The sequence below is a fragment of the Cohnella zeiphila genome, from assembly GCF_014212055.1.
Classification (GTDB): Bacteria; Bacillota; Bacilli; order Paenibacillales; family Paenibacillaceae; genus Cohnella; species Cohnella zeiphila.
The window spans coordinates 57672-173014 of sequence record NZ_JACJVO010000032.1 but is presented as its reverse complement, the minus strand read 5'-3'; the positions used below and the strand labels follow the sequence as shown (position 1 = coordinate 173014).

Here is a 115343-nt window from a genome sequence, read left to right as displayed (position 1 = left end):
TAGTTTCGCGTCTTTTCCGCTTCGCCGGCGCAGCCGCTAAGCTGTCGGGGATCCTGTTTGTCGTCATTCAAACGATCCATCCGCTGGACATTCTTTCATCCGTCCACACCGATCGGTGGGCCATCGTTCACTTCTTGGGCGTAGCCATGTGCTTCTGCGGCCTGCTCGGCATGACGGGGATCTACGCCAGGCAAGCGGCAGAGACCGGCTGGCTTGGTCTGATCGGCTATCTCGCGCTAAGCCTCTTCTATGCGCTCACGATGGCTTTTCAATTCGTCGAAGCCCTTATTTCTCCGACGCTCGCAACCGAGTCGCCGAAGCTCGAGGAGAGCATCTTGGCGATCGCCGGCGGATCTTCCGGCGAGTACCTCGGAGCCCTTGAAGCGACTTACATGCTGACGGGAATCCTGTACTTGCTTGGCGGCCTGCTGTTCGGCATCGCATCCTTCCGCGCCCGCATCCTGTCGCGCGGGGCGGCCGGTTTGCTTGCCTTGGGAACGCTTCTGCCTCTCCCTTTGTCCTCGCTGGTCCATCATCCTTACGATCGGTTTTTGGCTGTGCCTGTTGGGCTGGCCTTGGCTTGGCTGGGCTCTTCTCTCTGGCGATCCTTGTCCAAGGAGATGAAGGAAGATGTCTCAGAGCTTCAAAGTGCCGGCAAAAGAGTCCTCGGCTAAGCTGCTCATTGCCGGCCTGCTCTTTCTGAGCTTCATCCCGATGGCCGGCGGCGCCTTCCGCTTAACCGAACTGTCCGGCGGCGGCGAGATCACGCCGGACAACGCACGTTTTTTTGCGTCGCCCCTGCCGGTGGTTCTGCACATCATTTCCTCCAGCGTCTATGCCGTCCTGGGCGCGTTCCAATTCTCGCCCAGGTTACGGCGGCGCAAACCCGGCTGGCATCGCGCTGCCGGCCGACTTCTGGTGTTATGCGGATTGCTGGTCGGGCTATCCGGAATATGGATGACTTTGTTTTATTCCTTTCCGCCGGGCTCCGGCGAATTGCTTTATGCTCTTCGGCTCTTGTTCGGGTCGGCCATGGTCGCGTCCATCATCCTCGGCCTTGTCTCGATTATACGCGGAAATGTAGATCGGCACCGCGCATGGATGATTCGGGGCTACGCAATCGGGCTAGGCGCGGGTACGCAGGTGTTCACCCTGTGGGCTGGCGAATCGCTCGCCGGCCCGCCGGGCGAGCTTGGCAGAGCGCTTCTGATGGGCGCGGGCTGGGCAATCAACCTGGCCGTGGCCGAATGGGAGATTCGAAGAAAACGGAAACAGGTTCTGGATTAAACTTCGGGATTGAGGAGTGACACATGAAAGCGATCGTATACGAGCGGTACGGACCGCCGGAAGTGCTGCAATTGCGTGAAGTCGCCAAGCCGGTACCGAAGGACGACGAGATATTGATCAAGGTGTGTGCCGCAACCGCCGCGGCGGGGGATTGGCGTTTGCGCAAAGCGGATCCTTTTCTGGCGAGATTGTTTAACGGTCTATTGCGGCCGAAAAAAGTCCAAATTCTCGGATTCGAGCTGGCGGGCATGGTCGATTCGATCGGCAGCGGCGTTACCCGGTTCAAGCCGGGAGATGCCGTCTATGCCGCCTGCGGCACAGGCTTCGGCGCGTATGCCGAATATAAAGCTTTGCCCGAGAACGGCGCCGTTGCGCTTATGCCGGAGAATTTGACGTTCGAGGAAGCGGCAACGGTTCCGGTCGGCGCCTGTACGGCCCTGCAATTTCTCCGCAAAGGCAACGTCCGAAACGGCAGCCGAGTTCTCGTCTACGGCGCATCCGGCAGCGTAGGAACGTATGCCGTGCAGCTCGCCAAACATTTCGGCGCGGAAGTGACGGGCGTCTGCAGCACGTCGAATGTGGAGCTAGTAAAGACGCTGGGCGCCGACCGCGTCATCGATTATACGAAAGAATCGATTGAGGAAAACGGTCCTGCCTTTAACATCATTTTCGATACGGTGGGAAAAAGTCCGTTCAGGGTTTGCATCCGGAGACTCGCTCCAAACGGCTTCTATTTAAACACGTTTCTTGTGAGCCCTCCGGCGATGCTTCGCGGGTCATGGTTCAGCCTGACAAGCGGCAAAAAGGTGCAAGGAGGCTCCGTGAGGGAAACCGCGGAAGACTTGGCGTATTTGAAGGAGCTGATCGAAGCCGGGAAGGTGAGTCCGATCATCGACCGCCTCTATCCTCTGGAGCAGGCTGCGGACGCCCACCGCTATGTGGAGCAAGGGCATAAAAAAGGCAATGTGGTATTAACCGTTCGGCAAGGGTGAGCGTCTTTAGGGCCGAACGACCGATCACCCATCGAAAAAGCATTCTTAAGCTAAAGGGTGCAATAACCTAATCAACCGTCCTTTTGTTGGACGGTTTTCTTTTAGCCGAGATGTATTATTGCGGTATCGTTTCCCGTTTCTTTGGAGTGCCCTTTAGGATGGCTCTTGAACGGAATGTCCAAGTTCGTAAAATAATGCTGGAGGAGCACGACATGGGGGGAAACCGGCGCCCTTCCGCATCCGGCCGCATCGAAGAAGGGTCGGGCAAAATTCTACGGCAAAGTCCAGGTAGGCTTCGGCCCCTTGGCGGGCCAACTCGCGGTTCGTTCGGTCAACCGGCTGCGGACGTATTGACGCGAGCCTCATTTTGTTGTAGCTTCTTAGAAGCTAAATATCTTATTCTCTAAGTTATTTATGCGCGAATATTTCTACTCAAAATGGAGGGAGAAGAAAAATAGGAGAATCGGGACATAAAGAAGCCAAACTCTCCGAGCTGCAAATTTTGATGGAGCAGTGGTCGCAGAAGGCGAAGAACAGCCTGAAATCACTGGAGAATCCGCTGCATCTGGCGAACGGACAAATTTTCGTGCTGATGTACCTGCAGCAGATTGAATCCTGCAGAGTCAACGATGTCGCCAAAATTCTCGGCCTTACATCAGGCGCGGCAACCGGGCTGACGGATAAGCTCGTCGCCTTAGGACTGGTCGAGAGAAGAAGACTGGAGGACGACCGCAGGGTCGTGCGGCTCAGCTTAACGGAGACAGGCAAAGAAACCATCAAACAAGTATGGAAACAAAGGAACGAATGGTTCACGGACATCGTCGGCCAGCTTGAAGAGTCGAAACTGGATGTGATCCTGAATGCCTTCAGGCTGTTGATTCAAGTATTCGATGACAAATTAGAACAAAACAAGGAAGTGGAATGATGAACGCTATCAGTCCTAGACAGATCCGCTGGATCGTGACCGGACTCATGCTTGGCTTGCTGCTCGGGTCGCTCGATCAAACGATCGTCTCGACCGCAATGCCGCATGTTATTGCGGAATTGAATGGATTCAGCTTGTACAGCTGGGTATTTACGATTTATATGTTAACCTCGACGACGGCCGTCCCGATTTTCGGCAAGCTTGCGGATTTGTTCGGCAGACGCCTCGTTTATTTGATCGGGATGGGGTTGTTCCTCGTCGGCTCGGCGCTTTGCGGCTTGTCGCACGACATGACGCAATTGATCGTATTCCGCGCGATCCAAGGGATCGGAGCGGGAGCTCTGATGCCGATCGCCATGACGATCATCGGCGATATTTTTCCTCCGGACCGCCGCGGGAAAATGCAAGGCATTTTCGGCGCCGTATTCGGTCTATCCAGCGTCATCGGGCCGGCAGTCGGCGGCTTTATCGTCGACCATCTCGCTTGGCAGTGGATTTTCTACATCAATCTTCCGTTCGGTATTTTCGCAGCCATTATTCTTTCCGTCGCGCTCAAGGAATCCAAGAGCTCCGAGAAAAAATCGATCGACTGGGGCGGCGCCTCCACGCTCACCGGCGCGGTGGTCGCGTTCCTGCTCGCCATCGAAATGGGGGGGAGCGGTTCGTCCGATGGCGGCATGAAGCGTTATGCTTGGGATTCCCCGCAGATTCTCGGCCTATTCGGCGCCAGCCTCCTGTTGATTCTCGTGTTCCTGTGGATCGAGTCCAAAGTGAAGGAACCGATCATTCCGCTGAAACTGTTTAACTACCGCGCTATCTCGGTATCGAGCATCGTGGGCTTCCTGATGGGGATGGGCATGTTCGGCGCGATTACGTACATCCCGCTGTTCTCGCAGGCCGTCATCGGCACGTCGGCTTCGAATTCCGGGTATATTTTGACGCCGCTTATGCTGTCGCTCATTTTGTCCAGCATTATCGGCGGACGGCTCATCACGAAGATCAGCTACCGCACGATCGTCTTAACGTCAATGGCGATTATGACAGTCGGATATTTGCTCATGTCTCAAATGAACGTGAATACGAGCAGCTTCGAGCTGATCTTGTATATGATTATCGTCGGTTTCGGAATGGGCGCCCTGATGCCGGTCCTCACCATCGCCGCGCAAAGCGCGGTCGGGCACGATCTTCGCGGCGTCGCCACGTCGACGACGCAGTTCACGCGCTCCATCGGCGGTACGGTCGGGGTTGCGATCATGGGCGTCATTATGTCCAGCAAAATGACAAGCGGGATCACCGGCCTGCAAGGCCAGTTCAAAGACATTCCGGCCGAGCAGCTCGGCAAGCTGGCTAATCCGCAATCTCTGCTGCAGCCGGACGTGAAGGCTCAAATACCGGCCCAGCTGCTTGCGGCGCTGCAAAATATTCTCAGCGATGCCATCACATCCGTATTCTTCATCGGGATCGTCGTCGTTCTGGTCGGGCTGCTTGCTTCCATTTTCTACGGCAAGCTGCGGATGCCGAAACGCACGGATGGCGCAGCTCCGATGAAAGCCGAGCCGGAACATTTTTAACGCGTTTCTTAATAAAGACCAATGAAAATAATGCCCCTTTAGCGGTACAGCCTGCCGGATCATACCGGCAGGCTATTTGTTTGAAGTATCGTTCCCAGTTAGCGTAATCGTCAGTTGTCCAAGGAAACAAGTTCCGCACCAGCGCTTATAACGTTTCACGATCCAGTCTTTCAAATAAATAGGGTCGATAATTTCGGTTTCTTTGGCATACCACCATTGCAGCGGTTCCATTCCCTTGCGTCAAATGCCCTACAAACGATTGTCGGGCGGCAGGGAACGCTTGGGAAAAATGAAAGACGTACGTTCGTCTTTCATCCAATCGATGGTTTTCAGAATTCCGACATAGTTGAGCACGATCCCGAACGGGACCCCGATCACATAATCCAGCGGTGAGACCAGATGCTGATGGTGGATCAAATAAAAGAAACCGACGGTCAAAGGCAGAAATAATAGATTTGCTGTTGCCATACCAGGATTATATCGCGTTCTGCCCCGGATGTTGAAAATGAAGGAGTGGGCTAAAAAGTTGCCGAGTGACACCAGAATGCTGGCCATCGACAGCCAAATCGCACGCTCCGCCATCAGGGCGGCGAGCAGATAAAGAGACCAACCGAGGTACACGTTGACCACTAGCGACGTATTGGAGTTCAATGGGTAACGGTCCGGCTGTTCGCTCTTGAACATCACCTTGTTCATCATTCCCGGAAAGTATCCGGGGTATCGATACTCCTCAAACTGATGAAGCCACAACGTGATCAGACTGATCCACAACAGCGCCTGCAATTCGCTGAATCGATCGTACCGTACCCCGACAAAAAGAGAAACCAAAACAGCAAGCAGAAATCCTAGATCGAACCAATGCTTCCTTAACAGATTCATAAAGTTGACCCCTCTTTAAGGTGATTTCTTGTAGTCAGAACTCATCATTACATTCTCTCCCGACACATATCCGGCATCGCATTTTCAACTGGCGACTCCCGGCACTTCGTATGTCTGCACGGAGGCTGACATGGCTCGATCTTCTGGGGCGAGCCAAGCTGACGAAACGAATCGATCCGAAGGGATGCGCTCCGGGACTTCCAGCGGCAGGCGCCTCCGCTTCTTCCTCCTGACAAAAATCTATGTATTCCATCACTCATAATAATTGCTGTTTTGTAGTGATTATTAAGTATTCGTGAAGTGAATGGAACTATCCTGTCCGTTAGCTGAACAGCCTGCCGGATCACGCCGGCAGGCTGTCTAATTAAGGTAACGTTCCTCGTTAGAGCCGACAACTTGTACGGCGCGACTATTTCTCCAACTCATAGCGGGTCGCGATAATGCCCGACTTGAACGTTCGGCTGGACAGCAGCTTGAGCCGGATTTTCTCGATGACGCCTTCGAATGCCGATTTTCCGCGGCCCAGGACGACCGGACAAATCGTCAGCAGGAATTCGTCGATCAGACCGAGCTCAAGCAGCGTCTTCGCAGCCCCCGGGCTGCCGAAGATAACGAGATTTTTGCCGGGCTGCTCCTTGAGCGCCTTGATTTCCTCTGCGATTTTGTCCTTGATCAGCATCGTATTGTTCCATTCCGCCTTGTCCATCGTGCCGGAAATGACGATCTTCTTAACGTCCTGCACCCATTTGGCATGCTCCAAACCGTGCCTCGACGCATTCGGATCATTCAGCACCGTGGGCCAGTAGCTCTCCATCATCTGATACGTCGTACGTCCGTAAACGGGAGAACCGACTTCGGCTACGACCTCCTCGGCGTATTTCTCCAATTCCTCGTTGTACGGAATCCAATCCAGTCCTCCGTTCGAATCCGACGCATACCCATCCAGCGAAACATGCATGAACAATACGAGTTTTCTCATGTCCGTTTTTCCTCCGATTTCAAATTGATCTTTTTTATTTTTTGGCCGTTGTCCTGTGGTTTGTCCTGCTGTTACGTTCACTATAAATCATTACGTCACGTAAGGTTCAAGCGGGAATCTGAATTTTTTTGCAGGCAATTCACTGTGGTTCAAATAAAGAATCGCGCAGGTGATTAATATCTCTCATCGGCGGGCGTCCAAATAAGCGGGCGTATTCCCGGTTGAACTGGGAAGGGCTTTCGTAACCGACGCGAAATCCTGCCGCTGCAGCATCCAAGCCTTGCGTGAGCATCAATCGACCAAATGACGAGAGGCTTGGAATAATCACGGTTGATCAGATGGATGGCATTTGAAAAGCCTTGTGCATAGCTTCCGATCACGGCAAATTGCCTGATCAACGCCCCTTGTTCGCCCTGCAGTACCCTATAAAATACTTCCCGGATGATAAGCGGAGCCAGCATCTCGATGTCAGTCGGCGTATCTAAAAGATTGACGAGGCGCAGAACCGCATCTAGCAAAGAAGGGGAGGATGGATTGACCAAAATGCCCCGTCCCGTCTCTCCCCTTTTCTCCGGGCTAGATTTCTTGTTTATATCCAGAATGACATCCGGACTGAGCATTAATTCTAAGCTTAAGTAAGGTGTCTGCGGCGATGCCTGAGTGATTTTCCCGATAACCGGCAGATGAACGGAGGTAACCAAATACGTCTCTGATACGATCTGGAAGCTTTCCCCGGCTAATGTGGCAGTCTTGGAGCCTTGGGCAATTAAGTAAAGAGAGGGCATGCCGAGGGTATGCGTCGGTTCCGATTCCTGAGTCGCACGCCTAAAACAAAGCTCCGGAATCGCTGTTTTATACGAACCGTCCGTAGTCGTATGGGTTTGCGCCAGGAAGCCGGCGACAAGGTGCGGGTGACGATCATTTCGCCCGGCATGGTCCGGACGGATGGCGTGATAAATCCGGAGGGGAAGGCCGGGCAGGAAGAGTCCCGTGACAAGTTCACGATGCCGCCGGAAGTAATTGCTCGTGCGATTGCGATCGCGATGCCGCCGGAGGCGATTGCTCGTGCGATTGCCTACGCGATCGAGCAGCCGGCCGATATTGATGTGAACGAGATCGTGATCCGTCCCACAGCACAGGCGTAAGGTAATAGCCGTTGGAAACAATCAGCCGCCCGAGGGCGGCTCTTTTTAGCAGTTGTTTCATTTCATGTAGCGATACTCCAGGAGATTCTTCAAATTTGAGATTTTCTGCAGCAGCTTCTCCCCGACATTGGTTTCCCTCACCAGCTTCCGCTCCAGTTCTTTGTCCACCAGCCTTTTTACAGACAACACGTCCGTTCCGTTGCACAACACATCTTCTTTTGAATTAAATTTCTGATGGGCAACGAGCTGCATGCCAAAGGAATTATACAACAAGGTATATCCGGCGATGCCCGTTGTGGATTGATAGGCTTTGGAAAAACCGCCGTCAATGACAACCATCTTGCCGTTTGCTTTAACGGGGTTCTCTCCACGAATTTCTTTAACTGGCGTGTGGCCGTTAATGATATGTCCATGATCCGGATTCAAATCAAACTCCAGCAGGATTTTCCGGCAGATCTCCTCATTTTCACGCAAATGGTAATAAGGGTTCTTTCTCTCCTTATGGGTTTCTTTATCTTGGATAAAGTACCGTTCAAAGGTGGTCATTTCTCTCTTTCCAAAGAGCGAGGAGCATTCCCCTGTCCAGATGTACCATACCATATCCGTAGCCAGATCATCCGTCTCTTCCGGATGCGCAAAGGCGTAGCGTAAATAATTTTCAAAAACATCGAGCAGCTGACGGCCCGAATACGTCTTGTCTTCAATCTGCATCTCTTCCATGTTTCCTTCTTCATCCAAAGGAATACAACCGTGAATTAACAAATTCCCGTTGTATTTTAAATAGAGGCTGCCCTTTTTCATAAGAAAATTCATATGTCTGGCCAGCTTTTCGGAATGCTGAACGGAGAACAGAAGCTTTTCCATCACCTGCCGTTCTTCCTCCAGCAATTGTTCAGGCTGCTCCGGATTTACGGTTGCGAAACAGGTGTTTTCCAGCGGGTACGTTTTTCCGCCGATCTTGATTTCATTTTTGTCGTAATCGATCCGCTCAAGCAAAAGCCTTTCAGACATATTAAAGGATGGGCGTCTCTTGATAATCGGGATTTCAAGCTTAAACTGGATCATGGCAATGGCTTGATGAATTTTGGCAATCTGCAGGATTTCCTGCTCCGAACCGTTATGGTCGGTCTGCAGCTTCGGTCTAAAGGCCGGATTGTCCTCATAGTATTTCTCCGCCAAGTTCAGCAGCGGGCGAAGATTGATTCCGTATACGTCTTCGATGATGTCCAGATTGTCGTATCTGGCGCAGATCCGGATAATATTCGCAAGGCAGACCAGGGAACCTGCATAGGCGCCTATCCACAGGACATCATGGTTCCCCCACTGAATGTCTACAGAATGGTAGTTGATCAGCGTGTCCATAATTTTATCGGGGTCCGGCCCGCGGTCATAGATATCTCCGACTACATGAAGATGGTCAACCACCAGGCGCTGGGTCGTATAAGCAAGGCCGATAATGAGCTTGTCCGCATGGCCCAAGGATATTATTTGCCGGTATATTTCCTCATAATAAGGGTCCTTATTGTTGGTCGAATCCGTCTTGTATAGAAGCTCTTCTACAATATATACAAACTGCTCCGGCAGAGCTTTACGCAATTTCGAGCGCGTATATTTGGAAGAGGCATAAGCAATGAGCTTAAGCATATGTTCAATCGTTTGTCTGTACCATCGGTTCAAGGCTTGTTTATTGCACAGGTCTCCTTTAACCAGCTGTATTTTTTCTTCCGGATAATAAACTAACGCCGCAAGATCATTGATTTCATGATCCGTCCAACCCTCGCGGAACAAAGCTTTGATTTTCTCTTTTACGGTACCCGAACCGTTTCTTAGTACATGCTGAAAAGCCTGAAACTCCCCATGCAAATCACTGACAAAATGCTCAGTTCCCTTGGGAAGATTGGAGATCGCTTCAAGGTTGATGATTTCTGTTATCACTTTTTCTTCCGTATCGTATTTCTGGGCCAATAAATCTAGAAACTGCGCATCCAAAACAGATGTCCCCCTTCAAGGAGATATGGCCGTGTACCTGAGCCTTTAAGGTTAGTGTACCCAGCAAAAGGAAAAACATTAGGTTTCCGAGGTTCCCTTTGGTACTCTGACTAACAGCTATTATAACTGAAACTTCTTACGCTATCCTGCCGGATCCCGCCGGCAGGCTGTCGTATTGTTAGCCGAGCAGTTAACGAACGGGCGTGTAGCGGAGCACCACGACGCCGGAGCCGAAGGGTTTGGTCTCGGTCAGCTTCAGATCCAGCCGATCGCGAACTCCCCCCAATAATCGGGGGCCGCGTCCGGCAACGATTGGCTGTACCAGGAAATGATACTCATCCACCAAGCCTAGTTGCGCCAGGGTGGAACCGAGGCCGGGACCGCCGTTGACGACTAGGTTCTTCCCTTCTGCCGTAAGCTGCGGCACCTCCTCGGAGACAGGCCCCTTCAACAAGAAAGAGTTCTGCCACGACACGTGATTCAGCGTCCGCGAGAAGACGTACTTGGGTTTCCGATCGAGCTTGCGTGCGAAGTCGACCAAGAATGGAGGTCCGTCGCCGCTGCTGGCAATGGCCGGCCAAGCACTTTCCATCAGCTGGTAGATTTCACGTCCGAAAAGCAGACCATCGGACCGGTCCATCAGGTCCTCCGTGTACCGGTGTAGCTCCTCATCCGCAATCACCTGCGTGTGGTCGCAGCAACCGTCCAGCGTCACATTCATCATCAGAATTACCCGTCCCATATGCAGCCTCCTTAAAACGGCTTCAGGATCGCTAAACTATCGTCCCCTTTAGAGTAACGACTCGATAATAATCCATGCGCCAAGCAAACCTAATACAATGCCGGCCATTTTCTCGGACCATTCGCCCATATATCGTTTGAGCTTGGCGCCAAAGGTCAATCCGATAAAAGAAAACAGCAACGATTGAAGTGCAATAAGAACAATCGTTAGTGCTACCGGCACGCCTACAAGTCCAATCGAAAATCCGACAGCAAGTTCATCCAAAGAGATGCTTAAGGCTGTCAGAATGAGCGTCCAACCTATTAAATGATGTTCCAGCTTTTCCTCTTCCTCGTCCTCATCTTCAAAAAAGATAAGCCAGATTGCAACTCCGATTAATAGAAACCCTCCAATAACCGATGCCCAATGTCCCAAAATCTGCCCCGCGCCTTTTCCGGCAAGAAGTCCAATTAGCGGCATAATAGCCTCTGCACAGACGAATGCCGCGGCAATTTTCCATTTTCCTTTTGTTTTGATGACACCCAGCGATATAGAGATTAATAATGTATCTATCCCTAAAGATAAAACGAAAACAATCATCTTTAATAGAGTGGTCATCCCTATCACCTAGTGTCGTTTTTGCTTTTATCATATCTGACAGATCGGATACGTGACAATCTAATTTAGTTAATCTCCGAAGCAGATCTTGCTTCAGCCTAAATAACCAGTCGCCGATTGAATATCGGCAACTGGCTATCTAGTTTCCCGGCTTCCTTTCTATCGAGAGATTTGCCGATTCAGCCGCGCCAGCATCTCGACCAGAACGGTTATCGCCTCCGCTCTCGTTGCTTTGACGTTAGGATGGAAACGGTTCTCCCCCGCCCCCTGAACGATGCCAAGATTCTTTATCGCGGCGATGGCGCCTCTCGCCCATGCCGGAATGTCCTTGTCGTCCGCAAAGCCCGTTGCGGATCCCGCCTCCGCCGTAAGCTTAAGCGCATTGGCGATCATCGCGATCATCTCCGTGCGCGTGATTTCCGCATCCGGACGGAACGAACCGTCTACGTATCCTTTAATGATGCCTTCCTGCACGGCTTGCGCGACGGCTTCTCGCGCCCATGCCCCGATCTTATCCTTATCGGTGAAGATTAACTCCGCTCCGGCCGACTGCGGCTTCAGCGCCTTGATCAGCATGACCGCGAACTCCTCTCGCGTCACGGGCTGGTTCGGCTTGAAGGTTCCGTCCGGGTAGCCGGTAACGATTCCGCTTTGTACGCCTTGCTGTATGGCCGCCTCCGCCCAATGTCCGATGATGTCGCTGAACGAAGTCGGCTGCTGCGGCTGTGTCGTAGGATCGTCCGCGGGTTCATCGCTCGAAGGGTTGCCGGCGGATCCCCCATCGGACGGATTCGTAACTGGCGTCGTCGGCACGCTGCCTCCGCCATCGTTAATCGGAGGAGCAGCGTTTACGGTTACCGTATACGTTATCCGGGTGACTCCGTCCTCCGCGGTAACGATCACCTTTTTCCCCGTCTCCAGCACGGTGGCCAGGGACGTGCCGTCGGAATCGTACACATTGAAGCTTGCTTTCGCAGCAGGCGTAATCGCCGCTTTGAATGCGGCCAGCGTGGTGCCGTATGGAATGTTCGTAATGGTCTCGTTCGCCGTGCCGTTCGAGCTTACAGTCCCTACCGCGGACGTTAAAGTGGCCGCATTGCTCTTGGCGACGGTCACCGTAACCGTCCAATTCTGGCTGCTGCCGTCCTCGGCGGTTACCTCATAGGTAACCGGAGACGTAAAGTCGTTAGCCGTCGTGCCGCTTACCTGAGCCGCAGCCCCAACCTTCGCAGAGGCGCCAGCCGACAGCGCGAATGCGGCCACCAGACTGCCCGCGTCCGTGCCGTTCGCCACTTCAATCGAGACCGTATGCGCTGTCGCGTCGATGACGGCCGCCGCGCTCTGCTCCGCCAAGCTGAACGCGGTGATGTCCTTGGCGCTGCTTACCGCAGCCGCTACGGTCACCGTAACCGTCCAGATTTGGCTGCTTCCGTCCGTCGCGGTTACGATATAGGTAACCGGCGTCGTGAAGTCATTAGCCGTCGTTCCGCTTACTTGAGCCGCAGTCCCAACCTTCGCCGATGCTCCGGCGGACAGCGCGAATGCGGCCGCCAAGTTGCTCAAGTCCGTGCCGTTCGCCACTTCAATCGAGACCGTATGCGCAGCCGCGTCGATGACGGCCGCTCCGGTCTGCTCCGCCAAGCTGAACGCGGTGAAGTCCTTGGCGTCGTTGACCGCAACGGTAACGGTGACTTTCCAGCTCTGCGAACTGCCGTTTTCCGCCGTCACCTTATAAGTAACCGGGCTTGAAAAGTCGTTGGCGGTCGTACCGCTTACTTGGGTCGCCGTACCGACCTTCGCGGCGGCTCCCGGAGATAAAGCGAACGAAGCGACCAAGCCGTTCAAGCTGGTGCCGTACGCGACTTGAATGCTCACCGCGTGCGCGGAAGAATTGATCGTCGCCGGCCCCGTCTGCTCGGGGAAGCTGAATGAAGCGATGTCCTTCGCGCTATTGGGCGCGACCGTCACGGTGACGGTCCAATCTTGCGTGCTGCCGTCTCCCGCTTGCACCTTGTAAGTAACCGGGCTCGTAAAGTCGTTCAACGTCGCTCCGCTCACTTGATCCACGCCGCCAACCTTCGCCGAAGCGTCGGCTGACAGGCTGAACGTCGCCGCCAGGCAGCTGCGGTCGGTTCCGTACGCGACTTGAAGGCTCACCGTATGCGAGGCCGCATTGATCGTCGCCGCTCTGGTCTGTGCCGCCAGGCTAAAAGAAGTAATGTCCTTCGCGCCGTTCGCGCTGACGGTCAAAGTATAGGTAACCTTCGTGACTCCGTCCTCCGCGGTCACGATCATTTGATCGCCCGTCGCCAACCGGGTGGCTACCGTGGTCCCGTCCGATTCATAAATCTCGAAAGTCGCCCCAGACGCCGGTACGACAGCCGTCTTGAATTCGGATAAAGTCGTGCCGTAAGGAATGTCCGTCACGGTTTCTTCCGACGTTCCGTTCGCGCTGACGGTTCCGATCGTGAAGGCGAGCGATGCGTCCGAGCTGGGCAGGATCCAATAGGCATACAAGGTCGTGTTGGATGTAATCGTGATGGAATCGCCGGGCCGATAAGTCGCCCCGGTGCCGTCCGCCGCCGTATTCCACCCGTAGAACCTATAGCCCAGAGCGGTCAAACTCGAATCCAAGACCATGGTACCCGAATCCACCGCCGCCCTTTCTCCCGGGATGTAGGAACGGCTCGGCGGAACCGAACCGCTTACCCCGCCGTTCCCGTCGTAATCCAGATAAGCCTGAGTGGCTAGCAGGTAGGGATATCCCCCGTTGCGCGTCGGATCGAGAGCCCATACGGCCGTGAAATCCCAGGCATTGGCGGCATCGGCCCCGAACGTGCCGGCGTCCTTCATCTGGCTCGTGGCGACGCCGGTGCCTCCGGCCGAAACAGATTGCCCCGTCGCATCCGAGTCGTAGAAGCTGTTGAGGACCGGCGCATACATGCCCCCAACATCGGGATCGCCATCCCCCACCAATCCGCCGACGCCGGTGCTTCCGACGCCCTCATTCACAAGCCCTGAAGCATAACTGTTCTTGATTGTCAGATTGTAATTTTTATACCCGACCAGGCCTCCGGCGCTGGACGTGCCGCTTACCGCCCCCGAGGCGTAGCTATTGCCGATCGTCGCCGTGCTCGCGCTGTAGCCGACCAAACCGCCGACGTTCGAGCTTCCGTTTACCTCGCCCGCGGAATAGCTGTTGCCGATGTTCACGGAGACAGCCTCACCGATTAAACCGCCGACCATCGAATCCCCGGTTACCCTCCCCGAGGCATAACTGTTGTTGATCGGAGCTGATCCCGTACCCGTCAAACCAACCAGCCCGCCGACCGCCTCGCCTCCGTTTGCGCCGGTTATGTCTCCGGTAGCGTAGCTATTGTTGATGGCGGATCCGCTCATTTCCGCTTCGCCGATCAAACCGCCGATATGGGAAGTCCCGCTCACGTTCGCCGATGAATGGCTGCCGCCGATCGTGCTGCCGTAATTGGCCCCGACCAGACCGCCGACTTCCGTGCTGCCGGTCACTTGTCCGGAGACGCTGCTGCCCGCAATCGTTCCGCTTGCGGTGTAGCCGGCCAAACCGCCGACATATTGACGACCTGTAACCGACACGTTCTCGAGCGTCAAATTCGAAATCGAGTAGCTGCCGCCCAAATAACCGAACAGCCCCATATAATCGGCAGTCGGATCGTTGATCGTAAGGCCTGTAATCTTATGGCCGTCGCCATCCAGATGCGCGTAAAAAACTCTCGTGATCGCGCCGATCGGCACCCAACCGGTTCCCGCCGAATAACCGCTTAGATCGATATCGCTCGTCAGTTTGAAGTAATACTTCGACGGCGTATAATTTCGAATGCTGTCGAATTGCTCGGGCGTCCCGACCAGATAGGGACTGGAAGCCGTCCCGCTTCCCGGGAAAGGCGCCGCCGCGTCAGCCTTCCCGAGCCAAAGAACGCCGCCGTTGAATGCGCCAAGTCCCATAAGTACCGCCAATAGGGAGACGAACCCCCGAAGCATGAATTTCCGCATTGTTTTCCCCTCTCCGCATTCTGTCGTTCCTAAATTCCTCTTCCCTTCGAAATTGTACGGTTATCCGATAAAAGAATTATGAAAGCCATGTTTTATCAAATAAAAAAAACCGCCCAGGAACGAGTCCTCGCGGTTTGCGGCGTACAGGCTATTATTTTTTTTCGGCAAATTTGCCGATCAGCGAATCGTAATGATGAATCAAGTCGCCGGACGGGCGAATGCCGAGCTCGCGGTTGAGAAGCCGAACATAGTCGGTGTACAGCGCGGTCAATCCCTTCTTGTCCCCGATCCGTTCGCGCAGCGTCATCATGAGACGGATCACCGATTCGTCGAGCGGGTTGCGCTGGTTCAGCTTCAGAAGAAGCATCGAGGCGGCGGACGTATCCTGAGCGGTTATCAGATCTTCGGCAAGCCTTTTGGCGAGCGACTCGTACATCTCGGCGTATCGCTCCGTCTCATGAATGGCCCACACGTACGCCTTGTCTCCGAACAGATCGCCTGCGTACGAACTTTCGATCTGCCGCGCCAGCTCCACGTCTCCGGGTTCCATGCCTTGCAGCCGCTTCGCGTGCTTTTCGAACTCCGCGTAATCGATAGAAGGATCCGCCAATTCGAGAGCGTAACCGTCGTTCTCGGATCGCACGGCATCGCGCAGGCCGAGAGGTTCCAAAGATTTGCGCAATTGATAGACGGTCGTATTCAGATACTTCTCCGCATGGTCCTGTTCCATCCCTCCGAAAATATCGGCGATCAGCCGGGAGCGGGGAATCCGTCTGCCCCGATAGAGCAGAAGGTAGGAGAACAGCTCCGTGCATTTCCGCGAGATCCATTTGACGCGGCCCGCTTCGTTGCTCACGACGACGTCGCCGAGCACGGTTACGACCGTCCGGCCCGTATCCGGAACCGCCGATGCCCGCCGCGCCAAACGGGAAGCTTGCTCGTTCGCGAGCGCGCGATGTACCGCCCGCTGCAGCCGCTCCTGGGTAACGGGCTTGACCAGGTAATCCAACACGGACAGATCATACGCATCCAGTGCATATTCCTTATGCGAAGTGACGAAGACAAGCTGGACCGGGGAACCCGCCGCGTCCAGCTTGGCCGCGAAAGCCAAGCCGTTCTCTCCCGTCATCGAGATGTCGACGAACGCCAGGCCGATGTCCGCGTTAGCGCCCAGAAAATCCGTTGCGGCCTTCGTGTCCGTGAAAGCGCCCGCCACTTGAACCTCGGGCAGCTTGGCCAGCATTTTGCGCAGAATCAAGTGCATGGCCGGTTCATCGTCCACCAGAATGACTTTCATTCGCCTGAGCCCTCCCTTTCGCCGTCGACCGGCGCCTCTTGCCCATGAACGGAACCGGGCAACGAGAAGGAGAAGGTCGTCCCCTTGCCCGGCTCGCTGTCGAACCAGAGGCTGCCGCCGTGAATCCGAACGAACTCCCGCGCGAGAACCAGGCCGAACCTTGCGTTGCCCGCATCGTCCCCATCCGCCGGGGCTTTGAAGAAAGGCTCCTCCAGCCGAAGCAGCTCCGCCGTCGGCTCATCGATCCCCGCCCCGTTATCGCGAACGGAGAGAACGACCCGCTCGCCTTCCGCGACCGCGTCAATCTCGATCAAGCCTCCGATTCCCGTAAACTTGATCGCGTTCGAGAGCAAATTGCGCAGGACCAGATCCAGCATCTCTTTATCGGCGGTCACCGAGAGGTTCTCGTCGATTCGTTCCGCCAAACGAATTTGCTTGATGCCCGCCTTCGCTCCGGCCAGCGACAACGCTTGCCGGACCACCTGCTGCAAATTCCAGATCATCGGGCGAAACACGACTTTTCCCTTCTGGCTGCGGTACCAGTCCAGCAGATTCTCGACGAGCTGGAACGTGCCGTGCACCTGTCCCTTCAGTTCCTGGAACAGTTCGGCATGCTCCATGTCGGCGGCGACCAGTTCCTCGCCCAAGAGCTCCGTCAAGCTGACGAGAAGCGCGATCGGGTCGCGGATATCATGAGCCACGACGGTAAACAGCTTGTCTTTGAACGCGTTCAGCTCGGCCAGCTGACGCGCGTTCTCGCGCAGGCGCGATTCGTTCTCCTTCAGCTCCGTAATATCGTTGAGCATCAGGATTTTGCCGATCGGCGTTTGATCCGCATCGTAGATAAAGGTCAGGCTGCAGTTATAGTACCGGTGCCGAATCCCATGAATCCGATGGAACGGGAAGCGGGCCTCCTCGGAGCCGGCGCCGCGAATACGGGCCAACAATTCGGGATATCCGGCCAGCACCCGGCCCGCCCCGGAGAGGCCCCGAAGCGTCAGATCGAGCTCGGGAAGCGCCTCCGTGGCGGCGCGATTGTAGCTGACGATTTGGTCCTCGTAATCGAGAAGAACGGCCCCGTCCCGGATCGTGTCGAACACTTTGGCCTGCGCAAGCGGCATGAGCCGCAGCAGATTGAACCGGTAGATGCCCCATACGTAGAAAATTCCCGATACGGCGAATCCGAACGGCGTCAAGTCCACGTCGATGCCGAGCCAAAAAAACGCGTTGAGCAGAAATGGAGCCGCCGCGCCCAAAGCGAGAATGAGAATCTGCCTTCGCAAGGCGGGCGAAGACCGCCAATAAGTCGGAATAAAGAGCAGCATTCCGCCCAGCATGACGCCGTAGCTGTAGACGGAATGCACCTTATACCAGACGCCTTTGACCGTGGTGTACAAAGGAAGCCGGGAATCCGGGTTCAAAACATAGCGCTCGTAAACGAGGTGGTGCCAATCGTTGGTCAAATGAAGGACGAAGACGGCCGCCGGGATGACGAACAGCGCCGCCGCGAGCCGCTTCCGATAACGGACGGCGGTCTCCGTAAACTGAAGGACCAGAAAGAGCCAGAGCGGCGAGACGAACGGAATGCCCAAATATTCGATCTGAAGCGCCAGCTTGAATTCGCTCAAGCTTCGGCTGAGCACTTCGAACGCGTAGCCGAACGCATAGAAGGACGCCGCCAGCATCATGAGAATCATCGTTCTTGCTACAGACAGATGGCGTTTCCGATACGATAGCCAAGAAATGAACAGCATCATGCCCGTCGCGACGAATAGAAAGGTCGATATCCACTGTCTCATATCCACGAGTGCGGCTCCCTTGCGCCGAATCACGAACGGGCCGATTCCCCTCGGCCCGTTCCGGCGAAACTCCTTGGACTCATCATAACATCTGCCAGATGGAACCGGGACGTTTTTCTCCAAGGGAACGATAAGATAAGCTTACCGCGGCCGAATAAAAGAATAATGAAAGAATCAGGACGCGTTCCGCGTCTCGACCGCGCCGGCTCTGCGCGCTCTGCCCTTCGGCAGCAGCAGGATCAGGACCGCGACGAGCGAAGCCGTTAGAAAGACGGCCGATCCCATGATCGCGACGGAGATCGCATGGGCGAAAGACGTGCCGGAGGGTGTCGATTGCCGGTTCGCCGCTTCGAAGACGGCGATCAGAACCGCAAGCCCGAGCGACGCGCCGGTCTGATGGGCGACGTTGACGAGTCCCGACGCCGCTCCCGCGTCCTTGGCTTCCACGCCCGACAATCCCAGCGTCGTGAACGGCTGAAAGATCATTCCGGCACCGCCCCCCATGACGATCAGCGGGAAGAACAGGTCCGGGAAAAAGCTTGAGTCCGCCGAAAGGAGGCTGAGCCAGCTGGTTCCGGCAATCGCGATGACCAGTCCGGCGATCAGCACTTTGGCGTTCCCGAATCGGGCGACGAGCGAAGGCATGACATACATCATCCCGAACTGAACGGCCGTGAACGGCATGATCGCAAGTCCGGCCTCCAGGGAATCGAAATGAAGGACGTTCTGCAGAAACTGCGGAATGAAGAAAAAGATCGGATAATTTCCGCATAAGAGCAGCAGTCTACCCAAATAAGCTCCGGATCGCGTTCGGTTCGCAAACAGGCGAAGAGGCGTAATCGGCTCTTTCGCCCGCGCTTCGATGAGCACGAAAGCCGCCAGCGCGACGCCTCCGAGAGCAAGCGATCCCCATGCCTCGAAGGCTCCCCACCCGACGGACGCGGCTTGAACGAAGCCGAACGCCAGCGCCGTCATGCCGATGACCGATGTCAATGCGCCCATGACGTCCAGACGGCCCGTCTTCTTCTCCGTCTCTTTCATATATCGGGGTACCATAAGAAGCAGAGCAAGGCCGATCGGTACGTTGAGGAACATCCCGGCGCGCCAAGAGATCAAGTCCGTCAGCATTCCTCCGATGAGCAGGCCGACGCTGCCGCCGGCTCCCGATACGGCGCTGTAAACCGCGATTGCCTTCGACCGTTCCCGCGCTTCCGAGAAGCTGACGGACAGCAAGGCGAGCGCCGACGGCGTTGCCAGTGCCGCCGCCAATCCTTGCAGTGCGCGGGCGGCGAGGAGAAGCGAAGCGGACGGCGCCAGTCCGGCCAGCATCGAGGCCAGCGAGAACAAGGCGATCCCCGCGCTGAAGGTTCTTCTCCTTCCTAGAATGTCCCCCGCCCGGGCGCCCAACAACAGAAATCCGCCGAACGCCAAAATATAAGCGTTCTGCACCCAGGTCAACGCGGCCGTCGACAGATGGAGCGTTCGGCCGATCTCCGGCATCGCGGTTACCAGGACAGAAGCGTCGAGCACCATCATCAACTGACAGGCGACGATCATCGCCAGAATGATCCGTTTCGAAGGTGAATGTTCGTTCAAGAGGATAACCTCCCTTTCCCGTTCTAACGGACATTATGGCGCGAATCGGCGGCGCGAAGTAGTTCGTTCCTGCTGAAAAATTGCTCAATGCTGCAAAGGTGAAATTTTCACAATTCGATGGGCAGGTTGGCGCGCTTCGACGGAGGGCGTATAATAGGGAGGAGAAAATGGAACGGGGGGAAGTTCCCATGCAGACGAAATTGGATCAAATGCTGGATATGGTTGATTTCTTCAATCTTGCGGAGGGGCGCACGGAAACGGCTATCCCCTTTTTTTCGCTGGTCCGGCGCAACCGGCCGACCGCGATGATGCCCGGCGTTATCACCCCCTCCTTTTGCCTGATTCTACAAGGGTTCAAAAAGCTCCATCTCGGTCTGGATACCATCTACTATGGCGCGGGCGACTACTTGGTCTCGTTGATCGATATTCCGGCTTCCGGTCAAGTGGTCGGCGCGACGAGGCAATCGCCGTATATCGGCTTGCGCATCGACTTGACGGTGGAAGAGATCGCGTCTGTCATGACGGAAGCTGAAATCTGCGTAAAGCCGCCCGATCAAAAACTGGGCGCCGGCGCCTACATCGGCAAATCCGACGAGCAGCTGCAGCTCTTGTTTATCCGGCTGTTGGAATTGCGGGGCAAGCCCGAGGCGGAAATCCGCTTTCTGTCTTCGCTGATCAAGCGCGAGATGATTTTTCGCTTGCTTACGGGGGATTACGGGCACTTGTTTGTCCAACGGGTGTTCATGGGCCAGCAGAGCGAGGGGGTCGGCAAAGCCATTGAATGGATCAAGGAGAATTATAACCGAACCTTCACGATCGAAGAGGTGGCAAGATCGTCCAACATGAGCGTCTCGGGACTTCATCACAAGTTCAAAGCCGTCACGACGATGGCTCCTCTGCAATATCAGAAGCAGCTCCGCCTCCAGGAAGCGAGACGCCTTATGCTGAACGGCTCCGCGAACGCGACATCCGCCGCGCTGGAAGTCGGATACGAGAGTCCGGCTCAATTCAGCCGGGAATACCGCCGGCTCTTCGGGCTCCCTCCGCTCCAAGATATCAAAGCCTTTCAAAGAGCCCCCGTGCCGGAAGCGTTCGAGACCAGTTAAATAACCCCGGGAAACTTATTCTTTCTTTATAGATTAAAAAACCTTCGATCCCGCATGCGGAATCGAAGGTTTCCTCCGTTCATTCAGGGCTGCCGTTCGGCCCGCGTTACTTCCGAAGCCGAGCGGAACAGCCCGTCTTCGTAACCGAGCGCGATTCCCTTCTCCGCCGCCTGTCGGATCGCGTCCTCATGCGGATCGCCCGCAATGTCGGCGAAAGCTGCGCCCGCCGCCGACTTCGCTTCGGCGATTCGGCCTTCGACGGCGTTGTTCACCTTGCCTGCTTGCTTAAGGTACTCGCGAAAGATTTCGTAATCGACCAGATTAAGCTCGTAATATCTGCCGTCGTCCTTCGCGCTCTTCATCGAGCGGTAGAATTTTTGGCCACATTCATAGGTATCATAATAGCTCTCCCTTCTTCTATACCTCCCGTCAGAATACGATTTTTATACAATCAAACATTAAATGGGATCGGATGGTTTGTAAAAAATGGTTTGGAGCGCCCTTTACAAAATTCGGTAATCCCTTTATATTTGTATGAGCAAACAACTTTTTTTGTAGAAACGAGGTCCTCCCTTTGCTCGATATTTACTTCAAGGAATGCCTATACTTCTCGGCCAACCGTCTCGGACGGATCATTACGAAAATGGCGGAAGATGCATTCGCCTCCAGCGGAGTTTCCCCCACGGCCGCTTTCCTGCTCATGGCTCTCTATGAGAGGGACGGCATTTCCCAGAAGGAGCTGGGCCAAATCCTTCATCTGCAGCCATCCACGGTGACCAGACTGATCGAGAAGCTCGCGGCCAAGCAGCTCCTTTACAACCGGGTGGACGGCCGGCTTTCGCTGATCTACGCCACGGACAAAGGCAAATCGCTCGAAGCGGTCCTTCACCAATGCTGGGATGCTCTCCGCGAGCGTTACCGGGCGATCCTGGGCGACGAGGAGGACGGTCTCTCGCTCCATCTGTATGAGGTCTGCAATCAGTTGGAGCAGCCGAACGGCGGCAGCACGCGCTTCCCGGCGGCCCCGTAAGCCAAAAAGTTCCTTTTGGTTCATTAGCTTTTATCATTTGCTTGCGCAAACATTTAAAGGAGATGGACGTTCATGGCGAAATGGATCATCGGTCTCGCCTATGCCTCCGCACTTGGCTCGGGGTTGATCGCGGGCATTTTTTTCGCTTTCTCGGCCTTCGTTATGGCCGCGCTCGCCCGGCTTCCCGCGGCGCAAGGGATCGCTGCGATGCAGTCGATCAATTCGACCATTCTGCAGACGCTGTTCAGCTTCGTGTTCATGGGAACGGCGGTTGCCTCCGTCGTCCTGGGGGTCGCATCGTTTTTACGGCTGGGTACTCCCGGCGCGCTGTACCTGCTGATCGGAAGCCTGCTCTATTTGGTCGGCTCGTTTCTCTTCACGATCTTGTTTAACGTGCCGCTCAACGATGCGCTCGCCGCAGTCGACCCCGACAGCGCCAAAGGCGCGGAAGTTTGGCAGAACTACCTGTCCCGCTGGGTGGCCTGGAACCACGTGCGGACGGTCGCCTCCCTGGCTTCGCTGGCCGCATTCATTCTCGCGCTGCGCCGCTGACGCTAAGCTTGCGTGCGCGCCGCGGCTCTCCCGGCGGCGGTCCGCCGGCGCATCGCCAGATTGTTCGCGATCAACGCCGCCAGCGTCAGGGCGACGCCGCCAAGCTCCGGAAGACCGACCCGGTAGCCGGACATCGCCGTGATGGCGAGCGACACGATCGGGATGACGTTGTTCGTGAACAAGGCGGCGTCGACCGGGGACATGATCTTGCACGCCGTGTTCCAGGCGAGCACCGCCGCGACGCCGCCGATCAGCGCCATGTACAGGAACGGCCAGACATTGGCCGTCAGGTCGGACCAGGCCGGCGTCCGCAGAAGCCCGGTCGGAGAGCCTACGCCGACGACGATGGCGTTGCAGAGCGTGCCGCCGAGGCAGGCCAGCGTCGTATAGCGAAGCGGCGACCAGGTCGGGAAGAGCGAGGCGCCGACCGTAAAGACGCACCAGCAGACGACGGCGGCGAGCATGAGCAGCAGCGCCCAGATGGTCGCGCCTCCGCCCAGCAAGGCGCCGAAATCCCCCTTCGTCGCCACGAGAAAAACGCCGACAATGCCGACGACGATACAGACGGTCGTCACCGGCGAGAGACGCGCGCCCTTCCAGAGGAACAGGATGAAGGCGGTCGCCAGCGGCATAAAGCCCATCATGACCGAGGACAGAATCGGTCCGGCCGGCCCGACGAGGTGCTGTCCGATGAAGACGAGGCCGTTATAGCCCGTGAACGCAAGCGTGCCGAGCAGCCACAGCAGCCAGCCTCGGCCATCGGGCCGGAAGGCGCGCGGGCCTTCCTGAACCGCCAGCAGAATCGTGAACACGATCGCCGCCAGCACGTAGCGGATGAAGACGAAATAAAGGGGATCGACGCTTTTGAGAATATGGCCTGCGACCGGGAATTGCGCGCCGAATGCGGCTCCCGCGAACAGACAGCAGGCCAGAGCGGTCCCCCGGCTGTACGATTTTGGCATGCCCGCCACTCCTTTGCGCCGTCATTCGAGGACGGCGTTCTATGTTATAATGGTACAATTACATTAGCGCATGAGGCGCATCTTCGGAAGTTCCCTTTTGTTGGAGGGGTATAACGATTCGTTATGGGAGGGTACGGCATGCAGGTGGAATGGTTCAAGAGCTTCACGGAGACGGTTAAGCGGAAAAGCCTGTCCAAAGCGGCCGAAAGCCTGAACCTGACCCAACCGGCGATCAGCAAGCATATTCGGAATCTGGAGCTTGTTTACGGCATGGAGCTGTTCCGGAGGGGATCGGCCGGCGTCGAGCTGACGGCGGCGGGACGGCTGTTCCTGGAGCGAATCGCTCCCGTCGTCGAGGCGATCGACGCGGTCGGCGACGAGATGCGCTCGCTCGCGGAGCGGCCGCGCTTCACCCTCGGCAGCCTGCCGAGCGTGGCGGCGCAAGTGCTGCCGGGCCGGCTGCGCGATTACAATGCCGCCGGATATCCTCTCTCCGTCAACGTGCGGGGCACGTCGGAGGAGCTTGCGGCCGCGCTGCTGGAAGGAACGTTCGACGCCGTTCTGATCGACGCGGAATACGCGGGGGGACGGCTGTGGAGCAGAGAGCTGTTCGCGGAGGATTACGTGGTCATCTTGCCGCCGCGGCATCGTTTTCGGCGGCGCCGCGCGCTTCGCACGGAAGAACTGAAGGATGAGACGTTCGTCTTCGTCAACCACTGCGATTCGTGCAAGCGGTTCGTAACGGCAGCCGCGCGGTACGGCTTCGTTCCGCATACCCGCATGGAGCTCGACAACAACGATTACATGCTCGGCATCATGGCGATGGGCACCGACATTACGGTGCTCCCCCGGCTGTTCGGCTATCAGGCCGAACGGCTCGGCCTGCATGTCGTTCCGCTGCAGGAGGAGCATCTGCGGCGCACGATCGCGCTCGCCGCACGGACTCCCGTTACGGGCGCCAGAATCTATCGGATGCTCGACGCTTCCCGCATGCAGGAGGCGGAGACCTCTCTTCAGGGGTGAGAGGATCGCGCGCCATAAAGCCGCTCCGCAAGTCTAACCAGACTTGCGGAGCGGCTTATTCGTTTCACCGGCATCAAGATTGCAGAAAAGTCGGGTATCGCTCGCCCGCCGCGATCCCTTTCGGCGAGATCCGTTCGATCTCCGCAAGCTCCTCCGCGGAGAGCGTCACGTCCAGTGCGCCGAGATTTTCGCGAACCCGATCCAGCCGCTTCGTTCCGGGGATCGGCACGATCTGCTCGCCCTGCGCGAGCAGCCAGGCGAGAGCCAGCTGCGACGGCGTGCAGCCTTTGCGGGCGGCGAACTTTTCGATCAGGGAGACGACCTCCAGATTTTTGACGAAGTTCTCGCCCTGGAACCGGGGATAATAGCGGCGGTAATCGTCCGCGGGCAGATCGTCGAAGGTCCGAATCTGCCCGCTCAGGAAGCCGCGGCCGAGAGGGCTGTACGGAACAAAGCCGATGCCGAGCTCCTTCAGAACGGGCAGCACCTCGTCCTCCACTTCGCGGCTCCAAAGGGGATACTCCGTTTCCACCGCGGTAAGCGGATGAACCGAATGAGCACGGCGAATTTGCTCGGGCGCAGCCTCCGACAGGCCGATATACCGGATTTTGCCTGCCTGAACGAGTTCCGCCATGGCGCCGACCGTCTCCTCGATCGGCGTATTCGGATCGATCCGGTGCTGATAATAAAGGTCGATATAATCGATTCCCAGCTGAAGAAGGCTGGCATCCACCGATTTTTTGACATACGCCGGGTGTCCGTGCGCTCTCAGATCCGGCGTGACGATGCCGAACTTGGTCGCAATGACGGCTTTGTCCCGGCGTCCCTTCAGGGCGCGCCCGACCAGCCGTTCGTTGTCGCCGAATCTTCCCGCCATAAATCCGCCGCCATAAATATCCGCCGTATCGAACATCGTAACGCCAAGTTCAAGCGCGCCGTGAATGGTGCGCACCGATTCTTCATTGTCAGGCATCATCATCGTGCCGAGTCCAAGGGCCGACACTTCAAGCCCAAGTCCGCCCAATTTACGTCGTTCTATCCCTTTTCCCATCGTCGTTCCCTCGCTTTCGCAATTTCGAATCGGAATCGTCTAACCACGATCCTATTCTAAACCGCGATTCCGGGAGCAGCCACAGTACGCTCTTCCTAGTAACGGCAGTACCAGGCTCGCAGCTTAGTCCGACACCGGGGAATAAATGCATAGATGCAGATCGGGATGATCCGTCGTAAACGCCAACGAATTGATATCAAAGGCAAGTGCTTGCTTCCTGCCGGGCACCTCGTAGAAGACCCGGGTCACCTTCTTAACCTCCACGCGATGCAGCTTCCACAGGGCCGCGAATTCGGCGCTCTCCCGGGAGAGCCCGGCAACGAACTGCGCGAACCACGGATCATGCGCGTATTTGTCGTAAGAGGTTCGGAACATAGCGACCGAATGCGCCGCCATCTCTTCCCAGTTGAGGAGACGGCTCCGCAGCTTCGGATCGGTGAACAGCATGGACATCATATTCCGCCGCTCCCGCGGCCACGACGAGAAATCCGCAATAAGCCCGTCGGCCGAGCGGTTCCAGGCCAGCAGCTCGGACCGGTCGTTGCTGATAAAACAAGGAAAAGCCATCTGATCGACGATCTCTCTCCATTGAGGCTTTACTTCCGTCGTGATCGTCGTCGCCGTCTCAGGCTCGTTGGCATTCCACAGCTCGAGAAGATGCATATGCTCGTCCCGGTTGAGCCGAAGCGCCTTGCCGATGCTTTCGATCACTTCCCGGGACACGGCAACTTCCCGCCCCTGCTCCAGCCACGCATAATAGGTCGCGCTAACGCCGGCCAAAATCGCAACCTCTTCCCGCCGAAGTCCTGGCGTTCGGCGCTGCCCGGGCGACCTTCTTAGTCCCGCTTGTTCCGGCTGCAGCCGGGCCCGGCGGGACTTCAGATAATCGCCCAGCGTTTTGGCGCGGGAGCTGTTCATGCTCGCGCTTATGTTCTTACCGCTCATCCCGTTCGGGTTAAGCATCGCAAATCACCTCGCCAATTCGGATACGGAGGATGTCTTGCCTCGCTTCTTCATTATATCGTGCAGGAGGGTGGTCTGTCAGAGATCGATCCGATACAATGGGAAGAGAACCGAAATACGGCGCGCTTGACCCCGATGTTTGCCTGCCGCTCCCAGAACGCCGCGCCGGGTTCCATTACCGCCAAAGGAGCGATTCGACATGACCGCCGTCTGGATTATCCTGATCGTGGCCGCCTTGGCCGTCTCCACTATCCTAACGCTTATCCGGTCCACTGCCCCCGTTCGCCGACACCGAGCCGAGCTTCGCGAGAAAAAGTCCATTCTGACGGACGGCATGCCCGCCACCGCCGTAATCGATGCGATCGAGCAGACGAACGCGACCATCGGCGAACAGCCGGTCGTGCGAATGGAGCTGATCGTGACCGACGCCGAAGGACTCTCCTGGCGCACGGTCGTCCGCACGGCCATTCCGATCATTCGCATTCCGCAATTTCAGGAAGGCAAGCGCATCGACGTTAAATATATCAAAGTGAACGACGAAGTGAAGGTCGAAGTGGTAGGAGCATATGTGCCTGCTTTCTAATAGCCGATTCGATCGATGTTCATCCGCAGCTCGCGAAGCAGAAACGCCTTGGCTTCTTCGCTCCCCGTCAATCGAAGAATCATCTGTTCATTTCCGCCGGTCGAGATAACCGTAAAGGTTAAAAACGGGCAGCACCGGCGCTCCAAGCCAACCCACCGGTTCACGAGACGAAGCGTTTCGGAGTCACCCGGGAACGAATATTGAAGCCCCCCATTCGATTTCCGTAACGCCAAGCCTTCCCGCCCCGCAATCAGCCTCTTAACGGCTTCGCCTCTTCGGTTCCCGAAGAAGGAGAGATTCCATTGACGCCGGCCTTTCCTTCATTGGCTGTTTCGCCATGCGTCCGCAGCTTCCATCTCATCGAGGTAAAGGCGGAGAAGCCAAGCATCACCGCCACCAGGAAGCCCCCGCCGGTATAGAAAGCCAGCGTCAGGCCGAACCATTGACCGAGCAGGCCGAACATCGCGGGGCTCAAAATCTGAGAGAAGCGGTTCATGATCAATCGAAGGCCCATCAATTTTCCGCGGTCCGAATCCTTTGTATCATTGACGACGATCATGATGCTCACCGGCAAGTTAATGCCGACCGCCGCGCCCATTGTCAGCGCCAGCAGGATGGCAAGCGCAGCATGAATTCCGGCGAGCGGCGTAAAGACCACGCAGATGGAGGCGACCAGCCCCGCCATCGTGAGAATCCGCTCCATATGCGTCCGATTCATGAGCCAGTTAAGCCCGTAACGGGAGATCATGCCGGCCAGCCCTTTGATGGATACGATTACCGAAATCAGGAAGGTGGAGTAACCGAGCTCGGCCAAATACAGCGGCATAAAGCTCATATAGAGAGCCTGGATGTACATGATGAGGAAGGTACCGACCATGCCGAACTGTACGGACCGAATCCGGAGCAGTTGAAGGCCGGTTGCATAGCTGTCAAGAATGCCTTTGGGCTTGAATATTTCCTTGGGCTTGACGGCCCCCTCGAAGATTTCGGGCCGATAGCCTCCCGCCACCGTCAGAAGGAGAAGAAAGAACAGCAGCGAAGCAGCGCCCGCAATCCCGAAGGACACTTTATAGCCGAGCAGCGCATCGGAGAACAAGGAGGTGATGCCGCCGCCGATCAGCGGCCCGAGCATCCCTCCGCCCGACATCCACATCGAGTATTTCTTGATGTTCTCGTTGCGTTTCTCTTTCTCTCCGTCGGATACGAGCACCTGGAAGGCGGACGACATGACGATAATGCAGGCTCCCATCAGAATTTGCGACAAAGACAGCATCCACAGCCCGGTGGCGCTCATATTGATGAACAATGACAGCACCAGCGCCACGGAGCCGTACTTCAGCATTCGGACCGGCCCGATCGAGTCGATCAGCTGTCCGACAGGCATGGCGATAAAGATCGGCAGGAGGGAGCGCAGCGTCACCATGAAGCCGATCGCGGCCGTCGATGCTCCGATCTCCTGAGCGTACAGCGTAAAGAAAGGCTGCGCCATGCCGGTGATGGTAAAGAACAAGCCGCCTCCGTAAATTCCGAATTTCCGGTAAAAATCAGGAGACGGCATGACAAGCGACCTCCCGACGGTCGAGATATGGTTGCAGCGCCGGCTTCTTCTCCGTACAGACCGGCGTCGCTAACGGGCAGCGCGAGCTAAAGGCGCATCCGGAAGGCGGATGCGCCGGGCTAGGCAGCTCCCCTTTCAGCAACGACAGCTTCTTGGCCGCCTCGATCTTTGGATCCGGCACTGGAACGGCTTCGATCAGCGCCTTCGTATATGGATGAGCCGGATGGACGAAGATCTCCTCCGCCGGACCGTACTCGACGATTTCTCCCAGATACATGACGGCGATCGTATCGGAAATATGACGGACGGTCGACAAGTCGTGGGAGATGAAGACAAAGCTGAGACCGAGCTCCTCCTTCAGGTCGCAAAGCAGATTGATGATCTGCGCGCGGACGGACACGTCCAGCGCGGAGGTCGGCTCATCGGCGACAACGACCGTCGGGTTAAGGGCCAACGCCCGGGCTACGCCTACGCGCTGCCGCTGACCGCCGCTCAACTGGCTCGGATAACGATCCAGATACGCGATATCGAGCCCCACCTTCTGGATCAGCTCCCGAACTCGCTCCTTCCTTTCCTCCCGGGTTCCGATCCTTCGCACATGGAGAGGCTCCGCGATAATATCGGCGATCTTCATCTTCGGGTTGAAGGAAGAATACGGGTCCTGAAAGACAATCTGTGTATTGCCGTTCATCTCGATCCGGCCTCCGGTCGGCTCCTCCAGCTTGAGCAGCATGCGCGCCGTCGTGCTCTTGCCGCAGCCGCTCTCCCCCACGATCCCGATCGTTTCACCGCGCTTTAACGTAAAGCTGATGCCGCTCACCGCGCGGATTTCCGTCGCCTTCTTCCAAGGAAGCATCGACGCCTTCCGAAAAGATTTGCGCAAATCGGTTATGCGCAGCACGACGTCGGCCGCTTCGCCTGCCGACGGCTCCCGTCCGCCGTCTCGGCCGTTAGCCGCCCCGCTCCCGGCGGAAGCGAAAGGCTCGTTCCTCTCTTCGCCGAGCATGGCTTCTATGCTGCCTCCGTCTCCGGATCTCAGTCCGTTCTCCAGCCAGCAAGCCGCCAGATGCCCGCCTTCCCGTTCCGCCAACTCCGGCGGATCGAGACGGCATCGCTCGGACGCCGCGGGACAGCGATCCTTATAGGCGCAACCGACGACCGGCTTCTTCATATCCGGCGGGAAGCCCTTGATCTGCAGCAAGCGGCGCCGTTGCCCGTCGCTGACGCCGGGGATGGTCATCAGCAAACTTTGCGTATAAGGATGGCTCGGAGTGTCAAAGATTTCGTCGACCGTTCCGAACTCCACGATTTTGCCGGCATACATGACGGCGACCTTCTGGGCGAATCGGGCGACAAGCCCCAAATCGTGGGTAATGAACATCATGGCGCTGCCTGTTGTCTCGGTTAAATTTTTCAGCAGTTCAACGATCTGAGCCTGTATAGTCACATCCAGCGCGGTGGTCGGCTCGTCGGCCAGAATCAGCTTCGGCTTGCAGGAAAGCGCCATGGCAATCATGATCCGCTGCCGCATCCCTCCGCTCATTTCGAAAGGATACGAAGAGATCCGGCGTTCCGCGTCGGGAATACCGACCCGCTCCAGAAGATTCACAGCATGCCTGCGAGCCTCTTTCGCCCCGAGCTTCAGATGCATGCGGATCGGCTTGACCATCTGGTCCTCGATCAGCATGACCGGATCCAGAGAGGATATCGGATCCTGGAACACGGTTCCAATCGAGCCGCCTCTGAGCTTGTTCAACTCGGACTCGCTCATGCCGACCATTTCTCTGCCATCCAGCTTGACGCTGCCGGATACCAGCTTTCCCGGATAAGCGATCAGCTGAATCAGAGACATGGCCATGGCGCTCTTGCCGGAGCCGCTCTCTCCGACAATCGCCAGCCTCTCCCCCCGTTCCAGATTGAAGCTGACCCCGTTCACCGCCCTGACGGTACCCGAATCGGTAAAAAAATGCGTATGCAGATCCCGAACCTGCAACAAAGGTTCCTTCACGGCTTCCCTCTTATCGCTTTTCCAAGCGGCCGTCGTCGCGATGTCCATAACTGTCAGCCCCTTTGCGTTACTTCCGGGCCCGCGGGTCGAGCGCCTCGCGGATACCGTCGGATAGAAAATGAAGCGATATGGCAATCAGCAGAATGACGCCTCCGGGTAGGGTCGAGATCCACCATGCCTTCTGGAGATACATTTGCCCGTCCTTGATGATGTTGCCCAGCGACGGCTCGGGAGGCAGAATGCCGAGGCCCAGAAAGCTGAGGCTGGCTTCGATCAGGATGGCGTTGGCCGCGGCGATGCTGGCGGCTACTAAAAGCGGCGCGATCGTATTCGGCACGATATGCCGGGACATCAGCCACAACTGCGGCGCCTGTACGGTGCGAGCGGCATCGATAAACGTTCTCGATTTGAGTCCGAGCACCAAGGAACGCTGCAGCCGAATGAATCGCGGAATATCGGCCATCGCGATGGCGCAGATGACCGGCAACGTGCCCGCGCCCATAATGGCGACGAGCCCGATCGCCAACAGCAGGGACGGAAACGCCAGAAAGATGTCGACGATGCCCATGATGATCCGGTCAACCGCTTTGCCGAAAAAGCCGGAAACCGTGCCGACCGCCGTACCGACGATAAGCGCGATCAGCGCGACGCTGAAGCCGACGAACAGAGAGACCTTGATCCCGGCCAGCGTGCGGCTGAAGATATCCCGTCCGAGCTTGTCAGTGCCGAAGAAATGGCTGAAGGACGGAGAGCTCATACTGGCTCTTATGTTCGACTCCAACGGCGATTGCAGCGGCAGCATGGGCGCGAGAAAAGTCAGCAGCAAAATCGGCACCAGAATGATTACGGACCATCTGGCACTGCGGTTGGCATACAGGAATCGCAAGAAAGGAAGCGGAATGCGCGGCTTCGATCCCCGTGTCGAGGCCTGCTGCCGCACCGCTCCGGCAATCGCTTCTTGTTCCACGTTCACCCCTCCTGTAAAAATCAGTCTGATCTTGCAAGCGGCCCCGCGCCCCGCTTCCTAGAATTGAACGCGCGGGTCCACTTTCTTGTATACCATGTCTGTAATAAAATTGATGACGACAAAGATAAAGGCGTAAAACAGAATCACGTTCTGAACGAGCGGATAATCCCGGCTGTTGATGCCGTACACCAGCAACGTCCCGATGCCCGGGATGGAGAAGATGAACTCGACGATAACCGTTCCGCTGAGCAAATGGCCGAAGCTAAGCCCGATCACGGTTATAATCGGCAGCATCGCATTCTTGAGTGCATGCCGGAACACGACGAGAATCTCCGTCATGCCGAGCGAACGCGCGGTGCGGATATAATCCTCGTTCAGCACCTCCAGCACGGCGGTCCGGGTTATGCGTGCGAGTGTAGCCACTTGGGAGACGGCCAGCACGAGAACCGGCAAGGCGATCCGCTGGAGCATAAACCCGGGCTCGCCGAACGAGATGTCCCCGCTGGCCGGCAACAGCTTCAAATTCAGCGACAGAAACAGCATCAGCAGAAGACCGGTCCAGAAGGACGGCATAAGGTCGACAACCATGGCGGCCCAGGTAATGATGTTGTCCAGCGCCTTCCTGCCCTTGTTGGCAAGAAAAGCCGCCAAGGTACCGAGCGGTATGGCCAGCAGCACGGCGATCAGAACGGTCATGCAAGCAATCATCATCGTAAGAGGCAGGGCTTTGAGCATCAATTCGGCGATCGGCAGGGAGGTCGTGATCGTATGGCCAAAATCGAAACGGACGACGCTCAGCAAATAATCGGAGTATTGCCGCCAAAGCGGCGCGTCCAAACCCAGCTTCTGGCGCATTTCCTCCAGCGCGGCACCCGATAGGTTCTCGCCTGCCATCGCCGAGGCCGCGTCCCCCGGTATCATCCGGATGGAAAAGAAGACCAACGTAACGACGCCGAACATCGTCACGATCAACTGCGCCAATCGTTTGCCCGCATAGCTAAGCAACGTTCCATCACCTCCAAAGGCGCCGCCTGCCGCCGATGAAGGCGGAAGACGGCCGGCAGGATCGAATTACTTGATATCGACGCCATAGAAGTTCACTTGAGCAAGCTTGTTGATGACAATCCCGTCTACGTTGGGCTTGCTCGGCCAATACACGTTGCTGTTATACGTCGGCAAGTAAGGCAAGTCGTCCATGACGATTTGTTGCACCTTCTCGTACAGCTGGCTTCGTTTGTCAGGGTCGGTCTCGGCTCGCGCAGCTTCCAGTGTCTTCGTCAGCTCCGGGTTGTCGTAGCGGGCGCCGTTCATGCCCTTCGGCGCGATGTTGTCGGGATGGAGATAGCTGAACAGAATCGTGTCCGGATTGACCGCGGGAAGAAGTCGTCCGGATACTTCGAAGTCGCCGTCGTTGCGTTTCTGGTTGTAGGTCGGCGTATCGACCAAATCGAACTCGAGATTAATGCCCACGGCTTTAAGATATTCCTGCTCGAGCTGCATCTGCTCGGTGACGCCGCTGGCGGACGAGCCGTCCTGCTTGATCGTGAAGCCGTTCGGGTAGCCGGCTTTGGCAAGCAGCTCCTTAGCCTTATCGGGATCATAAGCATACTGTGCGGTATTCTCGCTGTATCCTTCCATCCAATCCATCAGAATGCTCTTGGCCGCCGTCTGAAGACGGGGCGACAAGCCTTCCGCGATCGCCTGAAAGTCGACGGCGTACGCCCAAGCCTGCCGAACCTCCTTCTTGGCGAGAATCGGGTTATTCAGATTGAATACCTTCAGCGACGCCGCGTAATTGTCCACATGGTTCATCTTAAAGCCGGCCTTCTCCAGCGTATCGAGGTTCTCCTCGACATTGGATCGCATCACGACATCGACTTCGCCGTTCTGGAGAGCGATGGTAGCCGTGGCCTCATCCTTGATGATACTGAAAATGATTTTTTGGATCGGCGCCGGGCCCTGATAATAGCCCTCGTGGCGGACCAGCACGATTTCCGAGCTTGGATCGATCTTCTCGACTTCGAACGGACCGGTTCCGACGGGATTCCACTTCGCCTGATCGCCGTACTTCTCGATTACCTCCTTCTTCACGATTTGCCCTTGGTGATAGTTGGCCACCTGATGAAGAAAGTTGCCGTCGGGAGTCTTGAGCTTGATGACGACCGTATACGCGTCAGGCGCTTCGATGCTGGCGATGTTGCCGAATTCGGCCGCATAGGGGGAAGCGGCGGCAGGGTCCTTGATCCGATTGTAAGAGTAAACGACGTCCGCCGACGTGAACTCGCCGTACCCCTTCTGCCACTGCACTCCCTTGCGCAGATGGAAGGTCCAGGTCCGGTTGTCGTCCGTCTCCCACGATTCCGCCAGGTCCGGGATGATTTTGCCCGATTCGGAATCGTAGGTCGTCAAGCCGCTGTAGATATTAAATGCTATATTTTCATTCTCGATCCGGAAGATCGTTGCGGGATCGAATCCGGCAGGATCATCGTAAAACCGGACCTTCAGTACCTTTTCACCGGAAGATGCCGCGGTGTCCCCGCCTGTTGAGGCGGCGGCTGTCGGCGTCAACGTGGCCGCCGCGCCGGCGTTCTTTCCCTCCGAGTTCGATCCGCTGTTTGAGCAGGCAGCGAGCAGAAGCAGAAGCCCTGCCAGCATGAATCCGATCCGCAGTCTCCATGATCTCGCCATACGGTTTCTCCCCCTCTTGTCGAAGCCCCCGGTATCCCGCGGAACTTTACGCGTTGACGGTCTGTTTGGAACGGGCCGATCCGATATTCCGGAAGTACGACTTGGCGTCCTCCAGAAATACGACGTCGGCGTATTTATTGTGCATATCGTACAGGTTCATATAATGGGAGGCTTCCGTTCGGTCGAAAACGCATTCGGAGACGACGCCCATCCGAAACCGGTGGGTCGCCCCGTCCACGACCGAAGCGCGGACGCAGCCGCTCGTCGTTTCTCCCGCCACGATCACAGTGTCGACGCCAAGGCTGACCAGCTGGTAAGTAAGCGGCGTGCCTTGGAAAGCGCTTGGAGCTGCCTTTTCGATAATCAATTCGCCTGGAAGCGGCTTGACCTCGTCGACGATCTGAGTGCCCTTCAGACGCATCTCGTCCGACATCGACACCATCTTGCGCCTGCGCCGGCCCCAGTGACGAATGCCGGTGTGAAGCCCCTTGACGTGGATAACGGGGATGCCGTTCTCGCGGGCAACGGCCAGAAGCTCGGCGGTTTTATCGACCGCCGCCCAGCCTTCTAACCCGGTGCTGCTCGGCCAGAGCTCCATGGAATCGAAGATCGGTTCGCGTTTCAGTCCGAGCACGCTGTAATAAATGTCGATCAGCACTAGCGCCGGATTGTTCCCGAAGCCGTACAGCTCCTTCTTGCCCCACAGCTTGTCATGCTCCTTGTCTCGTTCGCTCAGATAAGGCTCCCATCCGTATTTCATTCCGTAACCTCCCATATTAAATGTAATTTTTAATAACAATTAAATGACTTGAATATGACTTCTCATTCACTTGCTCTCATCATATCTTGAGGAAAATAAGCGGTAAATACGCGGTTTTGAATATTAGCATTCATTTTCTCAATGAATTCGTTTTCAATTTAGAATTTTCAGTTTATTTACCACTGGATAACATTGTAGGCGCTTCATAGGTTTGTTAGAATTGCGTTAGAAATCCTACCAAAGTTGTAGGGAGGAGTGAAACCATGAATTTGGAGCAAATCTCAACCTTTCTGGCGGTCTATCAGAGTGGCAGCTACAAGAAGGCGGCGGAACAGTTGTATCTGCCTCAACCGACGGTTTCCCACCGGGTCAATCAGCTGGAGAAGGAACTCGGCAAGTCTCTTCTGATTCGCGGCAAAGGCAGGGTGAAGCTGACCGAGGAAGGCAAAGCTTTTCTCCCTTACGCCAGACGGATTATGGGCACGCTTAAGGAAGGCCAGGAAGCGGTAGAGCGGGTAAGCGAGGGCTCGACGGGAAAGCTCTCGATCGGCTGCAACAATGCATTCGCCGCCTATATTTTGCCGGATGTGATGGATTCGTTCATCGGGGATTATCCGCATGTGTCAATCAAGGTATACACCTATCCCTCCAGCGAGCTGGTCCGGCTGATGAAGAGCCAGCATTTCCAATTGGGCATTACCCGCTATACGAGCAACGACAGCGGCTTGATCTATCGCCCCGTACTGAGCGAGGAGACGATGCTGTTCGTCTCGCCCCAGCACCGATTTGCCAACCGCCGTTCGGTGACACTCGAGGAAATTTTGTGCGAGCCGATGCTCACCTACCCGAAGGAGACCCAATACCGCAATATGATCGACGTCACGCTTGCGCAGCACAGCCTGACCTATCGGCCCAAGCTGGAGACCAATAATCTGCTGCTGATCAAACATTTTCTGCTTCGCAATGCCGGGGTGTTTCTGTCCGGGAGCTCCTATATGTCGAAGGAGGTGAACAATCGGGATCTGATCCAGCTGGAGATCGAGCATAACCCCTTTCCGCTCAGCAAAGTATTCGTCGCCTACCGGGAGAACGAACTGCACAGCCTGGATTATCTGTTCATCAAGCACTTCGAGAGCCGCCTTAACCCGCGCTCGTTGACGGAGACCTCCTCCCGCTGCCCGATTACGGGAGCGGGCTGAAGACTCAAAAGACTCAAAAGCATTTCGGCCGGAGAACATCGCGGCATGCTAAAAAGAGGAGCGCATCTTCCCCTCCGGAAAGATGCGCCCCTCATCGGCCGGCAATGGTTAGGCGGAGACGGTCTGTCCGCTTCGGCTGCCGATCCGATCAAAGTATTCGATTGCCGCTTCCATGCCGACGACATCGGCATATTTCTGATGCATATCGTACAAATTCATCCAATGGGACGCCTGGGTCCGGTCAAACACGCACTCCTCGACGACCCCCATCTTGAACCGGAAGGTCGCGCCATCTACGACGCTGGCTCGCACGCAACCGCTGGTCGTCTCGCCGCAGCAGATCACCGTGTCGATGCCAAGGCTGACCAATTGGAACAACAGCGGCGTGCCATGAAACGCGCTTGCTGCCGCCTTCTCGATGACAAGCTCGTCCGGAAGCGGCTTGACCTCTTCGACGATCTCTCTTCCCTTCAGCGTCATCTCTTCTGGCAGCTTGAAGAAGTCCTGACGTTTCTTGCCGCCGCGAGACCAGCTGTTTACGCCGGTATGCAGTCCTTTTACGTGAATTACCGGAATGCCGTTCCTGCGTGCGGAGTCCAGGACGGCCGCCGTCTTGTCCACGGCCTCCCAGCCCTCAAGCCCCGTGCTCATCGGCCAGGTCTTGACCGATTCCATGATCGGCTCTCGCTTCAAGCCCAGCACGCTGTAATAGATGTCGATCAGCAGCAGCACCGGCTTCTCGCCGAATCCGGCGAGCTCCTTCTTGCCCAGCAGAGCGTCATGCTCCTTGTCCTGCTCGGTCATAAAATCGTACCAACTCATTTTGTCCATCGGCTCATCCCTCCGAATCGATTGATTTCAGCCCTATCGTAAGGGACGCGACCCGGGGTGTAAATGCGCGGTTTTGAATGCAGAGTACGGTTTTTTGAATGACAACGCATTCATAAAAGTACAGCGTCCTTTTAACCATCCAATAGACGCCCGTTGTCATGCCATTGGCCGTACATTTTATTTTCTCTTGCGTTCGTTATCAATTTGTCCAGTCTGCTCTTGAATAGATCCGGCTGATTCCTGATGCTTTGGATCGTGTCGATCCGGACCCTTCGATAGAGAGCCGGAAAGGCCAAGAAATTCTCATGCGCCTGCCTATCTTCTTTCAGCCGCCGCTCGATAACCGGATCGATTCGAAAAGAATCGGGATCCATATCGGGTAGCACCTTTCTCCCTTCGTCTCTCATGAGCCCCAGCTTCTCAAGGCGGCGGACGCGCTCTTTATTCAGTTCCGTCCATGAACTGTTTTTGCTTCTGGGGGACAGCCTCTGCGCCAGCCCCGTCTCCGATATTTTCTTTTTGACTCCGTCGATCCACCCGAAGCACAAGGCCTCCTCGACCGCATCCAAATAGAGCAGCGTATCCGGGTTCGGAGTAAAGCTGACGACGACCCAGCAAGATTTTTTAGAGGTGCTGTTCTGCTCCAGCCAAGTCCTCAAATCTCCTCTTGATTGGACTGCAAGCAGATTCTCCATTTCCATGACAGAATCCGGTCCCTTCCTCAAGATTACATGGATTCCGCAGGCCCCTGATACCAATACAGCGAATAGTCGTTCATGACGGAGGCGTGGCCTAACTGGCGCAGCATGGCCGAAATATTGCCCCGGTGATAGCTGCCGTGGTTGACCACTTGCAGCACGATTTCCGAGAATCGGGCGATGCGCGTTCCGGCGTACGGATTCTCAAGCACAAGGGTCCGCTCCAGATCGTCCTGGCTTCGGAACCATTCTTGGAATTGCTCGGCGAGCTCGCGGAAGGCACTCGCGAATTCATCGGCGGAATACCCCCGCATCTCTTGCTGAAGCGGAAGACATGCTGCCAGCGCCTCGGGCATACCGGTTCCGCTCAGAATCTGAAGCCAGCATTTGTCGAGCGCATAAATATGCGCGAACGCCTCGCCGATGGTGGAAAAAGAAGTATTGGCTTCTTGCTGCAGCACCGAGGGCGGGAGTTCCTTGATTCTCTCCAGGATCGTTTGGTTGGCCCAGGCGTTGTAATGAAACATTTGTTCCGGATGATTCATTCGTTCCGTCTCCTTCTGATTGCCAGTGAATTTGAGGCTGTTGCCTAAGGCCATCATAGAAAAAGAAGTATGACAGCAGACCGTCATACTTCTTCAAAAGATTTGCGTATCCGCGCTTACTCCTTCAACGAACCGACCATGGCGCCCTTCACGAAGTATTTCTGCAGGAACGGATAAACGATGAGGATCGGAAGGGTGGCGAACAGGGTGATGCCTGCTTTCAGCATTTCCGGAGTCATCAGGGAAGCGACATCCGTCGAAGAGGCAATCATATTGTTCGCCTCCTCTTCCACGATCAAACTGCGGAGCAGCACCTGCATCGGCTGCAGATCCCGATCGCGAATGTAGATCAGGGCGCTGAAGTAGGAATTCCACTGGCCCACCATGTGGAATAACGCCAAGGTCGCAATGACCGGCGCGGACAACGGGACCGCGATTCTCCACAGGATCCCCCACTCCGAACACCCGTCGATTTTGCCCGCATCGAACATCTCGCTGGAGATCCCCTGGAAGAAAGTTTTCATGATGATGACGTTAAAAGCATTCAGCGCGTTCGGAATCATGAGCGCCCACAGCGTATTCTCCATGCCGAGGCTCCGGACCAGCAGATAACTCGGAACGAGCGGAGCGGAGAAAATGAAGGTTAGCACGATGCCCCGGAGCACCCAGCGTTTTCCCTTCATGTTCGGGCGCGACAGAGAATAGCCCAGCGTCGAGGTGAAAGCCAGCGCAATCCCCGTTCCGACAACGGTAATGTAGATGCTGTTGCCCATGGATCTCCAGATATTCCCCATGCCGGCGATGGTCTTGTACACCCCGAACTGGAATCCCATCGGCCAGAACGTCACCAGCTTCGCGTTCGCGTAGACCGGTGCGCTTAGAGATACCGCGGCCAAATGGACAAGCGGGGCGATCATCGTTAGGCAAAGCACCGTAAACAGCACCGTGTTCGCCAGCGAGAATGAGCGAAATGGCCGCATGCCGCTCTCTCCTTTCCCCATTAATAGATGCTTTCCCCCGTCGTTCTCCGGCTTAAACCATTCAATCCGACGACGAGCAGCAGTCCGACCAGCGATTTAAAGATGGCGATCGCCGTCGTATAGCTGAATTGGGCTCCCAGCAGCCCGACGCGGTATACGTACGTATCGATCACTTCCCCCACATCGCTGACGAGCGGATTCAGCATGACCATCACTTGCTCGACATTCGAATCCAGCACGTTGCCTACCCGCAGCAGGAACAGCACCACGATCGTCGGCACCAGGCAAGGCAGCGTAATCGACCGCATCTGCCGGAACCTTCCCGCTCCGTCCACCCGGGCCGCCTCATACAGATTCGGATTGATGCCGGACAGCGCGGCGAGATAGATGATCATCCCCCACCCCATCTCCTTCCAGATGGACATGCCGACCAGAATGCTCCGGAAGTAGGAGGGCTGCGTCAAGTAATCGACGGTCCGGACCCCGATCTTGCCGAGCAGGGTATTGAGAAATCCGTCGTAAGAGAGCAAGTTGATGAAAATGCTGCCGACGATCACCCACGAGAGAAAATGGGGCAGGTACAGCAGCGTCTGCACCGGGCGCTTGAACCAGGCGCGGCGAATCTCGTTCAAGAATAAAGCCAGGATCAGCGGCGCCGGAAAACCGAACAAAAGGGAGTACAGACTGAGAAGGAGCGTGTTCGTTAAAATGTGGTAGAACTCTTCATAGGTGAACATGTTCGCAAAATGCTTGAACCCCACCCACGGGCTATACGCTATGCCGGTGAACAAGTTGTAATCCTGAAACGCGATCACGTTGCCGAGCATCGGCACGTACTTAAAGACCAGGAAGAACAGGACGCCGGGCAGCGCGATCAGCCAGAGCATGAACGAATCGCTCGCCGAAAATTTGCGAAGCATAAGCACCCTCCCGGCATTATTGGTTATGAAAGGCGCGATACCAGTCGGTCGCTTCCCGGATCGCTTCGTCGCCGCCGCGGCGGCGCCATTCGGCGACGAACTTGTCGAACGCCGGCTCCAATGGTTCCTTTCCGGTGATGACCTTGGAGAACATATCGAGGAACAACGTTCCCGCTCCCGTCCCCGGCACCAGCTCCGGCCGATTCTTGAACGCCTCCAAGGTCGGCATGTGCAGCCCGTCGTTCGGATATACGTCCTTCAGCGCCGTCTCGATCCCGCCCTTGATCGCTTCCGAATTCGGAATGACATCCAGCACCCGATCGCTCATTCGTCCGTCTCCCCGAGGATTGATGGACAACTGGTAGAATACGGAGGCATCGTTATCCTTGTTCGCCGGATCCTCCAGGCTCCAGACCGGTTTCCCGTTCTCGACTTTGTAGTTGTTGCCTTCGATCCCGAGCGCGAAGAAGTCGTCCGCTTCCTGGGACCAGGCCCAATCCAGAAACTTGATCGCTTCTTCCGCCTTGCCGTTCGCGGCCGGCACGACCCACACGAAGTAGATCTGGTCGCCTTGAGCGGAGAGCCCATGCCCTTTCGGCCCTTCGGGCGATTGAATCATCGAGACCTTGGCGCCTTCCTGGTTTACGTAAAACTCCGGCAAGCCCCAATTCGAGTTGTAATTCGTCACGTCGTGAACCCATAACCCCGCTTTGCCCTGCTTGATGCCGGCTTCCCAATCGGAGGCTTTGTTCGTGAACAAGTTCGGATTGATATAGCCCTTGTCGTACAATTGCTTCCAGAACTTGAGGCTGTCTTTGATCTCGGGCTGGATGATTCCCGGCTGAAGCTGGCCGTCGCGGTAATACCAGGTGCCGGGTTCGGCGCCGAATTCGGTAAAGAACAAGTTGGAATAGATCAGGTTCTCCCGAACGTAGAAGCCGTACTCGTCGTTGGGATCTCCGTTGCCGTTCATGTCCTCCCGCTTGACGGCCTCGAAATAGGCCAAGTAATCGTCCAGCGTCACCGGCGTGTCCATGCCCAACTTATCGAGCCAATCCTGCCGAATATACACGACGCGCGAAGCAGGCAAAGCGGAAAGCGTCGGGATGCCGAATATTTTCCCGTCCTTGCTGACTCTCGGACTCTTCCACGCTTCCTCCGGGATACTCGCTTTGATATGCTGCCCGTACTTATCGAGCAGGTCGGTCAGGTCCGCGAAGACCCCGTTCTCCAGAGCGCCGGGATGCATCGTGGAGTCGATGCTGTCCGTTCGAATCAAGTCCGGCAGGTCGCCGGAGGCGAAGCGCACCGTCATCTGCTGCGTGAAGTCGTTCCCGTGTCCCAGAAATTCGAAGTTCAAGTTGTAGCCGGATAGCTTGGACAGCTCTTTGATGTACGGATCGTTGTCCTTCACTTGCATGGCGTACTTCGCGTTGGAGTGCGAGAGTAGAATATGCAAGTCTTTCGATGGATTCCCCGACGGTGCCGCAGAACCGTCGGAGCTTTCCTTATCGTTGCTGCACGCGGACAAGATGAAGGATAAGATCGTGACGACGGCGAGGAAGGAACTGAATTGCTTTAGGGCCGAACTGCCTTTTCCCATTCTGCCTCTCCTCCTTGTTCGATGTTCGGAGCGCTCTCCTTCCCTTCATCTTGGAATCCCGGCCAGTTCCGCGCAATTCTCATTTCTTTGCATGGGCATTCTCAAAAAAATGATAAAGAAAATCGCAAAATTTGCTTATGCCGGGTACGGATGCTGCCGCTTCTCTTTCCGGTACTGCCCGGGCGCAAGTCCGCAATACTGCTTGAAAACCCGGTTGAAGTTCGGGACGCTCGCATATCCGAGCCGCCGGGCCATATCCTTGATGGGCTGATCCGTATGCTCCAGCCATTCCTTCGCTCTCTCCATCCGCAGCCGAAGAACGAATTCGCTGAAGTTTTGGCCGGATACGTCTTTGAAGATTTTACTCAAGTACGATACCGAAAATTGAAAATGGTCGGCCGCTTTTTGCAGCGAGGTTTCTCCGTCCAGATGATCCTGTATGTATTGCATCACTTCGTTGACGGTTCGGGTCTGCTTCGGAATGCTGTCGGCGCTCAAAGCCGCACCGACCGCGGGGAACAATTCCCGCGCGAACCATTGTTCCAGCTCGGGAAGCGATCGCAGCCCCTGCAGCTTCTGGAACACGTCCGTTTCGCCCGCCTGCGGCATGGCAAAGCCGAGCCGATGAAGCTTATAATCCAATTCACCCAGCATGTTAGCGAACAAGCCCATGGCCGTCTCCGGCCGAACCCGGGACCGATACAGCTCGGCGATGAGCTCGGATAGCTTCTGCCCGGCGGCGTTCACATTGCCCTGGATGACATCCGTAACGATCTGCTTCTGCATCTCCACGATCGGACGGCTGATCTGAAGCAGCTTCCGGTCCGACCGATCAACGGAGATCGTAACGTCATGTCCCATGACGAACCGGTGCCCGAGCAGCGAGATCGCCTCTTCGAACGCTTCTCCTGCCCTCGCATAGCCTTCGTACGCTCCGCTGACGGCGCCGCTGACGGTGAATCGCAGCTCCTCGCGAACCAGCTGCCGGCTGTCGTCCATGAACCCGGCCAACCGTGACCTTGTTTCCAGATCCGCATCGTTCGTTCCGACCAGAAGAACGATCCGCCCGGTTTTGAGGATGAGCCCGCAGCAGTCGGGAAAGACGCCGAAACGGCTCTCCATAAGCTGGAGAATCGTATGATGAAGGTAAGCCCGTTCTTCTTCCCGGTAGTTCTGGAGGAAGGACGGAAGATCATCCACTTCCGCCGCGATGACATACGCATACGGAACATCCGGATGAAGATCGATCTCTCGCGCGACAACCGCCAGCTCGCGTTCGGACATTTCTCCCTGCAGCAGCTTCCGGAGGATTCCTTGCTTGAAGTACGGTGACTGCTCTCTCAACCGGTCGGTTAGAGCGTCATTCGTATGGGTCAACTGATCGATGAACGCCCCCAAGGCGATCAGGCTGTCCCCGCGGGGTTGGTTCACTTTCCCGCGCACCCCGTATTTTTGCTCCAAGTGATTGATGGGGACATACATGCGTTTGAATCCAAGAAGACCGATGAGGCCCCATACCAGATTCAAGACGCCGACAACCAGGAAAGTGGCGGTCTGGATCTGCTTCGGGCGCGCCGTCAGCTCGGCGTTCGGCGTCATGGCGACGTAGGTCCATCCGTTCGCGGGAGATCTCTGCATTTCCATCCGGTAATCGTCGTCGAGGAGGGCCAGACTCCCGGAATCCGGCAAGCTTCTCTTCCCCTGGAAGTCGACGATTCTGCCCATCTCCTCCCGCTTCGAGCTGAGCAGCACCCTTTGCTCCCGATCGACGACGATCACGCGCGTATGGAAGCTTTGCTCCATGGAACCGACGAAGCGCAAAATATCCTCGGGGTCGACATGCAGAACCAATACGCCTTCCGTATAACCCGAATTGATCGGAACCGGGCGGTACAGCAGCAGATCGGGTTGATCGTCGAACGTGCCCGCCGGAACGACGACCCCCTCGTTCATCTTCGGCCGCATCTTCTCCAAGATCTGCAAGAGGCGCATCTGCCGCACGTTCTCTTCGCTGTATTCATCCGAATAGATGCTGTCGCCGAACCGTCTGTAAATAAGAGTCGTTCGATAACGAAACGGAGAGGCATTGCGGTAGGTCCGCACGGCTTCGTTCATATCGACGGTCGTTTGGTAATGTTCGGCTCCGGGGCCGTCGCGAACGGATCTCTCCACGTCCGGGTTCGTAGAGAGCATGATGGAGGTCGTATGAAGACTTTTCATGAACTGGTTGACTTGCAATTGAATCTGATCGAGCATCGCGAGCTGTTGGGACTTGATCTCGCTCTTGATATTGTGATATGCGATATACGAGGACAGCAGACCGACGGTTAGTACGGGGGTAATGCTCAGGAACAAGGAATACACCAGCAGCTTCTGTTGAAAAGTTAGACGCCTGAACCGGCGACCGCGCGGATTCACTCCATAAAGGCCCCCTCTCTAATGGTTAAAACAGGTATCTTACCTGTATTATATCGAAGAAGCTTGGATTTGCATAGAAAAGGCCGGGAATTCAAAAAAACTACAACAGCACAATTAACAAACAAAGCTTGTGGGGCATGCATGCCCCACCCAAATGGCTTACGGCACGCTGTGCCGTTATTGGGCATTGACAAAACCATGGGCATAAATCATATTCGTTCATTATGCCGTCGTAGAAAAAAAGACAGCATCGCCTGGATGCTGTCCTTGAACTTCAACCTTCCTCGGGTCAGTGGATTTTGACCGGGCGATTTTCGAGCGATTGCGATTGGCCGGCTTGGCGGCTGATCCACAGATTCTCCATTTGCTCCAGCGTTTTGCCCTTGGTCTCCGGCACGAACGCGACCGTGAAGAAGACCGTGAAGAGGGCCATAATGCCGAACGTCCAGTAGGTCGCCGCAGGACCCGCCCAACTCAGCAGCGGCGGGAACGACTGCGAGACAGCGTAGTCCGCGGCCCAGAGGAGCATCGAGGCGATCGACGTCGCCATTCCGCGAACCCGGTTCGGGAAGATCTCGGAGAGCATCACCCAGACCACCGGTCCGAGCGAAATGGAGAATGCCGCCGTGTATACCAGAATGAGCGCCAGCACCAGATAGCCGGAGCTGTGGCCGGTATGGAACAGAAGGCCGATCAGCCCGAGGCACGCGGCCATGATCGACGTACCGGTCAGCAGAAGCGCCTTGCGGCCCACCTTGTCGATCAGCCAGATCGAGACGACCGTGAAGACCATGTTCACGAAGCCGACCAGGATCGTCTGAATGAGCGCGGCGTTCGTTCCCGCTCCCGTCTGCTTCAAGATCTCGGGAGCATAGTAAAGAATGGCGTTGATGCCGGTGACCTGCTGCAGGATCGCCAGGCCGATGCCGACGAAAAGAGCAAAGCGCATGCCGGGCTTGAACAATTCCCGAAGCGAAGACTTTTCTTGACGGAACGATTGTTTGATCTCGAGCACTTCCTGCTTGGCCGCTTCTTCCCCGTGGATACGCAGAAGAACGTCCAATGCTTTCTCCGGTTTGCCGCGCTTGATGAGCCAACGCGGACTTTCCGGTACGAGGAACAGCAGAGCCATGAAGATCAGGCCCGGAATCGCGCCGATGCCGAACATCCAGCGCCACCCCGTCGAGATATCCCATGCGTCGGAACCGGCGCTTGCGATGCCGGAATTGACAAAGTAGGTTAGGAAAATGCCGGTCACGATCGCGAACTGGTTCAACGCGACGAGCCGCCCGCGATAACGAGCCGGAGCGATCTCCGCATTATACAGCGGACAGATCGTCGAGGTGATGCCGATGCCGAGACCGCTGATCATCCGGGCGATGACATAACCCGTGAACGTGTCGGGGAGCGCGGTGGCGATCGATCCGATCACGAACAGACCGGCTGCGCCGATGAGCACTCTCTTTCGTCCCAAGCGGTCGCTCAGCCAGCCGGATGCGATCGCGCCGACAATGCAGCCGATGATCAGGCTGGATACCGCCCAGCCGGCGCCGAAGTCTCCCAGATGGAAGCGATCTTGCAGGAACCCGACAGCGCCGGATACGACAGCCGTATCGAAGCCGAACAACAAGCCCCCGACCGCGCCGATGACGGAGACGAGAGTGACATACTTCATGTTCAATTGAGAGTCGTTGCTTATTTTAGCCGTTCTGGAAGCCATATCTGAATTCAGTCCTTTCCCCACATCTATGGGAGGATCGTTCGGTTCGTCCGTCGGATAAGGAGGACGGAATTCAGTATAGCATCGGCCAAGCGAATGGCGGCGGGAGAACTTCTTCACTAATTTGCGCTGTTCCCGCACAATTATAAGGCGCGGCTAGGATCGGAGGGAATTCCCCGACGAACCGGACTCTTTTGCTCCGAACCTTAAAATAATCCAGGGGTTTTATTTGAGCCGCGACCGGTACTCCGAGGGGGCGACGCCGGTTATTTTTTTGAATACGCGGCTAAAGTAGTTGGGATCTTTGTAGCCGACCGCATAGCTTACTTCCTTTAAACTCCAATCTCCCTCCTCGATCAATTGCTTGGCCCGGTCGATGCGAAGCCGCGTCAGATAATCGATGAACGTCTCTCCGACATGCTGCTTGAAGACTTTGCTGAAGTAGAACGGGTTCAGATGAACGGATTCCGCCGTCTCCTCGAGTGAAAGATCTTCGGCGAAGCGTTGGCGGATATACTGCTTGGCCCGATCGATGACGGTCAGCGTCTGTTCCTCGCGGATGTCCCGGATTCGCCGCAGAACGGACATGACGTAGCTTTGCCAGCCTGCCGTATCGGCTCCCTGTGCGGGCATCGGCGGGTGCTCGCCCTGCTTCAAATCGTCGAATAAGCAGACGGGATTCGAACAGGTCGAAGCGAATACCGCTTCGAAGTAAGATTGCCTCAGCCCGTCGACGCCGCTCTGAAGAGAACCGATGCCGATGGCGGGCTCTTTTCCGATCGAGGATTGAACGGCAGCCCTCAGCTTGTGCGCAAGACGGACGGGCGCCTCCTTCCAATCGTCCGGCCCCTGCGGCGGCTTTCTCAGGTACACGGCCAGGTGATACTCCACGATGGAGCTTACGAGGCAAGGACCGAACGATTTCGCGGTGCGGCGAACCGTCTCGTACAGCGTCTTGCGGTCCGCCGCGGATTCGGAGCCGGGAAGCGCTGCGACGAGGCAGCGGCATTCCTTCAGCGGAAATTCGAGCCACTCCGCAAGCTGCTCCGGACCGCTATCCAGCGCCTGATCCATCATCAGCATCAACGCCAGCTCATTTTCCACAAGTGGCTGGAGCGTGGACACTTTGCTTTTCAACGTCAATTGCTCGTCTCTCAGCGCTCTCTCCCGGTCGAGCTCGTCCGCCAGTCTCCGCAGCATCGAGGCCACCTGGTCCCGGCTCGCCGGTTTAACGATGTACTCTTTGACGCCAAGCGGCAGCGCCGCCTGCGCATAATGGAAGGAATCATATGCCGTCACGAGCACGAACTTCGCGTCGGGCAGCAGCTTCCGGATTTCCCGGAGAGCTTCCATCCCTTGAATGCCCGGCATTTGGATATCCATCAACACGATATTCGGCCGCCGCTCCTCCGCCAGCTCGATCGCCCGCCTCCCGTTCTCGGCTTGCAGGATCTCGAAGGTATCCGGGAGCATCCGCCGTACGATCCATTCCAGCCCTTCCCTCTCCGGCGCTTCGTCATCCGCGATCAACAAGCGGTACATCGACAGGCTCCTCCTTAAATGTCATCGGAATGCGAATCTTGAACGTCGTGCCTTGTCCGGGCGCGCTTCGGATCTCGACCGCATCGCTGCGGCCGGTGAACAACTGCAATCTCCGGAAAACGTTGCGGGTGCCGAGTCCTGCCGACATCGAAGCGGATTCGGAGCGCTTCTCCTCCTCCCGCGAAGCCTCTGCCGGTTCATAGTCAAGCCGCAGCAGAGCCCGGCGGGTCGCTTCGTCCATGCCGGCGCCGTTGTCCGACACTTCGATGACGGCATCCGATCCTTCGCGGACGACGGCAAGCCGAATCTCGGCTCCCGCCTCCATGTCCGCGATACCGTGTACGAACGCGTTCTCCACGAGCGGCTGGACGGTTAACGCGGGAAGCTTCGCGGTCAATGCCGCTTCGTCGATCTTCGTCTCGAACCGGACCAGGCTTCCGAACCGCGCCTGTTGAATGGCCGCATACTCCCTCACATGATCAAGCTCGTCGCGGAGCGTTACAGGTTCGTCCAGCTTGCGCAGCCGGTACCGGATCAGCCTAGACATGGAGACGATCAGATCAGAAGTCCGTTCCGCCCCTTCCAATAAGGCGAGCTTGGACAGAACGTTCAAGGAATTGAACAGAAAGTGCGGTTGGATCTGTCCCTGCAGCGCGCGCAGCTCCAATTCTTTAACGAACCGTTCCCGCTCCAGCCGCTCCTTGTCCCGGACGGCGGCCTCGTTCAGCGACGCAATCATCTGCAGGAAGGCTTCTGTCAGGATGCCGAGCTCGTCCTTGGCCCGCGCTTGTGCCTCCGCCTGCGCTTGCGCCCCGTACAATTCCTTCGGCGTTCCGCCTTCGGACACGTGCCTAGCCAGTCGGACCAGCCTTCCGACGGGCTCTGTTACGCTGCGCGACACCCAGAGCGCCAGACAGACGCCGAGCGCCGTCTGCACGGCGACGACGGCGATTCCCAGCCGGGTCATCCTCTTGTTCTCCTGCTGGATCTCCCGCAAGATCGGCTGGTCGACGCCCAGATCGATATCGACAAGGCGCTGGCCTTCCTCGCGGATGAAATCGGCGGTCTTCTCCGCGGATTCGTATCTCTCCAGCGCTTCCTTGGGCGTCGCGGACGCCTCCGCCGCGTAGCGCTCCTGGTCGGCGAGCGTATCGATCAAATGCATGTAGCCGGTCGCCTGCGGGACGATGGCCGGAGGCTGGCCGAGCTGGCGGAGCGATTCCCCGCTCCGGCGCAGCGCGTCGCTTCGCCGGGTCATCTCGGCCTTGAGCTCGGGCCCCGGATCGAGCAGGTAGTCGTACAACGACTGAAGCGATTGATCCGAGGCTTGAACGGCCTGCTTGTAAGCGAGAATCCGGTTCAGCATTCGGTCGTAGCCGCCCTGCACGAGAGTCGAGCTTCGGAATAGGAAGAAGATCATCGCATTGGCGGCCAGAACAAGGAGAGGAATGACGATGAGCAGCCTCGCGCGGATGGTCATGGGCAGCTCTCCGCGGACGATCCGTCCCCGAGGGTGGCGAGGGAGGCCCGATCCAGCACGATCGTCCCCGTATAGTGAAGCTCGGCCGGCTTCCGTCCCTGCAAATAATCGTGAACCAGTGTGACAGCCTGTTCCCCTATCCGGCACGATTGCTGGACGAGAGCCGCCGCGATCCGGCCCTGGCCGATCTCCTGCCGGGTTTCGCCCGGATCGTCGAAGCCGAACACGAGGAGATCGTCGGCCTTCAGATGCTTGGCCGCTTCGGCGATGCCTAGCCCGTCCAGCGCGCTGAAGCCGACGATCGCCTTCAGCTCCGGGTGCTCGCGCAGCATATCCTCGGCCTGTTCTTCCGCCTGCAGACGGGATATGTTGGAGGTGCGCACATCCTCGATCGTCAGGCCGGGATACCGCTTCACAACGCTGCGGAATCCCTCCAGGCGGAGCTGTTGATTGCTTGCCTCGCTGCCGATTAAGACCCCGATCCTCCCCGACTCGCCGACTCTTCGGACGACAAGTTCCCCCATCCGCTGCCCGGCGGCCCGATTATCCGTTCCGACGTACGCCTTACGTGCGCTTCCCGGCTCGTCCGCGTCGACCGTGATGACGGGAATGCCGCTGGCGGCGGCTTCATCGATCAGCCGGGCATAAGCCGGATTGTTCTGCCCCTGCACCAAGAGAGCGTCGAAGCGTTCGGCTATCGCCTTCTCCAGCAAACGCGCTTGCTCCTCGGGATCGATCCGGGTCGGCCCCATCGATTCCAAGTCCATGCCGAAGCGCTTGGAGGCAGATGCGGCTCCTTCTTCGACGGATTGCCAGAACGGATTGTTCTGTACTTGGGAGATCAGCGCGACTCGCGGAGGCCTCTCGCCGGAAGCCGGCTCCGGTCTAAGCAGCGACGTCAATTCGCGCGTATGCTGAACGGACTCCGCGAAAACCGCGAACAAAGCCGCGAACAGCAGCGAGAGCAGTAGGATTCCTCCGTTCCAAATCCGATGATGGTTCATGCAGTCTCCTTGGGCGGTTCCCCGGACTTCGAAATCGCAACCATAGAATAACCAACAAACGGCAACTTCTGTCGCCCGGAAAACGATCTAAGCTCTTTAACGGGCAAAAAAGACGCCGGAGCCACGTTTCCGGCGTCTTCCGCGGGTAGCGGCCGCTACCCAGTATAGTATTTGAGTTCGCCCGATGCGACCCCGAGCGCGAGCCTGAACGCGAGCCCGATCCGATACCGAATCGGAGATCGGATCAGCGCTGCCCATGAATGTCCAGCATGGCGTAACCGTAACCGTCCAGCAAAACCCGACGGCCGTCCGTTTCGCAGCGGCCGAACAAGACGTCTTCCGGAACAAAAGACGCCGGCGCTTCGATCGTTGCCGGTTCGCCGGACAAATTGACGGCGATGAGCCTTGTTTCCGCACCGTTGCTGCGCGTGTACGCCATGACCGAACCGGCCGGTTTCAAATAACGCACGTCGTAGTCATTGTCGAGCCAAATCTTGCGGGCACGGAACAATTCGGTGAAAAACGGCCGCAGGTCGGGACCCGGCCGGCGGTAAACCGAAGCGTCTTCATCCCCCTGATAGATCATCGGAATGCCGTCGATCGTGCTCATCAGCACCCACAGCGCCTTGGCGAGCCCGGCTCCGAAAACCTCCGTGGCCCGCTTGCCGTGCCACACCCAGGTCACGGTATCGTGATTGCCGAGAAACCGGAGCTTCAAATACCCTTTCGGCGTGCAGCGCATTTCCGAATCCAGCCAACGGGTCAAGCGCCTGGCCATGGTAGCCGGATTCGCGCTTTCCTCCGTCAGCTCGAAGAGGACGCGATACAGCGCCATATCGTAGAATACGTCGGTGTAAGGAGCATAGAGAGGAACCGGGTTGAAATTTTCGGGCGTGACGAGCGGCTTCTTGCCCTTGTCCCGGATCGCCTCGCGAACGGTCCGGGAGATGCCCACGCCGCCCTTCAAGTTGGAGCTGCTGGCGCGGTTGCCCGGATAGGGACGGTAATTGCTCAGCCCTCCCATCGCGCAATCGATCCGGCTGCCGTCGATGTCGAACCGGTCCACATGATCCTGGACCAATTCGCGGATATAGGCGAGATACTCCGGATTCGCCATGTCGAAGGAAAGGCAGTTCCATTCGATCGCCGGATCTCCCTGCCGGTCGACGGATGCCCACTTGCGGAACCGGATCCCCAGCGGGTCTTCCGGCTCCGGACCGTGCGGAACGTAGTCGAAGAGGACGGTCATTCCCAGCTCATGCGCGGTCCGGCTGAAGACCCGCACGTCCTCGTCATGGCCGTATCGGGGATCGATGATACTTTGGTCGGTCGGATGATAGACGCCCCGCTCCAGATGCTCGAAAATGGGGAGAACCCACACATGCTCGATGCCCATTCGGCGCAGTTCCGGCAGCGTCTCCGCGAATTCGCCCATGCTCCGGCGATCCGGGAACCCCGCGTCCATCGTGCCGTACGGATGGCACGCATACAGTACGCCGTCGCGAATTCCGTCGCTTGGGGGCACCCATCCTTTGCGCTCGTACAGCCGCCGGACCGGCTCGTAAGGATCCCCCGTTCCGATCAATTGCACATACAGCGTCCCGACGCGGATGGACTCCTCCGGTCCGAGCAAGCACTCGACGCCGGCGTTCTGAACCATCACGACGGAGTCGTCGGCTTCCTTGAATAAGCCGGTCGACCACTTCTCTTCGGTGTCGACGAACAGCAGGTTGAAGCGCTCGTCTCCGAGGCCGGCTTGAACGACGGGATTGACCAGCCCGGCTTCGATCGCCTGGTACGCGGATAGCTCCCGTACCGCGAATTCGCGGTGCGGCACGTTGCCGGGAAACTCGAAGGTCATCTCGCTCGAACGCGAACCAGGCTCCAGCTTCCAGACGAACGCCGCGCCGTTGATCAATCGTTCGCGCTTTTCCAGATTCCGGACGACGGCGTCAACCTCCAAGGTATCCTCTATCACACGGTAGCGCATCTGCACCGACATGCCGCCGTACCGGTAATCCAGCCGGAATAGGTCCCGTTCCTCTTCGCAGCCCAGAAATTCAGGGAGCTCGATTGGGTCTCCCGCCGCCGCAGGCACGATCGGCGGCAGCTCCCAGGTGTTCCGCCCGTCCAGCGAACGGTATTTCAGCCGCCCCGGACAGAACCTCTCGTCAATGCCGACATCCAGCGCCAAATCTGCGGTTGGCAGCCGCATTCGTCGACATCCGACCGAACGCAGCCGGCCCGAGTCCCGATCGAATTCGCAGACCCAGCCGTCTTTCTCGTAGCGAAGCCGTTCTCCGTTCATGAGCGGTATTCCTTTCAAGCGATCCGAATGACCGATTTGATAAATCCCGGAGGCTTGGTCCGAATCGCGTCGTAGGCGCGGTCGACCTCCTCCAAGGAATAAACGTGCGTAATCATGTCCTTCATGTTGAATTGGCCGCCGGCAATCAGTTTCAGACCGGCCTCCATCTCCTTGACGTGGACCCGGCTTCTGCGCTCATGCGCGTTGATGACCGTCAGGGCCTTCCAATTCCACAGTTCCATGTTGACGTTCCGCATGCCGCCGTTCCCTTGATGGTAGCCGACAATCGAGAGCACGCCGTGAACGCCAGCCATCTCCCCCGCGAGCTGAAGGCCGCCCTGGGAGCCTGACGCTTCGACCGCCACCTGAACGCCCGGGATCCCTTGGTCCATGTGGGACCATGCCGTCACCTTGTATTTCGCGTCGACATCCTGCGGGGCGAACCGTTCGTCCGTGCCGAAGCGCCGCGCATGCTCCAGGCTCTCCTCGCGCATATCCACCGCGATCAGACGGCCCGCCCCCTTGAGCCGCATGAGCTGGAGGAAGCCCAGTCCCATGAACCCGGCCCCGACAACGGCCACATCGTCTCCGAGGGCGACGGGCGTACGGCTCGCTCCGCTCATCAGGCACGACAGCGGCTCGCCCAGCGCCTCCAGATCGTCCAGTTCCTCCGGAACCTTGACGATCACCCGGTAATTCGCTTTCGCATATTGGGCGAAGGCGTGCTGAACCAGTCCGGTCACGCGGTCCCCGACCCGAAAGCCCTCCACCCTGGAGCCCATCCGTTCGATGACGCCGACCGGCTCATGCCCGAAAATCGGCCGTTTCCCGGGAGCCTCCAGCCAGCCCGCTCCTTCCATCCACGGGTGAAGCTCGGAGGCGCACACCCCGCAAACTTTTACGCGAATCAGAACCTCTTCGTCGCCGATCGACGGCACGTCCGTCTCGACCAGCTCGCTCTTGGACGGCCCCGCGATGACGCTCGCCTTCATTTTCATTCGATCCCCTCATTTCCTCCGGTGTGGATACATTCGACGATGCCGTACAGCGGCAATTCCCGGATCGTCAGCCGCAGCCGCCCGTTCTCGCAGGTCCAATCCACGGATAGACCCGAACCGTCCAGCGTATGCGTTTCCATATGGGATATCGGCCGTTCGCAGCGCAGGCTGAAGGTTACGTCCGAAAGTGGAATCACCTGGTCCCGTTCCCGATCGAACCGATAGTTCACGATATGGATCGCGACGTCTCCGTTCTCCAGCAGATGCGGGTGTATTCCGATATCTTCGTCTCCCTCCAGCTCGATCTGGAACCGGCCGCCGGGCTGGGTCTCGCGCATAATGGCCAAGATCCGATCGACATCGGTCGTTTCGGCGCCGTCCTCTTCGATCAGGGTCGCATTGGCGTGCCGCATGATTTTCTCGCGCGCGGGAGAAGCCGACGATTCGGCCAATCTTCCGTAAATGACCGCGTTCCCGCCCTGCTCGAGATAGTCGTGCACGACCGCAAGCTGCCGATCGGTCATCTTGTTGCAATCGGCGAGTACCAGCTGCCGGTATTTCGAGATCCGTTGCAGGTCGAACTTGTCTTCGAACAGCTCATCGTCCGACGCAATCAGGACGTCGTACGGGATGTGGCGCCGGCCGAAGCCTTCCAGGACGTCCCAGAATGGCATTTTCACGCTTTGCGAGACGTGCGGGGACAGCATCGTCTCCTGACCGTCCGACGGTTCGGCCGCTTCGTTCTCGCGCCAGTAATAGCTCGGGTAGCTGTACGGAATCAAGATTTCCGCGCCGGACCGGCGGGACAGAAGACGGTCGCCGTTTTTCAAAAACTTCTGTACCTGCATGGTCGGTTCCTTGGGCGCGTAGAACGCGTCGCGGATCGTGTTGCCCATCCAGCCGCCGTACGGGACCGACAGATTGGTGCCGAATGCCGCCGCTTCGAGCAGCATCAGCTGAAACTGCTGCGCCATTCTCCCTTGCTTCAGGTTCTCCAGCAGCTCGGGGACGATGCCGCCGTACGGATTCTCGACGATCGTAATCGGCTTGTCTCCGGCGAAGCCCGCCGCGAAGCGGTACCAGGAGGCCTGACGGTATAACGTCTGGCGCATCTCGGTAACGACGATGTCCACCTCCGGCTCCAGCGGCATGTACTGATGCAGGACGTGAAAGAAATTCCCCGATACCAGCACGTCCCGGCCTTGCTTCCGGGCATAGGCGCGGATATGATCGGTCAATTCCTTGAAATAACGGGTCGTCACGGTCATCTGAAACTTGAAATACTCGGCGAAAAACGGCACCGTTCCGGGCTTGCCGGGATACTCGACGTTCCGTTCGGACAAATAGCGGCCATAGTGGAAATCCGTCAGGTCCGTCTCCTGCAGCGCCTGCGGAAGATCCCCTTTGGCCTGGCGCTCTAGGAGATACGACCGGAACTGCTTCATGCAATCCTTGCAGAAGCAGCCGCCGTACCCGATGGCCGTGATCGGGAGCTCGCATTCGTCCAGATGAACGCCGTGCACGCCCGCGTCGATCTGAATCTCGATGATCTTCTTCAGATAATCTCGCCATACCGGATTGTTGCGGCACATCTGATAGCAGATCTGCTCGTGGCCGACCACCTCCACCCAGCCGGCATGAACGGCGGAACCGTCCATCTTGCGCGCCGCGCATTCCTCCCACAGGTCCGCGACCGCCTCGCCGTCGCTGTTCGTCAATCCTCCCGGGAAGTAATCCCGGAAGGACTTCGGGAACAAGCCCGGATACCGGTCCTGGCTGAATTCGCGAAGCCCGTACCAGCCCTTCTTGCCTTGGCCGCGGGTGATGTTCAGGCCGACAAGCTCGGTCTCGTCCTCGTTTACTTCGGCCGGGAACTCCCAGCCCTGGACCTCGAACACGACGCCGAACACCTTGATGCCGCGCTTGCCGCATTCGCGGATGAATTCCGCGTCGTTCATGTACCCGTACATCCGCAGCCGGGCCGGAACGTCGCCGTACGCCTCTTCTTCCAGATACGGCAGCGACACGACGCCGCCGCCCAGCGCGGACCATACCAGAAGCGTCGCCTCGTAATCGACCAGGTCCTCGATCATCTGCGCGCGGCGCATCGGCAAGCCGGGATGATAGCAATGCTCGTCGCGGTACCACGCGTCGAAGTAGATTCCTCTCTCCAAAGCCTACCCCGCCCTTCGGCCGATTTTACTCGTAGTTTTTCCGCAGCGCCTCGCAGATCATTTGGAAGAGTTGCAAATCCTGCTTGTAGTCTTCCGGCGTCGTCTTCGGCGCTTCTCCTTCCGTCACGACCCGGTGGAACGTCTCCAACTCGACCGTATAAGGATCCTTGAACGTCGGACGGTAGACTTTCTCCTCGAACGACTCGCCGACCGTCTCGGCGACATGCAGCGTCGTCGGCAGGTGCCGAATGTAAGGCGTATCGTATTGAAGCCGGAGCTGCTTGGATTTTCCGAAAATCTCGATATGCGCGTCGAATCGGCGTTGGGCGTCCACCCCCGTCTCGAACGTGGCGTTAAAGCCGTCGTATTCGAACGTGGCGGTGATGTAATACCCGTTGTTCCAATGATGCGCGGACAGCACGCGCTTCGGCATGCCGATCAATTCGCGCATCGCGGACAGATCGTGGCTGTTCAAGCCGCACAGCAAGCGGTAGGAATTTTTGACCGGCTGCGGCGCGTCGCCGAGCGCTTCGTCGACCATGCGCTTCGCCCGCCGGCCGCGGTCTTCCGCCGCCTCCTGCGGAATGTCGGAGAATCGGCGCACCACGCTGGATTGCTCGATCATCAGCCGGTTCTCCCCGATGATGTCCCGCACCCGGACATATTCGATCTTGCCGAGCGTTTGAATCTCTTCAAGCGTTTGCAGCAAGGCCGGCGCGTACCGGCGCATGTAGCCGACCATGATCCGGACGCCGGATTCGTCCCGCGCGCGGATCATGGCGTCCGCATCGGCGACCGTCAGCGTCATCGGCTTCTCGACCAGCACGTGCTTGCCGCTGCGGGCCGCGGCGATAGCGCACTCCGCGTGGTACTCGTCGCTGTTCAGGACGAACACGGCGTCCAGGTCCGGTTGGCGCGCCAGCTCCGCCGCATCCCGATACAGATGGCTCACGTTGTAAAATTCTCCCGCCCACCTTAGAAGTGACGGGGAAATATCGCACAGCGCGGCGACCTCGTAACGGTCTGCCAGCGCTTTCAAAATCGGCAGATGAATAACCTGAGCCACTTCTCCCAAACCGACGATTCCTACCTTCAGTCGTCTCATCCCGGCATCTCCTTTGATTTAGACATTTTCGCACGGATTGCCCGCAAGATTGCGCCCTCTGGCCAGCCAGAAGCGCCAGCCCGGATTTTTCTCCAGGTGGATCTTCGTATCGGCCGAAATATACCGCATCGTATAGCCGCAGCGCCGGTAGGGACTGGCGTTGGCCGTTGCGCCGTGGATGATGCGGGAGTCGTGCAGCGAGCATTCGCCGCGTTCCAGTTCGAAGTAGACCGCTTGGGATTCGTCGATGTTTTTGATTTGCGCGTGGAAGGTGTTATAGGTTTTGTCGACAGCCTCGTATTCCGAGAAGCCGTTGCGGTGCGTACCCGGGATGACGCGCATGCAGCCGTTCTCCCTGCTGCTGCGATCCAGGGCTAGCCAGATGGTGACGATGTTGTCGTACTTGTCGAATCTGCCGTTCCAGTAGGCTGAATCCTCGTGCCACGGCGTGATTCGCCCTTTGTAAGGCTCCTTGCAGATAAAATGGCTGGACCACAGCACGATATCCGGTCCGATCAGCCCTTCGACCAAGTCGAGCGCCTCGTCGCCCAGCAGAAATTCGAGCAGCCGCTCGTCCCGGAAGTGCGGCGTGTCGAGCTCGTCGGACAGCTTGTCTCCCTTCTCTCTCAGATGCTCTTCGAAAATGGCCGTGAGCCGGTCCAGCTTCTCTTGCGAGAAGAGCGGCTTGCGATAAATCACGTAGCCGTCCTCGCGGTACTGCTCGATTTCGTTCGAGGTTAATCGGGCCATCGTTCCTTCTCCTCCTCGGCGTGATGGGAAGCTTATTCCCACGGTTTCAACAGGATTTTGCCGCATTGCTGCGACACCGATCGTTCGAACGCCTCCCCGATGCGGGACATCGGGAAGCGATGGGTGATCAGCCGGTCGACAAGAGGCGAGGTCTGGATGACGCGCATCAGCTTGGGAAAATCGTTCAGGTTGTAATGCCACGAGCCGATCAGCTGCAGCCCTTTGCGCAGAAGGTCGCGGCTGATCGTAATCGGCGTCTCCCGGCTGCTCTCGCCGACAAAGGCGACTTTGCCCTTGCGCCGGACCGCGTCGATGCACAGCCGGTGCGCGGCCACGGCGCCGGAGCAATCCAGCGCGGCGTCCGGTCCGGCGCCCCCGCATAGTTCCTTGATCCGCTCCGACACGTCCGGGTCGGCCGGATCCATCACGGCGTCCGCTCCCAGATCTCGGGCGAGGTTCTGCCGGTAGAGGTTGGATTCCAACGCGATAACCCGGGCGCCGACGAACTTGGCGTTGATCACGGCCCCCAACCCGACGGGCCCGAGCCCGGTAATGAGCAGCGTATCGTAAGCGGTCAAGGCCAGATTCTGAATGGCGCCGAACGAAGCGCCCAGGCCGCAGCAGGCCAACGAAGCTTGCTCATAAGAGACATCGTCGGGAATCTTCTGCAGCAGGAACGCCGGCTTGACGACGAATTGCGCCATCGTCGCGTCCGTCATGCGGTTGGACTCGCAGTGGATGTAGTGGCCGGATCGGCACAAGGCGCATTCGCCGCAGGCCTGGAGCGGCATGGCGACAACCCGGTCGCCTACCTTCACGGGACCCGGACCGCCCACCCGGACCACCTCGCCCGCCGCTTCGTGTCCGAGACCGTCGCGGGGCTTGCCGTCCAGGTAGCTTTTGTACTCCGTGCACATCGGCGCTACGTGCACTTTCACGAGCGCCTCGTTCGCGCCGGGCCTCGGAACGGGCACTTCCGCTAGGGAGACCGCCCTTTCACCGGCGATGATTGCTTTTTTCACGACGTCACCTCATTCAGACCGCTATGCATAAGGCCGCAGCACCCGATCGACCGCACGCTTGGTTCGCGCCGCGGCCTCTTTCGCTCCCAGCCGGGGCAAGTCGTCGCCGAACGTCTCGACCGACACGTAGCCGTCGTATCCGATCGCTTGCAAAGCGGACAGCATGGCGTCCAGATCGATTACGCCTTCTCCCGGAAGCAGCCGCTGGTCGTCGATCTGTCGGTCCGGCGGCAGGTCCGGGGCGTCGTTGAGATGGACCAGCACGACCTGCTCCGCGGACAGCGCCAGAATATCCTCCTTCGTCGCATGGGAGGTGAACCAGTGGAAGCTGTCGAACAGCAGGCCGACGTTGGGCCGGTCGATGGCGCCGATCAGCTCGAGCGCGCCGGGAAGCGTATGGATAAAGTCGTGCTTCAGGGTGCGAAGCGTCTTCGGCCCCACCCATTCGATGCCGAAGCGAATGCCGTAAGCATCCAGAATGTTGGCGCATTCGCGCAGCCGCCGGATGAACCGGCTGGTGTATTCGGCCACGGGCTCGTCCGTAGCCGGGAACAGCCACGTGCAGCATCGCCCGGTGCCCAGCCTGCGGGCGAATTCGGCGAGCTCCGGCAATCGGGCCAGCCCTTCCCGGAAGGTCTCTTCATCCTTGCGGAATTCGACGGGCAGGCCGAACGAACCGAGCGTCAGCGCCCGTTGCTCCAGCAGCTGCCGGGCGGCGTCGAAAGATTGCTTCCCCGCGACCTCGAAGAACGGTTCGATGGAGTAATCGAGCGCGGGAAATCCCGCCTGCGAGGCCGCGTCAAGGAATTCAAGAAACGGGACGTTCCGGCCGGTCGTCACCGGATTCAGCGCCGGAATCAACTTTCCTGCCACCTGCATCTCTCCCTCTTAAGCCAATTGTCCGGACTACTAACAATATAGCCAAGAGGGAGAATGGCGTCTTGGTTGCCGTTGATAAGCCTTGTGCTATTCTGATCAGTTCGGAATGATAATCTTGCGGTGCAGTTTGCGGTATTGCGCGGGGGAAGATCCGAAGTACTCTTTGAAGCGGTGGTAAAAGTGGCTCAAATTTTTATAGCCGGCTTCCATGCTGATCTCGATCACGCTCTCGTCCGTATGGACCAGCAGATTCGCGGCGTATTTGAGCCGCATGCCGTTGATCCATTCGGTCGGCGTCTGCCCGAAGTGCTTCTTGATCATTCGGCTCAAGTGCTCGGGCGACTTGGGGCACAGCTCGTTCAGCCGGCTGATCCCTTCGGAGAAATGCTCCTTGTTCTGCATCTTCTTCTGCACCTGTTCGAGCCAATCCGGAATGCCGGAATCGATGTCCTCCATCGGGCTTTCCGAGAAATAACGGACGAAGATCTCGGCCAGCAGCGCCCGCACCTCCCGTCTCATCTTCGGCTTCTCCTCCGGCGAGATGAACGTCAGCAGCTGGAAGCGCTCCTTCAAGGCGTTGAGCTCGTGCTTGTCTATGAACGAGCACGGAGGTTCTTCCGGCTGCAGCAGCTTCTCCAGCTCGAACCCTCCGCCGAGATACTGGACCAGCGCCTCCATGGTCGAGGTCGAGAAGGCCAGGTTGATCAGTTCTCCCTCGCTGCGCTCGTCGTTCTCGTAATAATGAACGTCGCTCGGACGGATAAACACCAGGTTGCCCTCGGGCAGGTAGGTGCGGCGCCGGTTGACCTTATGATAGAAAGCGCCTTTGGTAATCAGGAATACCTCGTAAAAATCGTGCGAATGCTCGCCGGTGACGGTGTTCAGCGACTTATGGTACGCGTAGTGCGCCTCCGTTACCGAATCCAGCAAATCCCGCCCGTATAAATGAATCATCTGAGCCGTCCCCTTCTCAAATGAACTTCATCTTGCAGGCCCATTATATCATATGAACATAAAGATTGTTGCCCGTTTTTGCCGTAAATGAAATGTTTTACGTTTCGAAAATCAATATAAAACAAATCATCTCATTGCCGCGGAAGATGGATTTCGGCGCCCTTTCCTATAATGAACCTATCCCAAACCAAGAAGGAGGCACCTCTGATTATGGCCAAGTTGAACGAGCAGGAAGTCGCCTTTTACAAGGAAAAAGGTTATGTGCTGCACAAGAAGCCGTTGTTCTCGGAGGAGAAGCTGGGCAAGCTTACGGAGATTTTCGAGGAACAGCTGGCGCTCAAAGGGGCGAAGCTGTCGGACGAATTGGACACGCCGCATTTCCGGGACGAGCGGCTGCTGGAGTTTTTGCTGAGCGATGAGGCGCTCGACCTGGTCGAAGGGCTGATCGGACCGGATATCGTGCTGTGGTCCAGCCACTTTATCTGCAAGGATCCTTATACCGGCCGGCAGACCCCCTGGCACGAGGATTCGGCGTACTGGGAAGGCCGCTTCGACAAGTACGACAACATCGTCACCATCTGGCTGGCGCTCGATCCGAGCAAGAAGGAGAACGGCTGCATGCGCGTCATTCCCGGCACGCACCATAACGGCTTCTCGGAATACGAGAGCGTCGACAAGAAGGACAACACCTTCCATGCCCAAATCAAAAACCTGGACGAGTCGAAGGCCGTTTATTTCGAACTGGAGCGCGGCGAATGCTCGCTGCACGACTCTCGCATCATTCACGGCGCGCCGGCCAACAAGAGTCCGCACCGCCGCTGCGGCTACACGATGAGGTACATCTCGGCCGACACGAAGGTCGATCCCGAGCGGAACAAAGGCTGGCGTTTCTGGCTGGCCAGAGGGCGCAATCTCGCGGGCAATCCTTGCGAGAATGCGTAACGCCCCGCGTGAAGCCAGGCTCGGCGACAAGGTAGGTTCGGGCGCTTGGAGGGAAACCGGAAAGCGCCGGGCTCGGCGACGAGGAGGGTCCGGGCGCTTGCGGAGAATCCGGAAAGAAGCTCGCTCCGTCCCGGATTGCCGGGCTTGACGTAAAAGCCATGGCGGTGCAAGGAGAGTTCTCCTTGCCTCGCCATGGCTTGCTTTCTGTCTATCCCCAACTCGAACCCTCGGAACAGCCCCTTGGGCTTGCCCTATTTCGTCTAGCTTCATCGGATTCGGTGCCGCTTGGCAGGCGGTCCGCCGATGTGTTCCCGCTGGCAGCCACCGGCAAAAAGTGCTGGAAAGCTCAGCGAGTTCTCGCCTTTTTTTGAGAAAGACCGCAAAAGTGAAGGAAGCCGAAGCGAGCTCACTCTCCGATTTAAGAAAGCCTGCAAAAGTGCAGGAATTCGCAGCGAACTCGCGCTTCAATTAAGAAAGCCTGCAAAAGTGCAGGCTTTCCCCTCCATTTCCCCGCTCGGGCCGCGATCGCCGCTAAATAACTGCATTTTTGCAGGTTTTTAGCGCCTGCCGCTTGATTTGAGCGTAAATTCCTGCAGATTTGCAGGTTTTGGATTCCCGGCAAGTCCCGTCCGACCCCCGACGCGGAAGACGAATCGCGCCACGCTGGCCGGAGGCGATGCGGCCGCAGACCTCATTCTCCCCGGAAACAACCCCATGACGTTGGGAGCAGCCCTTTGCATATGCCTCTGCAAGTCCCTTGCAGGTCCTACTGCGAGTCCTCTACGAGTCCTTCGGCAAGTCCCCTCGCAAGTCCCATTGCGAGCCTTCCAAGCTATTTTACTTGCTCTTGTCTTTGTCGTAAGCATCCTGATAGATGCCCAAATATTTGTCCGCGCCGAGATCCTTCAGCCCCTGAACGTACGCGTCCCAATCCTTGTTCAGATCCTTCTTGCCGAGAATGAACTGCACTTCGCTTTGTTCGATATAGTTGTTGATCGTGGTCTGCAGCTCCGCGACGGTCTGCGCCTGGCTCGGATCGATGAACACGTCGGGCAGACGTTCCTCCTTCGGAGGCTCGTGTCCGACATATTGCTCGTTCGCCTGGTAAAGCCGCGTCTCGTTCCCGTCCTGCACGTTGATATCCTGCGAAACGGCCTGCCCCAGATACAGCTCTTTGCTCATATAATAGAAGCCGTTCTCCCAGATGGATTTGGAAGGCGCCTCCCAATCCATGCCGCCGGGAGCCGTGTCCCAGATGGCCGCCTTGCCGTCGATGCCCTTCTGGTCGGCCGTGGCGTCGATCCATCCGTCTACGCCCTGGAACGCGTCCAAGGCCCCCTCTTTGGAAAACAAATAGTCTGCGATCTTGATGGCGGCGACCTGCTGGTCTTTATCGGCTTTGTCCGTGATCGCGAATTTGCCGCCCGGCACCGCGTCCTCGGTATACGTCGCATATTGCTTCCCGTTCGGACCCTTCAGCGGCGCCACTCCGAAATAATTCGCCCAGCGGCCGTCCGAATCTCCGTAGATCGTCACGACGTCGCCGTTCCACAAGTCCGAGAACGCCCCCAGGATGACCTCGTCCGGATTGTTGGCCTCCTGCTGGATGCCCTCCAGATTTTGCGTGAACGCAGCCGGATCGATCAGCCCTTTGTTATACAGATCGTGGATATAGGACAAGCCTTGCTTCCAGCCGTCTTCGTCGGCGACCAGATCCACTTTCCCGTCCTTGACCTGCAAGTAATTCGTCGGGTTGTCGTAGACGAAGGCGTTCATCAGGAACGTGACCGGATTGGACCACTGGCTTCCCGACTGAACGTATCCGCTGAGCGGAATTTCGTCCGCTTTGCCGTTGCCGTTCGGGTCGTTGTTTTTGAACGCCTCGAGCACTTTCTCGAACTCGTCCGTGGTGGTCGGCATCGCCAGGTGGAGATTGTCCAGCCACTGCTTGTTGAGCCACAGCTTGGCCGGGTACATGCAGTGATCGCATCCGTCCAGCCCGGGCAGCGCGTAGATGTTGCCGTCCGGAGCCGTAAGCCCTTCCTTCAGGCCCGGCACTTCTTCCAGAGCCTGCTTCACGTTCGGAGCGTACTGATCGATCAGATCGTTAAGCGGAAGGAAGACGCCCATCGTGCCGTACTTCAGCTGATCGACCTTGGAGAAGTCCCCGCCGATAAACGCGGCCGGATAATCTCCGCTGGCCAGCAGCAGATTCTGCTTGTCCTTGGCGCCGTCCTGGGGCGCCGTCTTGAAATCGATGTCGATGCCGAGCTTCTGCTCGATCTTCTGCGTCATCGTGTTGTCGTTGAAGCTCGTGATTCTGGGCCCCTGGCTGGAGAAGGCGGTCACCACGACCTTCTTGCCCGAAGTTCCGCCGCTCGCTTGGCTGCCCGTCGCCGCAGCGCCGTCCGACTGCCCGCTTGCCTGATCGCCCCCGTTATTGCCGCTGTCGTTGCTGTTGCTGCTGCACCCCGCAAGAACCGTTACCAATGCCAGCCATACGACCGCCCATTTGACCAAGCGCTTCTTCAAGCCAAACACTTCCTTCCCCTTTGTAGATTGCAGGTTGCTATGGTCAATGATTTAGCCCTTGATGGAACCAATCATCATCCCCTTGACGAAATGCTTCTGCACGAAAGGATAGAAGATCAAAATCGGCGCGCTCGAAACGACGATCAGCGCATATTTCAACAGATCGCTCAAGCCGTGCAGCCTCCTCATTTGATAGGCGACGGACGGAGACAATTGCGAGACTTGGCTGAGCACCAGAATATTTCGCAGCACCAGCTGCAGCGGGAACAGCTCCGACTTGGTCAAATAGATCAGGGCATCGAAGTAAGAGTTCCAGTCTGCAACCGCATACATCAGAATCAATACCGCGATAATCGGTTTGGAGAGCGGCAGGACGATGCGCCACAGGAACCCGGCGTCGGAGCAGCCGTCCAGCTGCGCGCTTTCGTGGATTTCGTCCGGAATCGAAGTGCGGAAGAACGTCACCGCGATGATGACCTGCCAGACGAACAGCGCTTTCGGAATGATGAGCGCCCATCTCGTATCCAGAATGTGCAGATATTTGACGATCAGGTATGTCGGGATCAGTCCGCCCTCGAAGAACATGGTGAGCAGGATCGCCATCATGAGCACTTTGCGGCCGACGAACTCTTTCCTCGACAGCGGATAAGCCAGCAGAACCGTAAACAGCACCTGGACCGCCGTGCCGACGACGGTGTAGAAGAGAGTGTTGGCGTACCCCGTATAAACCTGGCTGTTCTTGAACAGCGTCTCGTAGGCCATGACGGTCGGATGCGCCGGGAAGATCGTCACCGCTCCGGAGATGACGTCCTGCGGATTGCTGAACGAGGCCGCCAGGATGTGCAGCAGAGGGTACAGGATGGAAATGACGATCAGGATCAGAATCACGTACATGGCCATCAGGAAGCTTCGATCTCCGAACGATTCGCGTATCGCGTTGCGCTTGTTCATCTCGATTTTCCTTTCCATGCGGGATTTACCACAGGCTGTTCTCGGAGACCCTCCGGGAGATCCAGTTCACGGCGAACAACAGAATGAAGTTGATGACCGAGTTGAACAGGCCGATCGCCGTACCGAAGCTGTAGTTCGCGTTCACCAGACCGACGTTGTAGACGTAAGTCGCGATGACTTCCGATCCCGGCTGGTTGATCGGATTTTGCAGCAGAAGGATTTTCTCGAAGCCGACCCCGGTCAATTCTCCGATCTGCAGGATCAGAAGAATCGTCATGACGAGCGAGATGCCCGGGATGTCCACGTGAAGAATTTTCTTGAAACGGGACGCGCCGTCCATCTTCGCCGCTTCGTACAGCTCGGGGTTAATGCCCGCCAGAGCCGCCAGGTAAATGATCGCGGAGTAACCGACGTGCTGCCATACCTCCGAGACGGCGTAGACATATTTGAAGCTGGCGACGCTCGCCAGGAAGTTGACCGGTTCGATCCCGACCCATTCCATCATCTTCGGCAGCATGCCGGTTTTCGGATCCAGGAACAGAATGATCATCCCGGACATGACCACGACGGAAATAAAATGCGGCGCGAGGGTGATCGTCTGACTGAACCGATTGAAGAAGCTGTCGCGGACTTCATTCAGAATGAGGGCAAGGAGAATGGGGGTCGGAAAAGTGAAGATCATGGTGGTGACGCTGATCTTGAGCGTATTGCCGAAGATGTCCCAGAACAGCGGAGACTTAAAAAACTCTACGAAGTAATGCAAGCCGATCCATTTGCTTCCCCACATGCCGTCCACGACGTTGTAATCGCGAAACGCCATCTGCACGCCTACGATAGGCAAATATTTGAAGATCACGAGGTAGGCCACCGGAAGGAGGACCAAGGCGTAATATTGCCAGTGCTTCTTCATCAACTTCCAATTCTTGCTCAGCTTGGACTCGGTCGCGTATCGGCCGGTTGCCGGAGCCGGTTGGATGGCCGCCGTTTTCAAGGTTTATCGTCCCCCTTAATCGGAATGTCTCTCGAGAATGCGTTTTCAAAAATCGGCGTTGCCTTCATTTTAGAACTCCTTCCTTCAGAATTCTTCCGTGCGTTTGACGCGAATTATATTATAATGACGTCTCCCTCCCGATCGACAAAAGTCGCGCCTCCTCCGGAAAGACCGTCCGAGGACGAGTTACCGCAAAGTATAGCGTTACAGTAAGTATCATTCAATCGAAAAAGCCTGCTTTCGGCAGGTTAACGCGGCGCCGGCGGAGAAGATTAATGAAAAGTCCCTCGCGTCGGGAGTGAGCCGGATGTTTATGGATTCCGAGTACTATGACGAGCAGTTTCAAAAGATCCGATTTTCCAATGAAGAGTTGGATTCGGTCCGATTCTATGATTGCACCTTTACGGACTGCGACTTTGGCGAGACTTTCTTTCGAGACTGCAAATTTTCGGGCTGCCGCTTCGCCAATTGCAATCTGAATCAGATCAAAGTCGTGGACTGCCAATTCTCGCAGGCAAGCTTCACCGAATGCAAATGTGTCGGAATCAATTGGACGGAGGCGATCTGGCCGAAAATGGTCATGCCCGGCGCTCTCGTCTTTGAAGAATGCACCCTGAACCATTCCACCTTCATCGGACTGGCATTGCCGCAATGCATCCTTCGAAAATGCATGGCCAGAAACGTGGATTTTCGGGAGGCCGATCTCGCCAAAGCCATCTTCAGCTCGACGGATTTCAGCGAGAGTCTGTTCGGCGAGACCAACCTGACGGGCGCGGACTTCTCCCATGCCGCGAACTATCGGATCGATCCGAACGGCAATCGAATCTCAGGCGCGACTTTTATGCTGCCGGAAGCGATCTCCTTGCTTTACTGCATGGATATTCAATTGAAAGAAGAGTAGCGCGGCGGGAGAGGATGGCATGAACCATGAGAGGCTGATTCGCAAATTCGATAAACAAGCGAAGATTTATGAAGCCAGGAGAAAAAGACGCTCGGAAGGCATGTGGCGGGAAAAGCTGATCCGTACCGCCCGGGGGGACGTTCTGGAGGTCGGCGTCGGAGCCGGCGCGAACTTTCCGTTTTATTCGAGGGAGGTGCAGGTTACCGCGGTTGATTTCAGTCCGGCGATGCTGGAAAAAGCCCGAGAAGCCGCGTCGGACAGCGGAATTCGGGCGGAGTTCAAGCTTCGCGACACGGAATCGCTCTCGTTCCCGGACGATTCGTTCGACACCGTCGTTTCGACTTTAACGCTGTGCGGTTACGAGAATCCTCTGGCCGTGTTGCGTTCCATGCGGAAGTGGTGCCGGCCCGAAGGCCGGATTCTGTTGATGGAGCACGGCATCGGCTCGAATCGGCTCATCGGGCTCCTGCAAAGCGCGATGAACCCGCTATTCCGGCAGGTTGTCGGCTGCCACTTGAACCGCGATATGATGGGGTTTATCCGAGAATCGGGCATCCGGGTCAATCGAGCGGAGCATTACCTGGGGAATGCGGTTCATTTGGTCTGGGCGAATCCGAATAAAACGAAATCGTCATGATACCGGATTCGCCCGGACGCGTCGGTTGGATCCAACACTACTCTTCAAGGACAGGCAGCAGGCTGATCTCCAGAGGGCGGCGCGAATTCGGCGTCTCCCGCTCCCGAAGCTCCTCGGGCAGGAGTTCGGGCGTCCCCGGATGGCCGAGCGCGATGACGGCGTGCAGCTCGATATCGTCCGGCGTCCGCAGCGTCTCGCGCGCCTTCCGGCGGTCGAAGCCGCCGATCGCGCGGGTCGCCAGGCCGAGCAGGCGAGCCTGCAAAGCCAGGATGCCCCATGCGGCGCCCGCGTCGAACGCGTGGGCCCCGTTCGCGTCGCCGTTGCTTTTCTTGACGACGGAAGCGATGAGCAGGAGGACCGGAGCCCGGTCGCTCCATTTGCGATTGCCCGGCAGGATGAAGCCGCGGAAGCGCTCCAGTTCCTCTTCCGTGCGGGCGACATAGAACCGCCACGGCTGCTCGTTGCTGGAGGAAGGCGCCCAGCGGGCCGCCTCCAGTACGGTGAACAGCTCTTCGTCGGTGACGGGACGGTCGGTATACGCCCGGGGCGACCAGCGGTTCAGGATGAGGTCGGCGACAGGATAGTCGGCTTGTCGTGCGGATGCTCCCACAGAGCGAACGGTCGAATTCAAGGCCGTATCGGCGGACAAAGTCATGTCTATCTCTCCAATCTCCATATCGTCGAAGGGGCGAAAGCCTGCCATCAATAGGCCAACTGCCAATCCTTCAATTCGAAGTTTTTCGTGGCGATCTTCTCGTCGATCAGGAACTGCTTCGTACCGTCCAGCAGCTTAAGGCCTTCGTCGGTGAACGGCTGCTCCTCGATCGACTCGATCGGATAGACCTTCTTCGCGATCTCGGGCGTCGTATTGGAGATCTGGGCGAGGAAGGCGTAGTAATCGTCCGGATGCTGCTTGAGATCGTCCAACGCTTTCAGCCGCGCTTCGTTCCACAGCTTTGGAAAGTCCGGATATTTGGCGAGAAAATCTTCCGTGGCGACCGTTACGCTCGTGCCGTACAGCTCCGGATGCTTGGTCGTATCGTCCAGCAGCGGATAGCCTTCGTCGATGAGCCTCAAGGCGTCCGCGCCGCTGTTCGTCATCGCGTCGACGTCGCCGCGGGCGAGCGCCGCTTCGCCGTCCGCCGACAGCATGTGTACGAGCTTATAGCCGGTCACTCCTTCCGACTTCAGCAAGCCGACCAGATATCGGTGCATGTACGAGCCCTTCTGAACCGCGATGGTCTTGCCCTTCAAATCCTGAACGGAGGCCGGACCGTTCTTCTTCGCGATCAGATAGCTGAGCAGGTCGATCTGGTTCTGCGAGATCAGCCGGGTCTTCGCGCCCGTCGAACGTGCCAGGATGGCCGGCGTATCGCCCAGGCTGCCGAAGTCGAGCCGTCCGCTCATCAGCGCCTCGCTCTGGTCGGGCCCGTTCGGAAACGCGGTCGATTCGATCTTCGTCACTCCGTACGGAGCGAGCGCTTCTTGAATGATTCCTTTGTACAGGCCCCAGCCTTCGGCGCCGCGCGGGAGGTTCAGCTTATTGAGTCCGATGAAGCCGTAATGAAGGACGGACGGCAGCTTCGGTTCGCCGGCCGCCGCGGCGGCCGGCGAAGCACCCGAAGACGCCGCCGGCGACGGGGACGCGCTTGAAGCCGTCTTGCTTTTCTCGCTCGCCCCGCAGGCCGCGAGGACGAGCAGCAGCGCCGCGGCGGCCAAGGCGAGCACGCTGACGCGCTTGGCGCGCCGCCGGGGGCCGGACTTGGCGGAGCGGCTTGCCGCTCTTCCTTCGGTACCTGCATGGCCATGGCCGGTTTCTGGCTTGCTCTCGATTGTTTGTCGGTTTCTCTCCTGAATCATATCGGTGTGATCCCCTTCTGCCCGGTGTCGTTACAAGCCCGTTTTTAGCGCCAATTGATACATGCCTTCATGGCGGGAGACCGGCTGACGCCCCGGCCCCCAGCCGACCTTCTCCCGATAGCCGCCCAGCAGCCCCTGGCTCTCGAGCTGTTCCTCTACCGGATGCACGGCCGCTTCCGCATCGGGAGCGACGTAAAGAGCGTCGACCGGGCAATACAGCTCGCACATGAAGCAGGTCTGGCAGTCGCTCTGGCGGGCGATCTTCGGAATGCCATCCTCCACCCGGTCGAACACGTTCGTCGGGCAGACGGATACGCACTGGTTGCACCCGATGCACTTCGTCTCGCTAAGAATCTCGATCAACGAACCAACGCCTCCTCCACTTGCCGGCGGGACACCGCGATCTCGTCCAGGCCCTCCGCGATCAGCCGGTACCGCTGGTTGCTGTCGAGCTCCGGATAATCGGCGCGCTTGTGCATCCCTCGAGTCTCGGTTCTGGCGAGCGCGGAGCGGTACATCCAGCGCGCGGTGGCCGTCATGGCCGCCGCCTCCCGTCCCTTGACGCCGGCGGCCGACCGCTCGACCGGCGTCTGCCGAAGCTCTCTCCAGAGCGAGTCCAAACGATTCAGAGATCCGGTAAGTCCCTGCTCGGTGCGGAACAGGTTGCGATCGTACGGCACGACCTCGTCCCGCACCGCTTGGATGCGTTCGGCCGTCTTCTCCGGCCGATCGGCAGACGCGCTCGTCAGCGGGGAAGAAGACAGCCCCTTCAGCTCGCGCGTCGCCGCGCGCGATCCGAGACCGCGCGCATAATTCGATGCCCCTTCGCCGGCGAACGAGCCGGAGGACATCGCCCACGCCGCGTTATGGCTGCCGCCTCCGGTGAAGCCGCCGCAGATGAACTCGCGGGTGGCCGCATCGCCCGCCGCGTAGAGGCCGGGCACCTTCGTCGCGCACGTGTCGTCCACGATCTGGATGCCTCCCGTGCCGCGCACCGTGCCTTCCAGCCGAAGCGTCACGGGGAACAGATCGGTGAACGGATTGATGCCGAGACGGTCGAACGGCAGGAAAAAGTTCGTCTGGCCGATGCGAAGCAGCGGCTGTAGATCCGCCGGCGCCTGATCGAGACGGGCGTAGACCTGCCGTCCCTGCAGCAGATTCCGCGCGATCACCGAACGCCCGCGCGTCGAGCCCGCGCCCTCGACGATCGTGCCGTCCTCGTAATAGAAAGACGCGTACCGGTAATAGGCCGTTTTCGTTACGGACGAGAAAGTCGGCGAGATGGCGTACGCATTGGAAAATTCCATGCCGGACATCGACGCCCCGGCTTCCGCAGCGAACAGGTAGCCGTCCCCGGTGAGCACGTTGCAGCCAAGCGCCTTGCTCAGGAACGCGCACCCGCCGGTGGCGATGACGACCGCGCCGGCCCGAACCGTCCAGCTGTCCCCCCGCTGCGTACGCACGCCGCGCGCGCCGCCTACGCCGTGCTCGTCGGCGAGCAGCTCGAGAGCCGGGCTGTGATCCAGAATTTTGACGCCCGCCTTCAGAACGAGCTTGCGCATCAGCTTCATATATTCGGGCCCCTGCAGGCCGCGCTTGTAGGCAGTGCCGTTCTCGTTCAGCGGGAACGGATAGCCGTATTCCTCCAAGCGGTTCATTATTTCGTACGTGCGGTCCAGCACCCGGTCCATCCAGCGATTCTCCGCCAGATGGCCGCCCAGCGTGTAGCGGCCTTCCTTCGCCGCCCTTCGCTTCTCTTCGTCGGGCTGAACGTACCAGACGCCCGTGCCCGACGGAGCGGTCGCGCCGCTCGAGCCGCAATATCCCTTATCGGCAAGCACGACGCTCGAGCCGTTCCGGGCCGCGGTAATCGCCGCCCAGGCGCCGGCCGGCCCGCCGCCGATGACCAGAACGTCCGCTTCCAGGTCCAATCCATCCCATTGTCTTGCTTCGCTCATGCAGACAACCTCCTTATCAGGTTCAAAGCTGATATGTTTCGGAACGAAAGTTCCGTCAAACATCGAAACATCGGTTTTTCCGATCCCTGCCCAGCGAAAAAATACAACGACGGCATCATGGACTAACAAAGTTTGTGGGACACGCATGCCCAATTCACAGGGCTTTACCTGCCAGCCGGTGTTGCGGTACAATATTGCGCCGTTTTTGGGGATCGGCGAAGTGACGGAGATGAATGCCGCCGGTGAAAAAAAAGAGACAGCCTCATCGTCGGGCTGCCTCCGCGGGTACGGTCGGACAGGTATTCGGTTATCGTTTATCCCAAGTACGAATCGTTCCACTTCAGAAGCCGGCGTTCCAGCGCCTGAACGAACGAATCCACCAGCTTGCCGACGACAGCGAACAGAATGACGCCTACGAAAATGTACGATGGCACGCCGTCCTGCTTCCCGATATTGATCAGGAAGCCGATGCCCGACTGCGAGCCGATCAGCTCCGCGACGACGAGCCCGAGCCAGGAGACCGCCAGAGACAGCCGAAGACCCAGCAGGATGTTCGGCAGCGCGGCCGGCAGGATGAGACGGGTCAGCACCTTCCTTCTCGGGTAGGCGAGCACCTGGCTGACCTCGATCAGCTTGCGGTCGACCATCCGAATCCCGAGATACGTATTCAAATACAAGGGAAAGAACGCCCCCAGCGCAATGATGACGATCTTCGACGTCTCGTCGAAGCCGAGCCACAGGATGATCAGCGGCGAGACCGCGAGATGCGGCACCATCCGGATCATCTGCAGGGTAGGATCAAGCAGACCGTCGAGCGTCTTCGAGAAGCCGTTCAGCAGCCCGAGCAGCAGGCCGAGCGAACCTCCGAACAGGAAGCCGATCGCGGCCCGCTGCAAGCTGATGCCCAGATCCGCGCCCAGCTCGCCGGTGGCGGCCAGTTCCCGGAACGTCTTCAGAATCGTGTACGGATCGGGCAGGAACCGGGCCGAGATCCAGCCGAGACTGCCCGCCGTCTGCCAGATGGCGATCGCGAAGGCCGGCAGCAGAAGGCCGGCAACCAGCGTCCCCCCTTTCTCCTTCCATACGTCCCGGACGTTCGCCCCGGCTTTCGCGCGGCCCGCTTCGGACAACGGATGCGATAGCGTTCCGGCATTGCTTTCCATGGGAATCCCCCCTCATCATGACGTTCGTCGTTATCGGCCTTTGAAGCCGTCCTGCCAATGAAGCAGCCTCCGCTCGACGAGCCGAACGCCGGAATCCGCCAGCTTCCCGATGACCGCGAACAGAACGATGCCCACGAAGACGATCGGCGTCTGGGAGAACTGCCGGGCGTCGGACATCAGATAGCCGAGGCCCGAAGTCGCTCCCATCAGCTCCGCGACGACCAGCCCGAGCCAGGCGAGCCCGAGCGAGAGCCGGGTCCCGAGGATGATATTGGGCATGGCGCTCGGAATGACGAGCTTGCGGATCGTCGTCCATCGCGAATATTCAAGCGCCCTCGCCACCTCGAACAGCTTGTTGTCCGCGTTCCGAATACCGATGAAGGCGTTGATATAGAGCGGGAAAAAGGCCCCCTTGGCAATGATGAGCACCTTGGACGTCTCGCCGATGCCGAACCAGAGGACGAAGAGCGGGACGAGCGCCAGGTGCGGAATCATGCGGATCATCTGCACCGACGGATTGAGCACCTTCTCGGTCCTCCGCGACATGCCGACCAGCACCCCCAGCGCGAGACCCGCCGCCCCTCCGAGCGCGAAGCCGATCGCGGCCCGCGCCAGACTGATGCGCAGATTCTCCCATAACGTCCCGGATAGGATCAGGTCGTAGAAGGCCCGGGCGATCGTCGTCGGCGCCGGATACAAGATGCCGTCGATCCACCCTTGCGAGCTGGAAAGCTGCCAGACGATCAGGAGCAGGCCGGGGATCAGAATGCCCAGAAGCGCCTTCCTCCCTGCAAGACGGAACAAGGCTTCGGCCGCGAAGCCCGTGTTCCGGTCCGGCGCGTCCGTTTCCTGCGCGGGTACTTGCATGACGGTTCCCCTCCTTGGCTGTCGGTCAGATGACGAAGCCGCTCTCCAGCTCAAGATCGTCGACCTTCTCGAATTCGTTCAAGATTTTGATGCGCAGCTCCTGGAACGAGCTCGACGCCTTCTTGCGCGGAAACGGCAGATCGACCGGCACGATGCCGCGGATCGAACCCGGGCGCGGCTTCAGGATGACGACCCGGTTCGCGAGGAAGATCGCCTCGTCGATATCGTGAGTGACGAAGATCATCGTCGTGCGGTTCCGTTCCCAAATCTCGAGCAGCACCTCCTGCATATGCGTCCGGGTGAACGCGTCGAGCGCGCCGAACGGTTCGTCAAGCAGCAGCACCTTTGGATTGCGCAGCAGCGCCCGGGCGATCGCGACCCGTTGGGCCATGCCGCCGGACAGCTCCTTCGGGTATGCTTTCTCGAAGCCCTGAAGCCGAACGAGCTCGATCAATTCCGCGACCCTGTCCCGGATCTCCGGCCGGCGCAGCGACAGGTCGCCCGCGATGTTCTTCTCGACAGTGAGCCAGGGGAAGAGCCGCGGCTCCTGGAAAATAAAGCCCTTGTCGATGCCGGGCTTCACGATCTCCTCCCCCTCGAGCAGAACCTTGCCTTCCAGCTGCGTGTCCAGGCCGGCGATGATTTTCAGCAGCGTGCTTTTGCCGCAGCCGCTCGGCCCGATCAGCGTGATGAATTCTCCCCGCTTGACGTTCAGCGAGACCCGGTCAAGCGCGGTCACGGTCGATTTGTTCTTGACGAACACCCGAGACACGCTGCTGATCTCCAGAATCGATTCGGCCATGTCTAGTTCCCTCCCCGGAGCATAAGCGATTCGGACCATAAAAAAAGAGACGCCTCTGTTCAGAAGGCGCCTCCGTCCGTTCGGTCGGCGATCGGTAAAGCCGTTAATTCCAACCCGATAAGTATGTTTTAAACATTAGCATAGGCCGCAGCTTCTCGTCAATCCCCTTCCTCTCTTTTTTCTGAACGGGTTCGAGCTGAAGAAGATCCGGCGAAATCAGATGCTCCGGATCTCCTCGAAATAATACGCGTATTCGCCGAGATCGTCCCGCGTCAGCGTCCGATTCGTCTTGTCCAGCTCGTATTGGTACGCTTGGAAAATATGCTTCATCCCGACCGCTTCCCCCTCCCCGCTTGCCAGAAAAGCGGCGGTCAGGGCGACGTTCTTGATGCTCCCGCCCGACAGCTGCAGCTTGCGGCCGAGAAAGCCGCAATCCAGGTCGGAAGCGAGCGGCGTCTGCCGCGGGAAGATGTTCCGCCAGATCGCCTCCCGCTGCTTCTCGTCCGGCATCGGGAAGCGGATCACGTAATTGATTCTGCGCAGAAAAGCCTCGTCCATGTTCTGCAGGTAGTTGGTCGCCAGAATGGAGATGCCCCGGTACTCCTCCATCTTCTGCAGAAGATACGCGACTTCCGTATTGGCGTTCTTGTCGTGGGCGTCCTTCACCTCGGAACGCTTGCCGAACAGCGCGTCGGCCTCGTCAAAGAACAGTATCGCATAGCTCGACTGGGCTTCGTCGAAGATTTCGCGTAGATTTTTCTCGGTCTCGCCGATGTACTTGCTGATCATTTGGGACAAATCGATCTTGTAAATTTCCATGTCCAGCTCGTTCGCGGCCACTTCCGCCGCCATCGTCTTGCCCGTGCCCGGCGGGCCCGAGAACAGCAAGCTGATTCCGGTGCCGTAGGAAAGCTTGCCCTGGAATCCCCAAGTGCCGTATACGTTATGCTTGTAACGGATATGATGGCAGGCGTGCTGCAGCTTGCGGGTCTGGGCTTCGGGCAGCACCAGGTCCGCCCAGCGCTGCTTCGGCGACAGCCGCTTCGACTTGGCGCTCAGGTTATGGCTTATCTGCTTGTAGCACGCTTGAATCAGATCGCTCCAACCGATCCGCTCATGGCCGTCCCCGCCGGTCCGCCAACGGGCCGAAGCGCGGGCTGCCGCCATCGCGCTTGCCATCTGTCCCGGATTGAACAAGAAGCGCGACGAGAGCGCCTCCCAGTCGATCCCGTCTTCTATCTCGTAAGCGAGCGACAGCGTCCGCCATGCCTCCGCCCGCTCCTCGTCCCGTAGTCCCGGAATTTCCAGCTCCAGCTCAATGACGCCGCGGCGATCGATCGGACCGCAAGGCTCCTCCGAGAGCAGGAAGGCGATGCCCGGCAGCCGGGACAACCGTTCCAACAGATCCTGCTTGCGGCGCTTTTCCGCTTCTCCGTCCGATCTCAATAAGAAGCCGCAAAATACGGGAATCGCCTGCTGAATCGCCGCCTCGCGAAAGACGGCATCCAGCGCATCCGGACCGTCGGGGCCATCCTCCGGCAGCTTTGCCATATCTACGTACAGCAGCGCTTCGTTGAAATGGACGCCGAGGTGGGCGACATGCGTTCTTTTGCCCGCTCCCTCGTTCCCCCACAGGGAAACGACCAGCGAAGCTTCTTCGGTTGCGGCGCGGCGGGTCATCCAGCTGCGCAGCTTGTCCTGAATCTCGAAATGACCGAGCAGCGGCTCCGGCACCGAGGCCGGAGGCACGATGGTCATATAGCGCGCCATGGCTTCCGGCAGGGCGGCCGAGTCGAGCGCGAAACGGACGATTCGATCGTCCAGCCGGCAGTAGCGGTTTAAGGTCGTTCCGCCTTTGCGCGCGCCGCCCGCCTCGCGCAGGAAATAACGGGCCAGCAAGCCCTCTTCCCGCAAAATCCGCACGGCCGTCCGGCGCTCGGCGGCATCGCCCGCGGCGAGCGACGCCAATAGATCGCGGCTGGGATACGTCGCGCTTCGTTCGCCCTGCAGCAGCGCGAACGCCGATTCGTATTTCCGGTCGACTTCCACGGCCAAACAGACGATGACGATTCTCGTCTCCAGCGCCGACAGCCCGAACAGGCGGGCCAAATACGGCAGCGGCAAAAACGCGTTCTCCCGCTCTCCGAGACGCGTCGCTTGCTCCGCCCGGTTGCGCGCGCGCTCCCATTGGACGAATAGCTCCCGTTCGGTCCCTTCTTCCTCGGATCCGCCCGCCGTCCCGGTGACGAACGCGTCCGCCGCCGTACCGAATTCCTTTTCCAGCTTCTCTCTTCGATGCAGCATCAGGGCGATGCCGGCGTCGAGCCATTCCAGCCAGCCTTTGACATGGGCCGTGCCGTCCGGATAGGGAGTCTCTCCGATTGCTTCGACTGCCGCGTCCGACTCCAGGACAACCTGATCCATCGTAATCCCCCCGTTACGAACGGCCGAAGAACCGCTTCATGCGGGACATGAGCCCGCCTTCTTCCGTCTTCGGCCTGGCCGCTTCCGCCCGTTCCTTCTCCACTTCTTTGGCGCGCTGCTTGTAATATTTGTGATGCGCCGTCTCGCCTCGCGCATGGGCGGTCAGCCGCTTGACCTGCTCGCCGCTGTCGACGGCCGGCGCGGTTGCGCCCCCATTCCCTTTGCCCGCCGCGACAAGCGCATGACGCTGCTTCTCCAGATCGATGAATTCATCGATATTCTCATAGGCCGAAAATTCCTTCTTGCCCATCGCTCTTCGGGCTTCCTCGCGCGCTCGCGCCTTCTTCACCTGGTTCCGCTCGCCGGATGTCGCCAGATCGCCGGCAAGTCCCGCCGCGGTGCTCACCGCCCCCGTCACCAATCCGGCTCCGGGCACGAGATCGCCCACCAATCCCGTCACCGTGCCGATTCCCGCTTTCACCCGCTCGCTGGTGATTTTGGTTCCGAGCGCTCTCGCTTGAGAAGACGCGCTGGTCTTGATCGCTTCATTGCTTGACGTCGCCGCGATCCCCCTGAGCAGGTCGCGTTCCTTCACGTCGTACTTCTCCGCTGCCTTCTGCTTGAGACCCTTGCCGACCAAGGGGATCATGCCGATCGCGGTTTGCCCCGGATTTTGCACGACGTCGTTCACCGCATTTTTGGCTTTCTGCGTCAGATCGAACGTGCCCGGCATCAGCCGCTTCTCGATCTGATTCGTCCGGACATCCTCTTCGAGATTGGCGTCCTGCCTGCGGTTGCCGCTCCGATCCCGGCTCTGGGACAAATCCCACTTGCCGTAGCGCGCATTCTCGATATGCTGGGGAAGGTCGTACCACGCCGGATTGTTCGCCGCATCCGTCTGCTTTTGCACGCGTTCATGAAACGCTTGGTCGATTCCGCCTCCGCCCGATTCCTGCGACTCGCTCTCGGACGACTCGGCCTCCCCGCCCGACCTCGGCGCTTCGGCGACCGGCTCTTGCGCTAGAGGCGCTTCCGTCCGGCTTGGCGTCTCCGCCTCCATCCCCGGAAATACGCGAACCGCCCCTTGGGCTTTCAATCTTTTCAGAATAGCGGACTTGTCCGTCTCCTGGCTCTCTTCCTCCGCTTGCTCCTGCGAATCTTCCGCGATTCGGGAAGTAGAACCGCTTCGGGCAGAGCTTTCTTCCCCTTTGCGAGTCTCCATCGTCTTCGGCATCGGCGTCTCGTCCTCTCGGCTGCGACATCATTTACCGTGAATGATAGCAAACTCAAATAAAAAAATAATGAAAACAAAAAACTCCCTTTGCGGCAGGGAGCTTCATCAGGATCGAAGTTTAGATAAATTCAACTCGAAAGAATCTTCGTGCATGCGGAGCACCTGCTTGACTTCCAGTTGGCGGATCACGTCGCCCAGCACTCTCTTCTTCACGCCGGCCATTTGCGAGAGTTCGTCGTCATTCAGCGGCATTTTCACAAGGACGTACTCTTCCGATCTTTGTCCGAAGCGGCGGGCCAGCTGGATCAGGTTTTTAATCACCCGCGTGTGCGGATCGCGAAAAGCCAAATCATTCACATGCTCATTGGTCTTTCTCAGACGGTCCGCCAGATCCGCCATAAGCGACCGGATCATCTCGAAGTTGCCCTTCAACAGCTTCAGGAAGCTATCCCGCGAAATGACCAGCAGTTCCGTCTCTTCCAGCGTAAGCGCCGAAGCGGACCGCGGCTTGCCGTCAATCAGGGAGAGCTCGCCCACCCCTTCGCCGGCCGTCAGAACGGAAAGAATTTTTTCCTTCCCCGTATCGCTTCGGGAATAAATCTTGACCGAGCCTTGAAGGATCATAAAGAAGGTATGACCCTGTTCCTTCTCGCGGAACAGTACGGTGTGCGCACCGAGCCTCGCTCTTTTGGAATGCTGCAAAATAAGGCTCGTATGCTCTTCGGCAAAGTTGGCGAATAACGGCAATCTTTGGATCGCGGCCCGCAGATCCTCCTTCTCGTCTCTGGAAGGAACGGCGGCAGCTTGACGTCTCGGCTCGATGCCGGGATAAACGAGCTTACTCTTCCCGTCCGCAATCTCGATCTCTCTCACCAGATGCCTCTTCAATCTCGCAAGGTGATTGTCCGTCAGAACGGTTCCGCTCGATATCAGCTTTAATTGATCGGCGGAATACACGTCCTTTGCCACTTGCATTCCAACCCTCGCATCCCCAATGAGCACTTTCGACATGATCGTTCGCCCCTCGTCCCGCCTTGAGGGTCTCGCCCCCGATCTCAAGCTTACCGCGGGCAGATAAAAGATTAATGAAAAGTCGGCGCTTATTTGGGTGAAGTTTCGCCCGATCCGCCCTATCGGTAAAACAGTAATAATCTATCATTGCGCTTCTTGAATTTGTCATTTATATTCTTGGTGTAACCTAATTAACTGAAAATTCGACATCGTACGATAATAGCAAACCCGCTGAAAAGCGGCGACGCAAAGCTAAAGGGGCTAAGGCGGATCCCGTATCCGCTATGCCAGCCAGTTGCCGAATACGACGGAGGCCTCCGTCTATTCTTGCATTCATACCCGGACGGGGGCTTTTTTGTGCTTCTCAAAAAAAGAGGCTCCGCTACCTGCCGCCAATGAAAGGAGGTGAGAAGCGACATCGTTCCGCAAACTGTTGCCGCCAATCCAGACAAAAGGAGTTGAATCATGAATTCGAACACGCTCAGCGTCCGGGCACAATCGGCGCCTGCTGCAGCGACGACCGCTTTCCCGATTCTGATCGCCATCAGCATCGTGCATTTATTGAATGACACGATGCAGTCGACCGTTTCGGCGCTTTTTCCGATTTTAAAAGACTCGCTCCATTTGTCGTACAAGCAGATCGGGCTGATCGCCTTCTGCATGAGCATGACCGCTTCGCTGCTGCAACCGATGGTCGGGAGAATGGCGGACGCTCATCCCCGACCCCGACTATTGCCTGCAGGGGTCGTCTTCACTTTGGCCGGCATCGTCGCGCTGTCCATGGCGCCGAACCTCGGCGCCATCTTGCTTGCCGTTATCGCCATCGGCATCGGATCGGCCGTCTTTCACCCGGAATCGTCCAGGGTTGCCTATATGGCCTCCGGGAACAGACGCGGACTCGCGCAGTCGATCTTTCAAGTCGGAGGAACGATCGGCAACTCGCTGGGCCCGATTATGACGGCGGTATTGTTCGTTCCTCTGGGGCAGTTCGGCGTCATCTGGTTTACCGTAGCCGCGTCGGCCGGCATCGTGATCCAGGCGTACGTAGCAGGCTGGTATCGCGCCAACATCCCGATGCACGCCGTTGCCAAGCGCGAGGCCCCCCATGCCGGCCGTGTCGCCATATTGCCCCGAAATCGGGTCGTTGGGGTCGTTGCGATTCTTGTCTTCCTGCTTTTCTCCAAATATGTCTACATTTCCAGCATCACAAGCTACTATTCGTTTTATATGATTCATAAGTTCGGTTTGTCGGTTGCGCATGCGCAATTGCTGCTGTTTTCGTTTTTGTTCGCATCGGCGATCGGAACGCTCCTTGGAGGTCCGATGGCAGACCGATACGGCCGCCGGAACGTTATTTTCTTCTCGATCTTTGGGGCGGCGCCGTTCTGTCTGTTGATGCCGCACGCGAACCTGTTCGGTACCGGCGTGCTCGTCGTTTGTGCCGGGCTCGTTCTGTCGTCGGCTTTCTCGATCATTGTCGTCTATGCGCAAGAGATGCTTCCGGGCAACGTCGGTCTCATCTCCGGCTTGTTCTTCGGCCTGGCGTTCGGTCTCGGCGGTCTTGGCTCGGGCGTGCTCGGCTGGGTCGCCGATGCGAGAGGCATTGAATTCGTTACGCAGGTTTGCGCCTTCCTTCCTCTTCTGGGGGTCTCCGCGCTGCTGCTTCCAAAGGATCGCCATACGGCGAAGGCCTAACTGTCTCAACAACCAATTTTTCATAGTGGAAAGGGGTTCGGGCCATGATTCGGCTATTCGTGTACGGCACGTTGTTAACGGGAGAAGCTAACTTTCCTATTGTCGCTCCTTATCTGATCGCTTCCGAGCCGGGGGCTGTGCAAGGAAAGCTGTACAATGTCGGACCGTACCCTGCGCTGGTGCTCTCTGAAGACCGCGCCGATGGCGTTATCGCGGGTGAATGGATGACCGTAAGCGAGGCCGGGCTGCCCGCGTTGGATCGGTTGGAGCAGTTTTATGCGCCGGAGGACCCGCGGAACGAATACGAGCGAGCGCGTATCGTCGATATCGACGGCAAGCGCGAAGGCTGGGTCTACTTATATGCCAGGCAACTGAGCGGCTGTCCGGAGATCGCGTCAGGCTCGTGGCGAAGCGTCGAGGATCGGCCCCGAGGCGCTTCGTTAGCAACTCCATTATCTGTCTAAGCAGGCGGCGGCCGGCCGGGGAAGTTGTATGGAAGGGAGCGCGGGACGTTGGCAGAAGGTGTGAGGATCGCTCCGCTGGGGGAGCGCGCGCTTATTGTCGCTTACGAAGGCGGGATTGACCCCGTTACGCACCGCAAGGTGTTGGAACTTGCTCGCAGTCTGGAGGAACAGCCGTTTCCCGGATTTCAAGAAGCGGTCCCTTCCTATGCATCCGTAGCCGTCTATTATGATCCCGTTGCGGCTGGAAAGGCGGACCAGTCGGAGAAGCCGGGGCGGACGGCTCGCGGGGTGCAGGCGAAAGTGGCTGAATGGTTAACGGAGCGCGTTCATTCCGGGGCGGCGACAGGTTCAGGCCCGAGGGCCGGCTGCACGTTTGAAATTCCCGTCTGCTACTGTTCCGAATGCGGTCCGGACTTGCCTTATGTCGCAGAGCGCAATCGATTGACGCCGGAGGAAGTCGTAAGGATTCATACGTCGCGGCCGTATACGGTATATATGATCGGCTTTATGCCCGGTTTCCCGTATCTCGGCGGGATGTCCGGGCGAATATCCGCGCCGCGTCTGCCGACGCCCCGGCCGCGCGTCCCGGCAGGAAGCGTGGGAATCGCCGGAACCCAGACGGGCATCTACCCATTCGCATCCCCCGGCGGATGGCGCCTGATCGGCCGCTCGACGTTGCCGCTGTTCCGGCCGGATCAAGCTCCTCCGAGTTTATTGGCTGCGGGAGACGCGGTTCGGTTCCTGCCGGCCGCCCACCCGGACGGAAGCGAGGGCCTCTGATTTGACATTGACCGTCATAAAACCCGGCCTGTTCACAACCGTGCAGGACCGGGGGCGTACGGGCTGGCAGCGGTTCGGCGTCTCTGTCGGCGGGGCGATGGACGAATTGTCGCTGAGGCTGGCCAATCTGCTGGTCGGCAATCCGGAGGATGCCGCCGCTCTGGAAATGACTCTATCCGGGGCGGCAATCCGGATAGAGAAAGAAGTCGTTGCGGCGGTATGCGGAGCGGATATGAAGGCGAGCGTCGACGGAGCTCCGTTGCCGATGTGGAGGCCCGTCACGATTCCGAAAGGGAGCACGGTGACATTCGGGACGGCATCGGAAGGGTACCGCACGATGGTTGCGTTTCGCGGCGGAATCTCGGTTCCGGAGGTGCTCGGGAGCCGTTCGACGGCTGTGCGCAACGGATTCGGCGGCTTCAAGGGAAGACCGTTACAGGCAGCCGACCGGCTGGATACGTATGTAGGCCTGCGGCGGCGGCACTTGGGAACGGAGGAGCGGGCCGGCAGCGATCGTCTCCATGCCGCAACCTGGTTTCTCGGCCCCGAATGGAGAACTCCGGGCAAGAACAAGCTCGCGGATGGCGTTGTCATGGTACGCGTAATGCCGGGGCGGGAGTGGGATTGGTTCGATGCCGAGAGCCGGGATCGATTCCTGGCGCAACCGTTCGCCATGCTGGCTCAATCGGACCGCATGGGCACCCGGCTGTCCGGACCTCCGCTGCAAATATCGTCCAAGGAGGATATGCTCTCGGAGGCGGTCACGATGGGCACCGTGCAGGTGCCTCCCGACGGACGGCCGATCGTGCTGATGGCCGACCGCCAGACGACGGGAGGCTACCCCCGGATCGCGCAGGCGGCGTCTGTCGATCTTCCCGTTCTCGCCCAAATGCGCCCCGGCGAACGGGTGCTTTTCCGGTTGATCGATACTCAAGAAGCCGAAGCCCTATGGATCGCTCGCGAACGTCAACTGGAGCTTCTCCGCTGCGGGCTGGCTTTGTTGGATCATCGAACTATTTGATAAAGTCCCATTCTCAAAAAATACGGGGGAGCCGATTGGCTTTGGCTGTCGGTTCCTCCGTACTTTTATTTTCTCCTTAACGCGCACATGTCCTGTATGCGCTGCAACAGCTTTCTCTCGCGATTCTCTAATCAGCATACGGACATTTATTGCGGCTGCTCGATTATTCTGATAATCAATACGGCCGCTTCCGCTCGCGTTACGGGTGCAAGGGGAGCAAATCGGTTCCCGTCAATGCCTTTCATCAGCCCGGCTTGCTGCACGAGCGCCGCCGCTTCTCTCGCCCACGCCGGAATGTCGTTCGCATCCGCGAAGATGAGCTCCGTCCCCTTTGCTTCCAGATGCAGCGCGCGCGCCGCGATCGCCGCCATTTCCGCCCGGCTCATCAAGTCGCCCGGCCGGAACGTCCCGTCCGCGAACCCTTGGATCAGCCCTTGCGCCATCGCTTCCGCAACGGACGATCGCGCCCACGCCGGAATGCTTGCCGCATCCGCGAATGCCGGTTGTTCCGAACTCCCGCTTGAGTCTCCGCTGCCGTTCAGCTTCAGCGCGCGGTTCAGCATCGCCGTAAATTCCACGCGCGACACCTGCTGATTCGGCCGGAAGCTGCCGTCCTGATACCCCGTCACGATTCCTTTGGCAACCGCCGCTTCGATCTCCGTCTCCGCCCAATGTCCGGATATATCGCCAAGATGAATGTCGGGTTCATCCGGTAGGGACGGCGGCGGAGTTTGCTCAGTCTGTTCGGCGACGGAGAGGACGGCGAACCCGGCAAATTGGTCCGTCTGGGCGGTAAAAACATCTCCCATCAGGCTGCCGTCTACCTCCGTCCACTGACCGGTTGGCTCATCGTAAGCGAACAGGGCGGCTTTATGGTCATCCCCGATCTTCGTAGATTCGAGTTTGATTTGCAGCGTCATCGGCAGTTGAAGCGGTTCTTCGATACTCTTGGATAGACGGAAGACCTTGCTTAGCCACTGCGCTCCGTCGGGCAAATGCAAATTGTCCGATTCAAGCATCTCTAACGTTAGTGAAAAGGGCTCGGCTGCCGCATGGGCCGGAACGGACACCTTCGCCTGATCGCCCAGATTCGCCGTGCAAATTCCGGCCCCGCAATAGACCGTCTGACGGGTGGCCGGCATCACAATCGGAGCGTTGTTCACGATCACCTTCACCCACGCCGTCTTGTTGTCCGGGTTGGTGGCTCCGTCCGGCGGCGTCAGCGACCCGGCGAACGTATATTCACCGGACCTCGTGCCGCTGTAGGCCGGATTGCCTCCGTCCCATGTAACCCTCGCTTGCTTCGTTTCCCCGCTGCTCAGCGTCACGTCTACTTTTGTCGGTAAACCAACGTCTTCCAGTTTCATGCCATATGGCACATGGATGTCCGACAATGCGGCCACCGAAGTTACGGTCGGTTCTTCTACGATGACATTAACAGTCGCCGTCTTGGCGTCCGGATTCGTCGAACCAGCGGGGGCGGTTATCGTACCCGCGAACATGTACGTACCAGGCTTGGTGCCATCGTATGACGGGGTGCCATCGTCCCATGTAATCTCCGCTTGCTTCGTTTCTCCGCTGCTCAGCGTTACGTCTACCGTCGTCGGCAAACCGGCGTCTTCCAGCTCCGTGCCGTATGGAACATGGATATCCGATAATGCGGCTACCGAAGTTATGATCGGTTCCTTAACGATGACATTGACTGTCGCCGTCTTGCCGTCCGGATTCGTTGAGTCTGCCGGGGCGATAAGCGTGCCCGTGAAGGTGTACGTGCCGGGCTTGGTGCCATCGTATGCCGGGGTGCCGCTGTCCCACGAGACAGCCGCCTTTCTCGTCTCCCCGCTGCTCAGCGTCACATCTACCGTCGTCAGTAAACCGGCGTCTTCCAGCTTCGTGCCATACGCAACATGGATGTCCGACAATGTGGCCACCGAAGTTACGGTCGGCTCCTCAACGATGACATTGACTGTCGCCGTCTTGCCGTCCGGATTCGTTGAGTCTGCCGGGGCGATAAGCGTGCCCGTGAAGGTGTACGTGCCGGGCTTGGTGCCATCGTATGCCGGGGTGCCATCGTCCCATGTAACCTCCGCTTGCTTCGTATCCCCGCTGCTCAGCGTTACATCTACCGTCGCCGGTAAACCGGCGTCTTCCAGTTCGGTGTCGTACGCGACGTGAATGTCCGAAAGGGTGGTTACCGAGGTCACGGTCGGTTCCTCTACGATGACATTAACGCTTGCCGTCTTGGCGTCCGGGTTCGCCGATCCTGTCGGAGCCGTTAGCGTACCCGTGAATGCGTATGTGCCCGGCGTCTCGCCGTCATAGGCCGGGGTGCCGCCGTCCCATAAAACTACCGCAGACTTCGTTTCCCCGCTGCTTAGCGTTACATCTACCGTCGCCGGTAAACCGGCGTCTTCCAGCTTCGTGCCATACGCGACATGGATGTCCGACATTGTAGCCACCGAAGTTACGGTCGGCTCCTCAACGATGACATTCACGCTCGCCGTCTTGGCGTCCGGGTTCGTCGATCCTGTTGGAGCCGTCAGCGTACCCGTGAATGCGTATGTGCCCGGCGTCTCGCCGTCATAGGCTGGAGTGCCGCCGTCCCACGAAACAGCCGCCTTTCTCGTCTCCCCGCTGCTCAGCGTCACATCTACCGTCGCCGGTAAACCGGCGTCTTCCAGTTCGGTGCCGTACGCGACATGAATGTCCGAAAGGGTGGTTACCGAGGTCACCGTCGGTTCCTCTACGATGACATTCACGCTCGCCGTCTTGGCGTCCGGGTTCGTCGATCCTGTTGGAGCCGTCAGCGTACCCGTGAATGCGTATGTGCCCGGCGTCTCGCCGTCATAGGCCGGAGTGCCGCCGTCCCACGCAATCTCCGCTTGCTTCGTGTCCCCGTTGCTCAGCATCACGTCTACTGTTTCCGGCAAACCGGCGTCTTCCAGTTCTGTGCCATACGCGACGTGAATGTCCGGCAATGCGGCCACTGAGGTCACCGTCGGTTCCTCTACGATAACATTAACCGTCGCCGTCTTGGCGTCCGGGTTCGTCGATCCCGTCGGAGCTGTCAGCGTACCCGTGAATGCGTATGTGCCCGGCGTCTCGCCGTCATAGGCTGGAGTGCCGCCGTCCCACGAAACTACCGCCTGCCTCGTCTCCCCGCTGCTCAGCGTCACGTCTACCGTCGCCGGCAAACCGGCGTCTTCCAGTTCGGTGCCGTACGCGACATGAATGTCCGAAAGGGTGGCTACCGAGGTCACGGTCGGTTCCTCCACGATGACATTCACGCTCGCCGTCTTACCGCCCGGGTTCGTTGACCCCGTCGGCGCCGTCACCGTGCCTGTGAACGCATACGTACCTGGCTTGGCGCCATCGTATGCCGGGGTGCCAGCGTTCCACGTAACCGCCGCCGCTTTCGTCTCCCCATTGCTCAGCGTCACATTGACGGTCCCCGGTAACCCGACACCTTCTAACTCCGTGCCATACGGAACATGAATGTCCGACAACGTGCCTACCGATGATACCGTCGGTTGGTCTACGATAACATTGACGCTGGCCGTCTTGCCATCCGGGTTCGCCGTGCCTGTAGGAGGCGTCAGCGAGCCTGTGAACACATAGGTTCCCGCCTTGGCTCCGTCGTAAGCCGGAGAGCCCCCATCCCACGTTACCGCCGCCGCCTCCGTTGCCCCATTGCTCAGAGTCACATTAACGCTCCCCGGCAACCCGACGTCTTCCAACTCCGTGCCATACGGAACATGAATGTCCGACAATGCGCCGACGGCCCCGATTTTGAATTCCTTCCAATGGGCGTAGAGCGTTGCGCCGCCCGTGCTCGTAATCGAAGGGATCGGAGTCGTATCCGTAAAAAGAACCCCGTCGGACGTATACCATCCGTCGAACTCATATCCCTCGGGGTTCGGAGTCGCCAAGCTCAACCCGGCTTCCTGCACTGTCGAGGCCAATACGTGCAGGGAAGACGGCGGCGTGCCGGGTGCGCCGTTCAAGTCGAACGTCAAGTCGTATGCATTGCCAGTGACAGTTATCCCTGATACTGTACTCTTGATCGTACCGGAATTAGCGACGGTCCCATCCCCTTTTATCGCCCCCTCCCCTTCAACCGTTCCTGAATTCGTAAAAAAAGCTCCGTCTGGTATGATTAATTGCTGCCCACTCTGAAGCACGATCGTACCGCTATTGCTCAAGGGTTCGAAAAGGGACCCTCCAGATCCGGTACCGATAGCGGAAATACCTGGAGTATTCCCCGTGGACGGTGTAACCGTTCCCCCCGTGATATTCACCGTTGCGCCGAATCCTCTGTAGCCGCCGCCAATTCCCGCGCCTCCACCGTTGCCTGTCGCATTTACCGTCCCGCCGTTGATGGTCACTGTTCCGCCGAGCCCGCCCGTGCCGCCGCCGATTCCCGCCCCCCCTCTATTGCTTGTCGCATTCACGATCCCGCCGTTGATAATTACCGTTCCGCAACTTCCTCCCGAACCTCCGCCTATTCCTGCTGCTCCTTGATCTCCTCCTACCGCAATTACCGTTCCGCTATTGATAATGATCGTTCCGGCGGTTTTATCTCTGTCCGACCCGATGCCGGCGCCTTGCAGACTGCCAGTTGCGTTCAATAGCCCATTGCCGGCCGTGTCTTCAATCGTCAAGGAAGAACCGGCATTCACCCCCAAACCGGGTGCTGCACCTAAGGGGGCAGCTGTAATGGACAATATGTGTCCGTTAAGATCCAGCGTCAAATTTTTGAGCACTGGCAAGTACAACGTATCTGAAGTCTGCGTAATATCGCCGCTTAATACGACAGTGTCGCCGCTCGGAGCATTCGCGAACGCGTCGGTCAGTTCCGCCCACGTCCCTGCCGTCCGTTCTGCCGCATAGGTCGGCCGGGGACCGATCGCGAAGACCCCTCCGAACAGGAGCAGGAAGCATAAACTCCCGAAGAGCCACCTTTTTCGGGACCAAACAAACGCCGACCGCCGCCCACCGTGATTCATAACCTTCTTCCTTTCTTGCAGAAAATAGAAATGAATGAATAGAGAGACATCCGTCTGAAAACTCAAATAAACCGGCGCCGCCGTCAGCCGCCATTTCCGCTGCTCCAGCATCCTGCCGAACCTATCAACCTATGTATCGTAATGCCTGCTATTATACAAAGGCGCCGCTTATGAAAAAACTCCCCCCTGTATAGACAAGGGGGAGAGCCTCGGTCGCGATTTTGTCCGTTCGCTTATTCGCGCCGCTCCTCCCGGAGCGGTCGAACGTCCGGCGGAATCGCAGCCTCACCCGCGGCAGGCACGATGAGGGCCTGAAACCGCCCGCTGTAGCGGAGAACCGTGCCGATGAGCGGATTGACGACATGGACGGAGATCCGGAACGCTTCGATGCGGTCGTCGTACCATTCGCAGACGTCGGCCGTGCCTGCGAACAGAGAGGGAAAGCGGAAGCTAAGGAAGCCCTCGTAGAAACGCTGGTCGCCGGAACGGATCCGGATGCCGCCGTTGCCGTCGGCGGCGATGTCGAGATCGACGGCGAGATGCTGCTTGGTGCCCAGATAATCGACGATTCGCCCCCGCTGCCGGCTGTAGATCATCGTAGCGTCGAACTTTCGCGCCGCGTTCGGGAAATCGAACGTCCGGCACCAGGTCACGGTCTCCCGGCCGAAGCGGTCGCGATAGGCGTAGTTGCGGATGGTAAAAGGAACGTCCCGGCCGCTCTGCGGAAGCAGAATGTGGCGGGAGGCGCCGACGCGGAGCGGGAGAGCGGCCAGCCCGGCATGCCAGACGCGGTCCATAACGCCGGCACCTACGGAGGCGACGCCGTCCTCGCTGCCGAAGCCGAATCGCTCTCGAATGCGAGGATGCAGCTTGCCGAAGTCTTGGCCGAGCGCTTGCTCGTAGATGGATGCCATGGATAACTCCTCCTGAACAGATGGGATGTGAAATGGGAACTAGCGCGCCCGGGGATGGCGCCGGCAGCGCCGGGCGCTCGGCAGGTCTCCGGCCGTCCAGGCAGCGACGAGGCCGAGACCCAGCATGGCGGCGCCGAGCGTCAGCGGACCGAACGGCTCGGACAGAAGCCCCGGCCGGGCGATCAGCGCGGCGCCCGTAAGCACGACGAGCAGCAGGCTTTGCAGCGCGTACGAACGCTTGTCGCGATGGCGCGCCAGGAGCAAGCCGGCCAGCGCGATCTCGGCGATGCCGAGCGCGGCGGTCCATGAACGTTCCGCGCCGGCCGGGAACCAGCCCGTCGCAGCGAGCAGCGCCGCGTCTCCGCTGTCCGGGAAGAGCAGCTTAGGGACAAGTCCTTGGCAGAACCAGAGCGACGCGAGCAGCAGCAAGCTTATGTAATGCACCAGCGCCAGCCGAATCGTCGCCGCCGGCGGAATCCGGCGCTCGAGCCAGATGCGCAGCGCGTCGAAGCTCCAGGCGGTGGCCCAGCCGAACAGCGGACGGAACAGCAGGCGGTCGAACAGGACGCCCGGCTCGCCGAAGCGGGTCCGGTAGTCATAGCGGGTGATAAACACGATGCCGTCCGCCTCCGGCTTGTATCGCCAGTAGCCGCCGCCTTCGCGGATGAGGGAGATCGGCTGCTCCGAGCCGAAGCGCAGCGTGGACAGCCGCTCCTCTCCCGGGCCGGCGGGATAGGACCGCGAGACGCCGGTGCCCGACACGCTGAGACCGAAGCCGATTCGGGTACGGTACAGGAACCGCTGCCGCGCTTCGCCGTCCCGGCGGGGCAAATATTCGATGTCGCTGAAGCGCAAGTCCCATTCGCGATGCAGCTTCGGCGACTGGGTGTGCATCCAAAGCGCCTCCATATTCGTGCGGATCGGCAGCTCTACATAAATCGGTTTTCCGGGGGCGATCATAGCCCTTCTCCCTCCTCTTTCTCGCCGTCCGTCAGCAGGCGGTTTCGCAGCATCGGGTGCGGCACCAGGCAAGCGTCCTCCTGCCGTCCGAACCAGCGCCGGCGGCGGGCGGCGATCGCGTCGTAAACCGCGTCCCGCCACCGCGGCGGCACCGCCTTCAGCGCATACAGCAGCCGCCAGCCGCGGGGAAGCCGCCGCAGAACCCGCAGCGCCGCTTCGGAGCGCGTATAGCAGCGGCCGCCCTCGATCAGCACGAAGCTGTCGGGCAGTGCCGCACCATCGCCGCTGCATTGTGCCGCAAGCCGCCCTCCCGCGCGGGATTGCAGCGAAGCGAAGCGGAAGCGGCCGCGAGGATCGCGCTTCGCGACGAAGCGGGCGATGCCGGCGCACAGCACGCATTCGCCGTCGATGAGCAGCACGAGCGGTTCGGCATCCCGGCTTGACGGCGAGCGGGTGTCCCGGCTGCCGAGGCGTTCGCTTTTCATGGCGTACCGGCTCCTTCTCTTTCTGGATGTCCTCAGTGTAGAATGCCGGCGCTCTCCCGTGCAGTCCTCACATTTGTAGGTCCGCGGCAAAAAGGGGTACTACGAAACGTAGTCCCCCTCGTCAAATTTTCGCGATTCCGGATATAATTAGGAAACAAACTTAATGAGGCAAGACGCTTTTCTAATTTTTGCAAGAGGTGATCCGCGGATATGGGAGGTTCCAACGAATGGGATGCGGAATGGGAAGTAACGGTAGATTTGGCGCAAGAGCTGATAAATAGTCAATTTCCACAGTTGGCTTCAAAAACGGTACAAAAACTGGGATATGGCTGGGATAACACGGTTTTCAAGGTCGGGGCCGAATATGTATTTCGCTTTCCCAGAAGAAGAGTCGCCATTCAATCATTAACGATAGAAGGCAAGATACTGCCGAAGCTTAAAGATTATCTTTCCATTGCATTCTCGATACCGCTTTTTTGGGGAGAAGGGACCTCTCGTTATCCCTCGCCCTTTTTAGGCTATCCCTATCTACACGGAGAGTTTCCGATCGGATTAACGGACGAGCAGCGTGCCTTATCCGCCATAACGCTTGCGCGATTTTTAAAAAAATTGCATGACTTCCCCGTGAAAATCGCCCAGGAAAATAGAGTCCGACAGGACCATAGAAATCTGACGGACATTGCAATGCGTAAAGCAAAGATGCAGGCATTCCTCTCCAAGCTTGCCCTTCATCTGAATGAAGAAGAACATCGGGCGATCTCGGATTACTTGGAACATCTCAGCATGGACAGAGTGAGACAAAGGTATGTACTCCTTCATGGCGACCTTCATTTTAAAAATATGCTGGTCGACGAGATCGGAAGGGTCTCGGGGATTATTGACTGGGGGGATATCCATCTAGGACACCCTGCGTGCGACTTGAACGTGGTTTATAGCTTCTTGCCTCCTCATGCTCGCTCCGACTTTTTCAAAGAATATGGCGATGCGGATGAAGAGACGAAGGTATTGGCTCGATTGATCGCCGTATATATTCCGATTTTGATATGGATGCAGGCCATGGACGAGAACGATGAGCGGTTGGTTGCGGAAGCGAAAGCGAACATATTCCGGGCTCTCGCCGATTAAGCAAGGCTGTATCGCGCTATTCCGAATCGATTCCCCTGCGCCGCACTTTGTCCACCGCCTGCTTGCTCGTCCGAACGCCCAGCTTTTTCAAGATTTTGCCGACCTGGTTTTTCAGCGTGCTCTCCGTCTTAAAAAGCTTGCGCTCGATCTCCGCCTGCGTATAGCCCGCTTCCAGATGCTCGAACACTTCGCGCTCGGCGGGCGTCAGCCCGCTCAATTGCTCCTCGCGCTTGAGCCGCGCGAACTCCTTCAGCAGGGCGTCCATCGGACCGGGCTGGCGGCAAGCGGCGCGAATGGCCTGCGGGATGTCCCGGAACCGGCTTTTCTCGATATAGTTGACGGCCCCGGCCGTGAACGCCCTCGTGATCGTGTGCTCATCGTTCATCGACGTCAGCATGATGACCCGCACCGGCCGAACGTCCAGCAGGTCGGCGGCGGCGCGAATGCCCTCCGACCCGCCTTCGGCAAGTTGAATGTCGACGAGCGCGACGTCGAAGTCGAGCGTCCGCGCCAGCCGGACCGCCTCATCCGCGGCCATGGCCGCGCCGACGACAAGCAGGTCGTCCTCGCCGTTCAAATAGCTGGTCATCGCCTTGATCCAATCCGAATCGTCCTCGACCAGCAAGATTCTGATGCGATCCTCCATGGACGAAGCCCCTTTCTAGTTCAAGATGACGGATATCGGAAAATAGAGCGTCGCCCGGGTGCCTTCGCCCGCCCGGCTGGTCAGCTCGACGGAGCCGCGGCTGGCCCGCATCACGTTGTAGACGTAAGACAGGCCGAGGCCGAAGTTGCCGGCCCCCTGCTTCGTACTGTAGAAGGGCTCGAATACCCGCCCGACGCGATCGGGCGGAATGCCCATGCCGTCGTCGTGAACCGACAGCGCGGCTCCGCGGCGGTCGCGCCGGACGGCCACCTCGATCGTTCCGCCGTTCGGCATGGCCTCGACGGCGTTCGCGAGCAGGTTGCCGATCGCTTCCCCGAGGTGGACGGGATCCGCCAGCAGCGTCGGCGTGGAGGCGAAGGCGAAGCGAACGGCGACATGCTGACGCTCCAGCCGTTCCCGCAGCCGGTCCGCCGCCTCCTCCGCAAGCCGGTCGAGCCGGCACGGCTCGGGACGCAGATCGATGCGCTTCGTCCGGCCGTGAATCCGCTCGGCCATCGCCAGCAGATGCCCGGAGGAGCGCGTAATGCGCTCGAGCTGCTCGTCCGCGTCGCTCCCGCCGTCCGGGTGCAGGGAACGCTTCACGTTTTCCGCGCTGATGGCGATCTTGCCGATCTCGTTCTTGATCGAGTGACTCAGCAGCTGCATGCCGAAGCCCGCCGACTCCATCGCCCGCTCCATCGGGTCGCGCTCCACTCGCAGCTTGAGACCGAGCACGCCGTATACGAACAGGAACAGAATGCCCGCGGCGAACGAGTAAAGGAAGAATAACGACACGTAGCGGAAGTAGTCGAACGACGGGTCGACCGGCTTAATGATATAGATGAAAAGCAGCACGGCCAGCAGGCTCGGGATCATGATCAGCGCGGTCACCAGCTTGCTGCGGCGCTTCGCGCGGTTGGGCTCGCGGACGACGCCGGCGGCGAGAAGCGCGCAGGAGCCGGCATAATAGGGAGCGGCCCAGACGAGCAGCCAGCCGTCATCGACGCGCATGCCGGGCGCCGCAAGGGCGAACGCCGCGGACGCGGCGGGCGGCAGCAGGAGCAGCGCCTCCCACAGCCGCAGACGCCCGGGACGACTTAGCGGCAGCTCCGCGTAGAGGATGGCAAACACCGCGACCGCGTACGGCGTCGCGATGAGATTGACGAGACGGACGATATTCTCCAGGCTCGTCCAGCCGGCTTCGCCGAACCGGTCGGCCAGCCCGCCGATGGCGGCGAAAAACAGGAAAACGGCCGCCCAGCGGTTGGCTTCACGGCCCGGACCCGCCGCCAGCAATACGGCTGCTGCCAGCAGCAGCGCAATGGTATAGGTGAGCATGCAATCCTCCCGGCATCGTCTCTATATGTTCCACTATACCAAATGCGCGGAAAAGAGGGCGAACCGATATGCTCGTTCCTTCGCAATTCCGCTCAAGCGGGCAGCCGTACGGCGCCTTACAGCTCCATCAGCGCTCCCTTCCAGATCGCCTCGGCTCGGCTTCCGGCTTCCAGCTTGCTGTAGATCCTTTTGATATGCGACTTCACCGTTCCGATGCCGATGCCGAGCTCGTCCGCGATCTCCTTGTTCGTGCGCCTGCCCACGATGAGCCTCAGCACCTCGCGCTCCTTCCTGGTCAGGCCGGGCGCCGGACCGGCAAAGCTGCCGCCCGTCCAATTCCAGCCAAAGCCGAGCAGCAGCTCCCGCACGTAACCGGGCGAGGGCCCGTCTCCCTCCTGCAGCCCCTCCCACGATTCGGCCAGCAGCGTCAGCAGTTCGGCCAGCGGCTGACCGGCGTCCAGCAGGGTGCGCCTGTAGCCGCGAAGCTCCGAAGCGTGCAGAACCGACCGAAGCAGCGGCAGCGCCTCGTCCGTACGTCCCGTCCGGCGAAGCAGGACCAGCTTCAGCACGGCCAATTCGATCTCGACCTGGAACCGGTCCGTCCGAATCGCCAGCTCCAGCAGCTTCTCCGCCAAACGCAGCGCCTCGTCATCCCTTCCTTGTGCCGCCGCCAAGCGGGCCAGGCACTGGTACCCGTACAGCTGCCGGTCGCCGACCGCGTCCCCGGGACGCAGCGAATACTGTCCGCGCCAGGCCAGCGCCGGACCCGCATGCCCTTCCTCCAGCGCCATCAAGGCCAGTTCCGCGTCGCAATAGACCAGCGAATCCGTCATGCCGTGCTCCGCAAGCTCCCGCCTCGCCTCCTGCAGCGTCTCCGTCGCCCGGACTCGTTCGCCGCGGAGTTTTTGAATGCGGAACTGCACCAGGCGGGCGGGCAGCAGCACGGCCATGCGGTCGGGATGCGCCGGGTCCCCCGACGCCAGCGCTTTGGCCGCGTACGACTCCGCTTCGTCCAGCTGGTTGAACTCGTATTGAAGCTCAGCCAAGCAAGCCAAAGGCACCGCGGCCGCGCCCGCTTCTTCCAAAGGGGCAAGGACGCTCCGGAGAAAAACGACCCGCTGCCTGCCGTCGGCAATACTCGAACCCGGGCGCCGCTCGCGGATGACCGACGGCAATCCGGCAAACCTTGGCTTTGCCGGGATCAGCCGGATGCCTGCGGGGGCGTATTGCCGGGACAGACGCAAGTTCAATTCAACCTGCCCGGGATCGTGCAGAACGTTAAGGGCAACGTACATTTTCAGAAAATAATAGCCGCCCCAAAACTCGTTCCGTTCCTCCTCCGTCCAGGCCGCCTGATGGTCCTCGTACCGGCTTCGCGCATCGCGCAGCATCTTCTCCGCCCGATCGTAGTCGGCTTCGCCGACCAGCACCGAATACACATACGAGAAATAAAGATAAGGATGCCTGCTCAAAATGGGTCCCGGAATCCGCGCGAACGCCTCGCTCCCCCATACCGTACCGACACCCGGCTTTATCGCGGGCATCCGGGTCAGAAGCTCGATCGCTTTCTCGTAATGCCCGCCGCTCAAATAGTCATCCAGGGCCTCCTCCGGAAGCTCCGCGCTCTCGCGCCACCGCCCCGCCCGCTCCAGAAGCTGCGGCGTCCGGTCCGGTTCGGTCCGCTGCAGAAGGCGGCGAAGAAACTCCGCGAACAGACGGTGGAAGCGAAACCAGCCTTTGCGATATTCCAATGGAACGACGAACAGCTGCGCCCGCTCCAATTCTCCCAGCAGCTCCCGGCTCCGATCGCTTCCGGCGACGGCCTCGCACAGAGGAGGGCAGAACGTCCGCAACACCGAGCATTCCAACAGAAAACGGCGAATGTCCTCGCTCTGGTGCAGCCAAACTTCCTCCAGCAAATACTGATCGATCAGCCGGGATGCGCTCGCGAAGCTCGGCAGAAGCTGCTCGGACGGCGCCGCGCCGCGCTGCGACAAGGCGGCCAGCTTCATGCCCGCGATCCAGCCTTCGGCCTGGGCTGCCCAGTCGCCCGCCTCGTCCTTCGACAGCTCCAGCTCCATGCAGTCCGAGTAGAACGCGATTCCTTCCTGCAGGCTGAAGCGCAGATCGTCCGCCCCTATGCGCGGCGCGGCGGCCCATTCGGCCGAGAACAGGGCAGGCTCGGAGCGGCCCGCCACGATCAGCCGGACATTCGCGGGCAGGTTCCCGATCCAATAGGAAAGGGAAGACAGCAGCGCTTCATGGCGGATCGCGTGGAAATCGTCCAGCACCAGCACAAGCTCTTCCCGCCATTGCCGCAGCTCGTCCAGCAGCCGATTCAAAGCCGTCTCGGAGCGGTCCGGCCCCATACGCACCGCGGCCTCGTCCGCCCGCTCTCCGAAGCCCGGACGAACCCGGCCGATCGCCCGGATCGCATGATGCCAGAATCGCGCCGGATCGTTGTCGCCCGGATCCAACGTAACCCATGCGGGGTCCGTTCCGGCCCATTCCGCCCAGTGCTGCAGCAGCGTGGTTTTGCCGAAGCCGGCCGGCGCGAAGAGGAGCAGCGCCCGCGTCTGCTCCTCCTTCAAATTCTGATGAATGCGGTGGATCAGCCGCTGCCGAATCAACGTGCTTGGCACGGCGGCGGGAATCGTCAGTTTGACGGCCGGAATCGGCGAACGGCTCGCCGAACGACCGTCCCTTTCTCCATTGGAGTTCATCGCGCGCCCTCCCCGAAGCGATGGTGGCTTTATGCCTCCAACTGCTCGCCGATCCGGATCGCCTCGCTCCTGCTTCCGATCCCGAGCTTGGCGTAGATTTGGTGCAGATGCGTCCGCACCGTTCCGTAGCCGATGCCGAGCTCGGCGGCCATTTCCTTGTTGCTTTTGCGCCCGGCGATCATCCGAAGAATCTCGAGCTCCTTGCGCGTCAGAATCAGCACCAGATCCGAGACCGTGCCCTCCTCCGCCGCCACGCTGCGCCCGAAGCCGGCCAGCAGGCCGCGCATGTAGCCCAAGGCGGGGGAATCGCCGATCGCCGGCCGGTCCCACGCGCGAATCGACAGCGCCAGCAGGTCCGCCATCGGTTCGCCGCCGTCGAGGAAGAGACGGACGTAGGACCGCGGCTCGGAGACGAGCAGCGCCTTCCGAAGCCGGTCGAGCGCTTCCTCCGTTCTCCCGGTCCGGTGCAGAAGCAGCAGCTCGGTCACGGCGATCTCGAGCGAGAGGTAGAGCAGGTTCGCCTCGTCCGCGATCTCCGTCAGCCGCCCGAGCAGCCGGAGCGCCTCCTCCTGCCGTCCAAGCCCCGCGTAGATTCGGGCCAGGTAATGATAAGAGTACAGCTGCTTTGCCGTAAAAGGCTGGTCGCCGTGCAGCCGGTACCGCTTCAGCCAGACCTCCGCCGGCTCGCGATCGCCTTGCTCCAGCGCCATCAGCGCCAGCTCCGCGTCGCAGTGAAGCAGCCCTGCCGCCACCTCAAGCCGGGCCAGTTCCTTGCGCGTCTCCCTCAGCGTCTCCTCCGCTTCCCGGTGCCGGCCCTTGGCCCGCTGAACGCCGCTCAGCACGAGCCGGGCGGCCAGCAGAATCTCCGGGATGGCGACGGGATCGCTGCGCACCGCCGTATTCAGGGCGTTCTCCGCCGTTTTCCACGCCTCGTCCAGTTCGTTGTAGCCGTACAGCGCCTCGGCCAGACACGTCCGCATCGAACAGCCCACTTCGCCGAGCGTCTGGGAGATGTATTTCAGAATGGCAAGGTTCGTCGTCCTTTCGACGAATTTGTTGGGCCGGATATATTTCCGGACGATCGACGGCAGCCCGGGGGTTCCGGACTGCGCGAAGATGAGCGGGATGCCGCTCGGCCAATACCGGGCGGACAGCTGCATATACCGCATCGCCTCGCCCATGTCGCCCAGCTCGATGGAGGTATGGATCATTTTGAAATAATAGAGGGCTCCCCGGAAGTCGCGCTTGTCCTCCTCCGTCCAGTCCTTCTCAAGCTCCCCGTATTGCCGCTCCGCGCTTGCCATCATCCGTTCCGCCTGCTCGTAACGGGCATCTACCATGTGCATGTGCACGCAGGAAAAATAAAGGATCGGGCGCTTCATCAGGAGCCGCTCGGGAATGCGCAGCAGCAGCGAACCGAGCCAAACCGGGCTGACGCGAACCCGCTTCGCCGTCATCGCTTCCAGCAGTCCGATCCCCCGTTCGTAGTGCCCGCTGGCCACGTAATATTCCAGCGCTTCCCGCTCCAGTCCTTCCCGCTCGCACCACCGGGCCGCCGTCTCCAGCAGCTGCGGGATGCGCTCGGGATCGTCGCGCTGCAGAAGGCGCTTCAAAAATTCGGCGAACAGCCGATGGAGCCGATACCCGCCCTGCCGCTCGTCCAGCGGAAACGTGAACAGCTGCCGGCGGCTCAGCTCCTCCAGCCGTTCCCGGCTTCGTTCGTCCCCGGCAACGGCCCGGCACAAGGAGCCGTCCAGCCGCTCCAGCACGGAGCAGTCCGTCAGAAAACGGCGCATCGGCTCGCTTAGCGATAGGAACGCTTCCTCCAGCAGGTACTGCTCCAGCCGCGGCGACAGGTCCGCAAATTCCGCCCGCCCGGCATCCGCCGGCAGCGTCAGCCGCATGGCCGCGATCCAGCCTTCCGTCCGCCGAACCCGCTCGCCGGCTTCCTCCTCCGACAGCCCCAAACGCATGGCGTCGTTGTAAAATTCGCAGCCCTCCTGCCGCGTGAAGCGCAAATCCGCCGGACCCAGGAGCGTCATCCGCTGACGGCTGATCAGCCGCGACGTCGGGAAAGCGGGCTCGCCGCGCCCCGCGGCCACGAGATGAACGGAAGCCGGCAAATATTCGATTAAATAGGCGAAAGAAGCGAGAAGCCGCTCATCCCGAATGTGGTGGAAGTCGTCCAGCACCAGCGCCAGCGGCCCGTCGTCCAGCCGCTCCAGCTCGTGAACGAGCAGAGCCGCAGCCTCGTCGGAGCTCAGCCCCATGACGATGCCTCCGGCCCGCCGCGCAAACCCCGGAACAGCCTCATCGATGGCACGGAGGACCGCTTGCCAGAAGGGCAGGGGATCGTTATCCTCGGGACCGAGGGTCAGCCACGCCAGCTTCGTCCGGACGCGCCGGGCCCAGTCCGCGAGCAGCGCCGTCTTGCCATAGCCCGCAGGCGCGCACAAATACGTGACGGCCCCTGACGTTCCTTGCTCGATCCGCTCGATCAGCCGCCATCGCGTGACCCTGTTCTCCGGCAGCTCCGGTATGCGCAGCTTGTCCCTCAACATCGGAAACGACTCCTCTCGCTTTTCTATGAATAACGCCGGTCGCTAACGAATTCACACGTTCTTATTGGATGAAAAAGAGGGAGGTTTGCGTTCTAATGAATCGAAAGAGGCTTATTTGCCTGTTGGATCTGATAAACGGCCCCCATCTGCCCCCATAAGGTTTCTCAGATTCGTTACGTTTGGCCGATCCTTGGTTTGGCCGGAATAGCGCCGCTGGAATTCGTTAACGTTTTGCGCTCGCTCCTCGGCGGCCGCTGTCAGGCGCCTATGCTTGGAAAAGCGCTATTTTCCCTGTCACTTATCATACATATTGTACCAGAATTCGACAAAGAGCTGGGTGACGAATCGCCGACAAACGAAAAAAGACCCCAGCACGCTCCAGTGCCTGAGTCCCGTTCGTATAATCTAGCAGGGATCCCTCGAAAATCGGCAGATGCCCGTGGCGTGCCGAGCGTTAATCCCCTCCGCGGGAATCTCCGCCCTCCTGGTAGGCGATAGGCTGCAGTCGCTTGGCCGACTCCTCGACCGACCGGCCGACGGCGTCCCAATTGTCGATTTCCATGAAAGGACGAAGCATCGAGAGTTCCTCCCCTCCCGGAAGCTCCGGGCTCCTACGGCTGATAGCCGATTTTGTTGTAGGCGTCCGTCAGTTCCTGGTCGTACTTCTCGCCGCCGAGCTTTTTCCAGCCCTCGATCATCGCGTTATACTCCTTCTCGGGATCGTCGGTCACGATAATCTTCGTGATCGACTCGTTGATGAATTTCTTGATCGTCTCCTGATTTTTTTGCGCGAACGGACGCGGATCGGTCAGGACGACGGTCGGCGGATCCGGCGTATATTGGGCGAAGATGGAATCGTATTTGGTCGTAACGGCGACGTAGTAATCCGCGTCGAACAGCTTCGCGTTCTCGGCGGCGACCTTCAACTTCTCCGGCGAGTCCAGCGGCTGGCCCTGCTGAATGATCTCAAGGTCTCCCGAAGCGGTATACCAGTCGATCTCCTTCTTGTTCTTCTCCGGATCGATCACCTGGCGCGTCCCGTCGGCATTGACCTTGTAGTGAACGCCCTCGATGCCGGATTGCAGCGTCAGGATGTTGGCCGGATCGGCCATCCAGTTCAAGTATTTGACGGCGGCGGTCGCCTGCTCCTCCTTGCTGGCCTTCGGAATCATGATCAGCATGCCGAAGTCCGGCGCCCCTCCGGCGTATTGATTGCCGTCGGCCGTCTTAAGGGGATCGATCGGCATCCATCGGGCATCCGGAACCGCCTGCCGCGTGGAGTCGGTCAGAACCCAGCCGTTGTCGTTGTCCTCCAGGAAGCCGGCTACGCCTTGCGCCACGTATTGGTTGAACTGCTGCTTGTTGACGTCGGTGCCGAATTCCTTCGGAATGAGCCCTTCCTTGTACAGCTTGTTCAGGAACTTGAACATCTCCAGCGCGTTCGGCGTCGCGATGTTGGAGGTGAATTTGCCGTCCTGCCAGAGGCCGCCGAACATGTCGGTGCCGTTGCCCATCAGCTGCGGGTTGAGGCCGAACGCGCCGGAGAGCGAGTACAGGAACGCTTTGCCGATCGCCGGGAACGCATAAGGGACCACCTTGTCTTTGCCGACGCCTCCGGGGTCCTTCTCCTTGAACGCCTTCAAGACGTCATACAGCTCGTCTGTCGTCGTCGGCGCCTTCATGCCGAGCTTGTCGAGCCAGTCCTGGCGGATCTTCATCGCCGGTCCGACATGCGGATTGGCGCGCAGCGCCGGAATGGCGAACCGCTTGCCTTCGTACGTGCCCGCTTCGTCCAGCGCTTTCTGGTTGTTCTTCTGAATCTGCGGTCCGTATTGGGACAGAAAATCGTCCAACTGCCAGATGCCGCCCTGCTCCGCATATTTGAACAGCGTATTCGTGTCGTAGGTGAAAATGATGTCCGGCGCTTCTCCGGAAGCGAGCCATACGTTCAGCTTATCCTCCGCTTCGGCGCGGGGAACGGCCACGTACTCCAGGTCGATGCCGAGGGGCTTCACCTGTTCCTTCGCCCACTGCATCAGCGGCGCCTCCGTCAGCTTCATGCCTTCCGGCGCATTGCCGCGGTCGTAGATCATGACGCGCAGCTTCGTCAATTTGGCCGGCGTGCCCGCTGCCGGCGTGCCCGCCGCCTGCGAGCTGCCGCCCGCAGGCGCGGAACCGCCGCTTCCCTGGCTGTCGACATTGTCGTTCTTGGAGCTTGAGCAGCCTGCCGCAAGCAGCACGAAGGCAAGGATGAGGGCAAATCTGAATGCGATACCGGTTTTCCGTTTGAGCACCGTGAATTCCTCCCCCAATCATTCATGTTCTCTCGTTTCCCGCATGTCCCGCAGGCCGTCACCCTTTGACGGAGCCGAGGAACGAGCCCTTGACGAAATATTTCTGCAGGAACGGATAGACGACCAGAATCGGCGCCGTCGCGAAAACGGCCGTAGCCGCCTTAAGCGACTCCTCGATCACCTGCAGCTTGCCCTGCTGCTGCATCACCTCCAGCGAAGTGTCCATCTGCGAGAGCAGCAGGATGTTGCGCAGCCGAACCTGGAGCGTGTACAAGTCGGGGTCGTCGATCATGATCACCGCCCCCATGTAGCTGTTCCAGTGCCCCACCGCATAGAACAGGCCGATCGTCGCCATTACGGCGCCGGACAGAGGGAGCACGATGCGCGCCAAATAACGGATATTGCCGCAGCCGTCCATCAGCGCCGCGTCGCGCAGCTCCTCGGGCATGTTCTGGAAGAACGATTTCATGATGATGACGTTGAAGGCGCTGATCGCGCCGGGAATCATGATCGCCCACAGCGTGTTGAGCAGGCCCAGCTCCTTGTTCAGCAGATAGCTCGGAATGAGGCCGCCGCCGAACATCATCGTGAAGATCATGTAGTTCATGAAATATTTGCGTCCCGCCAGGTCCCTCCTCGAGAGCGGATACGCCGTCAGGATCGTCAACGCCATGTTGATCGCCGTGCCGACGACCGTCACGTAAATGGTGACGAACATGCTGCGGATGACGTTGTCGTCCCAGAAGACCGACTTCATGGCGTCGAGCTGGAAGTCGACCGGCCAGAGCGTAACCTTGCCGGATTGGATGGCGTGGCTGCTGCTGAACGCGTTGGCGATCGTGTTGACGAACGGAAAAATGCAGAGGAACGCGATGAGGCCGATGATCAGATAGTTGAAAATGTGAAAGCCTGCGTCCCACCCGGAATATCGTCGCCGCCTGCTGCGGTATCGCGGCCCGACGGCCGCCGCGTCCGTACGCTCGGACATAGGCTCCTCCCTCCTTCGCTGCCGATCGGGAATCCGCTCGGCTTCGTTACCAGATCCCTTCGCGCCCCATCCGGTTCGCCGCATAGTTGGCCCCGACGACCAGCGCCAGATTGACCGCCGACTGAAGCAGGCCGATCGCCGTCGTCAGCCCGAAGCCGCCCTGCCGGATGCCGAGATCGTAGATGTAGGTGCTGAGCACGTCCGCCACGTCCATGACGAGCGGATTCATCAGCGCGTAAGGCTGCTCGAAGCCGATCGACACCATGTGGCCGACGTTCAGGATGAGAAGTACGACGACCGTGGGCATGATTCCCGGAAGAGTGATATGAATGATTTTCTTCCAGCGGCCGGCCCCGTCGATCGACGCCGACTCGTACAAATGGGGATCGAGCGTCGTCATCGCCGCCAAGTAGATGATCGTTCCCCAGCCGGCGCCGGCCCAGATGCCGGAGCCGATAAAGACGGTAACCCACCAGGCGTTCTCGCCCATGAAATAGATCGGCTGAAGCCCGATCGCTTGCAGAAGTTGGTTGACGATGCCGTACTTCGGCGAGAGCAGCGCGTAGATCATGCCGCCCATGAGCACCCAGGACATGAAGTGCGGCAGGTACAGCAGCGATTGGGTCACCCGCTTGAAATACTTGCTGCGCACTTCGTTCAGCAGAATGGCCAGAACGATCGGCGCCGGAAATCCGAAGATCAGGCCGAGCACGTTCAGCATGAGCGTGTTTCGTATAATTTTGTAGAGGTCGGGAAGATGAACCATTTCCTTGAAATAAGCGAAGTGGTTCCAGGGGCTTTTGAGCACGCCTTGAAAGATGTTGTAGTCCTTGAAGGCGATCAGCAGCCCGAACATCGGAATGTAGCAGAAAATAAAGAAGTAGACGAGCCCCGGCGTCAGGCAGAGATACAAGTCGAGGTTTTTGCGGATTCTTTTCCGCAGGGTGCTTGGAGTCGCGCCGATATCCGCGTCATAGGGAAGAGCGAGACCCTTCTTCGTCTGCGCTTCCATCCGCTCCCCCCTTTCCGATATGGGATGCTTTCAGTTTACCTGGGAATGAAAGCGTTTCACATGTCGCATTTTTTACTTTTTATTCGTTTTCTTGACCTTGCATGGGCACTTTGCAGCCGGGGCAGGATCCTGCGGCTACAATCGCTTCATGGAGGCGAGCGCCTGGTCGAGATCCTCCAGCAGAGAATCGGGGTTCTCCAAGCCGATGGAGATGCGCAGCAGCCCCTGCGGGATGCCGGTGCGCCGCGAAGCCTCCTCGTCCAGCCACAGGCCGGGCGAGTTGATCAGGCTCTCGAAGCCGCCCCAGCTCGGCCCCTCCTCGAACAGGCGCAGCGATTTGACGAAGCCGGCGATCTGCTCGCGGCTCCCTCCGGGAACGAAGCTGAGCAGGCCGGAATAGCCGCTCATCTGACGGCGCCCGAGCTCGTACTGCGGATGGCTCGGCAGCCCCGGATAAAGCACCCGCTCCACCTGCGGATGCGCTTCCAGAAACGAAGCGACGCGCAGCGCGCTCTCCTGGTGCCGGCGCATTCGCACGGGCAGGGTGCGGAGGCCGCGAATCAGCAGCCACGCCTGATGAGGGTCCATCGACGCGCCGAACAGGCCCCGCTCGCGATGGGTCACCTGCTCCATCCGCTCCTTGCTGCCGACCATGACGCCGGCGAGGATGTCGCTGTGGCCGCCCATATATTTGGACGCCGAATGAACGACGATGTCGATGCCGCAGGCGATCGGGTTCTGATACAGCGGCGTCGCCCACGTGTTGTCGACGATCGTCGCGATCCCCTTCGACCTTGCCAATTCCGCGACCGCCCGCAAATCCTGCAGCGTGAACACGTTCGAGAGCGGCGTCTCCAGATAGATCGCCTTCGTGTTTGGCCGCAGCGCCCGCTCGAACTCCTCGACTTTTTCACCTGATACGAAGGTTGTCTCGACCCCGAACTTCGTCATATAGCTATCCAGAAAACCCTTCGTCGGCGGATACACGTTCAGCGGACAGACGATATGGCAGTCCTTCTCCATGACGCTCATCAGCGCCGCCGAGATCGCCGCCATGCCGGACGAGAAGCAGCGCGCCTCCTCGGCTTCCTCCAGCGCGGCGATCTTCTTCTCGGCGATTTCCGTCGTCGGATTGGACATGCGGGTGTAGCTGTAGCCGTGGTTGACCGTCTTGCGGGTGAACAGCGAATTTTGGAAAATCGGAGGAACGATCGCGCCCAAGTAACGGTCGTAATCGTCGCCCAGGTGAGCGCAAATGTCCTCTTTGCTCATGCCTTTGCGCGTTTCGTCCATGAAGGGCTCCTCCCCGGTCTCCGGCCGCCGCGCGGCGGAGCGCTACTTCGTCTCCTCCCAGCGGTACTCCGCCTGGAAAGCGGCGGAAGCGGCCGTTCGGCGAACCATCACGCCCCAGCGGACATGATCGAGCCGATGCTCGTAGCCTTTGAAAATGTAGACGCTTGTGCCGGGACAGCCTTTCATGCGGAGCGTCACTTTTTTGTCCCGCAGCGTCCAGATGACCTCCCAGTCGCCGTCCGCGTCGCAGCAGGCCGTTTCCAGCATCAGCTGGTAGCCGTCCTCGCTGCCGGGACGATCGCAAGGCGCGAACGGCAGCTCGGAGCTCAGCTCGCCCGTGCAATGGAAAAACCAATCGATCGTATGAGCCGCGGCCTCCGTCCCCTCGACCGGCTTCACCTCGAACCGATCCTCCAGCCGATTCGGATGGAGCCGCATGCTGCGGGCGAAGCCATAGCCGGGATAGATCTCGTCGGCAGCCACGCTTATGGCGCCACCTTCCCCGTCGAACGCGACCATGCGTCCCCGGGGACGGTTCGGCTGCGTCTGCTTATCGATCATGACGGAATTGTGGGCAATCGTCTTGCGCTGCCATTCGCGGAACAGCTCGGAGCCGTAGCCGCTGTTGGAGATGTCGCGCGACAGCACCTGATCCTTGAAGAACAGCTCGAAGTTCATCAGGTCGGCATGGGAATGCCCGCGCATCGTGAAGCCGTACTTCAGGAACAGCTCCGCCTCGCCGCTGCGCAGCAGGGCGAAAAAAACGTCCGGATCGTACCTCGACCTGCCGTCCGGAAGCCCGCTGTCCGGCGGCAAGCCGTCGAACCGCTCATTTTCCCAATCGCGGCCGAACAGCAGCCGAGCCACGCCGCCGATGTTGGCCCCGGGCAGCGACTCGTCCGCCTTGTCGTAGCTGAGCGACAGCGCGTAGCGGAAGGCCGGCTCATCGTGCAAATTGCGAGTCCACTCGTACAACTGGGCGTAATTGCCGAATCGGAGCAGCGGCCAGCCGTCGTTCGGATTCGGGAACTCGCCGTTGGTGAACGCGTATTGGACGGGATAGCGGTACATGCGAAGCAGCCCGTCCTCCATCATCGGGAAGTCGTAGCCGTAAATTCGGCAGAAGGCGAGATAATACGTTAATCCTTCCGCGCAGTAGAAATGATAGTGCATGGACGCCTCGTACCAGAAGCCTTCCGGCAGCAGGCCTTCCTCCAGCCGCTTCTGGATGCCGTGCTCGCCTTCCGCGGCGCGTTCGCACCAGATCCGCTCGTCGAAGAACAGGCCCGTCATGCCGGCCGCCGCCTTCATCCAGCAGATGATGTTCGGCGTGACGCCGACCTTCTCGATCAGGAACGCGGCTTCGGGAAGGAAGAAGCGGTTCTTGTACGTCTCCAGCTCCGCCGCGGAGAACTCTTCCTTTACCAGCTCCATCCCGTTGAGCAGCCAGATGACGGCGACGCCGTCGGTCAGGTCGCAGCCGGTGAAGCGGCCCTCCTGATTCGGAGGCGTGCGCACCTCGAACTGGCCGTAATGGTCGCACAGGAAGGCGAGCACCTGGCGGATGTACGCCATATATTTCGCCTCGCCGTACAGCTTGTACAGCACCGCCGCGTTGAACACCTGGCTGCAGGCCGACGTTCGGTACAGGTACGTCCAGGCGTCGTCCGCCTCTTGGGCGACCCGCAGCTCGCCGCAGCCGCTGCAGCGGTGCTCGCCGGGCTTGCCCGGGTCGAAGATCAGCGCCGCGAAGCAGCGGTCGCAAAAATAATGATGGCCCCAGCCGGCGACGCGCGTCGCGTCGTCCGCGTAATGGGCCACCCACCAGTCGGTATCCGGCTTGAACCGGTCGACGATCTTTCTCGCCCAGTCGAAGCGCCCGAGCTTATCGCGCACCGCCTGCCAGTCCTCCACCATCCGCATCGTGCCGTTCATGGCGTTCCTCCTCCTCGTCGTTCGCGTTGTCGGATCGCGGTCTCCTTCCTCCTCTTCTTCGCTTCTCCATTGTCACCGGATCCGCAAGCGCTTTCCATGGTGGATTTTTGCGGTTATATTCGTTTTTTTGCTCAGCGGTCCTCATTCTTCGTCGCGATCGAGCCGGACGGCCGGCAGCCGGACGCGGATAGTCGTCCCTTCCCCCGGAACGCTGGAGATCGACAGCCCATAGCTGTCCCCGTACAGAATGCCGATCCGCTTGTGCACGCTGATGATGCCGACGTTCGTATGCTTGTTTTTCCGGTCCCCGTTGCCGTAGCGCTCGGGCCGGAGCAGCCGGTCGACCGTCTCCGCGTCCATGCCGACGCCGTTGTCGGCCACCTCCAGCAGCAGATCGCCGTTCTCCTCCCGGCAGGCAACGCGAATGACCGCTTGCCCCGGCTTTTCCTCGATGCCGTGCACGATGGCATTTTCCACGAGCGGCTGCAGCAGGAACTTCGGCACCCGGCAGTCGGTCAAGCGATCATCCAACTCGTAAACGAGCCGGATGCGGTCGCCGTACATGATCTGGTGAATCGACAAGTAGTCGCGGATGAAGCTAAGCTCCTCCTCGAGCGGCACCGTGTCGCCCTTCCGGCCGATGCTCTCGCGAAGCAGCCTGCCCAGCAGATAGACCATCTCGCCGATTTCATCCTCGCCCTTGATCTTCGCCATGCTGTAGATCGATTCCAGCGTGTTGTACAGAAAATGCGGGTTCATCTGCGCCTGCAGCGCCTTGTACTCGAATTGCAGCGTCCGGTATTCGGCCTTCTGCTTGAGCATTTTCTCGCGGTAGACCGAGTGGAACAGATCGTTGAGCTTCTCCGCCATGGAGTTGAATCGGGCCGTCAGCATGCCGACTTCGTCGCGGCTTCGGGGCACGATGGCGTGATGGTGGAAGCCGAGCGAGAAGTTGGACATGCTCTTGAGCAGGAGGCGGATGCTCTCGGTGATGTTCTTGGAGATGAAGGCGGCCATGAGAAAAGCGAACAGCAGCGCGATCAGAAGGGTGCTGATCGACGTGTATTTGATGCTCTCCGTCCCCCGGGTCAGCCGGCCGACGTCGATGATCTGCACGATTTTCCACTTGTCGTAGGTGGTGGAGAGAACGCTCGACAGGTACCGTCTGCCGCCGAATCGAAAATCGCTCTTGCCGGTATCGGACAGGTACAGCTTCCGGTCCAAATAATCCTTCGCCGCCCCGTTCACCGCCTCGCCGGGCACGAACAGCCGGTTGTCTTCGTTCAAGATCAGAAGGTCGCCGTCCATCAGGTTGTGCACGCCCGTTACGATCGAGTCGATGTAGCCGCTCTCGAGCCCGATGCCGATGATGCCGACGTATTTGTTCGTCTCGATGTCGTACAGCGCCCGCGCCATGTACAGCGTATCGTTGTCGCCGCGGAACCAGAGCGCCCTCCCCCGCTTCTCGCGGATCCGATCCGGGTCCAGCCGGTCCATCAGCTCCCGGTTGTAGTTCAGGACCGCCTTGCGCTGAATGGAATACTGCTTGCCGCTGCCGTCGATGATGAAGACCGACAGATAATAGTCCTCGTTGAACAGCAGGTCGTTCAGAAAATCGTTGATGAACGTATCGCGGAAATAAACGTCCGCTTCCTTGGCGGGCTCCTCGCTCAGCTTCTCGCTGAGGCTGGAATTGCGGAACGTCTGAAAAGCCATTTGCTCGACGTCGGTCGTACGCTTGTCCAGGTTGATGCCGATCTGGGTGATCAAATATTGCGAGAATTCGGCGGAGTTCCGCTTGATTGCGCCGACCGAAACCCAGTAATTGACGCCGCTGATCGTCAGCACCGTGACCACGATGATGACGGTGAACGACAGCAGAAATTTCGTCCTCAGCTTGGCATCTGCGAAAAACCTTCTCCATCTGCGCATGGCATCACCGCGACCTTTGGCTAAGGATGCTAACTGTAAACGCTACCATTTTTCTGAAAATGGAAGATGTGCTGCGGCTCGTTCTCTTAGTAGGAGTCCTTGCTTCGGTTTTTGTATTCCTTCGGGGACATGCCTTCGATTTTTTTGAACACCTGATAGAAGTAGGAGTATTCCTTGTAGCCGACCTTCTCGCCGACCTCGTTCACCTTGTGGCGCGGATCGCGGAGCAGCCGCTTGGCCGCCTCTATTCTCGCCTTCGCCACCAGATCGACGAAGTTGATGCCGGTCTCCGTCCGCAGCAGCCGGCTCAAGTAGCTCGGGCTGAGGCCGAACCGGTCGGCAACGCCGGTTAGACTTATATTCTCGGCGAAATGGCCGTTGATATAGTCGATCGACTTCTTGACGACGAGGCTATATTCCTTCTCGCCGCCCTCCAATTTATCCTTTACGTTCCGGATAAAAGCAGCCAGATGCTCGTAAGCCTGCCGAATATCCTGCAGTCTGTAAACGTCCGCCAGCACTTCGTCGATGCTTCGGTCGAGGCTGAACTCGTCGCCGGTCACCCGGTAATAATAGCGGGCCGTCGCGAGGCACACGTCGGAGAGCAGCCCTTTGGCCACCAGAATATTGCCTTCGCTGTAGGCCCGGATATGCTCGAGAATCTGATTCAGATGGCCGACGATCTCGTCGCTCGTGGCCTGCTCCAGCATTTGATTGAACTGCTCCAGATCGCGGAGGATGGAGAAGCGGCCATTCTCGCCGACCGGCTCCGCAGGCTCCGGGAACAGCACCGGCTCCTCCGTCCGGAAGAAGCTCGCATCCATCAGCGCGGACGCTTCGGCGTATGCCTCGCGCAGCTCCTGCAGCCGCCGGTAGTCCGGGCTGACCGCGATACAGATCATCAGTCCGTGCTTCTGACGGACCCGTTCGATGAAGTCGTGGCAGAAGCTCTGCAGCTTCATTTTCAGCTCGCGCGGGGGAAGCGGCTTCGGGAACAGACAGGCCAGCACGAGATCGTCGTAGCGGTACGAGTCGACAATCTCGAAGTCCCGCCGCTCCGCCGCGTCCTGCGCCATCTCCGTTAAGTCGCCGTGCAGCTTCGGGTAGATGCTGAGGCTGTCCGCGCCCTGAACGGCCGCCGGCGTCCGCTTCGAGCGGACGATCAGCACGACGCAGCGGTTCCAGATTAGGCCAAGGGCGGAGGCCTTCTCTGTCAGCGCATGTTCCTGCGGCGCGCTGCCGCCGATCAGCTCCGTCACGAATTGGCTGCGCAATGAGGGCAGCCGCTGCGACAGCTCCGACTGCGCGTCGTCCAGCTCTCGGACGGCCAGTCCGATCACCCGCTGCAGCTCGTCGTTGCGCACCGGCTTGACGACGATGTCGCAGACCCCGAGCCGAACCGCCTGTTTGGCGAATTCGAATTCCTGGTAGCCCGTAATGAGGATCGTCTTCGACCTCGGAAGCGTCCGGTGCATGCATTCGGCCAGATCAAGGCCGCTGAGGCCCGGCATCTTGATGTCCGTAATCAGAATGTCCGGCTGCTTGTCGAGGATGACCCTCTTGCCCTCAATCCCGTCCGCAGCCTGTCCCACCACGGTGCAGTTGAGACGGTTCCAGTCGACGGTCTGAACGATGGATCGCAGAATGAGCGGCTTGTCGTCAACGACCACGACAGTCTTCTTCATACCATCAACCTCCCCGCAGCTTTGAAGAGGCGGCAGTCGGCGGAATGCCTTCCGTTACACAGGTCCACCGTTCCGCCGGGGATGCTCGCTTTTCGATCATTTTAACATAAGAGTGCCGCTCCAGTGGCTTTTACAATCTCATTTTCAATCGTCATTAGGAAAATTCAGTTCTTTAGTTAGATCTTCCAAAACCTTGGGGAGGAAGTCGAGTTTCCATCTTGGATCCTCCCTCAGGAATGCGGATACATGATTGGCGTGCACAAAGACAAGGGACGCGAATTCGGGGATGATCTTCTGACGAAGGAGTTCGTTCTCGAAATGACGATAATGCAACTTTAATTGATTAGAATCAATCGCTAGCTCGATAAGGTATACGAGAGCGATAGCTTGCCACTGCACCATGTACTTAGGCGTAACCCTGGATACCAGATTCGGGTCGGTCAGACCGATTCCTGCTTCCTCTTGCGATTCCCTAAGCAAGCTGGCGAACATATTGACAACGTCCCCTTGAAAATCGCTCTGCTCAACCCCTCCCGCGACAAACTGCAGCCTTCCGGGAGTGGAGGTATGGGCGTTCATCTCTCCGATTACGAAGTACCCATCCTTGGTAAGGAAAACTCCGTTCGCAACCACTCCGCGGCACCTATACGGATGATCTTCGCTAAGCTGCTTGGAGAACATGAAGTGCGCATAGTCCGTTTTTTGCAGCGTGACCTTCAATTCCTCTTCGGACAAGCTCATCTGTTTAATGGAGTAAATGTCGCCTCGAATAAGGGCTGGTTTTTCTATTATCAAAGCGTCCAGTAGGCATTAATCGATTCTTGAAGGCTGGCTGGAAGGAGGAATTCTTCACGATCGACAGTTACAGATATGTTCTCAGGAATCGGTTTTACGTTCATGGCCCAACTCCCAGTCGGTGCAGCAGCTTATAATCGGGGTTCGTTTCCCAGGCTTCAAAAGGCACCAAGCACTTTGCATTCATCGCGTCCAGCAATCTGGATCTCTGCTGCGGTCTCGTTACATACTCCCCAATGTTGGATTCATCGATTTTGATGTACCTGGCTTCGAGGATCTCGTCTTCTTGGATTTTGATTTCTCCGCTTATGTATTGAGCTCTGAAGCATACAGACAAGACTTGCTTTGTCGTATTCATGTAGACGCCTGTGATCCCGATCGGCTTAATGACGATGCCCGTCTCCTCCAGGAACTCTCTGCAAACGGCTTGATCCAGAGGTTCCCCCAATTCAACATTGCCGCCCGGCATTTCCCAGGTATCCGAACGCCCATGCGTTTTCAAGAGCAACGCCTCTCCGAGCTCATTGGTGACGAGAGCCGAGACCGATATGCATTGTTTAGGCAGTTGGTATTCCAAGCTTCTCCCTCCGACGCCAGATATTTATGGCTTTATTCTAGCATCCGTTGCGACCCATCTTCCGTCCTGTAATTTTAGCTTTAAAACAACATTCTCGTTAAAGCCTGTGATCCCGCTTCGATAGTAGTTATGGAGTGAAACTCTGGCGATAAAAAACAAATGCCATGGACGTATATGTTGATACAAGTGGTTTTCCGGATTGTATACCGATTCGTAGTTGGTGATTCCTCTTTTGGCCGGATTTAATTTGGCATACGTGTTCTCTGTCATATAGCCAACATAATTTGAACCATTTCTCATACCGTTCTCTACAATCTGTCTAGTATCTTTGACAATCCAAACACCAACGAAGATATAACCAACAATGACGATTAAAAATGCAATCGTGCTTATTAGTAGAGTATTCTTCATCATCTGACCTCCTTCCTTGTGAAGATGCTCGATGGCGAACCACTTTAAAAGCGTAAAACCTCCCGCTTCTCGATTTTTCCGGTAGACTGCTTGTAGACATAATAAATCATTCGGCTTAAATCAACCAAAGCGAGTCCCCGCTCTTCCTCAAGAAAGTACGTATGGCTGCCGAGATCGCCATTCAGCCTTGCGCCGTCGAAATAGATACGTTCAACCGGCGTATGACCGTGTACGACAGGTTTGTTACGCGTTAGGCTGAAAAGAACTTCCTTCGAAATGTCGTAAAAATCGGCTTCCGACATCCAGAGGATATCTCGACTCTGCTCATTCAAGGCTTCATAGGGGTTCAGTCCAGAATGAGTGAAAATAAATTGGTCATCTTCGTAAACCAACGGCAATTTACACACCCACTCCACAAGCTCTTCCATTTCCGCCGCGGCGAATGTTTTCTCGAAATCTTTTAAAGTTTTCTGTCCCCCATGCTTCAACCAGAGCTGATCTCCGTTCCGGTAGTAGTCCTTCATCATCTCCTCGTGATTCCCAATCAAAGCAACAACATGATCGGGATGCTTGTCCTTCAGTTGCTTCACCGTCTTAATAACCTTGCCGCTATCCTTGCCCCGATTAATGTAGTCTCCTCCAAAGATCAGCTGATCCATTGAGATTATCGTATCAACCCCAAGGCCTGACTTGGAGACGTTGAAAGATTAATAAAAATCGTAAAATGCAAAACATAGATTATGGGGAATGAGTCTAATATTATAAAGACTCGGATCCTATTTACAAATTGTTGACTTTTTGAGTTTAGTTATGGAGGTGAGAAGCATTTGAAGAAATATAGTTGGGGTGCCTTCTTCCTTATCATAATTCTGTACTTAACGACAGCATATTCACTTTATTCAAATATAAGAAGCAAATGGCTGATTGCCTTCCTTTTTATGTGATTCTTCTTTTTTCTTTTTTAACATTGACTCTTGGAGTAATAGGTTTTTTCGATAAAACAATTCGGAATGCAAAGTTTAGAAGCCGGTTTACAACGATTTTCTCGATAATACTAATTTTTGTTCTTTTCATTACGATGCTTTTTACAACGATGTTTTCAGGGGCAAAAGAACTACTGACAACAGTTCACTCTCCTGACGGAAAATACACGGTTAAGTTCTATCATACCGACGCAGGTGGAATGGGGACATTTGGTGTACTAGGTGAATTAAACGGACCCTTATGGTTTAAGAAAAAAATTTATGTAGAGAAAAGAGTGGATCAAGTTGATATTGAATGGAAAGATAACCATACGATTTTGATAAACAATCATAAGTTGGATTTGAGGAAAGGAGAAACATTATTTTTATAAAAATAGAACAAAAGCAGCCTGTTGAAAATGCATATTTTCATAGAGGTTAAGTCCAAAATGGGTGAATATAAATTGGTCATCTTCGTAAATCAACGGCAAGTTACACACCCATTCTACAAGCTCTTCCATTTCCGCCGCAGCGAATGATTTCTCGTGATTGCCGTTCAGAGCAACGACATGATCAGGATGCGTGTCCTTCAGTTGCTTCACCTTCTTCAAACCTTGCCGCTGTCTTTACCGCGATTAATGTTATCTCCTCCAAAGACCAGTTGATCCTTCCCTTTATTCAGGCAAGTCGCTTTTTTTGTTTTAGGATCTGGAGAATAATCCCGATCCACAGCTCGCCTTTGTTCACGATGAACGCCGGATCCTGAAGGACGCTTGATCCTTCCGTCGATGTCAGCTTGACCGCTTGGAGCGTCCAGGCATACATACCGATCGGTCCCAATCCGACCGTCAGGAGCGTCAAGATTTCCTTGGCGATAATCCAGTTATATTTGAAGAGCCCCCAGTGGGTCCGTACCGACAGTAAGATCCCGGTGATGATTACGAAGATGACGGAGTATCGAACAGCTGTTTTGGATAACATTTGCATACTGGTATAACACGCTTGAAGCACACCGACATCGTTCGTATTGGCAGCTGTAATGCTCAGAATCAGGAAGACAAACGCTTCGCCAAGCATCAGCCCGGAAAATAACAGATGGAGCGTCAGCAGCCACTTTCTCTCGGTTGCTCCGATTTTCCCCACGACATCTGCCCTTTCACTCAGGATATCCCGTTTGGTAAAAGCTGTCTGCACGCCGTAGGGCGACCGAAGATTTCGTCTCATGTTCCCTCCTTAATCCCGGCTATTGCACGTAAAATCGATGGAGTCGAGATACGGGCACGTAATCCACACGACAATCGCCGCATCCTTCGGAAGCCTTCTGCTCTCGAGAACATCGTACAGATGAATCGTATGGATCGGGTCGAGCCAAACCCCCGTATGTCGATGAAATCGAACCGCTCGGTTCCGATATTGTTCCATCGACAGGCGGAAGGGGCGGATGAACGCGACTTCGCGATATCGGCCGTATTTCATCCTTAATAGCGGGGCGGACAACCGATGCCCGGTCGTTACGCCGATGAAGGAATGGTCCATGGGCGCGGATCGTGCTTTCCGATGCAGAAAGCCGTCGAGCATGTTCCCTGAAGCGATCGGAAATAAATGCACGATCGGACCTTCGACGTTATATTCCTGCAGTTGTTGAATGCACTCGCTGAACGCCGTTTCAAATGGGTTAGGCGACAAGGAAACCCAGCCGCCGATCCCGATCGTACGAACGCCGCGGAACGGGAGCCACCTGTAAGCCAAATACTTGGCCAGTTGAATGAGGGCCGGAGCCTGACGGACCGTAACGCGAGGGTGATTCAAGTAAAGCTTCCTTCCCTGATCCGCGTAGGGTGTCGTGACGGCCGCTCGCTCGAGAAAGTGAAGCTCCTTGGCTCCTTTCCCCTCGTTCTCTTGCAGAAATTGCAGCAGGATTCGAAACGTATGCGATCCGGGATCGGACATGGCCACCAGGCGGTCCACCGATCCGTACCGATCGAAAAAAGCTTGAAAGCGGCGGACTTTATTTCCTCCGCCCGGTCGGATCAAATCTTCCCGCTTCAAAAAAATCGGCGCTTGGCGCGAAAAAGCATCGCATCTTTGCAACGGCGACAAAGGAACAATCATGGGCACAATTCTCTCCCTAAAGTAAGCGCAGCGTGTCTCGCCCCGATCATGAACCGCTGTGCGGGGCCATAACGGGGTTCCGTGATTCCGCCGACCATAAACAGCTTTGCTACGCTCGTCTCAAATCGGAAATTGACGATCGGGATGTCGCCTTCGACTCGAATGGCACGCCGAAGACCGGGATCCAGGAAGCGGAGCGCATCCAATCGGTAGCGGAAGCCTGTCGCCGCGATCACCCTATCATAGGACTCGTTCAATACGCCCGATCGGATGGGTCCGCCTTCCTCCTCATACAGCTTCAAGTCGTTTACGTCCGCATAGACGGTGCGAAGGTCTTTCGATTCCCATAGGCTTTTCATATCCGGCGTAATGGTCGTCTCGACGAATTTCTGGCCGAGCAGCGATTTGATCCGCGGCGGCAGGAAATAGTAATACGGAGTGGCGTACAGGATGAACTTGAACACCGGCTTTGGCAGATTGATCGGCTCGGAATAGAACACGGGTTGCTTGCGCATGACCCAGGTGACCTGGTTTTCCTTGGACAGATGGGCGGCGCATTCCGCGGCGGACTGCCCTGCTCCTACAACGAGCAGACGCTTGTTTTTTAGCTTCTCGTAGTCCGCCACCTGCCAGCTGTGCAACACAAGGTCGGATCTCAGCGGTGCCAGACCGTCCGGAATCACGCGGTGATTCTCGATGCCCGTGGCCATGACGCTCGCCTCGGAGACCACTTGCCGCCCGTCTTCCAACGTGTGTACGAAGAAGGCCCCCTGCTTCTTCACATGAACCACTTTTTGCCGTTCGATTGGAAATGGCAAGCGCTTCAACACATCCCGCAAATAATCGCGAAATACCGAAGTCGGGATGCGATGGTTCAACAGCTCGTCGGCCCGGTCGGGGAATTTCTGCCGGATAAAGCGCTCGATGTTGAACATTTTGTCTCGCGTATAGATCTCGCTCGTATGATAGTCGGACCGTATCGACATGGAGCCGAGCGTATGATCGAACCAAAGCGAGAAGGGCTGCCCCGCGATGACGAACGGCACTTTGCGCCGCCAAAGCTCATAGGCCAGACTAATGCCGTAGGGACCGGCCCCGACGATCATCACGGTGGTGTTCATGTGTCCCCCTCTCCGGAATGGGAAATC

General features: G+C 58.2%; 97 protein-coding genes, 2 pseudogenes and 1 riboswitch (2 of these 100 cut by a window edge). Of the genes and pseudogenes, 21 read left to right on the top strand and 78 right to left on the bottom strand.

Features of this window, described 5'->3' with window-relative positions:
- From H7C18_RS24845 to H7C18_RS24825, 5 genes are all read left to right on the top strand, one after another.
- Window positions 1-674: the 3' portion of a hypothetical protein gene (locus H7C18_RS24845; protein WP_185131803.1), read on the top strand. The gene continues 25 nt to the left of window position 1, outside the view; only the last 674 of its 699 coding nucleotides appear in the window; its start codon lies off the left edge, out of view; its stop codon occupies window positions 672-674.
- Window positions 631-1287, top strand: a complete 657-nt coding sequence (locus H7C18_RS24840; protein ID WP_185131802.1) for a DUF2306 domain-containing protein — start codon at window positions 631-633, stop codon at window positions 1285-1287. Before H7C18_RS24845 ends, H7C18_RS24840 begins: the two co-directional genes overlap by 44 nt.
- A gap of 23 nt (window positions 1288-1310) precedes the next feature.
- Window positions 1311-2279, top strand: a complete 969-nt coding sequence (locus tag H7C18_RS24835) for an NAD(P)-dependent alcohol dehydrogenase (RefSeq protein WP_185131801.1) — start codon at window positions 1311-1313, stop codon at window positions 2277-2279.
- Between the two features lie 505 nt (window positions 2280-2784).
- Entirely contained in the window at window positions 2785-3204 is a 420-nt protein-coding gene (locus H7C18_RS24830) for a MarR family winged helix-turn-helix transcriptional regulator (RefSeq protein ID WP_238357954.1), read from the top strand.
- Window positions 3204-4775: an MDR family MFS transporter gene (locus H7C18_RS24825; protein ID WP_185131799.1), complete on the top strand. Its 1572-nt coding sequence runs from the start codon at window positions 3204-3206 to the stop codon at window positions 4773-4775. Before H7C18_RS24830 ends, H7C18_RS24825 begins: the two co-directional genes overlap by 1 nt.
- 249 nt (window positions 4776-5024) lie before the next feature.
- On the opposite strand, the gene H7C18_RS24820 is transcribed toward H7C18_RS24825, so the two are convergent.
- The 3 genes and pseudogenes from H7C18_RS24820 to H7C18_RS24810 all read right to left on the bottom strand — a co-directional run bounded on the left by H7C18_RS24820 (window position 5025) and on the right by H7C18_RS24810 (window position 7523).
- On the bottom strand, window positions 5025-5654 hold the full coding sequence (locus tag H7C18_RS24820) for an HXXEE domain-containing protein (RefSeq protein ID WP_185131798.1): 630 nt from the start codon (window positions 5652-5654) through the stop codon (window positions 5025-5027).
- A gap of 409 nt (window positions 5655-6063) precedes the next feature.
- A complete protein-coding gene (locus H7C18_RS24815) occupies window positions 6064-6633 on the bottom strand; it encodes a dihydrofolate reductase family protein (protein WP_185131797.1) in 570 nt (189 codons plus the stop codon).
- A 139-nt stretch (window positions 6634-6772) separates the two neighbouring features.
- Window positions 6773-7523, bottom strand: a pseudogene (locus tag H7C18_RS24810) (AraC family transcriptional regulator N-terminal domain-containing protein).
- Between H7C18_RS24810 and H7C18_RS35845 the strand changes: the two are divergent.
- Window positions 7512-7778 (top strand): annotated as a pseudogene (locus H7C18_RS35845) (hypothetical protein); the annotation flags it as partial. The pseudogenes H7C18_RS24810 and H7C18_RS35845 overlap by 12 nt on opposite strands.
- Before the next feature lie 57 nt (window positions 7779-7835).
- Here the strand turns inward: H7C18_RS35845 and H7C18_RS24800 are convergent.
- The 7 genes from H7C18_RS24800 to H7C18_RS24770 form a co-directional block, all read right to left on the bottom strand.
- On the bottom strand, window positions 7836-9767 hold the full coding sequence (locus H7C18_RS24800; protein WP_185131796.1) for a fructose-1,6-bisphosphatase: 1932 nt from the start codon (window positions 9765-9767) through the stop codon (window positions 7836-7838).
- A gap of 190 nt (window positions 9768-9957) precedes the next feature.
- The gene (locus H7C18_RS24795) at window positions 9958-10509 is read right to left on the bottom strand and encodes a dihydrofolate reductase family protein (protein ID WP_185131795.1); all 552 of its coding nucleotides are present in this window, start codon (window positions 10507-10509) and stop codon (window positions 9958-9960) included.
- 48 nt (window positions 10510-10557) lie between these two features.
- Window positions 10558-11106, bottom strand: coding sequence for a manganese efflux pump MntP (locus H7C18_RS24790; protein WP_185131794.1), 549 nt, complete (start codon window positions 11104-11106; stop codon window positions 10558-10560).
- Window positions 11107-11265: 159 nt separating this feature from the next.
- Window positions 11266-15135 (bottom strand): S-layer homology domain-containing protein, encoded by a 3870-nt coding sequence (locus H7C18_RS24785; protein ID WP_185131793.1) that lies wholly within the window; start codon window positions 15133-15135, stop codon window positions 11266-11268.
- Between the two features lie 151 nt (window positions 15136-15286).
- Window positions 15287-16432, bottom strand: coding sequence for a response regulator (locus H7C18_RS24780; RefSeq protein WP_185131792.1), 1146 nt, complete (start codon window positions 16430-16432; stop codon window positions 15287-15289).
- Window positions 16429-18231: a sensor histidine kinase gene (locus tag H7C18_RS24775; RefSeq protein ID WP_238357953.1), complete on the bottom strand. Its 1803-nt coding sequence runs from the start codon at window positions 18229-18231 to the stop codon at window positions 16429-16431. Before H7C18_RS24775 ends, H7C18_RS24780 begins: the two co-directional genes overlap by 4 nt.
- Window positions 18232-18405: 174 nt before the next feature.
- Window positions 18406-19827: an MFS transporter gene (locus H7C18_RS24770; RefSeq protein ID WP_238357937.1), complete on the bottom strand. Its 1422-nt coding sequence runs from the start codon at window positions 19825-19827 to the stop codon at window positions 18406-18408.
- A gap of 188 nt (window positions 19828-20015) precedes the next feature.
- On the opposite strand from H7C18_RS24770, the gene H7C18_RS24765 reads away from it, so the two are divergent.
- The gene (locus tag H7C18_RS24765) at window positions 20016-20933 is read left to right on the top strand and encodes an AraC family transcriptional regulator (RefSeq protein ID WP_185131790.1); all 918 of its coding nucleotides are present in this window, start codon (window positions 20016-20018) and stop codon (window positions 20931-20933) included.
- A gap of 83 nt (window positions 20934-21016) precedes the next feature.
- Here the strand turns inward: H7C18_RS24765 and H7C18_RS24760 are convergent, their stop codons facing one another.
- Complete coding sequence (locus H7C18_RS24760) at window positions 21017-21295, bottom strand: S-layer homology domain-containing protein (protein ID WP_185131789.1); 279 nt, start codon at window positions 21293-21295, stop codon at window positions 21017-21019.
- A 212-nt stretch (window positions 21296-21507) separates the two neighbouring features.
- On the opposite strand from H7C18_RS24760, the gene H7C18_RS24755 reads away from it, so the two are divergent.
- Entirely contained in the window at window positions 21508-21963 is a 456-nt protein-coding gene (locus H7C18_RS24755) for a MarR family winged helix-turn-helix transcriptional regulator (protein ID WP_185131788.1), read from the top strand.
- A 72-nt stretch (window positions 21964-22035) separates the two neighbouring features.
- The gene (locus tag H7C18_RS24750) at window positions 22036-22515 is read left to right on the top strand and encodes an anthrone oxygenase family protein (RefSeq protein ID WP_185131787.1); all 480 of its coding nucleotides are present in this window, start codon (window positions 22036-22038) and stop codon (window positions 22513-22515) included.
- Between the two features lie 2 nt (window positions 22516-22517).
- Here H7C18_RS24750 and H7C18_RS24745 read toward each other — a convergent pair whose 3' ends face one another.
- The gene (locus tag H7C18_RS24745) at window positions 22518-23477 is read right to left on the bottom strand and encodes a DMT family transporter (RefSeq protein ID WP_185131786.1); all 960 of its coding nucleotides are present in this window, start codon (window positions 23475-23477) and stop codon (window positions 22518-22520) included.
- 138 nt (window positions 23478-23615) lie between these two features.
- Here H7C18_RS24745 and H7C18_RS24740 point away from each other — a divergent pair, with 138 nt between their 5' ends.
- A complete protein-coding gene (locus tag H7C18_RS24740; protein ID WP_185131785.1) occupies window positions 23616-24500 on the top strand; it encodes a LysR family transcriptional regulator in 885 nt (294 codons plus the stop codon).
- Window positions 24501-24573: 73 nt separating this feature from the next.
- On the opposite strand, the gene H7C18_RS24735 is transcribed toward H7C18_RS24740, so the two are convergent.
- Both H7C18_RS24735 and H7C18_RS24730 read right to left on the bottom strand, forming a co-directional pair.
- Window positions 24574-25539 (bottom strand): aldo/keto reductase, encoded by a 966-nt coding sequence (locus tag H7C18_RS24735; RefSeq protein ID WP_185132006.1) that lies wholly within the window; start codon window positions 25537-25539, stop codon window positions 24574-24576.
- 135 nt (window positions 25540-25674) lie between these two features.
- Window positions 25675-26514: a helix-turn-helix transcriptional regulator gene (locus H7C18_RS24730; protein WP_238357936.1), complete on the bottom strand. Its 840-nt coding sequence runs from the start codon at window positions 26512-26514 to the stop codon at window positions 25675-25677.
- A gap of 199 nt (window positions 26515-26713) precedes the next feature.
- Here H7C18_RS24730 and H7C18_RS24725 point away from each other — a divergent pair, with 199 nt between their 5' ends.
- Complete coding sequence (locus H7C18_RS24725) at window positions 26714-27097, top strand: hypothetical protein (RefSeq protein ID WP_185131784.1); 384 nt, start codon at window positions 26714-26716, stop codon at window positions 27095-27097.
- Here the strand turns inward: H7C18_RS24725 and H7C18_RS24720 are convergent.
- The 7 genes from H7C18_RS24720 to H7C18_RS24690 all read right to left on the bottom strand — a co-directional run bounded on the left by H7C18_RS24720 (window position 27094) and on the right by H7C18_RS24690 (window position 35078).
- The gene (locus tag H7C18_RS24720; RefSeq protein ID WP_238357935.1) at window positions 27094-27330 is read right to left on the bottom strand and encodes a hypothetical protein; all 237 of its coding nucleotides are present in this window, start codon (window positions 27328-27330) and stop codon (window positions 27094-27096) included. The two genes, H7C18_RS24725 and H7C18_RS24720, sit on opposite strands and share 4 nt — an antisense overlap.
- A 17-nt stretch (window positions 27331-27347) precedes the next feature.
- The gene (locus H7C18_RS24715; protein WP_185131783.1) at window positions 27348-28655 is read right to left on the bottom strand and encodes an MFS transporter; all 1308 of its coding nucleotides are present in this window, start codon (window positions 28653-28655) and stop codon (window positions 27348-27350) included.
- On the bottom strand, window positions 28642-30663 hold the full coding sequence (locus H7C18_RS35605) for a dipeptide ABC transporter ATP-binding protein (protein ID WP_185131782.1): 2022 nt from the start codon (window positions 30661-30663) through the stop codon (window positions 28642-28644). Before H7C18_RS35605 ends, H7C18_RS24715 begins: the two co-directional genes overlap by 14 nt.
- Window positions 30664-30730: 67 nt before the next feature.
- Window positions 30731-31630, bottom strand: a complete 900-nt coding sequence (locus H7C18_RS35305; protein ID WP_185131781.1) for an ABC transporter permease subunit — start codon at window positions 31628-31630, stop codon at window positions 30731-30733.
- Window positions 31631-31687: 57 nt separating this feature from the next.
- Window positions 31688-32635: an ABC transporter permease gene (locus H7C18_RS24700; protein ID WP_185131780.1), complete on the bottom strand. Its 948-nt coding sequence runs from the start codon at window positions 32633-32635 to the stop codon at window positions 31688-31690.
- A 66-nt stretch (window positions 32636-32701) separates the two neighbouring features.
- Window positions 32702-34318, bottom strand: coding sequence for an ABC transporter substrate-binding protein (locus H7C18_RS24695; RefSeq protein WP_185131779.1), 1617 nt, complete (start codon window positions 34316-34318; stop codon window positions 32702-32704).
- A gap of 46 nt (window positions 34319-34364) precedes the next feature.
- Window positions 34365-35078: an isochorismatase family protein gene (locus tag H7C18_RS24690; RefSeq protein ID WP_185131778.1), complete on the bottom strand. Its 714-nt coding sequence runs from the start codon at window positions 35076-35078 to the stop codon at window positions 34365-34367.
- Between the two features lie 263 nt (window positions 35079-35341).
- Here H7C18_RS24690 and H7C18_RS24685 point away from each other — a divergent pair, with 263 nt between their 5' ends.
- Window positions 35342-36277, top strand: coding sequence for a LysR family transcriptional regulator (locus H7C18_RS24685; protein ID WP_185131777.1), 936 nt, complete (start codon window positions 35342-35344; stop codon window positions 36275-36277).
- Between the two features lie 108 nt (window positions 36278-36385).
- Here the strand turns inward: H7C18_RS24685 and H7C18_RS24680 are convergent, their stop codons facing one another.
- From H7C18_RS24680 to H7C18_RS24590, 19 genes are all read right to left on the bottom strand, one after another.
- Window positions 36386-37108: an isochorismatase family protein gene (locus tag H7C18_RS24680; protein WP_185131776.1), complete on the bottom strand. Its 723-nt coding sequence runs from the start codon at window positions 37106-37108 to the stop codon at window positions 36386-36388.
- 131 nt (window positions 37109-37239) lie between these two features.
- Window positions 37240-37809 (bottom strand): YdeI/OmpD-associated family protein, encoded by a 570-nt coding sequence (locus H7C18_RS24675; RefSeq protein ID WP_185131775.1) that lies wholly within the window; start codon window positions 37807-37809, stop codon window positions 37240-37242.
- A gap of 26 nt (window positions 37810-37835) precedes the next feature.
- The gene (locus H7C18_RS24670; protein ID WP_185131774.1) at window positions 37836-38351 is read right to left on the bottom strand and encodes a DinB family protein; all 516 of its coding nucleotides are present in this window, start codon (window positions 38349-38351) and stop codon (window positions 37836-37838) included.
- A 116-nt stretch (window positions 38352-38467) separates the two neighbouring features.
- Entirely contained in the window at window positions 38468-39331 is an 864-nt protein-coding gene (locus tag H7C18_RS24665; RefSeq protein ID WP_185131773.1) for a carbohydrate ABC transporter permease, read from the bottom strand.
- Window positions 39332-39351: 20 nt separating this feature from the next.
- Complete coding sequence (locus H7C18_RS24660) at window positions 39352-40251, bottom strand: ABC transporter permease (RefSeq protein ID WP_185131772.1); 900 nt, start codon at window positions 40249-40251, stop codon at window positions 39352-39354.
- A 16-nt stretch (window positions 40252-40267) separates the two neighbouring features.
- Window positions 40268-41854 (bottom strand): extracellular solute-binding protein, encoded by a 1587-nt coding sequence (locus H7C18_RS24655; RefSeq protein WP_185131771.1) that lies wholly within the window; start codon window positions 41852-41854, stop codon window positions 40268-40270.
- 135 nt (window positions 41855-41989) lie between these two features.
- A complete protein-coding gene (locus H7C18_RS24650) occupies window positions 41990-44272 on the bottom strand; it encodes a helix-turn-helix domain-containing protein (RefSeq protein WP_185131770.1) in 2283 nt (760 codons plus the stop codon).
- Window positions 44273-44561: 289 nt separating this feature from the next.
- Window positions 44562-46004: a sugar porter family MFS transporter gene (locus tag H7C18_RS24645; protein WP_273388006.1), complete on the bottom strand. Its 1443-nt coding sequence runs from the start codon at window positions 46002-46004 to the stop codon at window positions 44562-44564.
- A 213-nt stretch (window positions 46005-46217) separates the two neighbouring features.
- A complete protein-coding gene (locus H7C18_RS24640; protein ID WP_185131768.1) occupies window positions 46218-47534 on the bottom strand; it encodes a helix-turn-helix domain-containing protein in 1317 nt (438 codons plus the stop codon).
- Complete coding sequence (locus tag H7C18_RS24635; RefSeq protein WP_185131767.1) at window positions 47509-49014, bottom strand: sensor histidine kinase; 1506 nt, start codon at window positions 49012-49014, stop codon at window positions 47509-47511. The genes H7C18_RS24640 and H7C18_RS24635 overlap by 26 nt, the downstream gene beginning before the upstream one ends.
- Window positions 49011-50018 carry a substrate-binding domain-containing protein gene (locus tag H7C18_RS24630; protein ID WP_185131766.1) on the bottom strand — a complete coding sequence of 336 codons (1008 nt, stop codon included), beginning with the start codon at window positions 50016-50018 and terminating at the stop codon, window positions 49011-49013. Before H7C18_RS24630 ends, H7C18_RS24635 begins: the two co-directional genes overlap by 4 nt.
- Window positions 50019-50262: 244 nt before the next feature.
- Window positions 50263-52326, bottom strand: a complete 2064-nt coding sequence (locus H7C18_RS24625; protein WP_185131765.1) for an alpha-amylase family glycosyl hydrolase — start codon at window positions 52324-52326, stop codon at window positions 50263-50265.
- A gap of 14 nt (window positions 52327-52340) precedes the next feature.
- Window positions 52341-53324, bottom strand: a complete 984-nt coding sequence (locus H7C18_RS24620; RefSeq protein ID WP_185131764.1) for an alcohol dehydrogenase catalytic domain-containing protein — start codon at window positions 53322-53324, stop codon at window positions 52341-52343.
- Entirely contained in the window at window positions 53321-55498 is a 2178-nt protein-coding gene (locus H7C18_RS24615; RefSeq protein WP_185131763.1) for an alpha-amylase family protein, read from the bottom strand. Before H7C18_RS24615 ends, H7C18_RS24620 begins: the two co-directional genes overlap by 4 nt.
- A gap of 25 nt (window positions 55499-55523) precedes the next feature.
- Window positions 55524-56603 (bottom strand): Gfo/Idh/MocA family protein, encoded by a 1080-nt coding sequence (locus tag H7C18_RS24610; protein ID WP_185131762.1) that lies wholly within the window; start codon window positions 56601-56603, stop codon window positions 55524-55526.
- An 18-nt stretch (window positions 56604-56621) separates the two neighbouring features.
- Window positions 56622-57353 carry a phytanoyl-CoA dioxygenase family protein gene (locus H7C18_RS24605; protein WP_185131761.1) on the bottom strand — a complete coding sequence of 244 codons (732 nt, stop codon included), beginning with the start codon at window positions 57351-57353 and terminating at the stop codon, window positions 56622-56624.
- 32 nt (window positions 57354-57385) lie between these two features.
- A complete protein-coding gene (locus tag H7C18_RS24600) occupies window positions 57386-58375 on the bottom strand; it encodes a zinc-binding dehydrogenase (RefSeq protein WP_185131760.1) in 990 nt (329 codons plus the stop codon).
- A gap of 21 nt (window positions 58376-58396) precedes the next feature.
- Entirely contained in the window at window positions 58397-59248 is an 852-nt protein-coding gene (locus H7C18_RS24595; RefSeq protein WP_185131759.1) for a TIM barrel protein, read from the bottom strand.
- Window positions 59249-59350: 102 nt separating this feature from the next.
- Window positions 59351-60208 (bottom strand): helix-turn-helix domain-containing protein, encoded by an 858-nt coding sequence (locus H7C18_RS24590; protein WP_185131758.1) that lies wholly within the window; start codon window positions 60206-60208, stop codon window positions 59351-59353.
- A gap of 210 nt (window positions 60209-60418) precedes the next feature.
- On the opposite strand from H7C18_RS24590, the gene H7C18_RS24585 reads away from it, so the two are divergent.
- The gene (locus H7C18_RS24585; protein WP_185131757.1) at window positions 60419-61150 is read left to right on the top strand and encodes a phytanoyl-CoA dioxygenase family protein; all 732 of its coding nucleotides are present in this window, start codon (window positions 60419-60421) and stop codon (window positions 61148-61150) included.
- Window positions 61151-61987: 837 nt separating this feature from the next.
- On the opposite strand, the gene H7C18_RS24580 is transcribed toward H7C18_RS24585, so the two are convergent.
- The 3 genes from H7C18_RS24580 to H7C18_RS24570 are packed head-to-tail and all read right to left on the bottom strand — an operon-like array spanning window position 61988 to window position 65624.
- Entirely contained in the window at window positions 61988-63682 is a 1695-nt protein-coding gene (locus H7C18_RS24580; protein WP_185131756.1) for a type 2 periplasmic-binding domain-containing protein, read from the bottom strand.
- A 51-nt stretch (window positions 63683-63733) separates the two neighbouring features.
- Window positions 63734-64633, bottom strand: coding sequence for a carbohydrate ABC transporter permease (locus tag H7C18_RS24575; RefSeq protein WP_185131755.1), 900 nt, complete (start codon window positions 64631-64633; stop codon window positions 63734-63736).
- Window positions 64634-64658: 25 nt separating this feature from the next.
- Window positions 64659-65624, bottom strand: a complete 966-nt coding sequence (locus H7C18_RS24570) for an ABC transporter permease (protein ID WP_238357933.1) — start codon at window positions 65622-65624, stop codon at window positions 64659-64661.
- 307 nt (window positions 65625-65931) lie between these two features.
- Here H7C18_RS24570 and H7C18_RS24565 point away from each other — a divergent pair, with 307 nt between their 5' ends.
- Both H7C18_RS24565 and H7C18_RS24560 read left to right on the top strand, forming a co-directional pair.
- Complete coding sequence (locus H7C18_RS24565) at window positions 65932-66525, top strand: pentapeptide repeat-containing protein (protein ID WP_185131754.1); 594 nt, start codon at window positions 65932-65934, stop codon at window positions 66523-66525.
- A gap of 19 nt (window positions 66526-66544) precedes the next feature.
- Window positions 66545-67162 carry a class I SAM-dependent methyltransferase gene (locus tag H7C18_RS24560; protein ID WP_185131753.1) on the top strand — a complete coding sequence of 206 codons (618 nt, stop codon included), beginning with the start codon at window positions 66545-66547 and terminating at the stop codon, window positions 67160-67162.
- Between the two features lie 37 nt (window positions 67163-67199).
- Here H7C18_RS24560 and H7C18_RS24555 read toward each other — a convergent pair whose 3' ends face one another.
- The 10 genes from H7C18_RS24555 to H7C18_RS24510 all read right to left on the bottom strand — a co-directional run bounded on the left by H7C18_RS24555 (window position 67200) and on the right by H7C18_RS24510 (window position 78445).
- On the bottom strand, window positions 67200-67817 hold the full coding sequence (locus tag H7C18_RS24555) for a nitroreductase family protein (RefSeq protein ID WP_185131752.1): 618 nt from the start codon (window positions 67815-67817) through the stop codon (window positions 67200-67202).
- 47 nt (window positions 67818-67864) lie between these two features.
- Window positions 67865-69022: an ABC transporter substrate-binding protein gene (locus H7C18_RS24550; RefSeq protein WP_185131751.1), complete on the bottom strand. Its 1158-nt coding sequence runs from the start codon at window positions 69020-69022 to the stop codon at window positions 67865-67867.
- A 30-nt stretch (window positions 69023-69052) separates the two neighbouring features.
- Window positions 69053-69385, bottom strand: a complete 333-nt coding sequence (locus H7C18_RS24545) for a 4Fe-4S dicluster domain-containing protein (protein WP_185131750.1) — start codon at window positions 69383-69385, stop codon at window positions 69053-69055.
- Complete coding sequence (locus H7C18_RS24540) at window positions 69382-70980, bottom strand: FAD-dependent oxidoreductase (RefSeq protein ID WP_185131749.1); 1599 nt, start codon at window positions 70978-70980, stop codon at window positions 69382-69384. Before H7C18_RS24540 ends, H7C18_RS24545 begins: the two co-directional genes overlap by 4 nt.
- 314 nt (window positions 70981-71294) lie before the next feature.
- Window positions 71295-72143 carry an ABC transporter permease gene (locus H7C18_RS24535; RefSeq protein WP_185131748.1) on the bottom strand — a complete coding sequence of 283 codons (849 nt, stop codon included), beginning with the start codon at window positions 72141-72143 and terminating at the stop codon, window positions 71295-71297.
- Between the two features lie 30 nt (window positions 72144-72173).
- A complete protein-coding gene (locus H7C18_RS24530; protein ID WP_185131747.1) occupies window positions 72174-73010 on the bottom strand; it encodes an ABC transporter permease in 837 nt (278 codons plus the stop codon).
- 25 nt (window positions 73011-73035) lie between these two features.
- The gene (locus H7C18_RS24525) at window positions 73036-73812 is read right to left on the bottom strand and encodes an ABC transporter ATP-binding protein (RefSeq protein ID WP_185131746.1); all 777 of its coding nucleotides are present in this window, start codon (window positions 73810-73812) and stop codon (window positions 73036-73038) included.
- A 216-nt stretch (window positions 73813-74028) separates the two neighbouring features.
- Window positions 74029-76236 (bottom strand): ATP-binding protein, encoded by a 2208-nt coding sequence (locus H7C18_RS24520; RefSeq protein ID WP_185131745.1) that lies wholly within the window; start codon window positions 76234-76236, stop codon window positions 74029-74031.
- Between the two features lie 13 nt (window positions 76237-76249).
- Window positions 76250-77470 carry a hypothetical protein gene (locus tag H7C18_RS24515; protein ID WP_185131744.1) on the bottom strand — a complete coding sequence of 407 codons (1221 nt, stop codon included), beginning with the start codon at window positions 77468-77470 and terminating at the stop codon, window positions 76250-76252.
- A 105-nt stretch (window positions 77471-77575) separates the two neighbouring features.
- The gene (locus H7C18_RS24510; RefSeq protein ID WP_185131743.1) at window positions 77576-78445 is read right to left on the bottom strand and encodes a Crp/Fnr family transcriptional regulator; all 870 of its coding nucleotides are present in this window, start codon (window positions 78443-78445) and stop codon (window positions 77576-77578) included.
- Window positions 78446-78692: 247 nt separating this feature from the next.
- A riboswitch (cyclic di-GMP riboswitch) is annotated at window positions 78693-78784 on the top strand.
- A 162-nt stretch (window positions 78785-78946) separates the two neighbouring features.
- Here H7C18_RS24510 and H7C18_RS24505 point away from each other — a divergent pair.
- Genes H7C18_RS24505 through H7C18_RS24490 form a run of 4 tightly spaced genes read left to right on the top strand, consistent with a single transcriptional unit; the run spans window position 78947 to window position 82441 of the window.
- Window positions 78947-80176, top strand: a complete 1230-nt coding sequence (locus H7C18_RS24505; RefSeq protein WP_185131742.1) for an MFS transporter — start codon at window positions 78947-78949, stop codon at window positions 80174-80176.
- A 44-nt stretch (window positions 80177-80220) separates the two neighbouring features.
- Window positions 80221-80640 carry a gamma-glutamylcyclotransferase family protein gene (locus tag H7C18_RS24500; protein ID WP_185131741.1) on the top strand — a complete coding sequence of 140 codons (420 nt, stop codon included), beginning with the start codon at window positions 80221-80223 and terminating at the stop codon, window positions 80638-80640.
- A 48-nt stretch (window positions 80641-80688) separates the two neighbouring features.
- Window positions 80689-81420, top strand: a complete 732-nt coding sequence (pxpB, locus tag H7C18_RS24495) for a 5-oxoprolinase subunit PxpB (protein ID WP_238357932.1) — start codon at window positions 80689-80691, stop codon at window positions 81418-81420.
- Between the two features lies 1 nt (window position 81421).
- Window positions 81422-82441: a 5-oxoprolinase subunit C family protein gene (locus tag H7C18_RS24490; RefSeq protein WP_185131740.1), complete on the top strand. Its 1020-nt coding sequence runs from the start codon at window positions 81422-81424 to the stop codon at window positions 82439-82441.
- Between the two features lie 146 nt (window positions 82442-82587).
- On the opposite strand, the gene H7C18_RS24485 is transcribed toward H7C18_RS24490, so the two are convergent.
- The 4 genes from H7C18_RS24485 to H7C18_RS24470 form a co-directional block, all read right to left on the bottom strand.
- Window positions 82588-87447 carry an Ig-like domain-containing protein gene (locus H7C18_RS24485; protein ID WP_273387907.1) on the bottom strand — a complete coding sequence of 1620 codons (4860 nt, stop codon included), beginning with the start codon at window positions 87445-87447 and terminating at the stop codon, window positions 82588-82590.
- A 233-nt stretch (window positions 87448-87680) separates the two neighbouring features.
- Window positions 87681-88361, bottom strand: a complete 681-nt coding sequence (locus H7C18_RS24480; RefSeq protein WP_185131738.1) for a DUF4166 domain-containing protein — start codon at window positions 88359-88361, stop codon at window positions 87681-87683.
- A gap of 39 nt (window positions 88362-88400) precedes the next feature.
- Complete coding sequence (locus H7C18_RS24475; protein ID WP_185131737.1) at window positions 88401-89321, bottom strand: DoxX-like family protein; 921 nt, start codon at window positions 89319-89321, stop codon at window positions 88401-88403.
- Window positions 89318-89806: a thiol-disulfide oxidoreductase DCC family protein gene (locus H7C18_RS24470; protein ID WP_185131736.1), complete on the bottom strand. Its 489-nt coding sequence runs from the start codon at window positions 89804-89806 to the stop codon at window positions 89318-89320. Before H7C18_RS24470 ends, H7C18_RS24475 begins: the two co-directional genes overlap by 4 nt.
- 210 nt (window positions 89807-90016) lie before the next feature.
- Here H7C18_RS24470 and H7C18_RS24465 point away from each other — a divergent pair, with 210 nt between their 5' ends.
- The gene (locus H7C18_RS24465) at window positions 90017-90931 is read left to right on the top strand and encodes a phosphotransferase (RefSeq protein WP_185131735.1); all 915 of its coding nucleotides are present in this window, start codon (window positions 90017-90019) and stop codon (window positions 90929-90931) included.
- Between the two features lie 16 nt (window positions 90932-90947).
- Here the strand turns inward: H7C18_RS24465 and H7C18_RS24460 are convergent, their stop codons facing one another.
- The 16 genes from H7C18_RS24460 to H7C18_RS24390 all read right to left on the bottom strand — a co-directional run bounded on the left by H7C18_RS24460 (window position 90948) and on the right by H7C18_RS24390 (window position 111780).
- Window positions 90948-91577, bottom strand: coding sequence for a response regulator (locus H7C18_RS24460; protein ID WP_185131734.1), 630 nt, complete (start codon window positions 91575-91577; stop codon window positions 90948-90950).
- A 15-nt stretch (window positions 91578-91592) separates the two neighbouring features.
- On the bottom strand, window positions 91593-92915 hold the full coding sequence (locus H7C18_RS24455; RefSeq protein WP_185131733.1) for a sensor histidine kinase: 1323 nt from the start codon (window positions 92913-92915) through the stop codon (window positions 91593-91595).
- Window positions 92916-93031: 116 nt separating this feature from the next.
- Window positions 93032-95638 carry a winged helix-turn-helix domain-containing protein gene (locus H7C18_RS24450; protein ID WP_185131732.1) on the bottom strand — a complete coding sequence of 869 codons (2607 nt, stop codon included), beginning with the start codon at window positions 95636-95638 and terminating at the stop codon, window positions 93032-93034.
- Window positions 95639-95667: 29 nt separating this feature from the next.
- Window positions 95668-98199: a winged helix-turn-helix domain-containing protein gene (locus H7C18_RS24445; RefSeq protein WP_185131731.1), complete on the bottom strand. Its 2532-nt coding sequence runs from the start codon at window positions 98197-98199 to the stop codon at window positions 95668-95670.
- 454 nt (window positions 98200-98653) lie between these two features.
- Window positions 98654-98776: a hypothetical protein gene (locus H7C18_RS35595; protein ID WP_273387901.1), complete on the bottom strand. Its 123-nt coding sequence runs from the start codon at window positions 98774-98776 to the stop codon at window positions 98654-98656.
- A 34-nt stretch (window positions 98777-98810) separates the two neighbouring features.
- Window positions 98811-100493, bottom strand: coding sequence for an extracellular solute-binding protein (locus H7C18_RS24440; protein ID WP_185131730.1), 1683 nt, complete (start codon window positions 100491-100493; stop codon window positions 98811-98813).
- Between the two features lie 58 nt (window positions 100494-100551).
- Window positions 100552-101481, bottom strand: a complete 930-nt coding sequence (locus tag H7C18_RS24435; protein WP_185131729.1) for a carbohydrate ABC transporter permease — start codon at window positions 101479-101481, stop codon at window positions 100552-100554.
- 46 nt (window positions 101482-101527) lie between these two features.
- Window positions 101528-102493, bottom strand: a complete 966-nt coding sequence (locus tag H7C18_RS24430; RefSeq protein WP_185131728.1) for an ABC transporter permease — start codon at window positions 102491-102493, stop codon at window positions 101528-101530.
- A 135-nt stretch (window positions 102494-102628) separates the two neighbouring features.
- Window positions 102629-103786 carry a trans-sulfuration enzyme family protein gene (locus H7C18_RS24425; RefSeq protein ID WP_202887420.1) on the bottom strand — a complete coding sequence of 386 codons (1158 nt, stop codon included), beginning with the start codon at window positions 103784-103786 and terminating at the stop codon, window positions 102629-102631.
- 42 nt (window positions 103787-103828) lie between these two features.
- Window positions 103829-105721 carry a heparinase II/III domain-containing protein gene (locus H7C18_RS24420; protein WP_185131727.1) on the bottom strand — a complete coding sequence of 631 codons (1893 nt, stop codon included), beginning with the start codon at window positions 105719-105721 and terminating at the stop codon, window positions 103829-103831.
- Window positions 105722-105862: 141 nt separating this feature from the next.
- Entirely contained in the window at window positions 105863-107653 is a 1791-nt protein-coding gene (locus H7C18_RS24415; protein WP_185131726.1) for a sensor histidine kinase, read from the bottom strand.
- An 86-nt stretch (window positions 107654-107739) separates the two neighbouring features.
- Window positions 107740-109338 (bottom strand): helix-turn-helix domain-containing protein, encoded by a 1599-nt coding sequence (locus H7C18_RS24410; protein ID WP_185131725.1) that lies wholly within the window; start codon window positions 109336-109338, stop codon window positions 107740-107742.
- Window positions 109339-109482: 144 nt separating this feature from the next.
- Window positions 109483-110058, bottom strand: coding sequence for an NUDIX hydrolase (locus H7C18_RS24405; protein ID WP_185131724.1), 576 nt, complete (start codon window positions 110056-110058; stop codon window positions 109483-109485).
- Between the two features lie 175 nt (window positions 110059-110233).
- Window positions 110234-110710, bottom strand: a complete 477-nt coding sequence (locus tag H7C18_RS24400; protein WP_185131723.1) for an NUDIX hydrolase — start codon at window positions 110708-110710, stop codon at window positions 110234-110236.
- 24 nt (window positions 110711-110734) lie between these two features.
- Entirely contained in the window at window positions 110735-111121 is a 387-nt protein-coding gene (locus H7C18_RS24395) for a hypothetical protein (protein ID WP_185131722.1), read from the bottom strand.
- 44 nt (window positions 111122-111165) lie between these two features.
- The gene (locus H7C18_RS24390; protein ID WP_185131721.1) at window positions 111166-111780 is read right to left on the bottom strand and encodes a metallophosphoesterase; all 615 of its coding nucleotides are present in this window, start codon (window positions 111778-111780) and stop codon (window positions 111166-111168) included.
- Window positions 111781-112037: 257 nt separating this feature from the next.
- Between H7C18_RS24390 and H7C18_RS24385 the strand changes: the two genes are divergently transcribed.
- Window positions 112038-112475, top strand: coding sequence for a DUF5412 family protein (locus H7C18_RS24385; RefSeq protein WP_185131720.1), 438 nt, complete (start codon window positions 112038-112040; stop codon window positions 112473-112475).
- On the opposite strand, the gene H7C18_RS24380 is transcribed toward H7C18_RS24385, so the two are convergent.
- The 5 genes from H7C18_RS24380 to H7C18_RS24360 all read right to left on the bottom strand — a co-directional run.
- Complete coding sequence (locus tag H7C18_RS24380; RefSeq protein WP_185131719.1) at window positions 112470-112685, bottom strand: hypothetical protein; 216 nt, start codon at window positions 112683-112685, stop codon at window positions 112470-112472. The genes H7C18_RS24385 and H7C18_RS24380 overlap by 6 nt on opposite strands.
- A 76-nt stretch (window positions 112686-112761) precedes the next feature.
- Window positions 112762-113307, bottom strand: a complete 546-nt coding sequence (locus H7C18_RS24375; protein WP_238357931.1) for a hypothetical protein — start codon at window positions 113305-113307, stop codon at window positions 112762-112764.
- A 9-nt stretch (window positions 113308-113316) separates the two neighbouring features.
- Window positions 113317-114132, bottom strand: coding sequence for a hypothetical protein (locus H7C18_RS24370; RefSeq protein WP_185131718.1), 816 nt, complete (start codon window positions 114130-114132; stop codon window positions 113317-113319).
- A gap of 59 nt (window positions 114133-114191) precedes the next feature.
- Entirely contained in the window at window positions 114192-115316 is a 1125-nt protein-coding gene (locus H7C18_RS24365; RefSeq protein ID WP_185131717.1) for an NAD(P)-binding domain-containing protein, read from the bottom strand.
- Window positions 115270-115343: the 3' portion of a prolipoprotein diacylglyceryl transferase gene (locus H7C18_RS24360; RefSeq protein WP_185131716.1), read on the bottom strand. 967 nt of this gene lie beyond the right edge of the window; 74 of the gene's 1041 nt are visible here — the last part of the coding sequence; its start codon lies off the right edge, out of view — the gene reads right to left on this strand; its stop codon occupies window positions 115270-115272. The genes H7C18_RS24365 and H7C18_RS24360 overlap by 47 nt, the downstream gene beginning before the upstream one ends.

Excerpts from the sequence above, each read along its gene's own strand:
- H7C18_RS24840 (WP_185131802.1), top strand. The coding sequence starts at position 631 with ATGTCTCAGAGCTTCAAAGTGCCGGCAAAAGAGTCCTCGGCTAAGCTG.
- H7C18_RS24835 (WP_185131801.1), top strand. The coding sequence starts at position 1,311 with ATGAAAGCGATCGTATACGAGCGGTACGGACCGCCGGAAGTGCTGCAA.
- H7C18_RS24830 (WP_238357954.1), top strand. The coding sequence starts at position 2,785 with ATGGAGCAGTGGTCGCAGAAGGCGAAGAACAGCCTGAAATCACTGGAG.
- H7C18_RS24825 (WP_185131799.1), top strand. The coding sequence starts at position 3,204 with ATGAACGCTATCAGTCCTAGACAGATCCGCTGGATCGTGACCGGACTC.
- H7C18_RS24820 (WP_185131798.1), bottom strand. The coding sequence starts at position 5,654 with ATGAATCTGTTAAGGAAGCATTGGTTCGATCTAGGATTTCTGCTTGCT.
- H7C18_RS24815 (WP_185131797.1), bottom strand. The coding sequence starts at position 6,633 with ATGAGAAAACTCGTATTGTTCATGCATGTTTCGCTGGATGGGTATGCG.
- H7C18_RS24795 (WP_185131795.1), bottom strand. The coding sequence starts at position 10,509 with ATGGGACGGGTAATTCTGATGATGAATGTGACGCTGGACGGTTGCTGC.
- H7C18_RS24790 (WP_185131794.1), bottom strand. The coding sequence starts at position 11,106 with ATGACCACTCTATTAAAGATGATTGTTTTCGTTTTATCTTTAGGGATA.
- H7C18_RS24785 (WP_185131793.1), bottom strand. The coding sequence starts at position 15,135 with ATGCGGAAATTCATGCTTCGGGGGTTCGTCTCCCTATTGGCGGTACTT.
- H7C18_RS24780 (WP_185131792.1), bottom strand. The coding sequence starts at position 16,432 with ATGAAAGTCATTCTGGTGGACGATGAACCGGCCATGCACTTGATTCTG.
- H7C18_RS24775 (WP_238357953.1), bottom strand. The coding sequence starts at position 18,231 with ATGAGACAGTGGATATCGACCTTTCTATTCGTCGCGACGGGCATGATG.
- H7C18_RS24765 (WP_185131790.1), top strand. The coding sequence starts at position 20,016 with ATGCAGACGAAATTGGATCAAATGCTGGATATGGTTGATTTCTTCAAT.
- H7C18_RS24760 (WP_185131789.1), bottom strand. The coding sequence starts at position 21,295 with ATGAAGAGCGCGAAGGACGACGGCAGATATTACGAGCTTAATCTGGTC.
- H7C18_RS24750 (WP_185131787.1), top strand. The coding sequence starts at position 22,036 with ATGGCGAAATGGATCATCGGTCTCGCCTATGCCTCCGCACTTGGCTCG.
- H7C18_RS24745 (WP_185131786.1), bottom strand. The coding sequence starts at position 23,477 with ATGCCAAAATCGTACAGCCGGGGGACCGCTCTGGCCTGCTGTCTGTTC.
- H7C18_RS24740 (WP_185131785.1), top strand. The coding sequence starts at position 23,616 with ATGCAGGTGGAATGGTTCAAGAGCTTCACGGAGACGGTTAAGCGGAAA.
- H7C18_RS24730 (WP_238357936.1), bottom strand. The coding sequence starts at position 26,514 with ATGCTTAACCCGAACGGGATGAGCGGTAAGAACATAAGCGCGAGCATG.
- H7C18_RS24725 (WP_185131784.1), top strand. The coding sequence starts at position 26,714 with ATGACCGCCGTCTGGATTATCCTGATCGTGGCCGCCTTGGCCGTCTCC.
- H7C18_RS24715 (WP_185131783.1), bottom strand. The coding sequence starts at position 28,655 with ATGCCGTCTCCTGATTTTTACCGGAAATTCGGAATTTACGGAGGCGGC.
- H7C18_RS24695 (WP_185131779.1), bottom strand. The coding sequence starts at position 34,318 with ATGGCGAGATCATGGAGACTGCGGATCGGATTCATGCTGGCAGGGCTT.
- H7C18_RS24690 (WP_185131778.1), bottom strand. The coding sequence starts at position 35,078 with ATGAAATACGGATGGGAGCCTTATCTGAGCGAACGAGACAAGGAGCAT.
- H7C18_RS24685 (WP_185131777.1), top strand. The coding sequence starts at position 35,342 with ATGAATTTGGAGCAAATCTCAACCTTTCTGGCGGTCTATCAGAGTGGC.
- H7C18_RS24680 (WP_185131776.1), bottom strand. The coding sequence starts at position 37,108 with ATGGACAAAATGAGTTGGTACGATTTTATGACCGAGCAGGACAAGGAG.
- H7C18_RS24675 (WP_185131775.1), bottom strand. The coding sequence starts at position 37,809 with ATGGAAATGGAGAATCTGCTTGCAGTCCAATCAAGAGGAGATTTGAGG.
- H7C18_RS24670 (WP_185131774.1), bottom strand. The coding sequence starts at position 38,351 with ATGAATCATCCGGAACAAATGTTTCATTACAACGCCTGGGCCAACCAA.
- H7C18_RS24665 (WP_185131773.1), bottom strand. The coding sequence starts at position 39,331 with ATGCGGCCATTTCGCTCATTCTCGCTGGCGAACACGGTGCTGTTTACG.
- H7C18_RS24660 (WP_185131772.1), bottom strand. The coding sequence starts at position 40,251 with ATGCTTCGCAAATTTTCGGCGAGCGATTCGTTCATGCTCTGGCTGATC.
- H7C18_RS24655 (WP_185131771.1), bottom strand. The coding sequence starts at position 41,854 with ATGGGAAAAGGCAGTTCGGCCCTAAAGCAATTCAGTTCCTTCCTCGCC.
- H7C18_RS24640 (WP_185131768.1), bottom strand. The coding sequence starts at position 47,534 with ATGTACCGCTTGTTGATCGCGGATGACGAAGCGCCGGAGAGGGAAGGG.
- H7C18_RS24635 (WP_185131767.1), bottom strand. The coding sequence starts at position 49,014 with ATGACCATCCGCGCGAGGCTGCTCATCGTCATTCCTCTCCTTGTTCTG.
- H7C18_RS24630 (WP_185131766.1), bottom strand. The coding sequence starts at position 50,018 with ATGAACCATCATCGGATTTGGAACGGAGGAATCCTACTGCTCTCGCTG.
- H7C18_RS24625 (WP_185131765.1), bottom strand. The coding sequence starts at position 52,326 with ATGAACGGAGAACGGCTTCGCTACGAGAAAGACGGCTGGGTCTGCGAA.
- H7C18_RS24620 (WP_185131764.1), bottom strand. The coding sequence starts at position 53,324 with ATGAAAATGAAGGCGAGCGTCATCGCGGGGCCGTCCAAGAGCGAGCTG.
- H7C18_RS24610 (WP_185131762.1), bottom strand. The coding sequence starts at position 56,603 with ATGAGACGACTGAAGGTAGGAATCGTCGGTTTGGGAGAAGTGGCTCAG.
- H7C18_RS24605 (WP_185131761.1), bottom strand. The coding sequence starts at position 57,353 with ATGGCCCGATTAACCTCGAACGAAATCGAGCAGTACCGCGAGGACGGC.
- H7C18_RS24590 (WP_185131758.1), bottom strand. The coding sequence starts at position 60,208 with ATGATTCATTTATACGGGCGGGATTTGCTGGATTCGGTAACGGAGGCG.
- H7C18_RS24585 (WP_185131757.1), top strand. The coding sequence starts at position 60,419 with ATGGCCAAGTTGAACGAGCAGGAAGTCGCCTTTTACAAGGAAAAAGGT.
- H7C18_RS24575 (WP_185131755.1), bottom strand. The coding sequence starts at position 64,633 with ATGAACAAGCGCAACGCGATACGCGAATCGTTCGGAGATCGAAGCTTC.
- H7C18_RS24565 (WP_185131754.1), top strand. The coding sequence starts at position 65,932 with ATGTTTATGGATTCCGAGTACTATGACGAGCAGTTTCAAAAGATCCGA.
- H7C18_RS24560 (WP_185131753.1), top strand. The coding sequence starts at position 66,545 with ATGAACCATGAGAGGCTGATTCGCAAATTCGATAAACAAGCGAAGATT.
- H7C18_RS24555 (WP_185131752.1), bottom strand. The coding sequence starts at position 67,817 with ATGACTTTGTCCGCCGATACGGCCTTGAATTCGACCGTTCGCTCTGTG.
- H7C18_RS24550 (WP_185131751.1), bottom strand. The coding sequence starts at position 69,022 with ATGATTCAGGAGAGAAACCGACAAACAATCGAGAGCAAGCCAGAAACC.
- H7C18_RS24540 (WP_185131749.1), bottom strand. The coding sequence starts at position 70,980 with ATGAGCGAAGCAAGACAATGGGATGGATTGGACCTGGAAGCGGACGTT.
- H7C18_RS24535 (WP_185131748.1), bottom strand. The coding sequence starts at position 72,143 with ATGGAAAGCAATGCCGGAACGCTATCGCATCCGTTGTCCGAAGCGGGC.
- H7C18_RS24530 (WP_185131747.1), bottom strand. The coding sequence starts at position 73,010 with ATGCAAGTACCCGCGCAGGAAACGGACGCGCCGGACCGGAACACGGGC.
- H7C18_RS24525 (WP_185131746.1), bottom strand. The coding sequence starts at position 73,812 with ATGGCCGAATCGATTCTGGAGATCAGCAGCGTGTCTCGGGTGTTCGTC.
- H7C18_RS24520 (WP_185131745.1), bottom strand. The coding sequence starts at position 76,236 with ATGGATCAGGTTGTCCTGGAGTCGGACGCGGCAGTCGAAGCAATCGGA.
- H7C18_RS24515 (WP_185131744.1), bottom strand. The coding sequence starts at position 77,470 with ATGCCGAAGACGATGGAGACTCGCAAAGGGGAAGAAAGCTCTGCCCGA.
- H7C18_RS24510 (WP_185131743.1), bottom strand. The coding sequence starts at position 78,445 with ATGCAAGTGGCAAAGGACGTGTATTCCGCCGATCAATTAAAGCTGATA.
- H7C18_RS24505 (WP_185131742.1), top strand. The coding sequence starts at position 78,947 with ATGAATTCGAACACGCTCAGCGTCCGGGCACAATCGGCGCCTGCTGCA.
- H7C18_RS24500 (WP_185131741.1), top strand. The coding sequence starts at position 80,221 with ATGATTCGGCTATTCGTGTACGGCACGTTGTTAACGGGAGAAGCTAAC.
- H7C18_RS24485 (WP_273387907.1), bottom strand. The coding sequence starts at position 87,447 with ATGAATCACGGTGGGCGGCGGTCGGCGTTTGTTTGGTCCCGAAAAAGG.
- H7C18_RS24480 (WP_185131738.1), bottom strand. The coding sequence starts at position 88,361 with ATGGCATCCATCTACGAGCAAGCGCTCGGCCAAGACTTCGGCAAGCTG.
- H7C18_RS24475 (WP_185131737.1), bottom strand. The coding sequence starts at position 89,321 with ATGATCGCCCCCGGAAAACCGATTTATGTAGAGCTGCCGATCCGCACG.
- H7C18_RS24470 (WP_185131736.1), bottom strand. The coding sequence starts at position 89,806 with ATGAAAAGCGAACGCCTCGGCAGCCGGGACACCCGCTCGCCGTCAAGC.
- H7C18_RS24465 (WP_185131735.1), top strand. The coding sequence starts at position 90,017 with ATGGGAGGTTCCAACGAATGGGATGCGGAATGGGAAGTAACGGTAGAT.
- H7C18_RS24460 (WP_185131734.1), bottom strand. The coding sequence starts at position 91,577 with ATGGAGGATCGCATCAGAATCTTGCTGGTCGAGGACGATTCGGATTGG.
- H7C18_RS24455 (WP_185131733.1), bottom strand. The coding sequence starts at position 92,915 with ATGCTCACCTATACCATTGCGCTGCTGCTGGCAGCAGCCGTATTGCTG.
- H7C18_RS24450 (WP_185131732.1), bottom strand. The coding sequence starts at position 95,638 with ATGAACTCCAATGGAGAAAGGGACGGTCGTTCGGCGAGCCGTTCGCCG.
- H7C18_RS24445 (WP_185131731.1), bottom strand. The coding sequence starts at position 98,199 with ATGTTGAGGGACAAGCTGCGCATACCGGAGCTGCCGGAGAACAGGGTC.
- H7C18_RS35595 (WP_273387901.1), bottom strand. The coding sequence starts at position 98,776 with ATGCTTCGTCCTTTCATGGAAATCGACAATTGGGACGCCGTCGGCCGG.
- H7C18_RS24435 (WP_185131729.1), bottom strand. The coding sequence starts at position 101,481 with ATGTCCGAGCGTACGGACGCGGCGGCCGTCGGGCCGCGATACCGCAGC.
- H7C18_RS24430 (WP_185131728.1), bottom strand. The coding sequence starts at position 102,493 with ATGGAAGCGCAGACGAAGAAGGGTCTCGCTCTTCCCTATGACGCGGAT.
- H7C18_RS24425 (WP_202887420.1), bottom strand. The coding sequence starts at position 103,786 with ATGGACGAAACGCGCAAAGGCATGAGCAAAGAGGACATTTGCGCTCAC.
- H7C18_RS24420 (WP_185131727.1), bottom strand. The coding sequence starts at position 105,721 with ATGAACGGCACGATGCGGATGGTGGAGGACTGGCAGGCGGTGCGCGAT.
- H7C18_RS24415 (WP_185131726.1), bottom strand. The coding sequence starts at position 107,653 with ATGCGCAGATGGAGAAGGTTTTTCGCAGATGCCAAGCTGAGGACGAAA.
- H7C18_RS24410 (WP_185131725.1), bottom strand. The coding sequence starts at position 109,338 with ATGAAGAAGACTGTCGTGGTCGTTGACGACAAGCCGCTCATTCTGCGA.
- H7C18_RS24395 (WP_185131722.1), bottom strand. The coding sequence starts at position 111,121 with ATGAAGAATACTCTACTAATAAGCACGATTGCATTTTTAATCGTCATT.
- H7C18_RS24390 (WP_185131721.1), bottom strand. The coding sequence starts at position 111,780 with ATGGATCAGCTGATCTTTGGAGGAGACTACATTAATCGGGGCAAGGAT.
- H7C18_RS24385 (WP_185131720.1), top strand. The coding sequence starts at position 112,038 with ATGGCTGATTGCCTTCCTTTTTATGTGATTCTTCTTTTTTCTTTTTTA.
- H7C18_RS24375 (WP_238357931.1), bottom strand. The coding sequence starts at position 113,307 with ATGAGACGAAATCTTCGGTCGCCCTACGGCGTGCAGACAGCTTTTACC.
- H7C18_RS24365 (WP_185131717.1), bottom strand. The coding sequence starts at position 115,316 with ATGAACACCACCGTGATGATCGTCGGGGCCGGTCCCTACGGCATTAGT.